At 71.4% G+C, this 115,343-nt stretch carries 48 protein-coding genes, 1 pseudogene and 1 riboswitch (2 of these 50 only partly in view); of the genes and pseudogenes, 27 read left to right on the top strand and 22 right to left on the bottom strand.

Annotation, left to right across the window (positions count from 1 at the left end; all coding sequences use genetic code 11):
* Positions 1 to 4,974: the 5' portion of a type I polyketide synthase gene (locus OHS57_RS34375; protein ID WP_443043118.1), read on the bottom strand. It extends 4,668 nt beyond the left edge of the window; the window shows 4,974 of its 9,642 coding nt (coding positions 1–4,974); the start codon lies at positions 4,972 to 4,974; the stop codon falls past the left edge of the window.
* Complete coding sequence (locus OHS57_RS34370) at positions 4,971 to 9,131, bottom strand: type I polyketide synthase (protein WP_328585229.1); 4,161 nt, start codon at positions 9,129 to 9,131, stop codon at positions 4,971 to 4,973. Before OHS57_RS34370 ends, OHS57_RS34375 begins: the two co-directional genes overlap by 4 nt.
* Positions 9,132 to 9,500: 369 nt before the next feature.
* Here OHS57_RS34370 and OHS57_RS34365 point away from each other — a divergent pair, with 369 nt between their 5' ends.
* The 4 genes from OHS57_RS34365 to OHS57_RS34350 are packed head-to-tail and all read left to right on the top strand — an operon-like array spanning position 9,501 to position 13,438.
* A complete protein-coding gene (locus OHS57_RS34365; protein ID WP_328584467.1) occupies positions 9,501 to 10,883 on the top strand; it encodes a glycosyltransferase in 1,383 nt (460 codons plus the stop codon).
* A 30-nt stretch (positions 10,884 to 10,913) separates the two neighbouring features.
* Positions 10,914 to 11,972 (top strand): DegT/DnrJ/EryC1/StrS family aminotransferase, encoded by a 1,059-nt coding sequence (locus OHS57_RS34360; RefSeq protein WP_328584466.1) that lies wholly within the window; start codon positions 10,914 to 10,916, stop codon positions 11,970 to 11,972.
* A gap of 32 nt (positions 11,973 to 12,004) precedes the next feature.
* A complete protein-coding gene (locus OHS57_RS34355; RefSeq protein WP_443043015.1) occupies positions 12,005 to 13,237 on the top strand; it encodes a cytochrome P450 in 1,233 nt (410 codons plus the stop codon).
* Positions 13,238 to 13,240: 3 nt separating this feature from the next.
* Positions 13,241 to 13,438 (top strand): ferredoxin, encoded by a 198-nt coding sequence (locus tag OHS57_RS34350; protein ID WP_328584465.1) that lies wholly within the window; start codon positions 13,241 to 13,243, stop codon positions 13,436 to 13,438.
* An 82-nt stretch (positions 13,439 to 13,520) separates the two neighbouring features.
* On the opposite strand, the gene OHS57_RS34345 is transcribed toward OHS57_RS34350, so the two are convergent.
* The 5 genes from OHS57_RS34345 to OHS57_RS34325 all read right to left on the bottom strand — a co-directional run bounded on the left by OHS57_RS34345 (position 13,521) and on the right by OHS57_RS34325 (position 67,186).
* Positions 13,521 to 14,705: a cytochrome P450 gene (locus OHS57_RS34345; RefSeq protein WP_328584464.1), complete on the bottom strand. Its 1,185-nt coding sequence runs from the start codon at positions 14,703 to 14,705 to the stop codon at positions 13,521 to 13,523.
* Positions 14,706 to 14,725: 20 nt separating this feature from the next.
* Entirely contained in the window at positions 14,726 to 20,914 is a 6,189-nt protein-coding gene (locus OHS57_RS34340; RefSeq protein WP_328584463.1) for a type I polyketide synthase, read from the bottom strand.
* A gap of 54 nt (positions 20,915 to 20,968) precedes the next feature.
* Complete coding sequence (locus tag OHS57_RS34335) at positions 20,969 to 37,342, bottom strand: type I polyketide synthase (protein WP_443043014.1); 16,374 nt, start codon at positions 37,340 to 37,342, stop codon at positions 20,969 to 20,971.
* Positions 37,343 to 37,364: 22 nt separating this feature from the next.
* A complete protein-coding gene (locus OHS57_RS34330) occupies positions 37,365 to 65,966 on the bottom strand; it encodes a type I polyketide synthase (protein WP_328584461.1) in 28,602 nt (9,533 codons plus the stop codon).
* A 185-nt stretch (positions 65,967 to 66,151) separates the two neighbouring features.
* Positions 66,152 to 67,186 (bottom strand): GDP-mannose 4,6-dehydratase, encoded by a 1,035-nt coding sequence (locus tag OHS57_RS34325; RefSeq protein WP_041994261.1) that lies wholly within the window; start codon positions 67,184 to 67,186, stop codon positions 66,152 to 66,154.
* 273 nt (positions 67,187 to 67,459) lie between these two features.
* Here OHS57_RS34325 and OHS57_RS34320 point away from each other — a divergent pair, with 273 nt between their 5' ends.
* Positions 67,460 to 69,217 (top strand): ABC transporter ATP-binding protein, encoded by a 1,758-nt coding sequence (locus OHS57_RS34320; RefSeq protein ID WP_328584460.1) that lies wholly within the window; start codon positions 67,460 to 67,462, stop codon positions 69,215 to 69,217.
* Positions 69,195 to 71,111, top strand: a complete 1,917-nt coding sequence (locus tag OHS57_RS34315; protein ID WP_328584459.1) for an ABC transporter ATP-binding protein — start codon at positions 69,195 to 69,197, stop codon at positions 71,109 to 71,111. The genes OHS57_RS34320 and OHS57_RS34315 overlap by 23 nt, the downstream gene beginning before the upstream one ends.
* Here OHS57_RS34315 and OHS57_RS34310 read toward each other — a convergent pair.
* The gene (locus OHS57_RS34310) at positions 71,075 to 73,153 is read right to left on the bottom strand and encodes an alkaline phosphatase family protein (RefSeq protein WP_041994255.1); all 2,079 of its coding nucleotides are present in this window, start codon (positions 73,151 to 73,153) and stop codon (positions 71,075 to 71,077) included. The two genes, OHS57_RS34315 and OHS57_RS34310, sit on opposite strands and share 37 nt — an antisense overlap.
* Before the next feature lie 268 nt (positions 73,154 to 73,421).
* Here OHS57_RS34310 and OHS57_RS34305 point away from each other — a divergent pair, with 268 nt between their 5' ends.
* The 3 genes from OHS57_RS34305 to OHS57_RS34295 all read left to right on the top strand — a co-directional run bounded on the left by OHS57_RS34305 (position 73,422) and on the right by OHS57_RS34295 (position 77,157).
* The gene (locus OHS57_RS34305) at positions 73,422 to 74,858 is read left to right on the top strand and encodes a lamin tail domain-containing protein (RefSeq protein ID WP_328584458.1); all 1,437 of its coding nucleotides are present in this window, start codon (positions 73,422 to 73,424) and stop codon (positions 74,856 to 74,858) included.
* Between the two features lie 60 nt (positions 74,859 to 74,918).
* Positions 74,919 to 75,881: a polyphosphate kinase 2 gene (gene ppk2, locus OHS57_RS34300; protein WP_041994253.1), complete on the top strand. Its 963-nt coding sequence runs from the start codon at positions 74,919 to 74,921 to the stop codon at positions 75,879 to 75,881.
* Positions 75,882 to 76,041: 160 nt separating this feature from the next.
* On the top strand, positions 76,042 to 77,157 hold the full coding sequence (locus OHS57_RS34295) for an FUSC family protein (RefSeq protein ID WP_328584457.1): 1,116 nt from the start codon (positions 76,042 to 76,044) through the stop codon (positions 77,155 to 77,157).
* 92 nt (positions 77,158 to 77,249) lie between these two features.
* Here the strand turns inward: OHS57_RS34295 and OHS57_RS34290 are convergent, their stop codons facing one another.
* The 3 genes from OHS57_RS34290 to OHS57_RS34280 form a co-directional block, all read right to left on the bottom strand.
* Positions 77,250 to 77,405 (bottom strand): DUF6131 family protein, encoded by a 156-nt coding sequence (locus OHS57_RS34290; protein ID WP_107070236.1) that lies wholly within the window; start codon positions 77,403 to 77,405, stop codon positions 77,250 to 77,252.
* Positions 77,406 to 77,627: 222 nt separating this feature from the next.
* The gene (locus tag OHS57_RS34285; RefSeq protein WP_078863838.1) at positions 77,628 to 77,804 is read right to left on the bottom strand and encodes a CsbD family protein; all 177 of its coding nucleotides are present in this window, start codon (positions 77,802 to 77,804) and stop codon (positions 77,628 to 77,630) included.
* A gap of 175 nt (positions 77,805 to 77,979) precedes the next feature.
* Positions 77,980 to 78,642, bottom strand: a complete 663-nt coding sequence (locus tag OHS57_RS34280; protein ID WP_328584456.1) for a TetR/AcrR family transcriptional regulator — start codon at positions 78,640 to 78,642, stop codon at positions 77,980 to 77,982.
* A gap of 195 nt (positions 78,643 to 78,837) precedes the next feature.
* Here OHS57_RS34280 and OHS57_RS34275 point away from each other — a divergent pair, with 195 nt between their 5' ends.
* Positions 78,838 to 79,905, top strand: coding sequence for a PP2C family protein-serine/threonine phosphatase (locus tag OHS57_RS34275; protein WP_443043013.1), 1,068 nt, complete (start codon positions 78,838 to 78,840; stop codon positions 79,903 to 79,905).
* A 45-nt stretch (positions 79,906 to 79,950) separates the two neighbouring features.
* Here OHS57_RS34275 and OHS57_RS34270 read toward each other — a convergent pair whose 3' ends face one another.
* On the bottom strand, positions 79,951 to 80,676 hold the full coding sequence (locus OHS57_RS34270) for an SDR family NAD(P)-dependent oxidoreductase (RefSeq protein WP_328584455.1): 726 nt from the start codon (positions 80,674 to 80,676) through the stop codon (positions 79,951 to 79,953).
* 143 nt (positions 80,677 to 80,819) lie between these two features.
* Here OHS57_RS34270 and OHS57_RS34265 point away from each other — a divergent pair, with 143 nt between their 5' ends.
* The gene (locus OHS57_RS34265) at positions 80,820 to 81,428 is read left to right on the top strand and encodes a TetR/AcrR family transcriptional regulator (RefSeq protein ID WP_328584454.1); all 609 of its coding nucleotides are present in this window, start codon (positions 80,820 to 80,822) and stop codon (positions 81,426 to 81,428) included.
* A 22-nt stretch (positions 81,429 to 81,450) separates the two neighbouring features.
* Here the strand turns inward: OHS57_RS34265 and OHS57_RS34260 are convergent, their stop codons facing one another.
* On the bottom strand, positions 81,451 to 82,014 hold the full coding sequence (locus OHS57_RS34260; protein WP_328584453.1) for an ArsR/SmtB family transcription factor: 564 nt from the start codon (positions 82,012 to 82,014) through the stop codon (positions 81,451 to 81,453).
* A 60-nt stretch (positions 82,015 to 82,074) separates the two neighbouring features.
* On the opposite strand from OHS57_RS34260, the gene OHS57_RS34255 reads away from it, so the two are divergent.
* Positions 82,075 to 82,656 (top strand): dienelactone hydrolase family protein, encoded by a 582-nt coding sequence (locus tag OHS57_RS34255; RefSeq protein WP_041994237.1) that lies wholly within the window; start codon positions 82,075 to 82,077, stop codon positions 82,654 to 82,656.
* 206 nt (positions 82,657 to 82,862) lie between these two features.
* Positions 82,863 to 83,186, top strand: coding sequence for an STAS domain-containing protein (locus OHS57_RS34250; RefSeq protein WP_328584452.1), 324 nt, complete (start codon positions 82,863 to 82,865; stop codon positions 83,184 to 83,186).
* Positions 83,187 to 83,300: 114 nt separating this feature from the next.
* On the opposite strand, the gene OHS57_RS34245 is transcribed toward OHS57_RS34250, so the two are convergent.
* The 4 genes from OHS57_RS34245 to OHS57_RS34230 form a co-directional block, all read right to left on the bottom strand.
* Positions 83,301 to 85,316, bottom strand: coding sequence for a LamG-like jellyroll fold domain-containing protein (locus OHS57_RS34245; RefSeq protein WP_328584451.1), 2,016 nt, complete (start codon positions 85,314 to 85,316; stop codon positions 83,301 to 83,303).
* A 202-nt stretch (positions 85,317 to 85,518) separates the two neighbouring features.
* Positions 85,519 to 87,843 (bottom strand): 5-methyltetrahydropteroyltriglutamate--homocysteine S-methyltransferase, encoded by a 2,325-nt coding sequence (gene metE, locus OHS57_RS34240; RefSeq protein WP_328584450.1) that lies wholly within the window; start codon positions 87,841 to 87,843, stop codon positions 85,519 to 85,521.
* 162 nt (positions 87,844 to 88,005) lie between these two features.
* A riboswitch (cobalamin riboswitch) is annotated at positions 88,006 to 88,225 on the bottom strand.
* A 96-nt stretch (positions 88,226 to 88,321) separates the two neighbouring features.
* The gene (qcrB, locus tag OHS57_RS34235) at positions 88,322 to 89,881 is read right to left on the bottom strand and encodes a cytochrome bc1 complex cytochrome b subunit (RefSeq protein ID WP_328584449.1); all 1,560 of its coding nucleotides are present in this window, start codon (positions 89,879 to 89,881) and stop codon (positions 88,322 to 88,324) included.
* Between the two features lie 155 nt (positions 89,882 to 90,036).
* The gene (locus OHS57_RS34230) at positions 90,037 to 90,792 is read right to left on the bottom strand and encodes a DeoR/GlpR family DNA-binding transcription regulator (protein WP_041994227.1); all 756 of its coding nucleotides are present in this window, start codon (positions 90,790 to 90,792) and stop codon (positions 90,037 to 90,039) included.
* Positions 90,793 to 90,866: 74 nt separating this feature from the next.
* Here OHS57_RS34230 and OHS57_RS34225 point away from each other — a divergent pair, with 74 nt between their 5' ends.
* The 5 genes and pseudogenes from OHS57_RS34225 to OHS57_RS34205 all read left to right on the top strand — a co-directional run bounded on the left by OHS57_RS34225 (position 90,867) and on the right by OHS57_RS34205 (position 96,668).
* Entirely contained in the window at positions 90,867 to 92,084 is a 1,218-nt protein-coding gene (locus tag OHS57_RS34225) for an MFS transporter (protein WP_328584448.1), read from the top strand.
* Between the two features lie 33 nt (positions 92,085 to 92,117).
* Complete coding sequence (locus OHS57_RS34220; RefSeq protein WP_328584447.1) at positions 92,118 to 92,879, top strand: alpha/beta fold hydrolase; 762 nt, start codon at positions 92,118 to 92,120, stop codon at positions 92,877 to 92,879.
* A 248-nt stretch (positions 92,880 to 93,127) separates the two neighbouring features.
* Positions 93,128 to 94,546, top strand: a complete 1,419-nt coding sequence (locus OHS57_RS34215; protein WP_328584446.1) for a family 2B encapsulin nanocompartment shell protein — start codon at positions 93,128 to 93,130, stop codon at positions 94,544 to 94,546.
* 94 nt (positions 94,547 to 94,640) lie between these two features.
* Positions 94,641 to 95,774 (top strand): annotated as a pseudogene (locus tag OHS57_RS34210) (family 2 encapsulin nanocompartment cargo protein terpene cyclase); the annotation flags it as partial.
* Positions 95,775 to 95,789: 15 nt separating this feature from the next.
* Positions 95,790 to 96,668 carry a geranyl diphosphate 2-C-methyltransferase gene (locus OHS57_RS34205; protein ID WP_328584445.1) on the top strand — a complete coding sequence of 293 codons (879 nt, stop codon included), beginning with the start codon at positions 95,790 to 95,792 and terminating at the stop codon, positions 96,666 to 96,668.
* Positions 96,669 to 96,766: 98 nt separating this feature from the next.
* On the opposite strand, the gene cobF is transcribed toward OHS57_RS34205, so the two are convergent.
* From cobF to OHS57_RS34190, 3 genes are all read right to left on the bottom strand, one after another.
* Entirely contained in the window at positions 96,767 to 97,567 is an 801-nt protein-coding gene (gene cobF / locus OHS57_RS34200) for a precorrin-6A synthase (deacetylating) (protein WP_328584444.1), read from the bottom strand.
* Positions 97,568 to 97,653: 86 nt separating this feature from the next.
* Positions 97,654 to 98,514, bottom strand: coding sequence for an alpha/beta fold hydrolase (locus tag OHS57_RS34195; RefSeq protein WP_328585227.1), 861 nt, complete (start codon positions 98,512 to 98,514; stop codon positions 97,654 to 97,656).
* A gap of 74 nt (positions 98,515 to 98,588) precedes the next feature.
* A complete protein-coding gene (locus OHS57_RS34190) occupies positions 98,589 to 99,146 on the bottom strand; it encodes a TetR/AcrR family transcriptional regulator (RefSeq protein WP_041994217.1) in 558 nt (185 codons plus the stop codon).
* A gap of 104 nt (positions 99,147 to 99,250) precedes the next feature.
* Here OHS57_RS34190 and OHS57_RS34185 point away from each other — a divergent pair, with 104 nt between their 5' ends.
* Positions 99,251 to 100,153, top strand: a complete 903-nt coding sequence (locus OHS57_RS34185) for an NmrA/HSCARG family protein (protein WP_328584443.1) — start codon at positions 99,251 to 99,253, stop codon at positions 100,151 to 100,153.
* Between the two features lie 333 nt (positions 100,154 to 100,486).
* Here OHS57_RS34185 and OHS57_RS34180 read toward each other — a convergent pair whose 3' ends face one another.
* A complete protein-coding gene (locus tag OHS57_RS34180) occupies positions 100,487 to 101,398 on the bottom strand; it encodes a DUF3626 domain-containing protein (protein WP_328584442.1) in 912 nt (303 codons plus the stop codon).
* A gap of 83 nt (positions 101,399 to 101,481) precedes the next feature.
* On the opposite strand from OHS57_RS34180, the gene OHS57_RS34175 reads away from it, so the two are divergent.
* From OHS57_RS34175 to OHS57_RS34145, 7 genes are all read left to right on the top strand, one after another.
* Positions 101,482 to 102,117, top strand: a complete 636-nt coding sequence (locus tag OHS57_RS34175; RefSeq protein ID WP_328584441.1) for a DUF1345 domain-containing protein — start codon at positions 101,482 to 101,484, stop codon at positions 102,115 to 102,117.
* Between the two features lie 164 nt (positions 102,118 to 102,281).
* Positions 102,282 to 103,286, top strand: coding sequence for a LacI family DNA-binding transcriptional regulator (locus OHS57_RS34170; protein ID WP_328584440.1), 1,005 nt, complete (start codon positions 102,282 to 102,284; stop codon positions 103,284 to 103,286).
* Between the two features lie 222 nt (positions 103,287 to 103,508).
* The gene (locus tag OHS57_RS34165; protein ID WP_328584439.1) at positions 103,509 to 104,843 is read left to right on the top strand and encodes an ABC transporter substrate-binding protein; all 1,335 of its coding nucleotides are present in this window, start codon (positions 103,509 to 103,511) and stop codon (positions 104,841 to 104,843) included.
* 7 nt (positions 104,844 to 104,850) lie between these two features.
* Positions 104,851 to 105,798, top strand: coding sequence for a carbohydrate ABC transporter permease (locus OHS57_RS34160; protein WP_041994202.1), 948 nt, complete (start codon positions 104,851 to 104,853; stop codon positions 105,796 to 105,798).
* Between the two features lie 47 nt (positions 105,799 to 105,845).
* A complete protein-coding gene (locus OHS57_RS34155) occupies positions 105,846 to 106,652 on the top strand; it encodes a carbohydrate ABC transporter permease (RefSeq protein ID WP_443043117.1) in 807 nt (268 codons plus the stop codon).
* Between the two features lie 13 nt (positions 106,653 to 106,665).
* Positions 106,666 to 109,383, top strand: a complete 2,718-nt coding sequence (locus OHS57_RS34150; RefSeq protein ID WP_328584437.1) for a glycosyl hydrolase-related protein — start codon at positions 106,666 to 106,668, stop codon at positions 109,381 to 109,383.
* 74 nt (positions 109,384 to 109,457) lie between these two features.
* Positions 109,458 to 112,433: a glycoside hydrolase family 2 TIM barrel-domain containing protein gene (locus OHS57_RS34145; RefSeq protein WP_328584436.1), complete on the top strand. Its 2,976-nt coding sequence runs from the start codon at positions 109,458 to 109,460 to the stop codon at positions 112,431 to 112,433.
* Positions 112,434 to 112,523: 90 nt separating this feature from the next.
* On the opposite strand, the gene OHS57_RS34140 is transcribed toward OHS57_RS34145, so the two are convergent.
* On the bottom strand, positions 112,524 to 114,452 hold the full coding sequence (locus OHS57_RS34140) for a Xaa-Pro dipeptidyl-peptidase (protein ID WP_328584435.1): 1,929 nt from the start codon (positions 114,450 to 114,452) through the stop codon (positions 112,524 to 112,526).
* 275 nt (positions 114,453 to 114,727) lie between these two features.
* On the opposite strand from OHS57_RS34140, the gene OHS57_RS34135 reads away from it, so the two are divergent.
* Positions 114,728 to 115,343, top strand: the beginning of a protein-coding gene (locus OHS57_RS34135) for an MFS transporter (RefSeq protein WP_443043116.1). Its footprint extends 692 nt past the window's final position; the window shows 616 of its 1,308 coding nt (coding positions 1–616); its start codon is at positions 114,728 to 114,730; its stop codon lies beyond the right edge, outside the window.

The raw sequence follows: 115,343 nt of genomic DNA, 5'->3' as shown, positions 1-115,343 counted from the left end.
CTCGGCGGCCTCGTGCAGGAATCCGCCCCTGACCGAGTAGGTCGTTCCCTGCCGGTCGGGGTCGGGGTCGTACAGTCCTTCGGCGTCCCAGCCCCGGTCGGCGGGGAACTCCGAGATGACGTCGGCGCCGTCGACGGCCAGCCGCATCAGCTCCTCGGGAGAGCGGGCGCCGCCGGGATAGCGGCAGCTCATGGCGATGATGGCGATCGGCTCGTCGTCCGCTTCGGTGCCGGCGGCGGACACGGTCGCGTCCTGTGCCGGCGGTGCGTCACCCACGGCGCGGGACCGCAGGAAGCCGGCCAGCACGGCGGGGCTGGGGTAGTCGAAGACCATGGTCGAAGGCAGCGGGAGACCGGTGGCGGCCACGAGCCGGTTGCGCAGGTCGACGGCGGTGACCGAGTCGAAGCCGATGTCCCGGAAGGCGCGCCGCTCGGGGAACGCGTCCGCGGAGGCGTGGCCGAGGACGGCTGCCGCCTCCGTACGGACGAGATTGAGTAGCAGCCGCTCCTGCTCGGGGGCGGTCAGCTCACGCAGCCGCACCGCGAGATCACTCATCTCCGGTCCTGCGGCCGCCTGTTCGGTGCCCGCGGTCAGCTGGCGCCGCACCTCGGGCACCTCGTCGAAGAGGCGGGTGGGGCGGCCGGAGGTGAAGACGGGGTAGTACGTGTCCCAGTCGACGTCGGTGAGACCGATGACGGTCTCGTCGTCGTCCAGGACCCGCTTGAGGCCGCTCAATGCCAGCTCGGGGTCCAGGTACTGGAGGCCACTGCGACGGATCTGGTGCGGGTCGGCCAGCTCGCGCTCGATGTCGTCGGGCCACTTCCCCCAGTGCACCGACGTGGTGCGCAGACCACGGGCGCGGCGCTGGGTGGCGAGCGCGGAGAGGAAGGCGTTGCCCGCCACGTACGCGGCGTGATGACCGCTCCCCCACATGCCGGCCGTGGACGAGTAGAGGATGAAGTCGTCCAGCGCCTCGTCGTCCAACAGCTCGTCCAGGTGCCGGGCACCGGCGACCTTCGCGTGCACGACGTCGGAGAAGGACTCCATGCTGGTCTCGGCCAGCGAGTACAGCTCGATCACGGCTGCGGTGTGGACGACCGTACGGACCGTGTGTCCGTCGGCCTTGAGCTGCGCCAGCAGCGCGGCCACGGCGTCCCGGTCGGTGACGTCACAGGCGGCGACGGTCGCCTCCGTGCCCAACTCGGCCAGTTCGGCGACGAGTTCAGGGGCGCCGGGAGCTTCGATGCCCCGGCGGCTCACCAGTACCAGATGCTCCGCACCCTGTCCGGCCAGCCAGCGGGCGAGCCCGGGGGCGAGGGTGCCGGAGCCGCCGGTGACCAGGGTGGTGCCGCGCGGCTTCCAGTCGCGGGACGACGCCTTGCGTCCGGCGCCCGCGCGGACGATACGGCGGGTCAGCACGCCCGAGGCGCGGATGGCGAGTTGGTCCTCCTCGCCCAGTGCGCCCGCGAGGGCGGAGACGAGCCGCGAGGCGGCCCGCTGGTCGAGGACCGGCGGCAGGTCGATCACACCGCCCCAGCGCTGCGGATGCTCCAGCGCCGTGGTCCAGCCCACACCGGCCACCTGCGCCTGTGCGGGAGCGGTGATCTCGTCGGAACGGCCGGTGGAGAGGGCGCCTTGCGTGAGGAACCACAACGGCGCCCCGCTCTCCGTGTCGCCGAGGGCCTGGACCAGCGAGACGGTGAGGGCCAGACCGAGCGACAGACCCGGGTATCGCTGCCCCGGCTCCTCGGCGCGAGCGAGTACGGAGACGATCCCGGCGATCTCGCCGGTCTCCGCCAGCCGCTCACGGAGGGCCCCACGGTCGACATACGACTCGTCCAGCACCAACCGGCGTACGTCATCGGCACCCGACCCGCTCAGCAGGTCAACGACCTCCGCGTCGTCGGTCCCTTCGGCCGACACCACGAGCCACGTCCCGGACAGCCGTGCCTGGGGGACGTTGCCGACGGGTGACCAGGAGACGCGGTAGCGCCAGGAGTCGACGGTCGAGCGGTCGTGACGCGACCTGCGCCAGGACGACAGCGCCGGCAGCACAGCGGCCACCGAACCCTCGTCCGTACGCAGCGTCGAGGACAGCGCGGACAGATCCTCCTGCTCCACCGCCGCCCAGAACTCCGCGTCCAGGGGATCGATTTCGGCGACCTGGTCGAGCACGTCGGGGATGTTCCAGAAGCGCTCGTGCTGGAAGGCGTAGGTCGGCAGGTCCACACGCCGGGCGCCGGTGCCCGCGAACACACCCGCCCAGTCGACATCGACACCCCGCACGAACACCTCGGCGGCCGACAACAAGAACCTCGACACACCACCCGTGTCACGACGCAACGTCCCCGTCGCCACAGCAGGTTCACCGGAATCGTCAATCATGTCCTGCACCGACATCGTCAGCACCGGATGCGAACTCACCTCGACGAAGGCACGATGTCCACCGTCCAGCAGGTCCAGGACCGCATCGGCGAACCTGACCCGCTGCCGCAAGTTGCGGAACCAGTACCCGGCATCCATCTCCTCCGTATCCAGCCACTCGCCGGTCACCGTGGAGAAGAACGGCACCTCCGAGACACGCGGCCGCACCGGGCCCAGCACGTCCAGGAGTTCGTCACGCAGATCCTCCACCTGCACGGAATGCGAGGCGTAATCCACCGCCACCCGACGCACCCGGACCTCTTCGCCCGTCAGCTCGGCCGACAGCTCGTCCAGCGCCTCGGGCTCACCCGAAACCACCACCGAACGCGGCCCGTTCACCGCGGCCACCGACACCCGACCCGACCACGACTCCAGCCGACCCTCCACCTCCGCCACCGGCAACGCGACGGACATCATCCCGCCACGCCCAGCCAGCCGCCGACCGATCGCCTGACTCCGCAACGCCACCACCCGCGCACCGTCCTCCAACGACAGCGCGCCACATGCCACCGCAGCGGCGATCTCACCCTGGGAATGACCCACCACGGCGTCCGGCTCCACGCCGTGCGAGCGCCACAGCGCGGCCAGCGACACCATCACCGAGAAGGAAGCAGGCTGCACCACATCCACCCGCTCCAGCGACGGAGCGCCCTCCACATCCCGCAACACATCCACCAACGACCAATCGGTGAACTCGGCCAACGCGGCCGCACATTCACCGATCCGCTCCGCGAACACCGGCGACTCGTCCAGCAACCGAGCCCCCATCCCCACCCACTGCGACCCCTGCCCCGGGAAGACGAACACCGTCTTCCCCTCCACATCGGCCACACCTTCGACCAGACCTGCCCAGGACTCCCCTGCACCCAACGCCCTTGCCCCGGTCAGCAGTTCGTCGCTGCCCTCGCCGACCAGCACGGCACGGTGGTCGAAGACCGACCGGGACGAGACGAGCGAGAAGCCCACGTCGAGCGGGCTCGCCGCGGCCTCCGCCCGGGAGACGAGCGCCGTCGCCTGGTCCCGTACGGCGGAGCGGCCACGGCCCGACACCACCCACGGCACCACGCCCCCCGCCACGGCGGCGGGCTCGACAGGCGGCTCGGCGGACGGCTCCGCCTCCTCGGCGGCCGGGGCCTCTTCGAGCAGCGCGTGCGCGTTGGTGCCGCTGATGCCGAACGACGACACCGCCGCACGGCGCGGCCGACCCGTCTCGGGCCACTCCACCGCCTCCGACAACAGACGCACCGCACCCGACGACCAATCCACATGCGACGACGGCGACTCCGCGTGCAACGTCCGGGGCAGCACCCCGTTCCGCAGCGCCATCACCATCTTGATGACCCCGGCGACACCGGCGGCAGCCTGGGTGTGCCCGATGTTCGACTTGAGCGAGCCCAGCCACAACGGGCTGTCCTGGTCGCGTTCCTGGCCGTATGTCGCGAGCAGGGCCTGCGCCTCGATCGGGTCACCGAGCCTGGTGCCGGTGCCGTGCGCCTCCACCGCGTCCACGTCCGCAGCCGACAGACCGGCGTTGGCCAGCGCCTGGCGGACCACCCGCTCCTGCGAGGGACCGTTGGGCGCGGTCAGGCCGTTGGACGCACCGTCCTGGTTGACGGCGGAGCCGCGCAGGACGGCCAGCACCTGGTGGCCGTTGCGCCGGGCGTCGGAGAGCCGTTCGGCGACGAGTACGCCGACGCCCTCGCCCCAGCCCGTACCGTTCGCCTCGTCGGAGAACGCCTTGCAGCGGCCGTCGGGCGCCAGTCCGCCCTGCTTGCTGAACTCCACGAAGACGGAGGGCTCCGAGAGGACCGTGACACCGCCGATGACGGCGAGCGAGGACTCCCCGCCCCGCAGGGACTGCGCGGCGACGTGCAGCGCGACCAGTGAGGAGGAGCAGGCCGTGTCCACCGTGATGGCGGGGCCTTCGAGTCCGAGGGTGTAGGCGAGCCGGCCCGAGAGCACACTGGCCGCCGTGCCGGTCAGCGCGTGGCCCTGGAGTTCCCCCGCCGTACCGGCCGTCGGCTGTCCCCAGTGGTAGGCGCCGACGAACACGCCGGCCTGGCTGCCGCGCAGCGAGTCGGGGGCGATCCCGGACCGTTCGAGGGCTTCCCACGACACTTCGAGCAGCAGCCGCTGCTGCGGGTCCATGGCGATGGCCTCGCGCGGCGATATACCGAAGAATCCGGCGTCGAATTCGGCTGCCTCGTAGAGGAATCCGCCTTCGTGGGTGGCGCTGCTGCCTTCTCCGTCGCCGGTGAGCCGCTCAAGATTCCAGCCGCGGTCGGCGGGGAAGCCGGAAATGGCGTCACCACCGGAATCGACGAGATCCCACAGGGCCTCCGGGGAGCGCACACCGCCGGGGAGCCGGCAGCTCATTCCCACGATGGCGATGGGCTCGTTGTTCTTGAGTTCGAGTTCGCCGATGCGCTGACGCGCGCGGCGGAGATCCGAGGTGACCCGCCTCAAGTAGTCGACGACTTTGTCCTGCTGGTCTTCTGGCACCGGTCCGTCCTCATCATCGGGTCGCGAACGAAAGCAACAAGTGGTTATGTGGTTTCGAACTCTTCATCGATGATGTCGAGCAGTCTGTCGACCGACACCGTCTCGATGTCCTCGCCGGCGGAGTGCATGGCGAGTGGCGTGGATTGTCGTAGCGTGGAAACGATTTTCTCCAGGCGGTCCGCGATCACCTGGCGTTCGGAACCGTCAGCCGGCACCGATTTCATGACGGCCTCGAACCGGGTGAGTTCGTCGTCCGGCGAACCTGTCGCCGCCGGGGCGGTGAGTTCGGCCGACAGATATTCGGCGACCAGAATCGGTGTCGGGAAGTTGAATACGAGCGTGCTGGGGAGCTGTCGGCCGGTGAGGGTGCCCAGCCGGTCGCGGAGTTCCACCCCGGCGAGTGAGTCGAAACCCATTTCCTTGAAGACTTGTTGGGCGCCGATGGCGTCCGGGCTGCCGTGGCCGAGCACGGCCGCCGCCTCCGTCCGCACCAGGTCCAGCAGATGGCGCACCCGCTTGCTCTCCGGCATGCCTTCCAGCAGCTTCACCGGTGTGGGCGCGGCGCCGCCCGCAGAGCCCGGCTTCGCGGCCGGCGGCCGGGGGGCCCTTCGTCCTTCGGCCCGTGTCGCTGTGCCGGTACGGGTGTGGGCCTCGCGCAGGGCGGTGGCCTGCTCCTCCTGCGACAGCGGGCGTCCTCGCAGGGCCTCGACGGAGAGCACGGGGTTGCCGCGGACGTCGGCGGCAGCCAACGACAGCGCGCCGTCGTCGCGCGGGCTGAGCCGGATGCGCAGCGCCGTGGCGCCGAAGGCGTGCAGGGACACGCCTTCCCAGCAGAGCGGCAGGCTCCCTGCGCCGTCCGTCATGGCCGCGTGCCGTGCCGCTTCGAGCAGGGCGGGGTGCAGACCGTACGACTCGGCGTCCGGCACCCCGGAGGGCAGGGCGGCCTCGGCGTAGATCTCGTCGCCGCTCCGCCACAGCGCCCGCAGCCCGCGGAAGACCGGACCGTAGTCGAACCCGTTGTCGGCCAGCCGCTCGTAGTGGTCTTCCAGGTCCACCGGGACCGCGCCGTGCGGCGGCCAGTCGGCGGCGTCAGGGGCGTGGTCCGGCTCGTGGTCCCGCGCGGTGTCGTCGGCGCCGGGGGTCAGCACACCGGTGGCGTGCTCCGTCCACGGCTCGTCGACCGCGCCTTCCGTCCTGCCGTGGACGGTGACGACGCGCCAGCCGATGCCGTCCGGCGCACTGACGCGTATCTGGATCCGTACCGTGCCGTGTTCCGGCAGGACGAGGGGTTCGGCGAGGACCAGCCGCTCGATCCGGTCGCAGCCGACCTCGTCGGCCGCGCGGACGATCATGTCCAGGAGGGCCGTGCCCGGCAGCAGGATCCGTCCGGCGATCGTGTGGTCGGCCAGCCAGGCGCAGGACCGCGCCGAGAGAATGCCGGTGAACACCAGCCCCTCGCCGTCGGCGAGTTCCAGGGTGGCGCCCAGCAGCGGGTGTCCGGTGCCGCCGGTCCCTGAGGCACCGCCGGGGGTGCCTTGGCCGGGCGGGGCGGGCCAGAAGCGCTCGCGCTGGAAGGCGTACGTCGGCAGCTCGACCCGCCGGGCGCCGGTACCGGCGAAGAAGGCGCGCCAGTCGACGGGGACTCCGGCGGTGTGCAGTCGGCCCACCGCGGTGACCAGGGCGGTTTCCTCAGGGGTGTCCTTGCGCAGGGCGGGGACGACGGTCACCGGCCTTGCGGCGTCGCCGAGGCTGTCCCGCGCCATCGCGGACAGGACGGCGCCGGGCCCCAGTTCCAGCAGGACGTCCACGTTCTCGGCGGGCAGCGCCATGATGCCGTCGGCGAAGCGGACCGCGTGCCGTACGTGCCGGACCCAGTACTCGGGGGTGCTCAGTTCGTCGGTGGCCGGTCGGCCGGTGAGGTTCGAGAGCACGGGCACGGCCGGCTCGTGGAGGGCCAGCTCCGTCACGGCCTGCCGGAAGTCCGCCAGCATCGGGTCCATCAGCGGGGAGTGGAAGGCGTGCGACACCGACAGCCGGTTCGTCTTGCGGCCGAGCCCGGTGAAGTGTGCGGCGATCTCCAGGACCGTGTCCTCGTCGCCGGAGACGACCACCGAGGTGGGACCGTTGACGGCGGCGACCGACACCCGCTCGGAGAGCAGCGGCACGACTTCGTCCTCGGTGGCCTGCACCGCGACCATCGCACCGCCGGCCGGCAGCGCCTGCATCAGCCTGCCGCGCGCGGCGACCAGCGCACACGCGTCCGGCAGCGAGAACACCCCGGCGACGTGCGCCGCCGCGATCTCACCGATCGAGTGGCCGCCCACGACGGCGGGCCGTACCCCCAGCGACTCCACGAGGCGGAACAGCGCCACCTCGACGGCGAACAGCGCGGGCTGGGTCCAGCCGGTCTCGTCCAGCAGGTGCGGGTCGTCGCCCCACATGACGTCGCGCAGGGGGCGGTCGAGGTGGGTGTCGAGTTCGGACGCGACCGCGTCCAGCGCTTCGGCGAACGCCGGGAAGCGCTCGTACAGTTCACGTCCCATCCCGAGCCGCTGGCTGCCCTGGCCGGGGAAGAGCACCGCGGTGACGCCGTCGCCCGCCACGCCACGGGCCGCTTCACTCATGTGCGGCTCCTCGCCGCGAGTACGGCGCGGCGCGGGGGTGGTGAGCAGGACGGCCCGGTGGCGCAGCGCCGACCGGCTCGTGGCCAGCGAGAACCCGACGTCCACCGGGCTGAGTTCGGGCCGGTCGTCCACGAAGGAGGTGAGGCGGGCCAGTTGGGCGTCGAGGGCCGCCTCGGTCTTGGCCGAGACGAGCCAGGGCACGACGGTGGGCGCGGTCCCGGGTTCGCGGGCGGGTGGGGCCGCCTGCGAACCCGGGAGGTCCGGGGCCGGTTCATCGGTCGCCGGGGCCTGTTCGACGATCAGGTGGGCGTTGGTGCCGCTGATGCCGAAGGACGACACACCGGCCCTGCGTGGCCGCCCGTCCTCGGTCCACAGGACGGGCTCGGTCAGCAGTTCCACCGCGCCGTCGGACCAATCCACCTCGGTGGTGCGCTTGTTCACGTGCAGGGTGCGGGGCATCAGCCCGTGCCGGACGGCCATCACCATCTTGATGACGCCCCCGACGCCGGCGGCGGCCTGGGCGTGCCCGATGTTCGACTTGAGGGAGCCGAGCCACAACGGCCGTTCAGGGCTGCGGCCTTGGCCGTACGTGTCCAGCAGCGCCTGTGCCTCGATCGGGTCACCGAGCTTGGTGCCGGTGCCGTGTGCCTCCACCACGTCGACGTCGGCCGTGGACAGGCCCGCGTCGGCGAGGGCGTCGCGGATCACCCGCTCCTGGGCCCGGCCGCTCGGGGACGTCAGTCCGTTCGACGCGCCGTCCTGGTTGGTCGCCGAGCCGCGGACGACGGCGAGGACCGGGTGTCCGTTGGCCCGGGCGTCGGACAGGCGTTCCAGTACGACGATGCCCACGCCCTCGGCCCAGGCGGTGCCGTCCGCGTCGTCGGAGAACACCTTGCACCGGCCGTCGGGGGCGAGGCCGCCCTGCCGCGAGTAGCCGACGAAGCCCACCGGCGTCGACATCACGGTGACACCGCCGGCCAGGGCCATCGAGCACTCCCCCGAACGCAGCGAGCGCGCGGCCCAGTGCAGGGCCACCAGCGAGGAGGACGAAGCGGTGTCCAGCGTGATCGCCGGTCCTTCGAGCCCGAGGGTGTAGGCGAGCCGCCCGGAGGCGACGCTCGGTGAGAGGCCGGTCATGGCATGGCCCGCGAGGTCCTGCGGCGAGCGCTGGGTGACGGTGGCGTAGTCCTGGCCGTTGGTGCCGACGAAGACACCGGTACGGGTCCCGCGCAGCGACAGCGGGTCGATACCGGCCCGTTCCACGGCCTCCCAGGACGTCTCCAGCACCAGCCGCTGCTGCGGGTCGGTCGACACCGCCTCGCGGGGCGACATGCCGAAGAACCCGGCGTCGAACTCGGCGGCCTCGTGCAGGAATCCGCCTTCGTGCGTCACGCTGCGGCCGGGTCCTTCACCGGCGAGCGCGTCCAGGTCCCAGCCGCGGTCCGCCGGGAAGCCGGAGATCGCGTCGCGGTCCGCCAGGACCAGATCCCACAGCTCCTCGGGGGAGCGCACGCCGCCCGGATAGCGGCACGCCATCCCGACGACCACTACCGGGTCTTCGTCGGCTCCGATCGTCATCACGTTGCACACCCCTGCGAAAAGTCGGGCCACGGACATCTCTCCGTGCCGGATCGTATGGGCGGCGACGCTGTACTTTTCCCTAAGGAATTCTCCGACCCCCCTGCCGGTCATTGCGGGGCGGCTCCGGCGGCCCGTACCGGACACGAAAAATCGCGCGACGGGCGAAGACTAGGGATTCTCCGGAGCGTGGTGTGAGACCAAGTTACTGTCCCGCTTCATCGCGCGGCGCGCCCGTCGCTGACGGCGGCGCCGGTCTCCCCCGGACGGCGTGGACCGGGGGCGGTGGCGATGAAGGCGGCCACCCGGCGACCGGCCGTGTGTACGTGTGGCACCGAGCCATCGGACTGCCACTTGTGAAGGGTGTTGTCCATGGACTCGATTCGGCGGCCGATCCTGTTCGTCAGTTATGCCGAAAGCGGTCTCATCAATCCGTTGCTCGTACTCGCCGAGGAATTGTCACGCCGCGGAGTGGAGGACCTGTGGTTCGCCGCGGATGAGAAAGGGCGTTCCGACGTCGAGGCGATCGGGGTGAAAACCCCGGTCGAGTTCGCTTCCCTCGGTGATGTCGTGTCGGAGATGTCGGCCGTCACCTGGGACGACGAGACGTACCGTGAAGTGACCCAGCGTTCGCGTTTCAAGGCGCACCGCGCGGTCATCAAGCATTCTTTCGCGCCGCAGTCGCGGGTCGAGAAGTACCGGCGGCTCGAAGCGGTCGTGGACGAGGTCAAGCCGGCGCTCATGGTGATCGAGAGCATGTGCCAGTTCGGTTACGAGCTGGCCATCACCAAGGGCATTCCCTTCGTGCTGGGTGTGCCGTTCGTGCCGAGCAACGTCCTCACGTCGCACGTGCCTTTCGCCAAGTCGTACACGCCGGGCGGCTTCCCCGTGCCGCACTCGGGCCTTCCGCTGAACATGACGTTCCGGCAGCGGGTGGCCAACCAGCTCTTCCGGCTGCGGACGCTGGGGATGTTCCTGACGTCCTCGGTGCGCAAGGTCGTCGAGGAGGACAACCGGATCCGTACGGAGCTGGGGATCGCGCCCGAGGCGCGGCAGATGATGGCCAGGATCGACCACGCCGAGATGGTGCTCTGCTACTCGGTGCCGGAGCTGGACTACCCCTTCGCCGTACCGGACAAGATGCGGCTCGTCGGCACGATGGTGCCGCCGCTGCCGCAGGCTCCGGACGACGGCGGTCTCTCCGACTGGCTGAACGCGCATGACTCCGTCGTCTACATGGGGTTCGGCACGATCACCCGGCTGACGCGTGAGCAGGTGGGCGCGCTGGTCGACGTGGCGCGGCGGCTGTCGGACAAGCACGCGGTCCTGTGGAAACTCCCCGAGGAACAGCGCCACTTGCTGCCGGCCGAGCTGCCGGACAATCTGCGGATCGAGAACTGGGTCCCCTCGCAGCTCGACGTGCTGGCCCATCCGCACGTCAAGGTCTTCTTCACCCACGCGGGCGGCAACGGCTACCACGAGGGGCTGTACTTCGGTAAGCCGCTGGTGGTCCGGCCGCTCTGGGTGGACTGCGACGACCAGGCGGTACGCGGCCAGGACTTCGGCGTCAGTCTGACGCTGGACCGGCCGGAGACCGTCGATCCCGACGATGTGTACGACAAGCTCGCCCGGGTCCTCGGCGACGGCGCCTTCCGTGCGCGCGCCGAGTACTTCGGGCGGCTGCTGCGCGCGGCGGGCGGCCGGGATTCGGCCGCGGAGCTGCTGCTCGGCCTCCCGGCGCTCGCCACCCGTTGACCACCCGCCACTCACCGATCGGGGCATCCCATGTCTTTCACCCATCCGGTTTCCAAACCCTGGCTCGGCGGGCGTGAGCTCGAATATGTGACGGAGGCCGTCAGCGACGGCTGGATCTCGTCGCAGGGGCCTTATGTGCGCAGGTTCGAGGAGGAGTTCGCCCGCTACAACGACTCGGCGTACGGGGTCGCCTGCTCCTCGGGCACGACGGCCCTGACCCTGGCCCTGCGGGCGCTCGGCATCGGTCCCGGCGACGAGGTCATCGTCCCCGAGTTCACGATGATCGCGAGCGCCTGGGCGGTCAGTTACGTGGGCGCCACGCCCGTCTTCGTGGACTGCGGCGACGATCTCAACATCGACGTCTCGCTCATCGAGGAGAAGATCACCCCGAACACCAAGGTGATCATGCCCGTGCACATCTACGGGCGGCGGTGCGACATGGACAAGATCATGGACATCGCCTACGAGTACAACCTGCGGGTCGTGGAGGACTCCGCTGAGGCGCACGGCGTACGGCCGGTCGCCGACATCGCCTGCTTCTCGCTCTTCGCCAACAAGATCATCACGGCCGGCGAGGGCGGTATCTGCCTCACCAACGACGAACGGCTCGCGGAGCAGATGGCCCATCTGCGCGGAATGGCGTTCACCAAGGACCACAGCTTCCTGCACAAGAAGCTCGCCTACAACTTCCGTATGACGAGCATGCAGGCGGCCGTGGCCCTGGCGCAGACCGAGCAGCTGGACTCGATCCTGCAGACCCGCAAGGAGATCGAGCGGCGCTACGACGAGGGGCTGCGGGACATCGACGGCATCACCCTGATGCCGCCGCGCGACGTGCTGTGGATGTACGACCTGCGGGCCGAACGGCGCGAGGAACTCCAGGCGTTCCTCGCCGCCGAGGGCGTGGAGACCCGGCTGTTCTTCAAGCCGATGAGCCGGCAGCCCGGCTACTACGACGCCAACTGGCCCTCGCTGAACGCCAGTCGCTTCAGCGAGGACGGCTTCTACCTGCCGACGCACACCGGTCTCGCCAAGGACGACCAGGAGTTCATCACGGAGAAGGTCCGTGAGTTCTACGGCGCCTCGTGAGCACGGGACGTTCCGATCCGCAGAGGAACCAGATGATGACAACCCCCGACAAGTGCCCGGTGATGACCGCCGCCGACCGGTGCCCCGTCGCCTTCCCGCTGCGGCGGCCCGGCCAGACGTTCCCGCCGCCGCAGTACGCGGACTTCCGCGCGCAGGACGGCCTCGTACGCTCCACACTGCCCTCCGGCGTGCCGGTGTGGCTGGTGACCCGGCACGAGGACGTGCGGACCGTGCTCACCGATCCGCGCATCAGCTCCAACCCCTCGCACCCCGGGTTTCCCCGCGCGGCGAAGACCGGCGGGGTGCCGTCCCAGGACGAGGTGCCGGGCTGGTTCGTGGCGCTGGACCCGCCAGAGCACGGCAGGTTCCGCAAGACACTGATCCCCGAGTTCACGGTGCGCAAGGTCAGGGAGATGCGGCCGGCGATCCAGCAGATCGTCGACGAACGCCTCGACGCCATGCTCGCGGCGGGCGACACCGCCGACCTGATCGCCGACTTCGCGCTGTCCGTGCCGTCGCTGGTGATCTCCAATCTGCTCGGCGTGCCCAAGGCCGACCGCGACTTCTTCGAGACGAAGACCCGCGTGCTGGTCACGCTCACCTCCACGGACGAGCAGCGGCAGGCGGCGTCCGTCGCGCTGCTGCGCTATCTCAACCGGCTGATCACCATCAAGCAGAAGCGGCCCGGCGACGACCTCATCAGCCAACTGCTGGCCGAGGGGACGCTGAACAAGCGGGAGCTGTCCGGCGTTTCGATGCTGCTGCTGATCGCCGGGCACGAGACGACGGCGAACAACATCGGCCTCGGCGTGGTCACCCTGCTGACCAATCCGGAGTGGATCGGTGACGAGCGCGCGGTGGAGGAGCTGCTGCGCTACTACTCGGTCGCCGACCTGGTGGCGTTCCGGGTGGCCGTCGAGGACGTGGAGATCGGCGGTCAGCTCATCAAGGCGGGCGAGGGCATCGTGCCGCTGGTGGCCGCCGCCAACCACGACGGGACCGTCTTCGACCGGCCCGACGAGTTCGACCCCGGCAGGTCGGCCCGCTCGCACGTGGCCTTCGGCTACGGCGTGCACCAGTGCCTGGGCCAGAACCTGGTCCGGGTCGAGATGGACATCGCCTACCGGACGCTCTTCGAGCGGATCCCGTCGCTGGAGTTGGCGGTGCCGGTCGAGGAACTGCCGCTCAAGTACGACGGGGTGCTGTACGGGCTGCACGCGCTGCCCGTCCGCTGGCAGGGCCGTAAGCAACTGACGGAGGTATGAGTGATGGCGCGGATCGATGTGGACACCGACCGCTGTGTCGGGGCGGGGCAGTGCGTACTGTCGGCACCCGACCTCTTCGACCAGGACGACGACGGGATCGTCATGGTCCTGGAGGAGCCGTCGGACGACCCGGAGCTGGACGCGGCGCGGCAGGCGGGCCTGATCTGCCCGTCGCAGGCGATCACCGTACGGGAGGAGTGACCGCTTCTCCCGTACGTCCCGACGGGCGCGGCCCCCACCGTCGGTGGGGGCCGCGCCCGTTGGCTGACTCCGTCATGAACGGCTACCAGGCGACCGGCAGTTCGGTGAGGCCGGCGGAGAGCTGGCCGCCCAGCACCTGAAGCTCCTCGACCGGCAGCGCCAGGCTCAGCCCGGGCAGCCGGGTGAAGAGGAGGGTGTACGCGGTCCGCAGCTCCATCCTGGCCAGCGGGGCACCGATGCAGTGCCACATGCCGTGACCGAACGTCAGATGCGGGTTGGGGGAACGGGTGATGTCGAACAGCTCGGGTTCGTCGAAGACCCGCGTGTCGAAGTTGGAGAGGGTGAAGTCCAGCAGGACCAGGTCACCGGTACGGATGGTGACACCGCCGATCTCCACGTCGTCCGTCGCGTACCTGGGCAGCACCGAGCCGCCGGCCTTGGCGGAGCGCAGGATCTCCTCCACGGCGCCCGCCATCAGCTTCGGGTCGCTCATCGCGGCGTCCCGCTGGTCGGGGTGGAGGGTGAACAGGACGACGCCGAGGTCGACATGGCTGGCGACGGCTTCGAGCCCGGCGAACAGCACCCCGGCGGCAACCGGGCCGATGCGTTCGTCGGACGGCTCGTTGGCGCAGAGCCGGGAGATCACGTCGTCGCCGGGCTCCGCCCTCTTGCGGCCCGCCAGCTCCACCAGGTAGCCGAACAGGTCCTGCTGGCCGCCCTGGACGGTGTCCGGGTCGTCGAGGCCGCCCATCCGGGAGAGATGGCCGACGAGCAGCCCGTGGTCCTCGGTGGGCACGCCGATCAGCTCGCACAGGACGGCGAGGGAGAACGGCAGCGAGAACTGGCTGTGCAGATCGGCCGGCGGTCCCTGGGCGACGAAGTTCGCCAGTATCCCCTCGGCGATCGCCTCGACCTTCGGCATCATGTTGAGCACACGCCTGGCCGAGAAGTTGGGGGTGAGCAGCGCCCGGGTCTCGGTGTGCAGCTTCCTGGCCAGGTCGGCGTCGTCGGTGACGAGCATGTCGAGGAACGGGTTCTGGACGTAGCGCGGGGCGGTGGCCGGTGTGGCGTGCGCCCGCGCCAGCCGCTCGTCGCGCAGCAGTTCCTTCAGCTCGGCGTGGCGGGTCACCAGCCAGCCCTCGTCGCCCGCCGGGGTGCGCACCTTACAGATCGGATTCTCGGCCTGGAGCCCGTGCAGCAGCGGGCTGAGCCGCAGCACGGACTGCTGCTGCCCCTTCAGCGAGGGCAGCACGTGGGATGTGGTCATGGGGGTTCTCCTCCGTACGGTCATGCCTGGGGGGCCGGCAGGCGGCCGAGCCAGTCCTCGATGGTCCGCGCGGTCAGGGCGGAGTGTTCCTTGGCGAGTGAGAGGTGGTTGGCCTCGATCTCCCGGATGTCGTCGGCGGGGACCCCCGCGGTGTCGAACAGGAAGCCGTCCAGCGACTCCATGCACCGGACGAGCAGCGTGGGCGCGGTGGTCGGCACGGACTCGATGTCGACCATCGCCATGAACCAGTGCGCCATCGCCGACAGCCGGGCGCTGTTGAGCGTCACCGACGGCGAGTCGATGTCGGCGAGGTAGTACTGGGTGGTGCGGTCCAGGTCCTTGCCCTCGCCCGGCTGGTAGCGGATCGACGCGGTGTCCAGCAGGATCACCGCCTCGGGCGTGATCCCCCAGGTCTCCTCCAGCACCCCCGCCGCCAGATAGGCGAGCGAGCCGCCCGTCGAGTGCCCGACCAGGACGAAGGGTTCGCCGTCGCTGGCGTGCAGGGCGCTCTCCGCGACGATCCGGGCCGCCGCCTCGCTGGTGGCGGGCAGCGACTCACCCGGGGCGAACCCCATGAGCGGCAACGCTGACACATGCCGCTTGCCGCGGAAGTGCGCCGCGATACGGGCGTACTGGTGGACGCCGCCGGTGGCGCCGGGGGCGCTGACGAAGACCAGCCTGGGGTCGCTCGGGCCGTCGGCGAGGACGACGGGCGACGACAGTTCCTCCAGATCGGCGGGGGTCTCGAAGGTGGGACGCGTGTTGGCGACCGCCTTGAGCATGCGCATGCCCTCGACCATCTTGCCGCCCTTGACGGCGGCGTAGAAGAGGCCTTCCAGCGTCTCGTCCATGCTCACGGCCGACCGTGCGGCGGCAGCGGGGCTGCCGTTCGCCGCCGCCGGGGAGAGCTGCCCCGCGAGTTCGCTGTGCAGCCGGCGGGCCAGCTTGCCGGGTGTCGCGTTGTCGAACACCACCGAGCTGGGGAGCCGCAGGCCGAGCGCCTCGGAGAGCTGGTTGCGCAGTCCGACCGAGACCAGCGAGTCGAAACCCAGCTCCAGGAAGCCGCGTTCGGGGTCGACGCCGCTCGGGTCACGGTGGCCGAGCAGGGCGGCGGAGTAGCCCACGACGAGTTCGGTGAGCAGGCCCTCCTGGCCTGCCGCGTCGAGGTGGCGCAGCCGCTCCAGCAGGGTGACGGGTGAGCGGTCGGCGCCCGCCGCTGAGCGCCGGGTACGGGGGACCAGCTCGCGCCAGAGCGCGGGCAGCGCCTGCTGCTCCTGGAGTCCCGCCACGTTGAGCCGGGTCGGGACCACGGTGGTCCGCCCGCTCGCCGTGGCCGTGTCGAAGAGCGCGAGGCCGTGCTCGACGGCCAGCGGCGGCATACCGCCGCGTGCCATCCGCTCCAGATCGGCGGCGCTGACATGGCTGGTCATGCCGCTGCCCCGGCCCCACGGTCCCCACGCGAGGGACACCGCGGGCAGCCCCAGGCCCGCGCGGTGCTGGGCGAGTGCGTCGAGGAACGCGTTGGCCGCCGCGTAGTTGGCCTGGCCGGGGCTGCCGAGCACACCGGAGACCGAGGAGTAGAGCACGAAGGCCGACAGGTCGAGGTCGCGGGTCGCCTCGTGCAGATACCAGGCGGCGTCCACCTTCGGCCGCAGCACGTGCTCCAGCAGTTCCGGCGTCAGCGAGCCTGCCATGGCGTCGCCCAGCACACCTGCGGTGTGCACCACGGCGGTCAGCGGATGTCCGGCGGGCACACCGGCGAGCAGCGCGGTCAGCGCGTCCTTGTCGCCCAGGTCGCAGGCGACGGCGGCGGCTTCGGCGCCCTGCTCGGCGAGGTCAGCCACCAGTTCGGCGGCGCCGGGCGCGTCGGGGCCGCGCCTGCTGGCCAGCAGCAGGTGCCGTACGCCGTGCTCGGCGACCAGATGGCGCGCGAGGCGCCCGCCGAGACCGCCGGTGCCGCCGGTGATCAGTACGGTGCCCTCGCTGTCCCAGGTCGGGCCCGTGTCCCCGGCCTGCGACGCCTCGGCGTTCCCGGTCTCGTTCCCGGTCTCGGGGAGCCGGGTCAGCCGGCCTCCCCTGACGGTGTGGGACCGCACCACCAGCTGCTGCTCGTCGAGGGCGAGCAGGCCAGGCAGCACCCCGGCCGACAGGAACGTGTCGTCCATGTCGACCAGCAGGAAGCTGCCCGGGTTCTCGGTCTGCGCCGAACGCACCAGGCCCCAGACGGCGGCGGCCGCGAGATCCTGTACGTCCTCGCCGTCGACGGCGATCGCGCCCCGGGTGACGAAGACCAGCCGTGAGCCCGCCAGCCGGGGTTCGTTCAGCCATTCCTGGATCAGTTCGAGCACCCACGAGGTCAGGGCGCGCACCGACTGCGGCCGGTCCTGGTCCGCGTCGCCGACGACGGGCACCAGGAAGACGTCGGGGGCGACACCGCTGTCGCCGACCGCGCCGGTCAGCGAATCCGCGTACCCGGCGACGGTCTCGTCCGCGCGGTGCATCGCGTAGCCCAGGTCGAGTTCGTCGGCGCCGACGACCGCCCACCGGGTGCCGGTGACGGACGCGGAATCCACCGCTACGGGCACCCAGTCGAGGGCGAACAGCGAACCGCGCTCGGCGCCGCCGGCGGCGGGCGCGGGCCGTGCCTGCCCGGAGGGCGGGCCGAGGACCAGCGAGTCCACCGAGAGCACCGGGGCGCCCGCCGCGTCGACCGCGCTCAGCGCCACCGCGCCGGGGCCGGCCGCGCCGATCCGTACGCGCAGGGCGGAGGCACCGCCGGCGTGCAGGGTCAGCCCGCTCCACGACACGGGGACGGTGTCGACGCCGCCCGCGTCGTCCAGCGCGGCCGCCGCCCGCAGCGCGGCGTCCAGCAGCGCCGGGTGGATACCGAAGGCGGCGGCGTCCTCGGCCACTTGGGGAAGGGCGACCTCGGCGAACACCTCGCCGTCGCGCCGCCAGATGGCGGACAGGCCCTGGAACACCGGACCGTGGGTCAGTCCCGCGTCGGCGAGCCGCGCGCCGAGCGCTTCCGGGTCGACGGGCGCAGCGTCCTGCGGCGGCCAGTCGGCGGTGTCGAAGCCGCCGCTGTCCGGGCCGAGTTCATCCTCCGGGCCGCCGGTGGTCAGCACCCCGCGGGCATGCTCCGTCCACGGCTGGTCCTGGGGGTCCTGTCCTTCGGGCCGCGAGTGGATCGTCAGTTCTCGGCGCCCCGAATCGTCGGCGGGGCCGACCCGTACCTGGAGCGAGACCGCGTCCCGCTCGGCCAGCACGAGCGGGGCGAGCAGGTGCAGTTCCGCCACCCGGTCGTGGCCGGACTGGTCACCGGCCCGTACGGCGAGTTCGGCGAAGGCCGTGCCCGGCAGGACGATCCGGCCCGCGATCCGGTGGTCGGCCAGCCAGGGATGCGACTGCGCGGAGAGCCGTCCGGTCAGTACGGTCTCGTCGGCGCCGGCCATCGTGACGGCGGCGCCCAGCAGCGGGTGTCCCGCGGCGATCAGCCCGAGCCCCGACGCGTCACCCGCAGGCATGCGGACCGTGGGCCAGAACCGCTCGCGCTGGAAGGCGTACGTCGGGACGTCCACCCTGCGCGCACCCGTGCCGGCGAACACCCCGTCCCAGTCGACGCTCACGCCGTGGGTGTACAGGGCGGCGAGCGCGGTGACGGCAGCGGTCTCCTCCGGGCGGTTCTTGGCCAGGACCGGCACAGCGACGACGGCCGGGTCCTCGACGCACTCCCCCACCAGCGCGGCGAGCACCCCGTCGGGGCCCAGTTCGAGGAAGGTCCGCACGCCGCGCCCGGCGAGGGTCCGTACGCCGTCCCCGAACCGGACGGCCTGCCGGACGTGCCGGACCCAGTAGTCCGCCGAGCCCAGCTCGTCCGCCGACGCCAGGTCGCCGGTCAGGTTCGACACGACGGGCAGGGCGGGCCGCTGGAACGTCAGCGTCTCCACGACGGCGCGGAACTCGTCGAGCATCGGCTCCATCAGCGGCGAGTGGAACGCGTGGCTGACGGACAGCCGGGTGGTCTTGCGCCCCTCGGCCGCCAGCCGCTCCGCGATCTCCGCGACCGCGTGCTCCTGGCCGGAGATCACCACCGCCTCGGGGCCGTTGACGGCGGCGACCGACACCCGGTCGTCCAGCAGCGCGGTCACCTCGTCCTCGGTGGCGCGTACGGCGACCATCGCCCCGCCGGCGGGCAGGGCCCGCATCAGCCGGGCCCTGGCGGCGACCAGACGGCAGGCGTCGGCCAGCGAGAACACCCCGGCCACATGGGCGGCCGTGATCTCACCGATCGAGTGCCCGGCGAGGAAGTCCGCCTTGACGCCCCAGGAGGTGACCAGCCGGTACAGCGCCACCTCGATCGCGAACAGCGCGGGCTGGGTGTGCCCGGTGTCGTCGAGCAGATCCTCGTCGCTCCCCCAGATCACGTCCCGCAGCGGGCGGTTCAGCTCGCCGGCGAACTGGCTGAGTACGGCGTCCAGCGCTTCGGCGAAGACCGGGAACCTGCCGTACAGCTCACGGCCCATCCCGATCCGCTGGGATCCCTGGCCCGAGAACAGCACGGCCAGCGGGGCCTTGGCCGCCACACCGCGTGCCACCTCGACGAGGTCTCCGCCGGACGCCAGCAGCACCGCACGGTGGTCGAAGGCGGACCGGGTGGTGGCGAGGGAGTAGCCGATGTCGAGCGGGTCACGGCCGGTGTCCTTGACGGACCGGATCCGCGCCAGCTGTGCGTCGAGCGCCGCCTGCGACCTGGCCGACACCGGCCACGGTACGTCCAGGGGCGGCGCGGCCGGTGCCACGACGGGCTCGGTCTCCGCCTCGGTCTCCACCGGGGGTGCCTGCTCGATGAGGACGTGCGCGTTGGTGCCGCTGATCCCGAAGGACGAGACCCCGCCGCGCCGTACCCGCTCGCCCTCGGGCCACTCCACCGGCTTGGTCAGCAGCCGGACGCCGCCGGACGACCAGTCCACGTGCGACGACGGCGCGTCGACGTGCAGGGTCTGCGGCAGGACGCCGTTGCGCAGCGCCAGCACCATCTTCATCACGCCCGCGACACCCGCGGCCGCCTGGGTGTGACCGATGTTCGACTTGACGGTGCCCAGCCAGAGCGGGCGCCGCGGATCGCGGTCCTGCCCGTAGGTGGCCAGCAGCGCGCCTGCTTCGATCGGGTCGCCCAGGGTGGTGCCCGTGCCGTGTGCCTCGACGGCGTCCACGTCGGCGGGGGAAAGCCCGGCGCCGGCCAGGGCCTGGCGGATCACCCGCTGCTGGGACGGGCCGTTGGGGGCGCTGAGCCCGTTCGACGCGCCGTCCTGGTTGACCGCGCTGCCGCGCAGCACGGCGAGGATCCGGTGTCCGTTGCGCTGGGCGTCCGACAGCTTCTCGACCATCAGCATGCCGATGCCCTCGGACCAGCCGGTGCCGTTCGCCGTGTCGGAGAACGCCTTGCAGCGGCCGTCGGGGGCGAGGCCGCCCTGGATGCTGAACCCGGCGAAGCTCGCCGGGGTCGTCATCACGGTCACCCCGCCGGCCAGCGCCAGCGAGCATTCGCCGTTCCGTACGGCCTGCGCCGCGAGGTGCAGTGTCACCAGCGACGAGGAGCAGGCGGTGTCGAGGGTGACGGCGGGCCCTTCGAGGCCGAGCGCGAAGGACAGCCGGCCGGACATGACGCTGGCCGCGAGGCCGTTGCCCGCGTAGCCGCCCATGTCGTCCTGCGAGGCGAGGACCAGGTGGGTGTAGTCCTGCGAGTTGGTGCCGACGAAGACCCCGGTCCTGCTGCCGCGCAGCGCGGCGGGGTCGATCCCGGTGCGCTCGATCGCCTCCCAGGCCACTTCGAGGAGCAGCCGCTGCTGGGGGTCCATCGCCAGGGCCTCGCGCGGCGAGATCCCGAAGAAGTCGGGGTCGAACTCCGGTGCCTCGTACAGGAAGCCGCCCTCCTGGGTGGCGCTGCTGCCCGCCTCGTCGCCGGCGAGCGCGTCCAGGTCCCAGCCGCGGTCGGCGGGGAAGCCGGCGATGGCGTCCCGGCCGGAGGCGAGCAGTTCCCAGAGGTCCTCCGGGGACTGGATCCCACCGGGGAACCTGCAGGCCATTCCGACGATCGCCACCGGCTCGTGGCGGCCCGACTCGGCCTCCTGGAGGCGTTGCCGGGTCTGGTGCAGGTCCGTCGTGACCCACTTCAGGTAGTCGACGAGCTTCTTTTCGTCCGGCATCGTCCGTGCACCTTCCTCAGATTTTTTCGAGCGCGTAGGGAGTCGGGCCGTCGGTCAGGAGTCCGCCGACCGGCCCAGCTCGTTGTCGATGAAGGCGAGGACCTCATCGGCGCTCGCCGCCTCGATCCGTTCCGTGGTCGCGTTTTCGTCGGTCTCGGGGTCGGCGCCTTCCCACCGCGCGAGGAGCTGCCGCAGCCGCCCCGTGACCCCGGTGCGGGTGACGTCGTCGAGTACGCCCCCGGCGAGCGCCGCCTCCAGCCGGTCGAGTTCGGCCAGCGGGGACGGGCTCGTGTCCTGTGCGGTGCTGCCGCCGAGCAGTGTGGCGCCGAGATGCCGGGCGACGGCGACCGGCGTGGGATGGTCGAACACGAGGGTGGCGGCCAGCCGCACACCCGCTGCCGCGTTGAGCCGCGTGCGCAGTTCGACCGCCATCAGGGAGTCGAAACCGAGCCGGCTGAAGTCCCGGTCGGCCGGGATCGTGTCCGGGCTGGTGTGCCCCAGTACGGCGGCGGTCTCGGCCCGTACCAGGTCGACCAGAAGCGTCTCGCGCTCCTCGTCCCCCAGCCCGGTGAGGCGCCGGGCGAGAGCGCCGGCCGCGCCGCCGTGTGCGGTGGCGGCCGTACGGCGCCGGGTCCGCAGCAGCCCCCGCAGGACCGCCGGGACGTCGGCCGGGTCGCGCGGCGTGCCGGCGGCGATCCGTACCGGCACGGCCAGCGCCTCGTCGCGTTCCGTCGCGGCGTCGAACTGGGCGAGGCCCTGCTCGACCGACAGCGGCAGCATCCCGGAGCGGGCCATCCGCCCCAGGTCGGTGTCGCTGAGTCCGCTGGTCATACCGCCGTCGGACGACCACGGGCCCCAGGCCAGCGACAGGGCCGGCAGGCCGAGGCCCGCGCGGTGCTGGGCCAGCGCGTCCAGGAACGCGTTGGCCGCCGCGTAGTTGCCCTGTCCCGGACCTCCGGTGAGACCGGAGACCGAGGAGTAGAGGACGAAACCCGCCAGGTCCAGGCCCCGGGTCGCCTCGTGCAGCTGCCAGGCGGCGTCCGCCTTCGGACGCAGGGCCTGGTCGAGCAGTTCGGGGGTGAGGGAGCCGATCGTGGCATCGGCCAGCACCCCGGCGCAGTGCACGACGGCGGTCAGCGGATGCTCGGCCGGTACGGCCGCCAGCAGCCCGTCCAGCGCCGTACGGTCGGCGACGTCGCAGGCGGCGACGGTCACCTCGGCGCCCAGGGCGGTCAGTTCGGCCCGCAGCTCCGCCGCGCCCGGCGCTTCGGGGCCCCGCCTGCCGACCAGCAGCAGGTGCTTGACGCCGTGTCCGGTGACCAGGTGCCGCGCCAGTTCACCGCCCAGCCCTCCGGTACCGCCGGTGATCAGGACCGTACCGTCACGGTCCCAGGCGCGGACCGCGTGGCGCGCCTGCGTGGCGCGTTCCGGCAGCAGCGCCAGCCTGGCCACCTGTAGCTCGCCGCCGCGCAGCGCCGCCTGTGTCTCCCCGGCTGCCAGCAGTCCTGGCAGGGCGGGGAGGGCGTCGGGCAGGGCGGCCGTGTCGTCCAGGTCGAGCAGCAGGAAGCTGCCGGGGTTCTCCGACTGCGCGGAGCGCACCAGGCCCCACACCGGGGCGGCGGCCAGATCCGGTACGTCCTTGTCACCGGCGGGCACCGCGCCCCGCGTCACGAAGACCAGCCGTGATCCGGCGGTCCGCCGGTCGGCGGTCCACTGCCGCAGCAGGTCCAGCACGGCGGTCGTCACGGTCCGCACGGCTGCCGGCAACGGGCCGGGCGTACCGGTCAGGTCATGGCCGACAGGGGCCAGCACGACATCGGGCAACGGGCCTTCGGTGTCGAGGAGTTCGGTCAGAGAGTCGACGCGTACGGCGGACGGGCCGGGCAGGTCCGGCGCACCGGTCGCCCATGCCGTGTCCGTCGTGACGACCGCGTACCGGGTGTCCGCGGAGGAGCCCGCGGTCACCGGGGCAGGCACCCACTCGACGCCGAGCAGCGAGGCGCCCGCGCCTGCTGCCGTGGCGGTCGCCGCTTCGGTGAGCGGGCGCAGGGTCAGGGAGCGTACGGAGAGGACCGGCGCGCCCTCCTCGTCGGTGGCCGCCAGCGAGACGGTGTCCGCACCGGTCCGGGAGAGCCGCACACGCAGGGTGGTGGCGGAGGCGGCGTGCAGGGTCAGCCCGTGCCATTCGGCGGGCTCCGGGAGGCGGTCGGTGGCCGCGCCGTCGGTGTCCAGCAGCCCGGCCGCGCCGACCGCGGCGGTCAGCAGCGCCGGATGGATCGCGAACGCCCCGTGGGCGCCGGCCTCTTCGGTGAGTTCCACCTCGGCGAACACCTCGCCGTCCCGCCGCCAGGCGGCCCGGAGACCCAACTGCTCGGCGATACCGGCCCATTCCAGGTTCGAACCCTCCGGTTCGGGATCCAGGCGCACGGCTTCGGCGTCGGCCGGGGGCCACACGGCGGTGTCGAACCGGGCTTCCGGCGTACGGTCGCCGGCGGCCAGTACGCCGCTGGCGTGCAGGGTCCACGGCAGCTCCGCTCCGGCCTCGGGACGCGCGTGCACGTGCAGCGCGCGGCGGCCCGCTTCGTCGGCCGCGCCCACCCGTACCTGCACGCGCACCGCGCCCTGTTCGGGCACGACGAGACCTGCGGCGAGGGTGAGGTGCTCGACCTGGTCGCAGCCGACCTCGTCACCGGCGCGTACGGCCAGCTCGGCGAAGACAGCCGCCGGGAGCACGGTCCTGCCGAGCATCTGATGGGCCGTCAGCCAGGGCTGGGACTGGACGGAGAGCCGTCCGGTGAACAACACGCCCTCGCCTTCGGCCAGTTCGACCGCCGCGCCGAGCAGCGGATGGCCGGCGGCCACCATGCCGAGCCCCGACGCGTCCCCTGCGGCGGCCACCACCGAAGGCCAGAAGCGCGCGTGCCGGAACGCGTAGGTCGGCAGCTCCACCCGGCGCGCACCCGTGCCGGTGAAGATCCCCGTCCAGTCGGCGGCGACCCCGTTCGTGTGGAGCCGGGCCAGCGCGGTGACGGCGGTCAGCTCCTCGGAGCGGTCCTTGCGGAGCAGCGGTACGGTCACGGCGTCGTCCGGCAGCGATTCCCTGGCCAGGGCGGTGAGCACCCCGTCCGGGCCCAGCTCCAGGAACGTACCGACACCCTGGTCGGCCAACGTCCGTACACCGTCGGCGAACCGGACGGTCTCGCGTACGTGCCGCACCCAGTAGTCGGCGGAGCACACGTCGTCGGCGGTCGCGAGTCGTCCGGTCAGGTTCGACACCAGCGGGATCCGGGGCGCCTCGAAGGCCAGCCCGCGCGCGACGGCGCGGAACTCGTCCAGCATCGGGTCCATCAGCGGCGAGTGGAACGCGTGCGACACGGACAGCCTGCTGGTCTTGCGGCCGAGGGCGGTGAAGTGCGCGGCGATCTCCAGGACCGCGTCCTCGTCGCCCGACAGCACCACCGAAGCGGGGCCGTTGACGGCGGCGACGGAGACCCGGTCGGTCAGCAGCGGAAGAACGTCGTCCTCCGTCGCCTGTACGGCGACCATCGCACCGCCGGACGGCAGCGCCTCCATCAGCCTGGCGCGGGCGACGACCAGGGTGCAGGCGTCCTCCAGCGAGAACACCCCCGCCACATGCGCTGCGGCGATCTCTCCGATCGAGTGCCCGGCGACGAAGCCGGGCGTCACGCCCCACGACCGCACCAGCCGGAACAGCGCCACCTCGACAGCGAACAGGGCGGGCTGGGTGAACGCGGTCCGGTTCAGCGGCTCCGCGTCGTCACCCCAGATGACGTCGCGGAGCGGCCGGTCCAACTCCCCGTCCAGCCGGGCGAGTACGGCGTCCAGCGCGTCCGCGAAGGCGGGGAAGCGCCCGTACAGCTCGCGTCCCATGCCGAGCCGTTGCGACCCCTGGCCGGAGAACAGCACAGCGGCCGGCCGCTCGGCGGCCACTCCCCTGGCGACCTCGGCGACCGAGTCGCCGGACCGCAGCAGCACGGCGCGGTGCTCGAACACCGAGCGGCTGGTGGCGAGCGAGAACCCGATGTCGGCCGGCGACAGCTCGGGGCGCTCGGCCACGAAGGACCGCAGCCGCTCCACCTGCCCCTCCAGCGCGGCTTCGTCGGCACCGGACACCAGCCACGGCACGGCGGCCGGCGTCACGGCGGCCGGCGGGCGCGCGGAGGCCGCCTCCCGCGCGGGGGGACCTTGTTCCAGGATCACATGCGCGTTGGTGCCGCTGATCCCGAAGGACGACACGCCGGCCCGCCGGGGCCGGTCGGTGTCCGGCCACTCCACCTGCTCGGTGAGCAGTTCCACCGCTCCCGCCGACCAGTCGATCCGGGTCGACGGCTCACTCACGTTGAGCGTCTGCGGCAGCGCGCCGTTGCGCAGCGCCAGGATCATTTTGAGCACGCCCGCGACACCGGCAGCGGCCTGGGTGTGGCCGAGGTTCGACTTGACCGAGCCGAGCAGCAGCGGCCGCTCCGGGTCGCGGTCACGCCCGTACGTGGCGAGCAGCGCCTGCGCCTCGATCGGGTCGCCCAGCGTCGTACCCGTGCCGTGCGCCTCCACGGCGTCGACATCCGCCGGGGTGAGCCCGCCGCTGGCGAGGGCCTGGCGGATCACCCGCTGCTGCGACGGACCGTTGGGGGCGGTCAGGCCGTTCGAAGCGCCGTCCTGGTTGATCGCGGAGCCGCGCAGCACGGCCAGGATCTCGTGGCCGCCGCGCCGGGCGTCCGACAGCCGCTCGACGACGACCACCCCGACGCCTTCCGACCAGCCGGTGCCGTCGGCGGAGTCGGAGAACGCCTTGCAGCGGCCGTCGGGGGCGAGGCCGCCCTGCCGGGTGAACCCGGCGAAGCTGGTCGCGGTCGACATGACGGTGACCCCGCCGACCAGCGCCATGGAGCACTCGCCCGAGCGCAGCGCCTGGGCGGCCCAGTGCAGGGCCACCAGGGACGAGGAGCAGGCCGTGTCGACGGTGACCGCGGGGCCCTCGAAGCCGAAGGCGTACGAGAGCCTGCCGGAGATGACGCTCGCGGCGAGTCCGGTGCCGGCGTGGGCCTCCACGTCCTCGCCGGCCCGGAGGATCAGGTTGGCGTAGTCCTGGCCGTTGGTGCCGATGAACACACCGGTCCTGCTGCCGCGCAGCGTCGCGGGGTCGGTGCCGGTGCGCTCGACGGCCTCCCAGGACGTCTCCAGCAGCAGGCGCTGCTGCGGGTCCATGGCAAGGGCCTCACGCGGCGAGATCCCGAAGAAGCCGGGGTCGAAGTCGGCGGCGTCGTAGAGGAATCCGCCGTCCCGTGTCGCGCTGCGGCCCTGCCCGTCACCGGCCAGGACGTCGAGGTTCCAGCCGCGGTCCGTGGGGAACGCGGAGATGCCGTCCCTGCCGTCGGTCAGCAGCTGCCACAGGTCCTCGGGCGAACGCACCCCGCCGGGGAAGCGGCAGGCCATGCCGACGATCACGATCGGGTCGTCGGTGTCGACGCTCCCGGAGCTGACGCCCCGGGTGCCGGCAGCGAGGTCGGAACCGGTGCCGAAGTCGGGCTGCTCGCCGAGCAGTTCGGCGACCAGATGACCGGCGAGCGCCTGCGCCGTGGGGTAGTCGAACACCAGGCTGGCGGGGAGCGTGAGACCGGTGAGCCGGGCGAGCCGGTTGCTCAGTTCGACTGCGGTCAGCGAGTCGAAACCGAGGTCGCGGAAGGCCTTGTCACCCTTGATGGCTTCGGCGCCCGCGTGCCCGAGCACCGCGGCGGCCTCGGTGCGTACGGCGGCCAGCAGTACGGCCGTGCGCTCGCTCTCCGACGCGCCGAGCAGCCGCTCCCGCAGCCCGGTCGCCGCCGACTCGCTCGCCTGCCGTGCCGCGCGCGCCGTCTCCAGCGCACGCCTGGCCTCGGGCAGCTCGCTCAGCAGCGGCCCCGGCCGCAGGCTCAGCAGGGCTTCGAGCAGCTGCGGCCGGCGCAGATCGGCGACGACCACGGTCGGCTCCGGCTCCCGCACCAGGCGGAGCAGTGCGGAGACCGCCAGCTCGGGGTCGAGCAGACCGGACGGCTGCGCGGTGCCTGACGCCGTGCCGGCCGCCGTGCCTGACGCCGTGTCGGCCGCGGTGCCGGACTCAGTGTCGGGCGCCGTGGACGGTGTGTCTGCGGCCATACCGCCGCCGCCCCACGCGCCCCAGGCGACGGAGGTCGCGGGGAGGCCCAGCGAGCGCCGTCGTTCGGCCAGCGCGTCGAGGACGGCGTTGGCCGCGGCGTAGTTGGCCTGGCCCGGGTTGCCGACCGAGCCTGCGACCGACGAGAACAGCGCGAACACCGAGAGGTCCAGCTCGCGGGTCAGCTCGTCGAGCAGCAGGGCCGAGGCGACCTTCGACCGGAACACCGTCCCGAACCGCTCGGGTGTCAGACCGGTCAGCGCACCGTCGTCCAGCACGCCGGCCGTGTGCACCACAGCGGTCAACGGGCAGTCGGCCGGGATCTCTTCGAGCACTTGGCGCAGCTGCTCACGGTCGGCCGCGTCGCAGGCGGCGAGGGTGACGTCCACGCCGAGGTCCGTCAGCTCCGCCTGCAACTCCCGCGCGCCCGGGGCGTCCGGGCCACGGCGGCTGAGCAGGACGAGACGGCGGGCGCCCTCGCTCGCGAGCCGACGGGCCACCCGCGCGCCGAGCGCGCCGGTACCGCCGGTGATGAGCACGGTGCCCGACGGCTCCCAGCGCTCCTCGCGTTCCCCCACGGTCTCCGCCGTGGGGGCGGGCACCACCCGCCGGCCGAACGCTCCTGAGGCGCGGACGGCGACCTGGTCCTCGTCGCCCCGGCCCGCCAGCACGGCCACGAACCGCCGTACGGCCCGGTCGTCCAGCTCCGCCGGGAGATCGGCCAGACCGCCCCAGAGCTGCGGGTGTTCGAGCGCGGCGACCCGGCCGAGGCCCCATACGGCGGCCTGCGCCGGGCTGACCGGCGCATCGGACCGGCCGACCGACACCGCGCCCCTGGTGACCGCCCACAGCGGGGCCGCGAGGTCGGCGTCGGCGAGTGCCTGGACAAGAGCGGCGGTGGAGAGCAGGCCGCCGGGCACCCCGGTACGATCTGACTTTTCGTCAAGTGCCAGCAGTGACACGACCCCGGCGATGTCACCGCCGCTCGACGCCACCGCGTCGGACAGCCGTTCCGCGCAGTCGCTGGCGGTGTCACCGGCGTCCACGCGCACCGCGGTCTGTCCGAGACCCGCGATCAGTGGGGTCACCCATGCGTCGTCGCATGCGGTCGGGACCATTACCACCCAGGTCCCCGGCAGGGTGGCCACGGAGCTGTCCAGGGTCAGGGGCTGCCAACTCGCGCGGTAGCGCCAGGTGTCGACGGTCGAGCGGGCCTTGCGCCGGCTGCGCCACGACGACAGTGCGGGCAGTACGGCCCCGAGGGAGTCACCGTCCACGTCCAGGCCCGCCGACAGGGACGCCAGGTCCGCGCTCTCCACCGCCGCCCAGAACTCCGCGTCGGCCGGGTCGGCACTGTCCGCGGACACGGCGGGGGCCACCTCGGGCCAGAACCGCTCGCGCTGGAAGGCGTAGGTGGGCAGATCGACCCGCCGGGCGCCGGTACCGGCGAAGATCCCGGTCCAGTCGACGGGGGTGCCGGTCACGTACAGCCGTCCCAGCGCGCTGATCAGCGCCGTCTCCTCGTAGCGGTCCTTGCGCAGTGCGGGGACCACTTCGGCGTCGCCGGGCAGGGACTCGCGCGCCATCGCCGACAGCACCCCGTCGGGGCCCAGCTCCAGGAACGAACCGACGCCCTGCTCGGCCAACGTCCTCATTGCGTCGGCGAATCGGACGGACTCACGAACGTGCCGTACCCAGTAGTCGGGCGTGCACAGCTCCTCGGCGCTCGCGAGATCACCGGTCAGGTTCGACACGACGGGGATCCGCGGCGCCTCGAAGGCCAGGGTCTGCGCCACCGCGCGGAACTCGTCCAGCATCGGGTCCATCAGCGGCGAGTGGAACGCGTGCGAGACCCGCAGCCGGTTGGTCTTACGGCCCTGCTCCACGAGCTGTGCGGCGACCGCGGACACCGCGTCGTCATCACCTGAAATGACTGCTGAGGAGGGTCCGTTGACCGCCGCGATCGACACACCGTCGACCAGCAGCGGCAGCACCTCGTCCTCCGTCGCCTGGACCGCGACCATCGCACCACCGGCAGGCAGCGCCTGCATCAGCTTCGCGCGCGCCGCGACCAGACGTGAGGCGTCCGCCAGCGAGAGCACCCCGGCGACATGAGCCGCCGCGATCTCACCGATCGAGTGGCCCGCCACGAAGTCCGGGGTGACACCCCACGACTCGACCAGCCGGAACAACGCCACCTCGACCGCGAACAACCCCGGCTGCGTATAGCCGGTCTTGTTCAACAGCTCCGCATCGTCACCCCAGATGACATCCCTCAGCGAACGTCCCAACTCACCGTCCAGCTCGGCAAGTACGGCATCCAGCGCGTCCGCGAAGACGGGGAACCTGGCGTACAGTTCGCGCCCCATCCCCAGCCGCTGGCTGCCCTGACCCGAGAACAGCACCGCCGATGTCCGACCGGTGGCCGTCCCTCGGGCGACGTCCACGACACCGTCTCCGGTGGCCAGCAGCACGGCGCGGTGTTCGAACGCCGACCGGCTGGTCGCCAGCGAGAAACCGACATCCACCGGGGAGTGCCCGGTGTGGTGCTTCGCGAAGGCGCGGATCCGGCCGATCTGACCGTCCAGGGCCGCTTCGTTCTTGGCCGACACCAGCCAGGGCACCGCACGGGGCGCCACGTCCGGCGTGACCGGCGACCGGTCAGCGCCGTTCTGCGCCGGGTCAGGCTGCTCCAGGACCACATGCGCGTTGGTGCCGCTGATGCCGAAGGACGACACACCGGCCCTGCGCGCGTGTCCGGTCTCCGGCCACGCGGTGTTCTCCGCCAGCAGTTCCACGGCGCCGGCCGTCCAGTCGACGTGCGACGAAGGCTCGGTGAGGTGCAGGGTGCGCGGCAGTGTGCCGTGCCGCAGCGCCATCACCATCTTGACCAGCCCGGCGGCGCCCGCCGCCGCCTGCGTGTGACCGATGTTGGACTTGACCGAGCCGAGCAGCAGCGGCCGGTCGGCCGCGCGGTCCTGGCCGTACGTGGCGAGCAGCGCCTGCGCCTCGATCGGGTCGCCGAGCGGCGTACCCGTACCGTGCGCCTCCACCGCGTCCACCTCGGCCGGGTCCAGGCCCGCGTTGGCCAGGGCCTGCCGGATGACGCGCTGCTGGGCCGGGCCGTTCGGCGCTGTCAGGCCGTTCGAAGCGCCGTCCTGGTTGACCGCGCTGCCCCGGACGACCGCCAGCACCTGGTGTCCGTTGCGGCGCGCGTCCGACAGCCGCTCCACGACGAGTACGGCAGCGCCCTCGGACCAGCCGGTGCCGTCCGCCGAGTCGGAGAACGCCTTGCACCGGCCGTCGCCGGCCAGTCCGCCCATCCGGGAGAAGCCGGCGAAGTTGGCCGACGTGGTCATCACGGTCACACCGCCGGCGAGGGCGAGCGAGCACTCACCGCTGCGCAGTGCCTGGGCGGCGAGGTGGAGGGACACCAGGGACGAGGAGCAGGCGGTGTCGACCGACATCGCCGGGCCTTCGAGCCCGAGCGCGTACGCCAGCCGTCCGGAGACGACGCTGACGGCGAGGCCCGTGGTCGCGTGGCCCGCCATGTCGTCCTTGGAGCGCATGACGAGCCCGACGTAGTCCTGGCCGCTCACCCCGACGAAGACACCGGTCCGGCTGCCGCGCAGGGTCGCCGGGTCGATGCCGGCCCGCTCGGCGGCCTCCCAGGAGACTTCGAGCAGCACGCGCTGCTGCGGGTCCATGGCAAGGGCCTCGCGCGGCGAGATCCCGAAGAACTCGGCGTCGAAGTCGGCCACGTCCCGCAGGAATCCGCCCTGTCCCTCGGTGGCGCCGATGGTGGAATCGGCCTGCCAGCCACGGTCGGTGGGGAATCCGGTGATGGCGTCCTCGCCGGAGAGCACGAGGTCCCAGAGCCCTTCGGGGGATTCGACCCCGCCGGGGAAGCGGCAGCTCATCCCGACGATCGCGATGGGCTCGTCGGTGTCGTCGGCGGCGCGTGCCGACTCGCGTGCGGTGACGGCCGCGATGTCGGCGGCGCCGACCAGTTCGTCCAGCAGGTAGCCGGCAAGGCGGGTGGGCGTGGGGTAGTCGAAGATCAGGGTGGCGGGCAGCGTCAGGCCCGTGGCGGCGGAGAGCCGGTTGCGCAGTTCGACGGCGGTCAGCGAGTCGAAGCCCAGCTGGCGGAACTCCCGTTCGGCGACGATGGCTTCGGGTGAGGAGTGCGCGAGCACCACGGCCGCTTCGGTGCGGACCAGATCGACCAGCAGCCGGGGGCGCTCGTGCTCACTGAGCGCGGCCAGCCGCTCGACGAGACCTGCCCGGGACACGCCGGCCGCGCCGGACTTGGCCGCGCGGCGGCCGGTGCGTACGAGCCCGCGCAGGAGGGCGGGGACGCCGGCTGCCGCGGGGATCGCGCCGCCGCCGATGCCGAGCGGGACAACCAGTGCCTCGTCGCTGCCTGTCGCGGCGTCGAAGAGGGCGAGGCCCTGCTCCACGGACAGCAGGGGCATTCCGGAGCCGCTGACCCTGCGGACGTCCTTGTCCTCCAGGGTGCTGGTCATGCCGACGCCCTGCTCCCAGGCGCCCCAGGCGAGGGAGAGTCCTGGCAGTCCCTGCGCGCGCCGGTGGGCGGCGAGCGCGTCGAGGAACGTGTTGCCCGCCGCGTAGTTGGCCTGTCCCGGGCCGCCCAGGACGCCTGCCGTGGACGAATACAGCACGAAGGCGGCGAGATCGAGGTCGCGGGTCAGTTCGTGCAGGTGCCAGGCCGCGTCGACCTTCGGCCGCAGGACCGTGTCCAGCCGCTCAGGCGTCAGCGAACCGACCACGCCGTCGTCCAGCACACCCGCCGTGTGCACCACGGCCGTCAGCGGATGGCCGGAAGGCACCGAAGCCAACAGCGCGGCCAGCGCCTCCCGGTCCGCCACATCACATGCCTCGACAGCGACCTCTGCACCCAGCGTCCGCAGCTCGGCGGCCAACTCGGCCGCGCCCGGCGCCTCGATACCGCGCCGGCTCGTCAAGAGCAGCTGCCTCACGCCGCGTTCAGCGACGAGATGCCGGGCCAGTACCCCACCGAGACCGCCGGTCCCGCCGGTGATCAGGACGGTTCCTTCGGCGTCCCATACGGGCGGCATGCTCAGCACGATCTTGCCCACGTGCTTGGCCATGCTCATGAACCGGAACGCGTCCCGCGCCCGGCGTACGTCCCAGGTGCGGACCGGCAGCGGCTCCAGCACTCCCTGCTCGAACAGCTCCATGAGAGCGGTCAGCATCCGCTGGATACCGGCCGGGTCCACCCAACCGAGGTCGAACGAACGGTAGTTCACTCCGTCGGGCAGCTCCGCCTCGTCGCGGATGTCGGTCTTGCCCATCTCCAGGAACCGGCCGCCGGGCGCGGTCAGCCGCAGCGAAGCGTCCACGAACTCGCCCGCGAGCGAGTTCAGTACAACATCGACACCCCGGCCGCCGGTGACCGCGTCGAACGCCGTCGCGAAGTCCGTCGTACGCGAGGAAGCGATGTGATCGTCAGCGACACCCAGCGACCGCAGGACGTCCCACTTGCCCTCACTCGCCGTAGCGAACACCTCGGCGCCCAGATGGTTCGCCACCTGGATCGCCGCCATCCCCACACCACCGGCGCCCGCGTGGATCAGCACCTTCTCACCGCGCTCAAGCCCGCCCAGCTCCACCAGCGCGTGATAGGCCGTCAGGAACACCAGCGGCATGGAAGCCGCCGTCTCCCACGACCACCCCTCGGGTACGGGGGTCATCCGGCGTTCGTCGCCGACGACATGGGTGCCGAAGCCGCCGAACAGCATGCCGGTGACCCGGTCGCCGACCCGCAGATCGGTCGCGTCAGGGCCGGTCCCGACCACCACACCGGCCGCCTCGGAGCCGAACAGCCCCGCGTCGCCGGGGTACATGCCCAGGGCGTTGAGGACATCGCGGAAGTTCACGCCCGCCGCGCGGACCTCGACCCGTACGTCACGTCCGGTCAGCGGCTCGAGGACCTCGGGGAACGGCGCCAGCGTGAGCCCGTCCAGGCTGCCCTTCGCCCGGCTGCCCAGCCGCCACGGCACCCCGGCCGGGGGTACGAGCCCCGTGCCCGACTCCAGCCGCGCGAGCCGGCCGACCCGTAGCGCGCCCGCGCGGACCACGGCCTGCGGTTCGTCGGCGTCGACCAGGCCCGGCAACGCGGGGATTACGGCAGCTGATTCGTCCGACGCGTCCACGTCCACCAGCAGGAACCGGCCCGGGTTCTCCGCCTGCGCGGACCGTACAAGACCCCATACGGAGGCGGCGGCCACGTCGGAGACGTCTTCCGCGCCGTCCTCGACCGCGCCGCGCGTGACGAACACCAGCAGCGAGGCGGCGAACCGGTCGTCGGCCAGCCACTCCCGCACCAACGTCAGCGCGTGACCGGCGAGTTCGTGCGCGGACTCGGCGGCGCGCGCGCTGTCGCCCTGGAGCGGCACGGCCACGACCTCCGGCACCGTCCCGCCGTCGGCCAGCTCGTCGAGCGTGGCGACCGGAGGGCTGAGCCGTATCCCGGCCGTCGCGCCGAGAGCGGTCGTCAGGCTCAGGTCGTCCCGGCCGAGCACCACCCAACCGGTGTTCTCGGAGACCTTCTCCGGCTTGCCCTGCACCCAGTCGACCCGGAACAGCGAGTTCAGTTCGTCGCGGCGGGCCGTGGCCGCCGGCTGGGGTCCCGCAGCGCGCAGGACCAGCGACTCCACCGAGATCACCGGCTCGCCCTGCGGGTCGACGGCCGCCAGCCGTACCGAGTCCTGGCCGTTGCTGGTCACCCGTACGCGCAGGCCGGCCGCCCCTGAGGCGTGCAGCGACACACCGTTCCACGCGAACGGCAGCAGGCTGCGGTCGTCGCCGTCCGCGCTCGCGAACACCGTGCTGTGCAGGACGGAGTCGAACAGCGCCGGGTGCATCCCGTAGGAGTCCGCGTCGCTGACGTCACGGTCGAGTGCCACCTCGGCGAAGATCTCGTCGCCACGGCGCCAGACGGCGCGCAGCCCGCGGAAGGCGGGGCCGTACTCAAGACCGTTGCCCGCGTAGCGGTCGTACAGACCCGCCACGTCCACCACGGTCGCGCCCTTGGGCGGCCATACGGAGGCGTCGAAGTCGAGCCGCCGCTCCCCTTCACCGATCCGCCCGGAGGCGTGCAGTGTCCACTCGTCGTCGGGGGCGTCGGCGGGGCGTGTGTAGAACCGCAGTTCACGGCGGCCTTCGTCGTCGGCGCCGCCGACGGCGATCTGGACCTGGACCGCGCCGGTGCGGGGCAGGATGAGCGGGGCCGCCAGCATCAGTTCCTCGACCCGGTCACAGCCGGCCTGGTCGGCGGCGCGGATCGCCAGCTCCAGGAATCCGGTGCCGGGGAAGAAGACCATGCCGCTGACGACATGGTCCGCCAGCCAGGGGTGGGTGGCCAGCGACAGCGTGCCGGTGAGCAGCAGTTCGTCGGAGCCGGCCACGGACATGGCGGCGCCGAGCAGCGGGTGGTTGGCGGAGGTCAGCCCAAGCCCGGCCGCGTCCGCGGGACGGAAGGTCGTCTTCGGCCAGAACCGCTCGTGCTGGAAGGCGTACGTCGGCAGCTCGACCTGACGCGCGCCGGTTCCGGCGAAGAACGCCGGCCAGTCGACGCGTACACCGCGCACATGCAGCTGGGCCAGCGCGGTGACGGCCGCGGTCTCCTCGGGCCGGTCCTTGCGGAGTGACGGTACGGTCGCCGCGCCGCCCGGGACCGATTCCTGCGCCATGGCGGAGAGCACACCGTCGGGCCCCAGCTCCAGGAACGTGGCCACCCCCTGCTCGCCCAACGTCCGTACGCCATCGGCGAATCGGACCGCCTCGCGGACATGCCGGACCCAGTACCCGGCGGAGCACAACTCGTCGGCGCTCGCGAGCCGGCCGGTCAGATTCGATACCACCGGCACCGAAGGCTCGGCGTACGTCAGGGTCTCCGCGACGGCACGGAAGTCGTCCAGCATCGGGTCCATCAGCGGCGAGTGGAAGGCGTGCGAGACGCGCAGCCGGCTCGTCCTGCGACCCTGCTCCTGGAGCAGGGAGGCGACCGCGAGGACAGCGTCCTCGGCACCCGAAACCACCACGGAAGAGGGCCCGTTGACGGCTGCGACCGACACGCCGTCGACCAGCAGCGGCAGCACCTCGTCCTCCGTCGCCCGCACCGCCACCATCGCACCACCGGCCGGCAGCGCCTGCATCAACGAAGCACGCGCCACCACCAAACGGCACGCGTCCGTCAACGAGAACACTCCGGCGACGTGTGCGGCGGCGATCTCACCGATCGAATGCCCTGCCACGAAGTCCGGTGCCAGACCCCAGGACTCCCACAGCCGGAACAGCGCGACCTCGACCGCGAACAGCGCGGGCTGCGTGCAGCCGGTCTCGTTCAGCAGGTCCGCGTCGTCGCCCCAGATGACATCTCGCAGCGGACGGTCCAACTCGTCGTCCAGCTCGGCCAGTACGGCGTCCAGCGCCTCGGTGAAGACCGGGAACCGCTCGTACAGCTCCCGGCCCATGCCGAGCCGCTGCGAACCCTGACCCGAGAACAGCACCGCGTACTTCGTACGCCCGGTCACCGTGCCCTCGACCGCGCCCGGGGCCGCGCCGTCGGCGAGCCAGGCCTCCAGCGCCCGGCGGCCCGCTGCGGCGGTCCCGTCGGCGACGACGGCGAGGCGGTGCTCCATGCTCGCCCTGGTCGTCGCCAGGGACAGCGCCGTGTCCACAGGACGCAGATCCGGTTCGCGCTCAAGTCGGCCGAGCAGCAGGGTCGCCTGGTCCCGCAGTGCCTCGGCGGTCCGTCCCGAGACGACCCACGGCACAGCGGTGGCAGCGCGGGTGGGGGTGGTCTCCGCCGGTTCGGCGGGGGCGGCCCCGACGGCCGGGGCCTGCTCGATGATCACGTGCGCGTTGGTGCCGCTGACCCCGAACGAGGAGACTCCCGTACGGCGCGGGCGGCCCGCGTCCGGCCACTCGCGGGCCTCGGTGAGCAGGTCGACCTTGCCCGCCGACCAGTCGACGTGCGACGAGGGCTCGTCCGCGTGCAGGGTCTTCGGGACGACGCCGTGCCGCATCGCCATGACCATCTTGATGACGCCCGCGACGCCGGAAGCGGCCTGGGTGTGGCCGATGTTGGACTTCACCGAGCCGAGCAGCAAGGGCTGTTCGCGGTCCTGTCCGTAGCCGGAGATGAGGCTCTGTGCCTCGATGGGGTCGCCCAGCGGTGTGCCGGTGCCGTGCGCCTCCACCACATCGACGTCGGCGGGGGCGAGCCCCGCGTTGGCGAGCGCCTGCCGGATGACCCGCTGCTGCGAGGGGCCGTTGGGCGCGGTGAAGCCGTTGGAGGCGCCGTCCTGGTTGACCGCGGAGCCGCGGACCAGGGCGAGGACGGGGTGTCCGTTGCGCTGGGCGTCCGACAGGCGCTCCAGCATCAGCACACCGGCGCCCTCGGACCAGCCGGTGCCGTCGGCGGACTCGGCGAACGCCTTGCACCGGCCGTCGCGCGCCAGACCGCCCTGGCGGCTGAACTCGATCAGCGACCCGGGCGTCGACATCACATTGACGCCGCCCGCGAGCGCGAGACCGCACTCGCCGTTGCGCAGTGACTGCACGGCCAGGTGGAGGGCGACCAGCGACGACGAGCACGCGGTGTCGACCGTGATCGCGGGGCCTTCGAGCCCGAGGGTGTACGAGAGCCGGCCGGACACGGCACTGGCGGCGATGCCGGTGCCCACGTCGCCGGTCGCGTCGTCGAGCGACCTGACCAGCAGGTAGGCGTAGTCCTGGCCGTTGGTGCCGATGAACGCGCCGGTCCTGGAGCCCCGCAGCGTGGTGGCGTCGATGCCGGACCGCTCGACGGCCTCCCAGGTGGTCTCCAGCAGCAGCCGCTGCTGGGGGTCCATGGTGGCCGCCTCGCGGGGCGAGATGCCGAAGAAACCGGGGTCGAAGTCGGCCACGCAGTCCAGGAATCCGCCCTGTTGGCTGACGGAGGTGTCGCGCGCGTCGGTGGAGCTGTCGCGCAGCGCTTCCAGGTCCCAGCCCCGGTCGGTGGGGAATCCGGAGATGGCGTCGGTGCCGGAGGCGACGAGGTCCCAGAGTCCTTCGGGGGAGACGACGTCGCCGGGGAACCGGCAGCTCATTCCGACGACGGCGATGGGTTCCTTGGCCGCCGCGACGAACATGCGGTTCTGCCGCCTGAGCCGCTCGGCCTCCTTCATCGAGGCGCGGAGTGCTTCTACGACACCCGCGGTGGGGGCATTTTCGGTGGGGGCATTCATCGTCTGCTCCGTCACTCTCGCGCTACAGGTCGGACTGGCCGTTGAGCGCGGCCCGCACCAGGTCAGCCACGTCCATCGAGTCGATGGACTCCTTGGGTTCGCCGTCCTCCGCCGGGGCTGCCCCGCCCCGTTCCGCAAGCTGGAGCAGCGGCTCGAGTACGCCGATGTCCCGCAGTCGCGCGAGCGGTACGGAGGCCAGCAGGGCCCGGATCTCGGTCTCTTGTGCGTCGGTGTGTGCTTCGGGGCCCTGGTCGGGGACGAGTTGGCCGAGCACATGCTCGGCGAGGGCCGTGGGGGTCGGATGGTCGAAGGCGAGTGTCGCCGTGAGGCTCAGGCCGGTCGCCGCGTTGAGCTGGTTGCGCAGCTCGACGGCTCCGAGCGAGTCGATGCCGAGGTCGCGGAAGGAGCGTTCGGCGCCGACGGCTTCGGTGTCCGGGTAACCCAGTACCTGGGCGGCCCGGGTACGGACCAGGTCCACGACGACGTCCAGGCGCCGGCCCGCCGGCAGGCCCATGAGCCGGTCCCGCAGGCCGTGTTCGTCCTTGCCGCTCCCGGGCGCCGCGGCCCGCGCCGCCAGCATGTCCCGGTATCCGGGGAACTCCTTGAGCAGGGCGCTCGGCCGGGCGGCGCCGAAGGCACCCACGAAACGCTCGACGGCGACCTCGGCGACCACTGCGGTCGGCTCGGGCTCCATGACCAGCCTGAGCAGTGCCTCGCAGGCCAGCTCCGGGTCCATGGCGCCGACCCCGGCGCGCTTGGCCGCTTCGTCGGCGCCGGCTCCCTCGGCCATCCCGCCGCCGCCCCAGGCTCCCCAGGCGATCGAGGTCGCCGGGAGATCCAGTGCCCTGCGCCGCTCGGCCACGGCGTCGAGCACCGCGTTGGCCGCCGCGTAGTTGGCCTGGCCGAGGTTGCCGACGGCGGCCGACGCGGAGGAGAAGAGCACGAAGGCCGTGAGGTCGAGCTCGCGGGTCAGCTCGTCGAGCAGCAGGGCCGAGGTCACCTTCGCGCGGAACACCGCCTCGAACCGCTCGGGGGTGAGCCGGTCGAGCACCCCGTCGTCCAGGACCCCGGCCGCGTGCACCACGCCGGTCAGCGGGTGCTCGGCCTGGATGTCCGCGAGTACGGCGGCCAGTTGGGCGCGGTCGGCGACGTCGCACGCGGCGACGGTGACATCGGCGCCCAGCTTGTCGAGTTCGTCCCGCAGGGCCTCGGCGCCCGGTGCGTCCGGGCCGCGGCGGCTGAGCAGCACCAGATGCTGAACGCCGTCCCTGGCCAGCCGGCGGGCCACATGGGCGCCGAGGGCGCCGGTGCCACCGGTGATCAGTACCGTGCCCTTCGGGTCCCATGCGCGGGCGGGCTGCTTGCCGGGGGCCCGCACCAGTCGTCGGGCGAGGACGGCGGAGGCCCGTACGGCGATCTGGTCCTCGCCTTCCGTCCCGGCGAGCGCTCCGGCGAAGCCTGCGGCCGTACGCTCGTCCAGCCGCTCGGGCAGGTCGATCAGACCGCCCCAGCGCTCGGGGTATTCGAGCGCCGCGACCCGGCCCAGGCCCCACACGGCGGCCTGGAGCGGGTTGCGTGGTGTGTCCGTGCGGTGCACGGACACGGCTCCCCGGGTGACGGACCAGAGCGGCGCGTCGATCCCGGCGTCACCCAGCGCCTGGAGCAGCACAGCGGTGAGGGCGACGCCCTCGGGCACGCTGCCCGGCACGGTGTCGCGCAGCGCGAGGAGCGAGACGACCCCGGCGAACGGCGCGCCGTCCTCGGCGGCCGTCTGCTCGGCGAGGGCGCGCAGCTCGCCGGCCAGCGCGGCCCGGTCCTGCGGTCCTGGTGCCACCGGTACCCGTACGACGTTGGTGCCCAGCGCGTCGAGCGCGGCGGCGACCCAGGCGTCCTCGGTGTGTTCCTCGGGCACCACGGCGAGCCATGTACCGCTCAGGGGCTTGCGGTTGGCGGTACTGGCGCCGGCCAGTGACTTCCATACGATGCGGTGCCGCCAGCTCTCGACGACCGACTCGTCCTGGCGGTTCCTACGCCAGTCGAGGAGCGCGGGCAGCACCTTCGACAGTGTGTCGCCCTCGATGTCCAGGACGGATTCCAGGGAGCTGAAGTCCTCCTGCTCCACCGCTTCCCAGAACGCGCGGTCCGTCGCGTCGGACTCCTGCGGGGCGGCGGCCGGTACGGTCGCGCCGGGCAGGGAGTCCGGCCAGAACCGGTCACGCTGGAAGGCGTACGTCGGCAGGTCGACCCACTGGGCGCCGGTGCCGGCGAAGAACGCGGACCACCTCGGGCCCGCCCCGAGGACGTGCAGCCGGGCGACTGCGGCGACCAGGGTCGCTTCCTCGTCGCGGCCCTCGCGCAGGACCGGCACGGCCGTCGCGCCCTGGGGCGCCGACTCCTGGGCCATGGCGGCGAGTACCGCGTCCGGGCCCAGTTCCAGGAAGGTGGTGACGCCTCGGTCCGCCAACGTCCTTACCCCGTCGGCGAATCGGACGGCTTCGCGGACGTGCCGTACCCAGTGGTCGGGCGAGCACAGCTCGTCGGCGGTCGCCAGGGCGCCGGTCAGGTTCGACACCAGCTGGATCCGGGGCGCCTCGAAGGTCAGGCTCCGGGCCACCGCGCGGAACTCGTCCAGCATCGGGTCCATCAGCGGCGAGTGGAACGCGTGCGAGACCCGCAGCCGGCTGGTCTTACGGCCCTGCTCCGCGAAGTGCGCGGCGACCTTCAGAGCCGCGTCCTCGTCACCCGAAATCACCACCGAGGAAGGCCCGTTGACGGCCGCGACCGAGACGCCGTCGACCAGCAGCGGCAGTACCTCGTCCTCCGTGGCCTGGATCGCGACCATCGCACCACCGGCAGGCAGCGCCTGCATCAACGAAGCACGCGCCACCACCAGACGCGACGCGTCCGCCAGTGAGAACACCCCGGCCACATGAGCAGCGGCGATCTCACCGATCGAGTGCCCCGCCACGAAGTCCGGGATCACACCCCACGACTCGACCAGCCGGAACAACGCCACTTCGATCGCGAACAACGCCGGCTGGGCAGAGCCCGTCCCGTTCAGCAGGTCGGCGTCGTCACCCCAGATGACATGCCGCAGCGAGCGGCCCAACTGGGCTTCCAGCTCGGCCAGTACGGCGTCCAGCGCGTCGGCGAAGGCGGGGAACCGGCCGTACAGCTCCCGGCCCATCCCCAGCCGCTGCGAGCCCTGTCCCGAGAACAGGAACGCGCGCTTGCCGACCCGTTCCACGTGGTGCTCGACCAGTTGGGGGACGGCGCTGCCTCCGGCGAGGGCGGCGAGCCCGTCGAGCAGACCCTCGCCCCCGGTCACGGAGACGGCGGCCCGGTGCTCGAAGGTGGAGCGGGTGGTCGCGAGGGAGAAGGCCAGATCGGTCAGGGCGGTGTCCGGGTGCGCCGTCACGTGGGCGAGCAGCCGTCGGGCCTGGTCGCGCAGCGCGCTCTCGGTCCTGCCGGACAGCAGCACCGGCAGCGTGCCCGGCTCGCGTGCGGCCTCTTCGGCCCCTTCGGGAGCGGTGGGAGCCGGGGCGGCGGCGTCGGTCTCCGGTGCCTGTTCCAGGATGACGTGTGCGTTCGTACCGCTGGCGCCGAACGAGGAGACCCCGGCGCGGCGCGGGCGGCCCGCTTCCGGCCAGGCGACCGGTTCGGTGAGCAGCCGGGCGGCACCCGCCGTCCAGTCCACGTGCGACGACGGTGTCTGGGCGTGGAGCGACTTGGGCAGGGTGCCGTGCCGCATCGCCATCACCATCTTGATCACCCCGGCGACGCCCGAAGCGGCCTGGGTGTGACCGATGTTGGACTTGAGCGAGCCGAGCAGCACGGGGCGCTGCGGGTCGCGGTCCTGGCCGTAGGTGGCGAGCAGGGACTGTGCCTCGATCGGGTCACCGAGTTTGGTGCCCGTGCCATGCGCCTCGACGGCGTCCACATCGGCGGGCGCCAGGCCGGAGTTGGCGAGTGCCTGCCTGATCACCCGCTGCTGCGCCGGTCCGTTGGGCGCTGTCAGTCCGTTGGAGGCACCGTCCTGGTTGATGGCGGAGCCGCGCAGGACCGCGAGGACGTGGTGGCCGTTGCGCCGGGCGTCGGAGAGCCGCTCGACGACGAGCATGCCCACGCCCTCGGCCCAGCCGGTGCCGTCCGCCTCTTCGGAGAACGCCTTGCACCTGCCGTCGGTGGACAGGGCGCCCTGGGCGGTGAATTCCACGAAGCCCACCGGGGTGGCCATGACGGTGACTCCGCCGGCCAGCGCGATCGAGCACTCGCCCGAGCGCAGTGCCTGCGCGGCCAGGTGGAGTGCCACCAGGGACGAGGAGCAGGCCGTGTCCACCGAGACCGTGGGCCCCTGGAGGCCGAAGGAGTAGGCGAGCCGGCCGGAGAGGAGACTCGCCGACTGGGCGGTCTCCCACTGTCCGTACTCCGTCGGGGGCCGGTAGTCGCCGCTGCCGCCGCCGACGTAGACGCCGGTGGTCGCGCTGCCGCGCAGGGTCGCCGCGTCGATGCCGGCCCGCTCCAGCGCCTCCCAGGCGGCTTCGAGCACGATGCGCTGCTGCGGGTCCATCACCATCGCCTCGCGGGGCGAGATGCCGAAAAGACCGGGGTCGAAGTCGGCCGCGTCGTGGAGGAAGCCGCCGTTGCCGGTGGCGCTGCGGCCCCGGCCGCCCTCTCCGCCGCCGCCGAGCAGGGTGTCGAGGTCCCAGCCGCGGTCGGTGGGGAACTCACCGACAGCGTCGGTCCCTTCGGTGACGAGCTTCCACAGGTCCTCGGGCGAGCCGACGCCTCCGGGGTAGCGGCAGGCCATGCCGACGATCGCGACGGGGTCGTCGCCGATGTGCCCGGACGCCGCCACGGGCGCCGCGGCGTCGGGCAGTTCGCCGAGCAGCAACGTCCGTAGCCGGGTTGCCAGTTCGGCCGGGGTCGGGTGGTCGAAGACGAGGGTGGCCGGCAGGCTGAGGCCGGTCGCCGTCATGAGCTGGTTGCGCAGGTCGACCGCGGTCAGCGAGTCGAAGCCGAGGTCGCGGAACGGCAGGTCGGACTCGACCGCGTCGGCGCTCGTGTGGCCGAGCACCGTGGCGACCTTCTCCGTGACCAGCGAGAGCAGCGCGTCGGCCCGTTCGGTGTCGGGCAGTGCCAGCAGTTCCTGCCGGTAGCTCCCGGCGGCGGACTCCTCGTCCCTGCGGTCGTGTTCGGCCGCCGTGAGCGCGGCGCGGGCCTCCGGGATGTCCGCCAGCAGGGTGCTGCGGCGGCTCGCGGTGAAGGCGGGGGCGAAGGTCGCCCAGTCCACGTCGGCGACGGTCACGGCGCTCTCGCCGTCGGCGACGGTACGGCCGAGGGCGGCCAGCGCGGCGTCGGCGGCCATGACGGGCAGTCCGTTCAGCCGCAGGTGCGCGGCGGTCGCCCGGTCCACGGTGTCCGTCCAGGCGCCCCAGGCGACGGACAGGGCGGTGGCGCCCCGGTCGCGGCGCTGCCGGGCGACGGCGTCCGCGTAAGCGCCGAGCGCGGCCGGTGTCTCCTGGCTGCGGACGCCCCAGACTCCGGCGACGGAGCCGAACAGGACGAACGCGTCCAGGGGCCGGTCGCCGAGCACGGCGTCGAGTTGGACGACTCCGGCCAGCGCCGCGGAGAGTGCAGCTGGTCCGGAGCCGGGCTCTGTGGTGTCGTCGGCGGCCTCTTCGGCGTGGACGACGGCGGTCAGCGGCCTGTCGTCGGGTATCGCCGCCAGCAGCGCGGTGAGCGCTTCGCGGTCGGACACCTCGCAGACGGCCGCGGTGACGGTGGCGCCGAACGCGGTCAGTTCGGCTTCGAGCGCGGCGGCGTCCGCCGGCTCCGGCTCGTCGCGGGTGGTCAGTACGAGGTGCTGGGCGCCCTCGCGGGCCAGCCAGCGGGCGACCAGGCCGCCCGTCGTGCCCGTACCTCCGGTGACCAGGACCGTGCCGGTGGGCTGCCACGAGCCGCCCGCCGGGTCCGGTGCCGTACGGCTCAGCCGGCGCCCGAGGGCGCCGGTGGCGCGGACCGCGATCTGGTCCTCGCCGTCCTGGCCGGTCAGGGCGGCGGCGAAGGCCGCGGCCGCCCCGTCGTCGACGGTTTCCGGCAGGTCGACCAGGCCGCCCCAGCGGTCGGGGTGCTCCAGTGCCGTGACCCGGCCCTGGCCCCATACGGTGGCCTGTCCCGCGTTCAGCAGGGGGTCGGAAGCGGCGGTGGAGACGGCGCCGCGGGTGACGCACCACAGCGGTGCGTCGATGCCCGCCCCGTCGAGCGCCCGCAGCAGTGCGGTCGGCCAGGCGAGGTCCGGCGGCAGGTGCGCCCCGGCGCCCGCCGTGTCCGGGGCGGCGGTGGCGAGCAGCGACACGACACCGGCGTAACCGGTCCCTTCGCCGCGCGCCGTCGTCAGCAGCTGGGCCAGCCCCGCGTGGTCGTACGGGTCGGCCTCCACCCGTACCGCTCCCGCGCCGAGTGCGGTGACGGCGGCGGAGGTCCAGGTGTCGTCGGCGTCGAAGGCCGGCACGATGACGAGCCAGTCGCCGGACGGCGCTGCCGTGGCGGGCGCGTTCGCGGGGAGTGCGGTGAGCGGTGTCCAGGTCTCGCGGTAGCGCCAGTTCTCCCCCGCCGACTGCTCGCCGCGGCGGCGGCGCCACGCGGACAGCGCGGGCACCATGGCGGTGACGGTGTCGCCGTCCAGATCGAGCGAGGCGGCCAGCGACTCCAGGTCCGCGCGCTCCACGGCCGACCAGAACTCGGCGTCGACCGGGTCAGGCCCGCCGAGGGCGGCCACGACCGCGGGCTCGGGCCAGTACCTCTCGCGCTGGAAGGCGTACGTGGGCAGTTCGACGCGGGACGCTCCGGTACCGGCGAAGTACGCGGACCAGCGCGGTCCTGCGCCGTGCGTGTGCAGGGTGGCCAGCGCGGCGGTCACGGCCGCTTCCTCGCCCTGGTCCTTGCGGAGCAGCGGCACCACGGCCGGGGCGGGTTCGACGCCCTCCAGGCTCTGCTGGGCCATGGCCGACAGCACACCGTCGGGGCCGAGTTCCACGAAGGTGGAGACCCCGGCGTCCCGCAGGGTGCGGACACCGTCGGCGAACCGGACGGCCTCCCGCACGTGCCGTACCCAGTAGGCGGGCGAGGCCAGTTCCCGCGCCGTGGCGAGCCGGCCGGTCAGGTTCGACACGACGGGGATACGGGGCTCGTCGAACGCCAGGCTCTCGGTGACGCGGGCGAAGTCGGCGAGCATCGGGTCCATCAGCGGCGAGTGGAAGGCGTGCGAGACGCGCAGCCGCCGGGTGCGGCGGCCGTCGGCTGCGATCAGGTCGGCGATCACCTGGACGGCCTCCTCCGTGCCGGCCACGACGAGCGCCTGCGGCCCGTTGACCGCGGCGATCGAGACGTCGTCGCCGAGCAGCGGGGTGATCTCGTCCTCGGTGGCCTGCACAGCGACCATCGCGCCGCCCTGGGGAAGCGCCTGCATCAGCGAGGCGCGCGCGGCGACCAGCCGGCAGGCGTCGGCCAGGGTGAAGACGCCCGCAGCGTGCGCTGCGGCGATCTCACCGATCGAGTGTCCTGCCACGAAGTCCGGGGTCATGCCCCACGACTCCAGCAGCCGGAACAGCGCGACCTCGACGGCGAAGAGGGCCGGCTGGGTCCAGCCTGTCTCGTCCAGCAACTCCGCCTCGAAGGTACCCGGTTCGGCGAACAGCACCTCACGCAGCGGGGACTTCAGCTCCGTGTCGAGATGGGCGAGCACCGCGTCGAGGGCCTCGGCGAAGACGGGGAACCGCTCGTACAACTCCCGTCCCATGGCGGCCCGTTGGCTGCCCTGGCCGGAGAAGAGGAACGCGGTCCTGCCGGGGGCGCGGCTCGCGGCGCCGCGTGCGGCCTCCCGTACGCCGTCCGGTCCCGCGAGCAGTACGGCACGGTGCGGGAAGAGCGTACGGTCCGAGGCGAGCGAGTGGCCGACATCCAGGGCGGAGAGCCCGCTGTGCGGGGCCGCGTAGGCGGTGAGCCGGTCGATCTGGGCCTGGAGCGCGTCGCGGGTCCTGCCGGAGACGATCCACGGCACGAGTGTCGGCGCGACGGCGGGGGCCGCCGTCTCCGGCTCCGCGGCGGGCTGTTCGACGGCTGGTGCCTGCTCCACGATGACGTGCGCGTTCGTACCGCTGACGCCGAAGGCCGAGACACCGGCCCTGCGCGGCCGGCCGGTCTCCGGCCAGTCCGCGGGCTCACGCAGCAGCGAGACGGCCCCCGCCGACCAGTCGACGTGCCCCGAGGGGGTGTCGGCGTGCAGTGTCTTCGGCAGGGTGCCGTGCCGCATGGCCATCAGCATCTTGATCACCCCGGCGACACCGGCCGCGGCCTGGGTGTGGCCGATGTTGGACTTGACCGTGCCGAGCAGCAGCGGGTGTTCACGGCCCTGTCCGTACGTGGCCAGCAGCGCCTGTGCCTCGATCGGGTCGCCGAGGGTGGTACCGGTGCCGTGCGCCTCGACGGCGTCGATGTCGGTGGTGGCGAGTCCGGCGTCGGCGAGCGCCTGCCGGATGACGCGCTGCTGCGAGGGGCCGTTGGGGGCGGTGAGTCCGTTGGACGCGCCGTCCTGGTTGACGGCGGTGCCACGGATGACGCCGCGCACCTCGTGCCCGTTGCGTACGGCGTCGGAAAGCCTCTCCAGGACGAGAATGCCGACGCCCTCGGACCAGGCGGTGCCGTCGGCGCTGTCGGAGAACGCCTTGCACCGGCCGTCGGGGGCGAGGCCGCCCTGGCGGCTGAACTCGACGAAGGAGTCGGGGCTCGACATCACCGAGACGCCGCCCGCGATCACCAGCGAGCACTCCCCCGAGCTGAGTGCCTTGCCCGCCCAGTGCATGGCGACCAGCGAGGACGAGCAGGCGGTGTCGACGGTGACGGCAGGGCCTTCGAGGCCGAGCGCGTAGGAGAGCCGGCCCGACATGACGCTGGCGGTGTTGCCGGTGGCCACGTAGCCCTGCACGTCCGACGCCGACCTGCGCAGCAGGGTCGGGTAGTCCTGTCCGTTGGTGCCGACGAAGACGCCGGTGGTGGAGCCGCGCAGCGCCGAGGGGTCGATACCGGCCCGCTCCAGCGCCTCCCAGGTGGCTTCGAGCAGCAGCCGCTGCTGCGGGTCCATCGCCAGGGCCTCGCGGGGCGAGATGCCGAAGAAGCGGGCGTCGAAGTCGGCCACGCCGGTGAGGAATCCGCCTTCGAGGGTGTCGGAAGCGCCGGCGCCGAGGGCGTCGATGTCCCAGCCCCGGTCGGCGGGGAACGGGGAGATGCCGTCGCCGCCGTCCTGGAGGAGCCGCCACAGCTCCTCGGGCGAGGAGACCCCGCCGGGGAAGCGGCAGCTGATGCCGACGACCGCGATCGGGTCGTCGTCCACGGCAGGCCGGGTGGCCGCCGGGAGCGCCGGGGTCTCGGGCAGCGAGCCGAGCAGTTCGGCGAGCAGGAACTCCGCCATCTCGTTCGGCGTGGGCAGGTCGTAGACGAGCGAGGCGGGCAGGGTGAGCCCGGTGACGGCGGAGAGGCTGTTGCGCAGTTCGAGGGTGGTCAGCGAGTCGAAGCCGAGGTCGCGGAAGGCGCGGTCGTCCTCGATGTTCCTCGCGTCGGAGTGCCCCAGGACGGCGGCGACCTGGGCGCGCAGCAGATCGAGCATGTGACGGCCGCGTTCGGCCTCGGGGAGTTCCGCGAGCCGCCGGCGCAGCTCGGGTTCGCCGGACGCGGTCCCCGCGGCGGCGACGGCTGCCTGCCGGATCTCGGGCAGGTCGGCGACGAACGGCAGCGGGCGGGTGGCGGCGAAGGCGGTACGGAAGCGGCTCCAGTCGATGTCGGCTATCGCGACGGCCGTGTCGTCGTGTTCGACGGCCTGGAACAGGGCGCGCACGGCGGGCTCCGGTGCCAGCGGCTCGAATCCGCCGCGCCGCACCCGGCTCTCGATCTCGGCGGCGTCGGCGACCATGCCGGAGCCGGCCCAGGGGCCCCAGGCGACGGACAGCGCCGTCAGACCGTGGGCGCGCCGGTATTCGGCGAGCGTGTCGAGATAGGCGTTGGCGGCGGCGTAGTTGCCCTGCCCGGCGGCGCCGAAGACGCCCGCTGTGGAGGAGAAGAGGACGAACGCCGACAGGTCGAGGTCGGCGGTGAGCTGGTGCAGGTTGAGTGCGGAGACGACCTTGGAGCGCAGTACCGGGGTGAGGTTGTCCGCTGTCAGTGCGTCCACGACGCTGTCGGCGACGACTCCGGCCGTGTGGAACACCGCGGTGAGCGGCGCGTCGTCGGGAACGGTGGCGAGCAGATCCGCCAGGGCGTCGTGGTCGGCGGCGTCGCAGCCCGCGATGGTGACCCGGGCACCCAGCTCCTCCAGTTCGGCGCGCAGTTCGGCGGCGCCGGGCGCCTCCGCGCCGCGCCGGCTGGTGAGCAGCAGATGGCAGGCGCCGGCCCTGGCGAGCCCGCGGGCGAGGTGCCCGCCGAGGCCGCCGGTGCCGCCGGTGATCAGTACGGTGCCGGACGTGTCGAGCCGGCGGCCGTCGGCTGCGGGTCCCGCCGGGCTGTGGGCGAGGCGGCGTACGAACACGCCGGAGGCGCGTACGGCGGCCTCGCTCTCGTCCGTCGTGCCGGCCAGGACGCCGCGCAGCCGGCGTGCGGCGTGCGAGTCGAGCTGTTCGGGCAGGTCGACGCAGCCGCCCCAGCGGTCGGGGTGTTCGAGTGCGACGACACGGCCGAGGCCCCAGACGGCGGCCTGGTCGAGGCTGACGGCGTGTTCGGAGCGGCCGACGGAGACGGCGCCCCGGGTGACGTTCCACAGCGGCGCTTCGATCCCCGCGTCGCCGAGCGCCTGCACGGCGGCGGTCGTCAGGGTCAGGGCCACGGGTACGCCGGTGTGCGCGGCGCGTTCGCAGTCGGCGAGGGCGAGCAGGGACAGGACGCCCGCGAAGTCGCCCTCCTCCTCGCCGGTCCGGGTCAGTCGCGCGGCGAGCGCGGCGCGGTCGGTCTCGGCGACCTCGACCGTGACGGTGTCCGTCCCGAGCGCGCGGACGACATCGGCGGACCAGTCGGCGTCCTCTAGCCGGGCGGGGGTCAGGACGAGCCAGCGCCCGGAGAGGGCGGCCGGCGCGGCTGCGGCGCTCTGCGGCTTCCAGGTGACGCGGTAGCGCCAGGCGTCGGCGGCCGACTCCTCGCCGCGCCGGCGCCGCCAGGCGGTGAGGGCCGGCACCATCGCGGTGACCGTGTCGTCGTCCAGGCCGAGCGAGGCGGCGAGCGACGTCACGTCGTCCCGCTCCACCGCCGACCAGAACTCGGCGTCCAGTGTGTTCTGCGCCGTCGGCGGTCCTGCCGTTTCGACAGCGGCCTCGGGCCAGTACCGCTCGCGCTGGAAGGCGTAGGTCGGCAGCTCGACCCGGCGTGCCCCGGTGTCCGCGAAGAAGGCGGACCAGTCGACGTCGACACCGTGCGCGTGCGCACCGGTCAACGCGGTTACCACGGACCGTACTTCGGGCCGGTCGCCGCGCAGCAGCGGAAGGAGCGCGGTGCGCGCCGCGTCGGGCAGGCTCTCGCGGGCCATGCCGCAGAGCACCGCGTCGGGGCCGAGTTCCAGGAACGTACGCACACCGGCGCGCTCGGAGAGCCAGCTCACGCCGTCGGCGAAGCGGACCGCGCTGCGGACGTGCCTGACCCAGTACTCCGCCGAGCACACCTGCTCGTCGGTGGCGAGTTCGCCGGTCACGTCGGAGACGAAGGGAATGGCCGGAGCGTGGTACGTGACGCCGCTCGCGATCCGGCCGAAGTCGTCGAGCATGGCGTCCATGAGCGGCGAGTGGAAGGCATGGCTCACCCGCAGCCGCTTGGTCTTGCGCCCCTCGGCGGCGATACGCGCGGCGAGTTCGACGACGGCGTCCTCGGCTCCCGCGACGACCACCGACGCCGGGCCGTTGACGGCGGCGATCGACACCTGGTCCTCGACACCGGCCAGCAGCGGAAGGACCTCGTCCTCGGCGGCCTGGAGCGAGATCATCGCGCCGCCCTCGGGCAGTGCCTGCATCAGCCGGCCGCGCGCGGCGACCAGGGCGCACGCGTCCGCCAGGGAGAGCACCCCCGCGACATGCGCCGCCGCCAGTTCACCGACGGAGTGCCCGGCCAGATAGTCGGGGGTCACACCCCACGACTCGGCCAGCCGGAACAGCGCGACCTCGACGGCGAACAGCGCGGGCTGCGCGTACTCGGTCCTGTCGAGGAGCGCGGCCTCGGGCGACTGCGGCTCGCTGAACATGATGTCGCGCAGCGGCCGGTCCAACTCACCGTCGATCCGGGCCAGTACGGCGTCGAAAGCGTCCGCGAACGCGGGGAACCGCTCGTACAACTCCCGTCCCATGCCGGGGCGCTGGCTGCCCTGGCCGCTGAACAGGAACGCGGTACGGCCGCGTCCCGTGCCGCCCTGGACCACGCCGGGGCCCGGCAGTCCGTCGCGCAGGGCCAGCAGCCCGCGCAGCAGTTCGTCGCGCTCCTCCGCCACGACGGCGGCCCTGCGGTCCAGGCTCGACCGCGAGGTGGCCAGCGAGAAGGCGAGGTCGGTGAGGTGTGCTTCGGGCCGCTCCTCCACCAGGGAGAGCAGCCGGCCCGCCTGGGCGCGCAGCGCCGCCTCGCTCCGGGCGGAGACCAGCAGCGGCACGACGCCGGGCCGGGGTTCGCGGTCGGGCGCGGCCTGCTCGGCCGGCTCCTCCGGGGGCGCCTGCTCCAGGATGGTGTGCACGTTGGTGCCGCTCAGCCCGAAGGACGAGACGGCGCCGCGCCGGGGCCGGCCGGTCTCGGGCCAGTCGGTCTGCTCGGTCAGCAGGTCGATGGCGCCGGACGACCAGTCCACGTGCGAGGACGGCGCGTCGATGTGCAGGGTCTTCGGCACGATGCCGTGCTGGAGCGCCTGGACCATCTTGATCACGCTGGCGACACCGGAGGCCATCTGCGTGTGGCCGATGTTGGTCTTCACCGAGCCGAGCAGCAACGGCCGCTCCGGGTCACGGTCCTGGCCGTACGTGGTCAGCAGGGCCTGCGCCTCGATCGGGTCGCCCAGCGCCGTACCGGTGCCGTGGCCCTCGATGACGTCGACCTCCCCGGCCTCCACCCCCGCGTTGGCGAGGGCCTGCCGGATCACCCGCTGCTGCGAGGGGCCGTTGGGCGCGGTCAGCCCGTTGGAGGCGCCGTCCTGGTTGACGGCGGAGCCGCGCACCACCGCCAGCACCTGGTGGCCGTTGCGCCGGGCGTCGGACAGGCGCTCCAGCAGGACGAGGCCGACGCCCTCGGCGAGCGTCATGCCGTCGGCGGCCTCGGCGTACGCCTTGCAGCGGCCGTCGACCGCGAGCGCCCGCTGCCGGCTGAAGCCGACGAAGGCGCTGGGGGTGGACATGATGCTGACGCCGCCGGCGAGCGCGAGGGTGCTCTCGCCGTTGCGCAGCGACTGGCAGGCCAGATGGAGTGCGACGAGCGAGGACGAGCAGGCGGTGTCGAGGGTGACGGCGGGGCCCTCGAAGCCGAAGAGGTAGGAGACCCGCCCGGAGAGGATGCTGGAGAGCGTGCCGGTGATCATGTGGCCTTCGGAGCCCTCGGCCGCGTTGGCCACCCCGGAGGTGTAGTCCTGGTAGCTGGCACCGATGAAGGTCCCGGTGAGACTGGAGCGCTGGGAGACCGGGTCGATCCCGGCGTGCTCGAAGGCTTCCCAGGACGTCTCCAGCAGCAGCCGCTGCTGCGGGTCCATGGCCACCGCTTCACGCGGCGAGATACCGAAGAATCCCGGGTCGAAGTCGGCGACGTCCTGCAGGAAGCCGCCCTGCACCGAGTACGTCCTGCCCGACCGGTCGGGGTCGGGGTCGTACAGTCCTTCGGCGTCCCAGCCCCGGTCGGCGGGGAAGCCGGAGATGGCGTCCGCGCCGTTCAGGACGAGCTTCCACAGCTCCTCCGACGAGGTGACCCCGCCGGGGTAGCGGCAGCTCATACCGATGATGGCGATCGGGTCGTCGTCGACAGGGGCCGACGGGGCGACGACCGCGGTGGCACCGGCCGCGCTCTGCGCCCCGGCCAGCTCCGACCGCAGGAAACCGGCCAGCGCCGCGGGGCTCGGATAGTCGAAGACCATCGTCGTCGGCAGCGTGAGACCGGTGACGGACGCGAGACGGTTCCGCAGCCCGACGGCGGTCAGCGAGTCGAAGCCGACGTCACGGAAGGCGCGCCCGTCGGGCAGCGCGTCGGCGGAGGTGAGGCCCAGCACGGACATGGCCTCGGCGCGGACCACTTCGAGCAGCAGCCGCTCCTGCTCGGCGACGGACAGCGCGCGCAGCCGCGCCACGAACTCGCCCTCCACGACGGTACCGGTGGCCTCGTCGGCGGCCTCGGTGAGCTTGCGCACCTCGGGCACGTCGGAGAACAGGGTCGTGGGGCGGCTCGAAGTGAAGACCGGGTAGTACGTGTCCCAGTCGACGTCGGCGACCGCGATCACGGTCTCGTCGTCGTCCAGGGCCCGCTTCAGACCGCTCAGCGCCAGCTGCGGGTCCATGAACTCCAGGCCGCTGCGGCGGATCTGTCCCGGGTCGACCCGGCCGATCTTGAGGTCGTCGGACCAGATGCCCCAGGAGAGCGACATCGCACGCAGCCCGCGGGCGCGGCGGTGGGCGGCGAGAGCGGCCAGGTAGGCGTTGCCCGCCACGTACGCGGCGTGCGCGCCGCTGGCCCACATGCCGGCCGTGGACGAGTAGAGGACGAAGTCGTCCAGGTCGTCGTCGAGCAGTTCGTCCAGGACCTGCGCGCCGACGACCTTCGCGTGCATGACGTCGGAGAAGGACTCCATGCTGGTCTCGGCGAGCGAGTGCAGCTCGATGAGCGCGGCGGTGTGCACGACGGTACGTACGGTGCGTCCGTCGGCCTTCAGCTCCGCCAACAGCGCGGCGACCGCGTCCCGGTCGGTCACGTCGCAGCCGACGACGGCCGCTTCCGTACCCAACTCGGCCAGTTCGGCGACGAGTTCGGCGGAGCCCGGCGCCTCGGCGCCGCGACGGCTGGTCAGCACCAGATGCTCGGCGCCCTGTCCGGCCAGCCAGCGGGCGAGATGCGGGGCGAGGGTGCCCGAGCCGCCGGTGATCAGGGTGGTGCCGCGCGGCTTCCAGTCACGCGAGGGTCCCTGCCGGCCGGCCGCGGCGCGGACGATACGGCGCGTGAAGACACCGGAGGCGCGGATGGCGAGTTGGTCCTCCTCGCCCAGTGCGCCCGCGAGGGCGGAGACGAGCCGCGAGGCGGCCCGCTGGTCGAGGACCGGCGGCAGATCGATCACACCGCCCCAGCGCTGCGGATGCTCCAGCGCCGTCGTCCACCCCACACCGGCCACCTGCGCCTGTACGGGAGACGTCACCTCGTCCGAACGGCCCGTGGAGACGGCGCCTTCGGTCAGGAACCACAACGGCGCCCCGGTCTCCGTGTCGCCCAGGGCCTGGACCAGCGAGACGGTGAGGGCCAGACCGAGCGACAGACCCGGGTAACGCTCCTCCGGCTGCTCGGCGGCGGCGAGTACGGACACGATCCCGGCGATCTCGTCGGTCTCCGCCCCGGTCTCCGCGCCGGTCTCAGCCAGCCGCTCCGCCAGCACCGCACGGTCGACACAGGACTCGTCCAGCACCAACCGCCGTACGTCTGCGCCCGATCCGGCCAACGCGCCGACGACACCTTCGTCGTCGATGCCCTCGGCGGACACCAGAAGCCAAACGCCCGAGAGGGATTTCGACGGGACGGTACTCACCGGGGACCACGAGGCCCGGTAGCGCCAGGAGTCGACGGTCGAGCGGTCGTGACGCGACCTGCGCCAGGACGACAGCGCCGGCAGCACGGCGGCCACCGAATCCTCGTCCGTACGCAGCGTCGAGGACAGCGCGGACAGATCCTCCTGCTCCACCGCCGCCCAGAACTCCGCGTCGGCCGGGTCGGTGGCGCCGACGTTCTCCGGCACCGGCGGTACGGCCCACAGGTGTTCGTGCTGGAAGGCGTAGGTCGGCAGGTCCACGCGCCGGGCGCCGGTACCGGCGAACACACCCGCCCAGTCGACATCGACACCCCGCACGAACACCTCGGCAGCCGACAACAGGAACCTCGACACACCACCCGTGTCACGACGCAACGTCCCCGTCGCCACAGCAGGCTCACCGGAATCATCAATCATGTCCTGCACCGACATCGTCAGCACCGGATGCGAACTCACCTCGACAAAGGCACGATGTCCCCCGTCCAGCAGGTCACGCACGGAGTCGGCGAACCTGACCCGCTGCCGCAAGTTGCGGAACCAGTACCCGGCGTCCATCTCCTCCGTATCCAGCCACTCGCCGGTCACCGTGGAGAAGAACGGCACCTCCGAAACACGCGGCCGCACCGGACCCAGCACGTCCAGGAGTTCGTCACGCAGATCCTCCACCTGCGCCGAATGCGACGCGTAATCCACCGCCACCCGACGCACCCGGACCTCTTCGCCCGTCAACTCGACCGACAGCCCGTCCAAAGCCTCGGGCTCACCCGAAACCACCACCGAACGCGGCCCGTTCACCGCAGCCACCGACACCCGACCCGACCACGACTCCAGCCGACCCTCCACCTCCGCCACCGGCAACGCGACGGACATCATCCCGCCACGCCCAGCCAGCCGCCGACCGATCGCCTGGCTGCGCAGTGCCACCACCCGCGCACCGTCCTGGAGGGACAGCGCCCCGGAGACGACGGCAGCCGCGATCTCGCCCTGCGAGTGGCCGACGACGGCCGCGGGCTCTACTCCGTGCGAGCGCCACAGCGCGGCCAGCGACACCATCACCGAGAAGGAGGCAGGCTGCACCACATCCACCCGCTCCAACGACGGCGCACCCACCCCACCACGCAACACATCCACCAACGACCAATCGGTGAACTCCGCCAACGCGGCCGCACATTCAGCAATCCGCTCCGCGAACACCGGCGACTCGTCCAGCAGGCGAGCCCCCATCCCCACCCACTGCGACCCCTGCCCCGGGAAGACGAACACCGTCTTCCCCTCCACATCGGCCACACCTCGGGCCACCACGGACGACGGTCCGTCGTTCTCGACGGCGCGCAGGGCGTCCAGCGGGTCCGCGTCCTCGGCGGGGACCACCACGGCCCGGTGCTCGAAGACGGAGCGGGATGCGACGAGCGAGTAGCCCACGTCGAGCGGGCTGGCGGCGGCTCCGGGGCTCTCCACGTACGACAGCAGCCGTCCGGCCTGCTCGCGTACGGCGGAGGCGGTACGCCCCGTCAGCAGCCACGGCACCACACCGCCGGCGACCGGCACGGGCTCGTCCGTGGGCTCGGGCGGCTCGGTCACGTCCTCGGCCGGGGCCTGCTCCAGCAGTGTGTGGGCGTTGGTGCCGCTGATGCCGAACGACGACACCGCCGCACGGCGCGGCCGACCCGTCTCGGGCCACTCCACCGCCTCCGACAACAAACGCACCGCACCCGACGACCAATCCACATGCGACGAAGGCAACTCCGCGTGCAACGTCCGGGGCAACACCCCGTTCCGCAACGCCATCACCATCTTGATGACACCGGCGACGCCCGCTGCGGACTGGGTGTGCCCGATGTTGGACTTGACCGAGCCGAGCAGCAGCGCGCGCTCCGGGTCGCGGTCCTTGCCGTACGTGGCGAACAGCGCCTGCGCCTCGATCGGGTCGCCGAGCGGCGTCCCCGTACCGTGCGCCTCCAGGGCGTCGATGTCCCCGGGATTCAGCCGGGCGTTGGCCAGGGCCTGCCGCATCACCCGTTGCTGCGAGGGGCCGTTGGGCGCGGTGAGTCCGTTGGACGCGCCGTCCTGGTTGATCGCCGAGCCGCGGACGACCGCGAGGACGGGGTGGCCGTTGCGCCGGGCGTCGGAGAGCCGTTCGACCAGCAGGATGCCGACGCCCTCGGCGAGCGTCATGCCGTCGGCGTCGTCGGAGAAGGCCTTGCAGCGGCCGTCCTGGGCGAGGGCCCGCTGCCGGCTGAACGCGACGAAGGGGGCGGGTGTGGTCATGACCGTGGCGCCGCCTGCGACGGCGAGTGTCGACTCGCCGTTGCGCAGGGACTGGCAGGCCAGGTGCAGGGCGACCAGCGAGGAGGAGCAGGCGGTGTCGACGGTGACGGCGGGGCCTTCGAGCCCGAACACGTACGAGATCCGCCCGGAGAGCACGCTCGGGCTGCTGCCGGTGACCATGTGGCCCTCGGCGCCGTCGCCCGCGCCCATGCCGTAGTCCTGGTAGCTGGATCCGATGAAGGTGCCGGTGAGACTGCCGCGCACGGCGGCGGGGTTGATGCCCGCGCGCTCGAAGGACTCCCAGGTGGTCTCCAGCAGCAGCCGCTGCTGAGGGTCCATCACCAGCGCCTCGCGCGGCGAGATCCCGAAGAACGTCGGGTCGAACTCGTCGGCCTCGTGCAGGAATCCGCCCTGCGTCGAGTAGGTCTTGCCCGGCCGGTCCGGGTCGGGGTCGAAGAGTCCCTGGGTGTCCCAGCCCCGGTTGACGGGGAATTCGCTCACGGCGTCGGCGCCGTTGGTGACGAGGTCCCACAGCTGCTCGGGCGAGCCGGCTCCGCCGGGGAAGCGGCAGCTCATGCCGATGATGGCGATGGGCTCGTCGTCGGCCGCCAGGGTGGCGACGGGCCCGGCCACCTCCAGCACGGCGCCCAGGATCTCGGAGCGCAGATACCGGGCCAGCTCCAGCGGGGTCGGGTAGTCGAAGACCATCGTGCTCGGCAGCGTCAGGCCGGTGACGGTGGACAGCCGCTTGCGCAGCTCGACGGCGGTCAGGGAGTCGAAGCCGATGTCGCGGAAGGCACGGCTTTCCGGTACGGCGTCGGCGGAGGTGTGTCCCAGCACGGCCGCAGCCTCGTCGCGGACGAGGCCGGCCAGCAGCCGGTCCTGCTCCGGTTCGGCCAGGGCGCGCACGCGCGTGACGAACTCGGAGGCGTCGGGGCCCGTTTCGCGTCCGGCGGCGCTCGTCAGCGCCCGGACCTCGGGCAGTCCCGCGAGCAGTGCGCTGGGCCGCCCCGAGGTGAAGACCGGCGCGTAGCGGTCCCAGTCGACGTCGGCGAGTGTGACGGTCACGTCCCGCTGGACGACGGCGCGGCGCAGTTCGGTCATCGCGGGACCCGGGTCGAGGAGGCCGAGACCCTGTCGCCGCAGGCTGTCGGACACCGTCTCGTCGGTGGCCATGCCCGCTTCGGCCCAGGGGCCCCAGGCCACGGAGGTGGCGGTGAGTCCGCGGGCGCGCCGGTCCTCGGCGAGGGCGTCCAGATAGGCGTTGGCCGCGCCGTACGCGCTCTGGTGCCCGCTGCCCCAGACACCGGCGATCGAGCCGAAGAGGACGAACAGGTCGAGTTCGCGGTCGCCGAGGAGGGCGTCGAGATGGGCGGCGCCGGCCAGTTTGGCCGAGGTGAGTTCGGCGAAGTCGGGAAGGCCGAGCTGGTCCAGCGGCCCGAAGTGGCCGACTCCCGCGGTGTGCACCACGCCGGTCAGCGGCAGGTCGGACGGGACGCCGTCCAGTACGGCGGCGAGCGCGTCGCGGTCGGCGACGTCGCAGGCGACGACGGAGACGGCGGCGCCCAATTCCTCCAGCTCCGCGCGGAGTTCGGCGGCGCCGGGGGCGTCGGGGCCGCGCCGGCTGGTGAGGATCAGGTGCTCGGCGCCGGAACGGGCCAGCCAGCGGCCCACCTCGGCGCCGAGGCCGCCGGTGCCACCGGTCACGAGCACGGTGCCGTGCGCGGTGAACTCAGCTGCCGTCGGCAGTTCTTCGACGGTGTGCCGGGCGAGCCGTCGGCCGAGGACGCCGGATGCGCGCAGCGCCACCTGGTCCTCGCCGTCGGGGGTGTCCTTGGTGGCGAGGATGCCCGCCAGCCGCTGTCCCGCCTGCTGGTCGAGTGTGCCCGGCAGGTCGATGAGACCGCCCCAGCTCTGCGGGTGTTCCAGGGCTGCGACCCGGCCGAGCCCCCAGGCGGCTGCCTGGACGGGCCGGGTGACGGGGTCGGCCGGCCCGGTCGAGACGGCGCCCCGGGTGGCCGTCCACAGCCGTCCGGCCGACCCGGTGTCGCCCAGGGCCTGTACGAGCGCGACGGTCAGCGCGAGCCCGTTGGTGAGCGGCGGGTACGCGGCGCTGGGGCGTTCGTCCACGGGGAGGACGGAGAGTAGGTTCGCCGTGCTGTCGAAGTCCTCGGTGGCCTGGAGCCGCGCGGCCAGTACGGCACGGTCGGCGCAGGAGGCGTCGAGCACCACCCGGCGTACCCGCGCGCCGTGGGCGCTGAGCGCGCCCGCCAGGTCGTCGCAGAGGGTGTCGTCGGTGCCCTCGGACTCCTCGGCGCTGACGACCAGCCAGGTGCCGTCCAGCACCGGGGCACCGGGCTTGCGCGGAGCGGTCCACTCGACCCGGTAGCGCTGGGAGTCGAGCAGGGTCTTCTCCTGCTTGCCGCGGCGCCAGGAGGTCAGCGCGGGCAGCAGGGAGCCGAGGGTGGTGTGCTCCTGGTCGCCGAGTCCGAGGATGGTGGCCAGTTCGTCGGCGTCGCCGCGCTCCACCGCGGCCCACAGGCGCTGGTCGCCGGGGTCGGCCAGCTCGGTGGTGGCCGGGGCGCCGAGTGCGGGCGTCTGCGGCCAGTAGAACTCGTGCTGGAAGGCGTAGGTGGGCAGGTCGACGCGGCGGGCGCCGCTGCCGGCGAACCACGCGGGCCAGTCCACGCCGACGCCGTGCACCTGGAGCCGGGCGAGCGCGGTGGTGACGGCGGTCTCCTCGGCGCGGTCGGCGCGCAGCAGCGGGACCAGTTCGGCGTCGTACTCGTCGCCGAGCGTGTCCTGCGCCATCGCGGTGAGCGGTGCGTCGGGGCCGACCTCGACGAAGGTGGTGACGCCGGCGTCGCGCAGGGTCCGTACGCAGTCGGCGAAGCGGACGGCTTCGCGCACCTGGGCGACCCAGTAGTCGGGCGAGCACACCTGCTCGTCCGTGACCTGCCGTCCGGTCAGGTTGGAGATCAGCGGGATGTCCGGCGCGGTGAAGGTCAGCCCTGCGGCGACCTCGCGGAACGCGTCGAGCATCGCGGCCATCCGGGGCGAGTGGAAGGCATGGCTCACCCGCAGGCGCTTGGTCTTGCGCCCCTGGGAGGCGAACGAGTCGGCGATCTCCAGAATCGCGTCCTCGTCGCCGGAGATCACCACAGAGGTGGGGCCGTTGACGGCGGCGACCGACACGCCGTCGGTGAGCAGGGGAACGATCTCGTCCTCGGTGGCCCGCACCGCGACCATCGCACCGCCGGCCGGCAGCGCCTGCATCAGCTTGCCGCGCGCGGCGACCAGGGCGCACGCGTCCGGCAGGGACAGCACCCCGGCGACGTGGGCCGCCGCGATCTCACCGATCGAATGCCCTGCGACGAAGTCGGGCTTGACGCCCCAGGACCGGACGAGCCGGAACAGCGCCACCTCGACGGCGAACAGCGCGGGCTGGGTCCAGCCCGTCTCGTCCAGCAGCGCGGCCTCAGCGGTGCCCTCGGCGGCGAACAGCACGTCGCGCAGCGGGCGGTCGAGCAGCGGGTCGAGTTCGGCGAGTACGGTGTCGAGCGCTTCGGCGAACGCCGGGAAGCACTCGTACAGTTCGCGTCCCATGGCGGGCCGCTGGCTGCCCTGCCCGGTGAAGAGCAGGGCTGTCTTGCCGCGCCGTGCGGCCTCGCCCTCGACCACCCCGGCGTCGGTCCTGCCGGTGGCGAGCGCGGTGAGCGCGCGCAGCAGCGAGTCGCGGTCCCCCGCCACCACCGCAGCGCGCCTGTCGAACTGCGAGCGGGTGGTGGCCAGCGAGAACGCGCCGTCCAGCAGGGTGAGTTCGGGCCGTGCGCGTACGTACGACAGCAGCCGCGCCGCCTGACCGCGCAGGGCGTCTCGGGTGCGGCCCGAGATCAGCCACGGTACGACTGCGGGCGCCGCGGTCCCGGCAGGTGTCCCGGCAGCGGGTGCTGCCGCCGGCGCCGGCGCGGGCTGCTCGATGATGGTGTGGACGTTGGTACCGCTGATGCCGAACGAGGAGACGGCGGCGCGGCGCGGGCGGTCGCCCTGCGGCCAGGCGGTCTGCTCGGTCAGCAGCTCGACGGCGCCCTCGGTCCAGTCCACGTGGGAGGAGGGGGCGTCGACGTGGAGTGTCCTGGGCAAGCTGCCGTGCCGCATCGCCATGATCATCTTGATGATTCCGGCGACGCCCGCGGCGGCCTGGGTGTGGCCGATGTTGGACTTCACGGACCCGAGCAGCAACGGCCGCTCCGGGTCCCGGTCCCTGCCGTACGTGGCGAGCAGCGCCTGCGCCTCGATCGGGTCGCCCAGCGTCGTGCCCGTACCGTGCGCCTCGACGGCGTCGACCTCGTCGGGGACGAGTCCGCCACTGGCGAGCGCCTGGCGGATCACCCGCTGCTGCGACGGGCCGTTGGGGGCCGTCAAACCGTTGGACGCGCCGTCCTGGTTCACAGCGCTGCCGCGCACGACGGCGAGGACCTGGTGGCCGTTGCGCAGCGCGTCGGACTGGCGCTCCAGGACGAGCATGCCGACGCCCTCGGACCAGCCGACCCCGTCGGCGGAGTCGGAGAACGCCTTGCAGCGACCGTCGGGCGACAGACCGCCCTGCCGGGAGAACTCCACGAACACGGACGGTGTCGACATCACGGTGACGCCGCCGGCCAGGGCGAGCGAGCACTCACCCGAGCGCAGGGCCTGGATGGCCCAGTGCATGGCGACCAGCGACGACGAGCACGCGGTGTCGACGGTGACGGCCGGCCCTTCGAGTCCCAGTGTGTACGAGACCCGGCCCGACGCCAGGCTCGCCGAACTGCCGCCGCCCCGGAAGCCCTCGAACTCGGGGCCGGCCAGTACGGCGCTGTAGTCGCTGTACATCACACCGGCGAACACACCGGTCGCGCTGCCGCGCAGCGACCGCGGGTCGACACCCGCCCGCTCGACGGCCTCCCACGACGCCTCCAGCAGCAGCCGCTGCTGCGAGTCGGTGGCCAGCGCCTCACGGGGGCTCATCCCGAAGAACTCCGGGTCGAACTCGCCCGCGTCGTACAGGAATCCGCCCGAGCGGGTGTACGCGGTGCCCGCGTGGTCCGGGTCCGGGTGGTACAGCGACTCGACGTCCCAGCCACGGTTGACCGGGAAGCCGGAGACCGCGTCGCCGCCCTCGGTCACCAGCTGCCACAGGTCTTCCGGCGAGGTCACCCCGCCGGGGTAGCGGCAGCTCATGCCCACGATCACGATCGGATCGTCGCCCACCGCCGCCGTCCGGGTGGTGGCGGGCGCGGCGGCGTCCGCGCCGAGCAGTTCGTCGAGGATGTAGGTGGCCAGACTGCGCACGGTCGGGTAGTCGAAGACGAGCGTGGCGGGCAGCCGCAGCCCGGTCGCCGTGTTGAGCCGGTTCCGCAGCTCCACGGCCGTCAGTGAGTCGAAGCCCAGGTCGCGGAAGGCGCGTTCGGCGTCGATGTCCTCGCCGCTCGCATGGCCGAGTACGAGGGCGACCTGGCCGCGGACCAGGTCCAGCAGCATGTCGTGCCGGTCGGTCTCCTCCAGCCGGTTCAGCCGCTGGACGAGATCGTTCGCCGTCGCGGAGCCGGCGACGGCGGCCCTGCGGGAGCGGGTACGGATCAACGACCGCAGCAGCTGCGGGACTTCACCCTGCGACCGCAGGACGGCCAGGTCCAGCCGCACCGGTGCCACGGCCGCCTCGCCGGTGGCCAAGGCCGCGTCGAACAGCGCGACACCCTGCTCGACCGACAGCGGGGGCATGCCGGAGCGGGCCATACGCCGCAGGTCGTCCTCGGTCACACCGCCGGTCATGCCGCCGGTGCTGTCCCACGGGCCCCAGGCCAGCGACACTCCGGGCAGGCACTCGGCGCGCCGGCTCTCCACCAGGGCGTCCAGGAAGGCGTTGCCCGCCGCGTAGTTGGCCTGTCCCGCGCTGCCGAACAGACCGGCCACGGACGAGAACACCACGAACGCGGACAGGTCGAGATCACGGGTCAGCTCGTGCAGGTTCCAGGCCGCGTCCGCCTTAGGACGCAGCACCGTGTCCAGCCGCTCAGGAGTCAGCGAACCGACCACACCGTCGTCCAGCACCCCGGCCGTATGCACCACGGCGGAGACGGAATGCGCGGAGAGCAGCGCGGCCAGCGCCTCACGGTCGGCCACATCACACGCCTCGACGGCGACCTCGGCACCATGCACCCCGAGTTCGGCCACCAACTCCGCCGCGCCCTCGGCCTCCTGGCCCCGGCGGCTGACGAGCAGCAGCTGCCGTACGCCGTGTTCCACCACCAGGTGCCGTGCCAGTACGGCGCCCAGACCACCCGTGCCGCCGGTGATCAGCACACTGCCGCCGGCGCTCCACTCCGGGCCGACGCCCGTGCCGCCGGCGGTCCGCCGGCGCACCAGCCGGCCGGCCCGCACCTCGCCGCCGCGTACGACCAGTTGGGGCTCGTCGACGCCCAGCGCCCGGCGCGGCAGTGCGGCCGGCGTCTCGGGATCCAGGTCGACCAGACCGAACCGGCCGGGGTGCTCCGTCTGCGCGGAGCGGATCAGGCCCCACACCGACGCGGCGGCCACATCACGGCCACCGACGGCGCCCCGCGTCACGAACACCAGTCGCGCTCCGGCGAACCGCTCGTCGGCCAGCCAGGCCTGCGCCGTCGCGAGCGCGTCCGCCGCCAGCGTGTGGGCGGAGTCCGCCGCGTTGTCGGTCATGCCGCCGGTGACAGCGGTCAGTACGACGTCCGGGACCGGCGAGTCCGCCGCCGCCAGGGAGGGCAGATCGGGGTGGGTCACGGCGGTGCCCGCCGCTGCCAGGTCGTCGGCGAGCCCGAACACGTCGGTGCCGACCAGGGCCACCCGTCCGGGGTCCGTCGTGCCGGTCCGTACCGGGATCCAGTCGAGACCGAACAGCGCGTCCCTGCCCACCAGGGCGACGGCGCCGAACTGCTGCGCCGCGACGGGCCGCAGCACCAGTGCCTCGACGGAGACGACCGGCCGGCCCGACGTGTCGGCCACGGCGAGCGACACCGCGTCCTCGGCGGCGGGGGTCAGCCGTACGCGCAGCGCGGAGGCGCCGGTCGCGTGCAGCGACACGCCCTCCCAGGAGAAGGGCAGCCCGCCCTGGCTCTCCGTGCCGAGCTGTGCGAAGGCGGCGGCGTGCAGGGCCGCGTCGAGCAGCGCCGGGTGCAGTCCGAACGCGTCGGCCTCGGCCTCGCCGCCCTCGGGCAGCACGACCTCGGCGTACACCTCGTCGTCCCGGCGCCAGACGGCCCGCAGGCCCCGGAAGACCGGGCCGTACTCGAAGCCCTCGTCGGCCAGTTGGGGGTAGAGCCCTTCGATCGCCACCGGTTCGGCGCCGGCCGGGGGCCAGACGTCGGTGTCGAGGACGGAGCGCTCGTCGCCGATCTCACCGACGGCGAGCACACCGGTGGCGTGCCGGGTCCAGGCGCCCTCGTCGCTTCCCTCGGGGCGGGAGTAGACGTTCACGGTGCGGCGGCCGGAGTCGTCGGGGTTGCCGATCCACAACTGGACCTGGACCGCGCCCTGTTCGGGAAGGATCAGCGGCGCCCCCAGGGTCAGCTCCTCGACCCGGTCGCAGCCGACCTCGTCGCCCGCCCGGACGGCCAGCTCCAGGAACGCGGTGCCGGGGAGCAGTGTGGTGCCGCGTACGGCGTGGTCGGCGAGCCACGGGTGGGACTGGAGCGAGAGCCTGCCGGTGAGCAGGACCCCGTCGGAGTCGGCCAGGGAGACGGCGGCGGAGAGCAGCGGGTGGTGGGCCGCGCCCAGTCCGGCGGCCCGCAGGTCGGCGGTGTGTCCCTGGCTGCCCTTGGGCCAGTACCTGCGGCGCTGGAAGGCGTAGGTGGGCAGGTCGGCCCGGCGGGCGCCGGTGCCTTCGAAGTAGTCGTCCCAGCGGACGGCGACACCGCGCACGTGCAGACCCGCGAGGGCCGTGGTGACGGTGTGGGTCTCCGGGCGGCCGGCCCGCAGTACGGGCAGTGCGGTGGCGCCGTCGGCCGCGGCGGCCTCGATGCCGTCCTCGGTCATGGCGGACAGGACGCCGTCGGGGCCGAGTTCGAGGAAGGTGGTGACGCCGTGGCCGAGCAGCCAGTCGACTCCGTCCGCGTACCGTACGGCGCGCCGGACATGGTCCACCCAGTAGTCGGCGGAGGTCACCTGTGCGACGGTCGCGGGCTCACCGGTGACGTTGGAGACGAACGGCGTCAGCGGGGCCTGGAGACTCAGTCCTTCGACCACGGCGCGGAACTCCGCCAGCATCGGTTCCATGAGCGGCGAGTGGAAGGCGTGCGAGACCCGGAGCCGCTTGGTCTTGCGCCCTTCGGCCTCCAGCCGTGCGGCGATCTCGCCGACCGTCTGCTCGTCACCGGAGAGTACGAGGGCGGCGGGGCCGTTGACGGCCGCGAGGGAGACCTGGTCCTCGTGTCCCGCCAGCAGTGGCGCGACCTCGTCCTCGGTGGCCTGTACGGCGACCATCGCGCCGCCTGCGGGCAGGGCCTGCATCAGCCGGCCGCGGGCCGCGACGAGGGTGGCGGCGTCGCCGAGGGAGAGCACCCCTGCCACATGGGCGGCGGTGATCTCGCCGATCGAGTGACCGGTCAGGTAGTCGGGCTTGATGCCCCAGGACTCCACGAGCCTGGCCAGGGCGACCTCGACGGCGAACAGGGCGGGCTGCGCGTACTCCGTACGGTCCAGCGCTTCGGCGTCCTCGCCCCACAGCACGTCGCGCAACGGCCGGTCCAGCCGGTCGTCCAGCTCGCCGAGCGCAGCGTCGAGGGCTTCGGCGAAGACCGGGAAGCGGCCGTACAGTTCCCGGCCCATGCCCAGCCGCTGGGAGCCCTGTCCGGTGAAGAGGAACGCCAGTTTGCCGTCGCCCTGGGTCGCGCCCCGCACCAGGTCGGCCGCCGGCGTGTCCTCGGTGAGTGCGGTCAGTCCGGCGAGCGCGGCGGCGCGGTCGGCGGCCAGGATCACGGCGCGGTGCTCGAAACCGGCCCGGGTGGTGGCCAGCGAGAAGGCCGTGTCGACCAGCGGCGCGGGAGCGGGCTCCGCCTCCAGCGCGGCGAGCAGTGCGGCGGCCTGGGCGCGCAGCGCCTCGGGGGTCCGCCCGGACAGCGGTACGGGTACGACACCGGGCTCGACGGTGGGTTCGGTGTGCGTACTGCCCGTGGCGTCGGTGTCAGCCGCTCCGGTGTCCGCGGCCTCGGGTTCGGGTGCCTGTTCGACGATGGTGTGCGCGTTGGTGCCGCTGATGCCGAACGAGGAGACGGCGGCGCGCCGGGGCGCGCCGGTCTCGGGCCAGGCGGTGTTCCGGTCGAGGACCTTGACGGCGCCCTGCGTCCAGTCCACGTGCGAGGAGGGCTCGTCGGCCAGGAGTGTGCGCGGCAGTACGCCGTGCCGCATCGCCATGACCATCTTGATGACACCGGCGACACCGGCCGCCGCCTGGGTGTGGCTGATGTTGGACTTGACCGAGCCGAGCAGCAGCGGACGGCTCGCGTCGCGGTCGCGCCCGTACGTCGCCAGCAGGGCCTGTGCCTCGACGGGGTCGCCGAGCGTGGTGCCGGTGCCGTGCGCCTCGACGACGTCGATCTCGTCGGCCGAGAGCCGGGAGTTGATGAGGGCCTGCTGGATGACTTCCTGCTGGGAGGGGCCGTTCGGCGCGGTGAGGCCGTTCGACGCGCCGTCCTGGTTGACGGCGCTGCCCCGCACGACGGCCAGGATCTCGTGGCCGTTGCGCCGGGCGTCGGAGAGCCGTTCCAGTACGACGATGCCGACGCCCTCGGCCCAGCCCGTGCCGTCGGCGGAGTCGCCGAAGGAGCGGCAGCGGCCGTCGGCCGAGAGGCCGCCCTGCCGGCTGAACTCGACGAAGGTACCGGGGCTCGACATGACGGTGACGCCGCCGGCCAGCGCGAGGGTGCACTCCCCCGCGCGCAGCGCCTGTGCGGCGAGATGGATGGCCACCAGGGACGACGAGCAGGCGGTGTCCACCGTGACGGCGGGGCCGACCGTGCCGAACGAGTAGGAGATCCGGCCGGACAGGACACTGCCCGTGTTGCCGGTGAGCTGGAACCCTTCGGCGCCGTCGGCGGGCCCGACCCGGTAGTCCTGGGCCATCGCGCCCATGAACACACCGGTCTGGCTGCCCTTGACCGAGGTGGGGTCGATGCCCGCGCGCTCGAAGGCCTCCCAGGCGGATTCGAGCACGACGCGCTGCTGCGGGTCCATCGCGACGGCCTCGCGCGGCGAGATGCCGAAGAAGTCGGCGTCGAAGTCGGGCGCGTCGTGCAGGAAGCCGCCGGAGGTCGTGCTGGACGAGGCGAGCGCCTCGGCGTCCCAGCCACGGTCGGCGGGGAACTCGGTGATGCCGTTCTCGCCGGCCTCGACCATCCGCCACAGGTCTTCCGGCGACGACACACCGCCGGGGTAGCGGCAGGTCATACCGACGATGGCGATCGGCTCCCGGGCCGACGTCTCCAGTTCGCTCACCCGCTGGCGCGTCCGTCGGAGATCGGCGGTCGCAAGCTTGAGGTAGTCCCGGAGCTTCTGTTCGTTGTCCATCTCAACTCAACCCATCTCGACAGCCAGCGACCGAACATGAATCACGCCGGACATCACACGCTCGTCGTCCAAAGCAATAAATGAAAAAGCCACATGGCTTCACAGCGGATTACGGAGAAGCCATGTGGCGAGTGTCGTCGCGACCGCGACAGGAATTCCCTAGTCCTGCCCGGTTTCCCGGACCACTACCAGCTGGAGGCCAGCAGAAGGTCCCCGTACTGGTCCTCCCGGTGGACCTGCGCGAGGTCGGCGTCGACCATCATGTGCATCAGTTCCGGGAAGTCGACGCTGGGTTTCCAGCCGAGCCTGGTCTGCGCGTGCTTGCTGTCGGCGCAGAGGATCTCCACCTCGGCGGGGCGCACCAGACCGGGGTCGATGACCACGTAGTCCTCCCAGTCGAGGTCCACGTGCTCGAAGGCGATCCGGACGGCGTCGGAGACCGAGTGCATGCTGCCGCTGCCCACCACGTAGTCGTCGGGGTCGTCCTGCTGGAGCATGAGGTGCATGGCGCGTACGTAGTCGCCGGCGAAGCCCCAGTCGCGTACCGCGTCGAGGTTGCCCAGGTGCAGTTTGTCCTGGAGCCCCAGCTTGATCCTGGCGACCGCGAGGGAGATCTTCCTGGTCACGAACTCCGAGCCGCGGCGCGGGGATTCGTGGTTGAAGAGCATCCCGGAGACCGCGTACATGCCGAAGGACTCACGGTAGTTGCGGGTGATGAAGTGCCCGTACGCCTTGGCGGCGCCGTAGGGGCTGCGTGGGTGGAAGAGCGTCGTCTCCCGCTGCGGCGTCTCGGCCGCCTTGCCGAACATCTCCGACGACGACGCCTGGTAGAAGCGGATCTGGCCGGCGTTCGCCGCGGTGCGGGAGCTGTTGAGGCCGCTCACCATGCGGATCGCCTCCAGGACCCGCAGGACGCCCATTCCGTTGACCTCGGTGACCAGTTCGGCCTGCTGCCACGACATCGGCACGAACGAGATGGCACCGAGGTTGTAGACCTCGTCGGGCTGGACCGTGTCGACGGCGGACACCAGGCTGCCCTGGTCCATGAGATCACCCTCGACGAAGGACAGATCCGAGACGAGCTTGCTCACCCGCGACTTGCGCGGGTTGGCCTGGCCCCGGATCAATCCCCATACCTGGTAGCCCTGCGAGAGCAGGTGCTCGGCCAGATACGATCCGTCCTGCCCGGTAATTCCGGTGATCAGCGCGCGCTTGGACATTCCAACCCCTTCTCGACCACGAGAGACCGCCCAAACGCAGAGCTAGGTCGACGACCTTGCATCGAATACGCTTCTGTCCGGACGATAGACATCGGAACGCTCGCAAGCCGCCGACCTCGGTGTCAAGAAATCCCCGGCATACTAGGGAATTCCTGAGTGCGACCGCCGGCAAGAAAGCAAGAACCCGAGAACACTAGTGATTTTCGGGCCTCCGGTGCGGTGCACTGGATGCGTCGGCGTCCGGGCCGGCTCTGTCAACCGGAGTGTCATTCCGTGCTGTTCGGACTCCTGCGCATCCATATACGTCCCTACCGGGGAGCGGCGGCTCTGCTGGTCCTTTTGCAACTGGCCCAGATCCTCGCCACGTTGGTGCTGCCGACGCTCGGCGCGGCCCTCATCGACAACGGTGTGGTCCGGGCGGACAGCGGCTACATCACCCGGGTCGGGGCGGTCATGGTCGCCGTGGCCCTCGTCCAGATCGTCTCGGCCGTCGGCGCCGTGTCGCTGGGCTCGCGCACCGCGATGGCGATGGGGCGTGACATCCGCTCCGTCGTCTTCCGCCGGGTGCTGGACTTCTCGGCGCGCGAGGTGGGCAGGTTCGGTACGCCCTCGCTGATGAACCGCACGGTCAACGACGTCCAGCAGATACAGACCCTGGCCGTCTCGGGCTTCGGCATCGTGGTGTCGGCGCCGCTCATGTGCCTGGGCAGCATCGCGCTGGCCCTCCAGCAGGACGTGCCGCTCGCCCTGATCCTGGTGCTGCTCGTGCTGGTCGTCGGCGTCGCCTTCGGTCTGCTGCTGGCCCGGATGGGCGTGCTCTACGAGCGGATGCAGACCTACCTCGACCGGCTCGGCAGACTGCTGCGTGAGCAGATCACCGGCGTACGGGTGGTGCGTTCCTTCGTCAGGGACGACTACGAGCGCGCGCGGTTCACCCGTACCAACACCGAACTCTTCGACGTCTCGCGGCGCGTCAGCCGTCTCATCGCGACCATGCTGCCCGTGGTGCTGCTGCTCATGAACGTGTTCATGGTGGCCGTCCTGTGGGTCGGCGCCCACCGGATCGACGCGGGGTCGATGCGGATCGGCGCGATCAGCGCGTTTCTCAGCTATCTCTCGCTCATCCTGATGTCGGTCGTGATGGTCGCGTTCGTCTTCCTCTCGGTGCCCCGCGCGAAGGTGTCCGCCGGCCGCGTCCAAGGGATCCTCAGTACCCCGACGAGCGTCACGCCGCCACCGGACCCGGTCGGCGCCTCCCCCTCGGCCGCCGGTCAACTCGTCGTGCGCGGGGCGGAGTTCCGCTACCCGGGTGCGGAGAAGCCGGTGCTCCAGGGGATCGACCTGACCGCGGGGCCCGGCGAGAGCGTGGCGATCCTCGGCAGCACCGGCAGCGGCAAGACGACCCTGCTCAATCTGGTGCTGCGGCTGTTCGACGCGACCGACGGGTCGGTGCGCGTCAACGGCGCCGACGTACGGGAGCTGGCCCCGGAGGCGCTCAGCCGGGCCGTCGGCTTCGTACCGCAGAAGCCGTACCTGTTCTCGGGCACCGTCGCGAGCAATCTGCGCTTCGGCCGCCCCGACGCCACCGACGAGGAGCTGTGGGAGGCCCTGCGGGTCGCCCAGGCCGCCGAGTTCGTCCGGCGGCTGCCCGGCGCGCTGGACGCCGAGATCTCCCAGGGCGGCACCAATGTGTCCGGTGGGCAGCGGCAGCGGCTGGCCATCGCGCGCACCCTGCTGCGCCGGCCCGACATCTACCTCTTCGACGACTGCTTCTCGGCGCTCGACTACGCCACGGACGCGGCGCTGCGGACCGCCCTCGCGCCGGAGACGGCGCGGGCGACCGTGATCACCGTCGCCCAGCGGGTCGACACCGTACGGACCGCCGACCGCATCGTGGTCCTGGACGAGGGGCGCGTCGTCGGCACCGGAACCCACGCCGAACTGCTGCGTGACAGCTCGACCTACCGCGAGATCGCGCTCTCCCAGCTCACCGAAGAGGAGGCCGTCGATGGTCTCGCCCGGCAGCCGTAACGCGTCCGATGCGCACGCATCCGAGACACGCGAACCCGAGAGGCGGCAGCCCGAGGCCACCGGGGCGGGGCGGCGGCTCGTCGGGCTGCTCCGGCCGCACCGCTCCCGTATCTCGCTGGCGCTCGCCCTGGGCATCGGCGGCATCACCCTCAACGCGTTCGGCCCGCTGCTCCTCGGCAAGGCCACGGACCTGATCGTGGACGGCACCGTCGGCGGCGCCCCGGGCGGCGCGGCCGGATCCGGAACACCCGGGGTCGACTTCGGCGAGGTCGGCCGGGTGCTGCTGCTCCTGCTCGTCCTCTACGTCGCGGCCTCGCTGTTCATGCTCGCGCAGGGGCGGCTGATCGCCGCCGTCGTGCAGCGGGTCGTCTTCGACCTGCGGGAGAAGGCGGAGGACAAGCTCGGGCGGCTGCCGCTGCGCCACTTCGACCGCCATCCGGCGGGCGAGGTGCTGAGCCGCGCCACCAACGACGTCGACAACCTCCAGCAGACCCTCCAGCAGACCCTCGCCGAGCTGATCACCTCGGTCTTCTCCATCGTCACGATGCTGATCCTGATGCTGGTCATCTCGCCGTCACTGGCGCTGGTCATGCTGGCGAGCGTGCCCGTCTCGGCGGTGCTCGCCGCCTGGATCAGCAAGCGCGCCCAGCCCCGGTTCGCCGACCAGTGGGCGGCCACCGGCTCGATGAACGGGCACGTCGAGGAGATCTACACCGGCCATTCCCTGGTCAAGGGCTTCGGCAGGCGCGCACAGGCCGAGGAGCGGTTCGACGCGCACAACGAGGCGCTGTACCGGGCGGGCAGGAAGGCCCAGTTCGCCTCGGGCACCATCGAGCCGTCCATGATGTTCATCGCCAACCTGGGTTATGTGGCCGTCGCCGTGGTCGGTGCGTGGCAGGTGGTGCACGGCTCGCTGAGCCTCGGGGACGTCCAGGCGTTCATCCTGTACTCCCGCCAGTTCAGCCAGCCGATCGTGGAGGTCGCGAGCGTGGCGGGCCGCCTCCAGTCGGGAATCGCCTCGGCGGCACGGGTCTTCACCCTGCTGGACGCGGACGAGCAGCACCCCGACCCCGCGCACCCGCGCACGCCCGAACGGGCCGCGGGCCGCGTCCGGTTCGACCGTGTCTCTTTCCGCTACTCCCCCGGCACGCCACTGATCGAGGATCTGTCGCTGACGGTGGAACCAGGCAGCACGGTGGCGATCGTGGGCCCGACGGGTGCGGGCAAGACCACGCTGGGCAATCTGCTCGTCCGGTTCTACGAGCTCGGCGGCGGGCGCATCCTGCTCGACGGTACGGACATCGCGTCCATGACCCGCGACGACCTGCGCTCCCGGTTCGGCCTGGTCCTCCAGGACACCTGGCTGTTCCGGGGCACCATAGCCGAGAACATCGCGTACGGCCGGGCCGCCGCGACGCGCGACGAGATCGTGGCGGCGGCCCGCGCCACCTGCGCGGACCGGTTCATCCGTACGCTGCCCGACGGCTACGACACCGTGCTGGACGACGAGTCGGCAGGCGTGAGCGCCGGCGAGAAGCAACTGATCACGGTGGCACGGGCGTTCCTCGCCAAGCCGGCGGTGCTGCTGCTCGACGAGGCGACCAGCTCGGTCGACACCCGTACCGAAGTGCTCATCCAGCGCGCGATGAACACCCTGCGCGAGGGCAGGACCAGCTTCGTCATCGCGCATCGGCTGTCCACCATCCGTGACGCGGACGTCATCGTGGTGATGGAGTCGGGCCGCATCGTCGAGCAGGGCACCCATGACGATCTGATCAGGCGTCAGGGAGCCTACGCCCGCCTGCACGCCGCGCGCGCCCACGACGCTTCCGGTGTGCGGACGGACGCTCCGGCGGATCAGTCCCGGTCGGCCGTGGCGACGCGGCCGGCGTAGCGCCGGCTCCAGGTGGTGTCCTCGTCCACGGTGACGACCACGTCGTAATAGCCCTCCTGGGTGGGCCAGGTGACGGTCCTCGTGCGGCCGTGGGCCACCGTGATCCGCTGGGTACGGCCGAGGTAGTCGTTGGCGGTGAGCACGTAACGCACCGGCGCCGCGCCGTCGTTGTGCAGCGTGAGCTTCACCTCGGCGTCGTGCTTGCCCTTGGCCCGCACCAGGTCGGCCTCCACGCGCGGCAGGCCGCCGTCGTGCTTGTGTGCGGGCGCGACCCGGCCGGCGAAGGAGCGTACGAAACCGTCGTTGGAGTAGATCGAGAACGCGTACGCGCCGTCGGTGGCCCCGGCGTCCCAGGTGTACTCGCGCGGCTCGCGGGCGGTGACGGTGAACGGCGTGCTGGAGAAGGGCCGGTACTTGTCGGGGAAGACCTGGAAGCTCAGGGCCTTGCCCTTCGGGCCGCCGGTCAGCGTCATCCTGGCGGTGACCGTGCCCGCGGCGCGGTCCTCCGAGATCGTCGCGTGCGGGTGGAAGCCCAGCGGGCGCGGCGTCATGTGGCCCGCCGCGATCGACACCGGCTGCTCGGCGAGCGGGTCGGGGAAGGCGGCGGGGCCGGGCTGCGGGTGGGCGAAGTCGAGGGCGCTGGTCAGGTCGCCCGCGACCGAGCGCCGCCAGTCGCTGATGTTGGGGCAGCGGAACGGCTTGCCGAGGTGGGCCGCCCAGGTCTCCAGGAACGTGATGGTCGAGGTGTGGTCGAAGACCTCGGACGCCACGTGCCCGCCACGGGTCCACGGCGAGACGAGCAGCATCGGCACCCGGGGTCCGAAGCCGAGCGGGTAGTCGCCGACGTACTCGCCCGCCGTGCCCGGCTCGGGCCACGGCGGCAGGACGTGGTCGAACTTCCCGTCGTTCTCGTCGTAGTTGAGGATGAAGAGGGTGTGGTTCCAGATGTCGGGGTTGCTCTGCAGGCTGTCGAGCACCTTCTTGACGTAGCGCTCGCCGTGCAGGGTGTCCGCGCTCGGGTGCTCGGACCAGCCGTACGGCGCCACCAGCCAGGAGACGGCGGGCAGCGGATGTTCGGCGCCCGGCCGGCAGGCGTCGTGGAAGTTCTTGAGCACCGCGTCGAGGTTGGCGTCCGAGTCGTCGTTCGGGGCGGTCATGCCGGCGTAGTACGTGGCGTTGCCGCGCCAGATCAGCCCGGTGCCCGGCCGCAGCTTCGGGTCGTCGGCGCTCAGCCCGGCCGGCTCGAACCCCTTGAAGTACTTCAGCTCGTTGTCGCCGTAGTCGCCGACCCAGCCGCTGAGGTAACCCTGCCGCCCGTCACCGCTGTTGTCGGAGTAGAGCCGCCAGTCGATGCCGGCCTGCTGGAGCTGCTCGGCCACCGTGATCCAGGGGCGGGAGTAGTTGGACTCGTCCGTGTTGCCCGTCTCGCTGTTGGCGGTGCCGCTCCACAGATACTTCCGGTTGGGGTCGGTGGGCCCGAACTCGGAGCAGAAGTTCTGGTCGGCGACGGTGTACTGGGCGGCGACCGAGTGGTAGAAGCCCATGTAGCCGTCGCTGTGGTAGTTCATGGCGCTGGCGCCGTTGTGCTGCACCCACTTGTCCCAGGTGCGGTGACCGACGTCGCCCCAGGCTCCGTGGTCGTTGCCCCAGGCGCCGTCGTCGACCTGGGGCGAGACGGTGTTGCCCTTGCCGTCCTTCTGCTGGAAGACGGTGGTGCCGTCCTGGAACCGCAGCGCCTGCTTGTCGTTGAAGCCCCGTACGCCGGGGAACGTGCCGAAGTAGTGGTCCTGGGAGCGGTTCTCCTGCATGAGGATGACGACATGCCGCAGGTCGGACAGATTGCCCTTGAAGCCCTTCGGCAGGACGTACCGCTGCTTCGTGCCGGCGTACGCGCCGCCCGCCCCGGCGGTCCCGCCGAGTACGAGCGTTCCGGCGGCGACCCCCGTGCCCTGGAGGAACCGGCGGCGGGTGGTGCCGCTCGGCGCGTCGAATGTGCCTGCGGTGTCGGACTCGGGCGTCGTGGGTGTCGGACCGGGGGCCATGGAGGCTCCTCCCATGCGTGGGGGCAGTCGGGTTCGGGGACAGTCGGGACAGGTGCTGCGACCCGTTCATCGAAGCAAGTGGACACCAACACCGTGTGAACGCGGGCTGAGCGGTGATCACTCCGGGCGGCGGTCCGGGGTAACTCCTGCGGGTTACACGCATTGTTCGTAGCGTGTTCAGCCCCTGGTCGCCGGGGTGCCCGATGCTTCGCCGGGAGCGTGAGCGCGCTCCTCGCCTGCTCGATCCCCGACATGAGGAGCGGCCATCGTGCGTACGCACTGGCGTAGTCAAGCCCCCGTCACCGCCGTTGTTCTGACCTTCCTGGCCCTCGGCCTGTCCGGTGCGCCTGCCTCGGCACAGACCCAGGCCCAGGCCGCCCAGGCCGCCCAGGCCACGGTTCGGATCAACGAGGTCGAGTCGAACAACGGCAGTCCGGGTGACTGGGTCGAGATCGTCAACACCGGTTCCGCGGCGGTCGACGTGTCCGGATGGCTCGTCAAGGACAACGACGACGACCACTCGTACAAGATCGCCAAGAAGACGACGCTGGCCGCCGGCGCTTTCCTGGCGCTGGACGTCGACCCGTCGTTCGGCCTGGGCAGCGAGGACTCGGCGCGGCTGTACAACGGCTCGACGCTGGTGGACTCCTACAGCTGGGACGACCACGCCGACACCACGTACGGCCGCTGCCCGGACGGCACCGGCGCGTTCACCACCACGACGACCCCGACCAAGGGCAAGGCGAACGCCTGCGGCACGACCGGCGGGGGCGGCGGCCAGCCGGTCCACGGGGCCTGGCCGGGCGGTTCGGCCGTGACCAACGCCGACGGCTCGAACGTGTTCGGGGAGAACCTCAGCGGTCTGTCCTTCGAGAGCAGCGGCGTCCTCTGGGCGGTGAACAACGGCCCGAGCAAGCTCTACCGGCTGGTGCCCAACGGCTCGACCTGGCGCCCCGACACGACCGGTGGCTGGTCCAAGGGCAAGGCCCTGCACTACCCGGGCGGCAGCGGCGATCCCGACGCGGAAGCCGTGGTCAGCACCCCCGAGGGGCTGTTCGTCGCCACCGAGCGCGACAACGACAAGGACTCCACCAGCAAGCCCGAGATCCTGCGCTTCGACGGCTCCGCCACATCGTCCTCGCTGAACGCGACCGCGGAGTGGAACCTCACCTCCGACCTGCCCTCGCTCCCCGAGAACGGCGGGTTCGAGGGGATCTCGTGGATCCCCGACTCGTTCCTGACCGCGCACGACTTCCGTGACGAGCACACGGGAGCGGCCTACGACCCGGCGTCCTACCCGGGCCACGGCAGCGGTCTGTTCTTCGGCGGTGTCGAGGACAACAGCACGATCTACGCGTACGCCCTCAACCAGTCCGGCGGCGGCTTCACCCGGATCGCCACCGTCGCCAGCGGCCTGTCGGCCGTGATGGAGCTGGAGTTCGAGCCGGCCACCGGGCATCTGTGGGCGGTCTGCGACGACTCCTGCCAGGGCCAGAGTGCGGTCCTCGACATCAACGCCCAGGGCCAGTTCGCCGCGACCGCGGTGTACGACCGCCCCTCGGGGATGTCGAACTACAACAACGAGGGCTTCGCCATCGCCCCCCAGTCGGCCTGCGTCTCCGGCCACAAGCCGGTCGTCTGGTCCGACGACGCCAACGACGGCGGCCACGCGCTGCGCGCCGGCACGCTGAACTGCACCGCCTGACACGTCGACACGGGGTGGGGCGGCCGGTTTCCGCCCCGCTCCACCGGGCACCGGCACCACATGGACCGTAAAGAGGCGGAAAAGGCCCTGCTCGACGGCCTCAAAGTGGATGACAGCAGACCCGAGCAGCCGGTCCTCCTGGACGAGCACGGCCGGACGATCGGCACCTGGCGGGAGAACCACCCCTACGACGAGAAGGTCTCCCGCAAGGACTACGAGCGAAGCAAGCGCATCCTGCAGATCGAGATGCTCAAACTCCAGCGCTGGGCCAGGGACAGCGGCGCGCGCGTCATGGTGGTGTGCGAGGGACGGGACGCGGCGGGCAAAGGCGGCACGATCCAGCGCTTCACGGAGCGGCTGAACCCGCGCGGGGCCCGGGTGGTGGCTCTCGACAAGCCGACCGACCGCGAATCCGGCCAGTGGTACTTCCAACGTTACGTGGCCCATCTGCCCGCGCGCGGAGAAATCGTCTTCTTCGACCGGTCCTGGTACAACCGGGCGGGCGTGGAGCGCGTCATGGGGTACTGCAGCCAGGAGCAGTACGAGCTGTTCCTCACGCAATGCCCCGGCTTCGAACGGATGCTCGTCGACGAGGGCATCGTGCTGGTGAAGTTCTGGTTCTCCGTCTCCCGCAGCGAGCAGCGCACCCGCTTCGCCATCCGTCAGGTCGACCCGGTACGCCAGTGGAAGCTCTCCCCCACCGACGTGGCGTCCCTGGACCTCTGGGACGCGTACACGACGGCGAAGGTCGACATGTTCCGCGCCACCGACACCGACCGCGCCCCGTGGACGGTCGTCAAGAGCAACGACAAACGCCGGGCGCGGCTCGAAGCGATGCGCAGTCTGCTGTTCCGCATCGACTACGCCAACAAGGACGCCGAGGCGGTCGGCGAACCCGACCCCCGGATCATCGGCCCGGCCAACACCCTCCTGGAACCGGGCGAGGAGGACACCAGCCTCTCCCCCACGGTCCTGACGGAACGCACGGAAGGCCCGGGCGACCACCCCACCGACCTCACCTGACGCCTGGCCCGGTGACCGTTGGAACTTCCCGTTGCGAAGAGGGACATTGATGGCAAAGAGATCCGCCGGCCCGACCGGCCAAGGGAGTTCACCACGCGGGCGCGGCGTAGCGGGGGCGCTTCGGTGGTATGCGGGGGCGCCTCGGCGTACTGGTGCGCGGGTGGTTCGTCATTGCGTCCGGGGGATCGCCTCGTCCGGTCCCGAGCGGGACGACCTGTTGCTTCAGGCGAAGGGCGTCGTGGCGGCGGTGGCCGCGTGGATGCTGGCCAAGTGGCTGCTGCCGCCGACGGTGACCACGTTCGCGCCGTTCACCGCCCTGCTGATATTGCAGGTCACGCTCTACAAGTCGTTCCGCGACTGCGTCCAGTACCTGACCGCGATGGTCCTCGGCACCGCGCTCGCCGCCGGCCTCGGGGAGACGGTCGGGGTTCACGCGTGGAGTCTCGCCGTACTCATCCTCTGCGCCCTCGCGATCGGCAAGACCCAGCGGCTGGGGTACCAGGGGACGCAGGTGTCGGTGATCGGCATCTTCGCCTTCTCGGCGGGGCACGGCAGCATCGCGTACATCGGTCATCTGGTGGCGTCCGTGACGCTCGGCGCGGCCTGCGCCATCGTCATGCACCTGGCCCTCGCCCCCGCCCGGCGCACCGGCCGGTCCGAGCAGGTCGTCGAGACGCTCTCCGCGCGGGCCCAGCACGTCCTCGTCACCATCGCCACGGCGACCGCCTCGGCGGAAGCCCTCGACGAGAAGGACCTTCAGGACTGGAACGACCAGTGCACGCTGATCTCCGCCGACGCCGCAGCGGCCCTGCGCGTCATCGACGAGGAGACCGAGAACTCCCGGCTGAATCCGCGCCGTTCACTGCCCGACGCCCGTCGGCTGCTGGTCCGCGCCCCGTCCGCCATCACCGTCGTCGACAGGGCTCTGTGGCACATCCAGTCCATCGTCCGGAGCCTGTCCTACGCCGCCCGCACCGGGGACTACGACCTGCTGCCGCGCGAATTCCTCGACGACTACGGCGACTTGCTGCGCCGCTCGGCGGACATCCTGGACGAATTCATGCGGCGGCAGCACGATCCCGCCGACCTCGACGCCGCCCTGCGCGAGGCCGACGACCGGCGCCAGGCCCTGGAGAGCAGCAGCCACCACGGGCGCTTCGACTCGCCCGCACAGACCGCCTTGCGCGGCTCGCTCGTCACCGACATCGGCCGGCTGCTGCACGAACTGCGGCAGACCGCTGAGCGGGGTACGCCGACGGGGCCCGGCGGAAGGTGATTCCGCCGGACCCCGGGTTTACTGAAGGGTGCCGTCACTCGGCAGGACAGGACCCTTTTCCCATCGCTCAACAACCGCGCAGGGTGCGGTTCTTAGAAGTAGTGTTTACGCCCACCGACCTTGCGTCCCGTCGAGCCAAGGATCCACAGGACCGCGCCGACCACTACAAGGATGCCGCCGACGGTCGTCAGCAGCGAGACACCGACCAGCAGGCCGATTATGAGCAGAATGACGCCAAGGACAATCATTTCAATTCCGATCTTCACGTCTCTTCGGTGCGTACAGATCCTCATTCCGACGGATCCGCAGCACCCTCTTCCCGCGTTGTCTCCGTGTGCCCCGCTCTCGGGCACCCATGCACGCCGTCCCCATCTGATTTTCGACGGCTCCCACGGCTGCCACCAGGGCCGGAACAGCACTGATCCCGGGAGCCGACGAAAGGAGCGGCTACCCGGGACCGGTGTGTGATGTTACTTGGGCTTGATCGCGTCCTTGGCCTTTTCCTTGGCCGAGCGCAGGTCGCCCTTCGACTCTTCGGCACGGCCCTCGGCACGCATGGACTCGTTGCCCACAGCGCCTCCGACGACCTTCTTGACCTTGCCCTTGGCCTGCTCGCCCTTGCCCTGAGCCTTTTCGTCCGCAGCCACAACCACTCACACCCTGTCCCACTCGAAGATGTTGCACCACCACGCCTCACCCCGAATTCCGCACCTAAACCAGGAAAATTCGGAAGCGGAAATCGCAGACGGAAGTCAGGGCGCTCCGGAACGGTAATTCCCGGGATGTACGGCTCGGCCGGCCGTCCCGGTCAGGCGGGCCCGGTCAGGTCGGCCCGGTCAGGTGAGCCAGCGCGGCGATGATCCGCTCGGCGATGTCCGGCGGCCAGGGGAACGCGGGGGCCACCGCGCGCTGGTGCGCGAGACCGTGCAGACCCAGCCACAGCGCGACCGCGTCGCTCGACGGATCGGTGCTGGCGGACTCCCCCGCGGCGGCGCACTCGGCGAGCGCGTCGATGAGGATCTGCATCGTTTCGTCGCCGAGGGCGGCCAGATCCGCCTCGGTCAGGGAGCTGTCGTCCAGATCCGGCATCCAGAGGCCGCCGAACATCGTGCGGTAGCGCTCCGGGCGGAGCTGGGCGAAGTCCAGATAGGTGGTGCACACGGCGTGCAACCGCTGCCGGGGGTCGCTGCCGGCCTTCGCCACCGCAGCGCGCAGACCGTCACGCAGCTCGGCGAACTCGCGCTGTACGACGGCGAGCATGATGGCCGGCTGGTCCGGAAAGTGCGGATAGATCGAGGGGGCGGCGATGCCGACCTTGCGGGCGACCGATCGCAGCGTGATGGCGCGTTCGTCCCCTGCTTCGTCGAGGAGTTCCACAGCGGCGGCGATGATGTCGTCCCGCAGCCGCCCGCCCTCGCCGCGGCGGTTGCGCGTACGGGCGGCCCGCTTCGGTGCGGCCTGGGCTGCTGTTCCGCTGTTTTCCATGGTGTCAGCTTACGCCGTGAAGCTTATCGCCGACCTCCCCCGTGGGGACTCCCCCGCCGGGCGGGCCGCCGCCGTGACGCCACGGATGTTCGTGCGGTTCCGGGGAAGGCGTGGTTGCACACGGTCACAAGGAACGATGCCCCGTGGCGGGAGGTGCAGCACCGGACGGCACGGGCGGAAGGTGAGGTGTGCCAGATGTTGGAGGCCATGGACAACCATGAGGAGACAGAGAACCTCGGCGTGACGGACGGTAGTGGCGGGACGAACCACCGTCGCGGCCGGACGGGGAGTGTCGACGGGACGGGGAGTCTCGACGGCAGCACCGACAGCCCCGGTGCGAGGTGCGGCACGACGACCGGCATCCCCAGTAGTACGTCCGACACGCCTCCCTCCCCGCAGACGAGTGATCTCCTCGCGGCCCTGACCCGCTCGCGGTCGAGCGTGGCCGAGCTGAAACGGCGCGTGGCCGAGCTGGAACAGGCCCACGGGCAGGTGACGGCCCTCAGCGAGGATCTGGCCGCCGAGTTGGAGGAGACCAACCGCGGTGTCGTCGCGCTGTACAGCGAGGAGCACCAGTTCGCCGTAACGCTCCAGCGCACCTTCCTCCCCGACTCGCTGCCCGACCTGCCCGGCGTGGAGCTGGCCGTGCGCTATCTTCCGGCGGCCTCCCAGTCCGAGATCGGCGGCGACTTCTACGAGGCCGTCGAGACCCCGGACGGACTGCTGCTGGCCGTCGGGGACGTGGCAGGACACAGCCTCCAGGCCGCGATCGTGATGGGCGAGCTACGTCACGCGCTGCGCGCGTACGCCAGCGAGGGCCATCCGCCGAATGTCCTGCTGTCGCTCCTGGACGGGCTCTTGGTGCAGCACCGCCCCGGCTGGACGGCGACTCTCTGTATCGTCCTCGTCGAGCCCGGTACGGGCCGGATCCACATTGCCAACGCGGGACATCTGCCGCCGCTGCTCATGCCCTCCGACGGCGCGGCCCGCTATCTCCACGACCATGGCCCGCTGCTGGGGCTCGGGCTGTCCCACCCGACGCCCACGACCCACCACGTCTCCCCCGGCGCCCGGCTGCTGATGGTCACCGACGGACTCATCGAGATCCCCGGCGCCCACATCGACCGCTCGCTCCAGGAGCTGAGTGACGCGGTCGTCCAGGGCCCGCAGGACTCACAGACGCTGTGCGACACCCTGCTGGAGACCTTCGCCGGCCGGCAGATCGACGACATCGTCATCTTCACGGCCGTCGTCAAGGCCTGAGCCCGGTCCCGGTCCCGGTCCGGCCCCGCCGGGCCGCCCGGCGCGTCACGCGCGGGCGTGTACGCCGATGCCCCCGGAAATCACGAGGTCGTCGCCGGTGATGTACCCGGCGGCGTCCGAGGCGAGGAAGGCCACAGCCTCGGCGACGTCGGCGGGAGCGCCGGCGCGGCCGAGCGGGACGTCCCGCCCCCAGGTCTCGATCATTTCCTGCGAGACACCCATCTTGCTGTAGGCGGGGGTGTTGATCAGCCCCGGGCTGACGGCGTTGACGCGGATCCGGCGGGGCGCGAGTTCGAGCGCGAGGGACCGCATGAGCGGCAGCAGAGCGCCCTTGGCCGCCGTCATGGCGGCCCCGACCCCTTCGCCGGCGCCCACGGTGAACACGATCGAAGCTCCCTCGTTGAGGAGCGGGAGCGCCTTCTGCAGGGTGAAGAAGGTGCCCTTGACGTTGATGTCGAACAGCGCGTCGAAGGCGGCTTCGTCGGTCGACTCGATCGGGCCGGGGCGGGAGATGCCCGCGTTGAGGTGGAGCAGGTCGAGGGAGCCGAACTGACTGCGTACCTGCTCCATCGCGCGGTCGAGGTCCGGCAGGGACCGCGCGTCCGCCTTGACGACCGTGATGTCTTCGGGAAGTCCGGTGTCGGCGAGGCTGCTGACGCCGGTGACCATGACGCGGTAGCCGCGGGAGTGGAGCAGTTCTGCGGTCGCCTTGCCGATGCCGCTGGTTCCGCCGGTGACGAGAGCTGCGGGGGGAGCTGCGGGTGCGGACATGATGCGTTCCTTCGCGTTCTTGAGGGAGAGGGGAGGCGGCGGGCCGTCGTGACGGCCGCCTTATAGCAGCGTACGACCACGTGGCAGCGACTGCCAACTTGCATGCGAGTGCCACCCTGGCAGCGCTGCGCTAATCTGGGCGCATGACGCGGGAAGCCGAATCGGCGAAGGGCAGACCGGCCACGCTGTGGGACCGGACACGGCTGCTCGCCTCCCGGGAGATCCTCGACACGGCCCTGCGCCTGTTCACCGAGCAGGGCTACGACGAGACGACCATCGCCCAGATCGCCCGCGAGGCCGGCGTCTCCCAGCGCACCCTCTTCCGCTACTTCGGCACGAAGGAAGACCTGCTGGGCGGCGGCCAGGAACGGTTCGGGCAGGTGCTGACCGGCACGATCAGCGGGCTGCCGGCCGACGTCGGCGTGTGGGAGGCCCTGCGCGCGGGAGTCGCCGCCGTACTGGCGTTGCACAACAGCCGCGAAGAGGCCTTGGAGCGGTTCCGTCTCCTGCACAACACCGCTTCGCTGCGGGCCGGTTGGCTCGAAAAGCGGCTGCGGTTCCAGGAGGAGCTGCTGCCGCTCGTCGAGGCGCGCATGGACGCCGCCACCGACGGCGCGGGCGGGAAGGCGCGCGCGGTGATCGGGACGGCGTTCGCCTGCCTGGACGCGGCGTCGGTGACATGGGTCGACCACGACGGCACGGGCGACATCATGGAGCTGTACGACGAGTGCCTTGCCGCGGTGCGCGGCTGACCGGCCGACCGCCGCCGTCGCGCTAGGCGAGGTCCGGCAGGACCGGGTGGTCCGTCGGGTACAGGCCCGCCACGAAGCTGTACGTCACGTCACCTTCGGCGGGAAGTTGCGAGAACTCGTTGGCCAGCGCGTCCACGCGCCGCCAGAACTCCGACGCCCTGTCAGCGGGGATGCGGGTGTAGCGCTGCGTCGTGTACAGCCGGTCGGCCTCGTGCGCGTCGACCGACTCGGCGGCCGCCGTGGTCAGCGAGTTGACGCACCGAGGGGTGTCGACGTCGCCCGGGGCGCGGAACACGCGGTTGTGGATCGTACGACCGGTGCGCCCGTAGAACCGCTCGTCGATCGCCCGCACCTTCCGGGTCCGCACTATGCGCAACAGACCGGCGTCCACCAGCACCTTCACATGGTGCGCGACGGTGCTCTTGGGCCGTCGCACCGCCTCGGCGAGCTCCGCGACCGTCGCGGCGCGTTCCAGCACCAGGTCGAGCAGCGTCATGCGCAACGGATCAGCGAAGGCCCGCAGTTGCGCCTTCGTCAGGATCTCGACCGATTCGGCGATCTCGTAGTCCGGCGTATTGATCTGCATTCTTGGATCAATCTATAGTCATGGATCAATCGACAGTTACGGTTCGAAGGAAGTGTACGCATGGCCGAGGTAGTCGTCTTCCATCACTCCCACGGACTCACGCCGGGCATCAGCGCGTTCGCCGACCGGCTGCGCGGCGCCGGGCACACCGTGCACACGCCCGACCTCTTCGAGGGGCGCACCTTCGCCACGGTCCAGGAGGGCGTTGCCCACGCGCAGGAGATCGGCTTCGGCGAGATCGCCCAGCGCGGCGTACGAGCCGTGGAGGGCCTCCCGGCCGAGCTGGTGTACGCGGGCTTCTCCCTGGGCGTGGTACCCGCCCAGCAGTTGGCCCAGACCCGCCCCGGCGCCCGTGGCGCACTACTCCTGCACGCGGCGCTCCCCGTCTCGGAGTTCGGCGACGCCTGGCCCCAGGAAGTCCCCGTCCAGGTACACGCGATGGACGCGGACCCGTTCTTCGTGGACGACGGCGACCTCGACGCCGCCCGAGCCCTGGTGGCCGGCGCGAAGGACGCGGAACTCTTCCTCTACCCGGGCACCGAACACCTCTTCACGGACGAGTCACTGGACTCGTACACCCCGCAAGCCGCCGCCCTGCTGGAGGACCGAATCCACACCTTCCTCGCAAAACTCCCCCGGTAGCCCCGGGCCGACTACTCGAACGGACGCGGGCGGCGTAGCCCGGAACCTCCTCGCCCAGGGCGCCGGACCACGTCGCTGAGCAGGGATGTTTGTGGCTTCGCCGGGCAACTCGTGGTCGCGGCCGGTGCCCCGGGCGTCCGATCGGGCCTAGGCTACCGTCGTAGTAGCACCACCTGAGCCCGGCCCCCGCATGGATCGAGAAGCCCTTGACAGACAAGCCCGCGGTTATCGCGGCCCACGGCGACGTTGACATCGACAGCCTCGGCCCCCTGCAGGACGAGCTGGGAAGCGCCGCCGCGTCGCATCGGACGGTCATCCTGGATGCCAGTGACATCACGTTCTGCGACTCCAGCTTCCTGAACCTGCTGCTGCACATCCACCAGGCGACCACCCTGCGGATCGCCGCTCCCTCCGAGCCGGTGCGGCGGCTGCTGGAGGTGACCGGTGTGGACCGCGTGATGAATCTCCACCCCACGACGGACGCCGCCCGCGCGGCGACCGCGGGTACCGGTCTTCCCCTGACGCGGTGACACCGGCGCCGGCGGGCGGACGACGGCCGGGAGGACTCGGCGCCGTCACACGCCTGACCGTCCCGGCCGCCACGGCCCCTGTGCCCCCGGCCGTCACCGCACCGCCGCCGCGGATCAGGCGTTCATGAACTGGCCCGGCTTCAGGGCCCGGTCGGCGATCCGTACGTCACCGATGGTGCCGTGGAAGACCTGGCTGACGGCGCCGGCCCACTCGTAACCGCCCAGCATGAACGGCAAGTTGAGGGTGGCGAGACCGACGGCGGGGCTGGTCGGGTTACGGCCTTCCTCGCAGCCGTTGACGTACAGCTTGCTGATACGGCCGTCGTTGACGACGGCGACATGCCACCACTCGTCCTGCTGCAACAGATGGCTCCAACCCGTCGTGGCACCGGTCTGGTTGAGCGGATAGGCGTTCCACTGCAGTTCGACGGAGCTCGACAGGCTGATGGTGAGCACGGGCTCCTCGGCGGTCGCCGACGGACCGTTCTTCCCCGCCTCGGCCGCCGTGCCCCAGCGGCTGAGCATCGACGACCAGCCGTTGCGGTTCGGGTCCCAGTCGGCGGGCACCTTGAAGAACAGCTCGAAGGTGAAACCGTGCCGGAAGGTCTCCCGGTTGATCGGGGCGCGGTCGAGGGTCTGGAGATACGCGCCGCTGACCGGGTTGCCCTGTCCCGCGAAGACCAGCGCGCCGTGTCCCGGCTGGTCGGGGTGGTGGTCGTCGGTCCAGGTCAGACTGTGTGCGGGGGAACCGGGGACGGTGCGCAGCACCAGGTCGTTGCCATGGCCCGTCAGGTCCTTGATCTTCGTGTCGCCCGCGACGTCGCTGCCGGCGGCCGCGCCCTCGTCGAACCGCCAGTAGGCGAGTGTGCCGGGCACCAGCATCCGCCGGGCCGGGCGCGGCGCACGCGGCGGTACCGGCGCGAAGCCGGCGAAGCGCTCGTCGAAGTCGATCACCATGGAGAAGTGGTCGACCTTGGAGGTCAGTTCGATCTCCTGCGCGGCGAGGGCGTTCAGCTCGTCCTTCGCCGCCAGCTCGCGTATCCACGGCGAGAGGGTGGCGATGTCGATCACACCGCGGTTGAGGTCGAAGCGGTAGGAACGGATCATCCCTGCACCGCCGTAGTACCGGTCCTGGTAGTTGGTGATGTGCAGGTGCACGTCGTGGCCGGCGCTGTTCTTCAGCACGGTGTTCCCGGGCGGCCAGAAGTGCCCGTTGAGGGTGAGGAAGACCTGGTCGTTGTCCTTGATGAGCTTGTCCCACATCTGCCGGCCGTACTCGGACAGCGAGGCGTTGCCTTCCCCGTCCGAGTCCACGATCTCGTGTGTGGTCACGATGACCGGCAGCGTCGGGTTGTCGGCGATGACCTTGTTCGCCCAGGCGAAGCCCTTCTCCGACAGCCGCCAGTCGAGGGAGAGCAGCATCCAGGACCGGCCGCCGGCCCGGAAGATGTGGCAGGTGTTGTAGCCGTCGGGGCTGGAGGAGTGGTAGCCGGGCGTCTTCCTCGCCCGCGCGGGGCCGAAGCTGTCCAGGTACGGGGTGGCGCCACGCTGGTCGTCAGCCGAGACGTCGTGGTTGCCCGCCAGCACCCCGTACGAGGCGCCGGCCCGGTCGAGCATGTCGAAGACCTTGGTCGCCGCTGAGTACTCCTCGGCGAGGCCGTTGTTGGTCACATCGCCGAGGTGGGCGAGGAAGACGATGTTCTCGTCGTCGCCACCGGCCCGGCGCTCGGGGTCGAGGACGTACCGGAAGGACGCCTCGACGGGGACCGGGTGGATGCGGTCCTGGTCGAACATGTACTGCGTGTCGGGCATCACGACGACCGTGAAGCGCGGATTCTCCGGGTCCGGCCGCCACGTGCCGCGCGGTGCGGGGGTCATCGTCGTCCGGCCGTACGGGTCCTCGTCCGGCCGGCCGGCACCGGCGGCGGCCAACGCCGGTGTGGCGCCCAGCAGTCCGGCCGCAGCCGCGCCTGCCCCCACCGCGCCCGCGCCCCGCAGGAAGGTGCGCCGGCTCGCCGCGGCGATGCTGTCGCCGTCGAGATCGGCCGTGCGGGGGCAACCGCAGTCGTCCGCGTGGTTGTCGACCGGTCCGGGTTTGCCGCCGCTGCCGACCGCAGGAGAGCCGTCCATGATTTCCGCTCCGCACGTTGAGAAAGGGGGATTCGAACGGCGTCACGGTACGGATCATGTCGGAACGGCAAGATTGCTCATCGGCTGCGGACTGCCGAACACTCCCCCAACACCGCGGCGGTCAGCGACTCCGACACGCGGGCAGCACCAGGCAGGTCCGGGGCAGACACCCGTGGTGTCCGCCCCGGACCGCTTCCGTCGGTCAGGAGCCCTCGGTGGCCAGTTCGGCGCGGATCTCGCGGGCGGCCGCGACCAGGTTCTCCAGCGAGGCCCGGGTCTCGGGCCAGCCGCGGGTCTTCAGGCCGCAGTCGGGGTTGACCCACAGCCGCTCGGCCGGGATGGCCTCAAGTCCCTTACGCAGCAGGGCCGCCGCCTCTTCGGCGCTCGGCACGCGCGGCGAGTGGATGTCGTACACGCCGGGGCCCGCCTCACGCGGGTAGCCGTGTGCGGCGAGTTCGCCGGCGACCTGCATGTGCGAGCGGGCGGCCTCCAGGCTGATGACGTCGGCGTCGAGGTCGTCGATGGCCTGCACGATGTCGCCGAACTCGGCGTAGCACATGTGCGTGTGGATCTGGGTGGCCGGGCCGACACCGCTGGTGGTGAGCCGGAACGACTCGGTGGCCCAGTCCAGGTAGGCGGCGTGGTCGGCGGCACGCAGCGGCAGCGTTTCGCGCAGGGCAGGCTCGTCGACCTGGATGACCGAAGTACCGGCCGCCTCAAGGTCGTTCACTTCGTCGCGCAGCGCGAGGGCGACCTGGCGCGCGGTGTCGCCGAGCGGCTGGTCGTCGCGGACGAAGGACCAGGCCAGCATGGTGACGGGTCCGGTGAGCATGCCCTTGACCGGGCGGTCGGTCAGGGACTGCGCGTACGTCGTCCAGCGCACCGTCATCGGCTCGGGCCGTGAGATGTCGCCGGCCAGCACCGGCGGCCGGACGTACCGGGTGCCGTAGGACTGCACCCAGCCGTGCTGCGTCGCCAGATAGCCGGTCAGCTGCTCGGCGAAGTACTGCACCATGTCGTTGCGTTCGGGCTCGCCGTGCACCAGGACGTCGATCCCGGCCTTCTCCTGGAAGGACAGGACGTCCCTGATCTCGTTCTTGATGCGCTCCTCGTACCCGGCGGTGTCGATCCGGCCGGTCCGCACGTCGGCCCGGGCGGTGCGCAGTTCGTCGGTCTGCGGGAACGAGCCGATGGTCGTGGTCGGCAGCAGCGGGAGCCCGAGGTGCGCGCGCTGGGTGAGGGTCCGCTCGGGGTACGGCTGCGAGCGCCGCCCGTCGGCGTCGGTGATGGCCGCGGTACGGGCCCGTACCGCGGGGTCGCTGGTCAGTTCCGACCCGGCGCGGGAGGCCAGATCGGCGCGGTTGGAGGCGAGTTCGGCAGCGATGGCATCGGTGCCCCGTGCCAGACCGCGCGCCAGGACGGCGATCTCCTGCGTCTTCTGCCGGGCGAACGCGAGCCAGCGGGCGATCTGCGGATCGATGTCGCGCTCGGCGTCTGCGTCCAGCGGTACGTGCAGGAGCGAGCAGGACGACGAGACGTCGACCCGGTCCGCGAGACCGAGGAGGGTGCCCAGCGTGGCCAGTGAATTCTCGTAGTCGTTGATCCAGATGTTGCGGCCGTTGACGACGCCGGCGACCAGCCGCTTGCCGGGCAGTCCGCCGGCCGCTGCGAGGTCTTCGAGGTTGGCGGCGCCCGACTCGGTGAAGTCGAGGGCGAGGCCTTCGACCGGCGCCTTGGCCAGGACGGCCAGCGCCTCGCCGAGCCGCCCGAAGTACGAGGCGACGAGCAGCTTCGGCCGGTCGGCCGCGCCGCCCAGGTCGCGGTAGGCGCGGGCGGCGGCGTTCAGTTCGGCGGGGGTGCGGTCCTGCACCAGCGCGGGCTCGTCGAGCTGCACCCACTGGGCGCCGGCCGCCCGCAGATCGGCCAGCACCTCGGCGTACACCGGCAGCAGCCGGTCCAGCAGGGTCAGCGGCTCGAAGTCGGCCGCGACGCCGGGCGCGGGCTTGGCGAGCAGCAGGTACGTGACCGGGCCGACGAGGACCGGCCGCGCGGTGTGCCCGAGCGCGACAGCCTCCTTCAGCTCGGTGACCTGCTTGCCGGAGTCGGCGGTGAAGACGGTGTCCGGGCCCAGCTCCGGCACGAGGTAGTGGTAGTTCGTGTCGAACCACTTGGTCATTTCGAGCGGGGCGATGTCCTGATTGCCCCGGGCCATCGCGAAATACCCGTCGAGCGCGTCGGCGCCGACCGCCGCGCGGTGCCGCTCGGGGACAGCGCCGACCATGACGCTGGTGTCCAGAACATGGTCGTAGTACGAGAAGTCACCGGACGGCACCTCCTCGATGCCGGCCTCGGCCAGCTGCTGCCAGTTCGAACGGCGCAGGCCTGCCGCGGTCTCCCGGAGGGCGTCGGCGGTGACTCGGCCCTTCCAGTACCCCTCGACGGCCTTTTTCAGTTCACGGTTCTGACCCTGGCGGGGGTAGCCGTGGACGGTGGCTCGTGCTGCCGCGGCTGCGGGCTTCGCTGTCACGGAACTCTCCTTCGCGAGATGTGTCCTGGTATCCCGGGGACGGGACCGCGGACGCGAAGGGACGGACCAACCGGGCCGCCCGCGAGGCTGTGCCGCCGCGTATGCCGCTCGATGTGTACGCCGACCCGCCCACGAGGTCACCGGGATGTCCGCGCGCGATCGGTCGCGCACGGGCAACGGGCAGGTCTTCGGACTCGTGGGCTCGTCTCGTGAAGGTCACGGGACACCTAATGGCCGTCGCTTCCCAGACCCGGCCGGGTCCAGTGCGTATGACGGCGGTCGTTCCCACTCACCGCTGCGGGGCAGTCCCGGATTCTCACCGGGTTCCCTCTTACGAAGCCCTCTCTGGCGGACAGGGCTCACCAGTCGCACGGACCAGCCTAGAGGGAAGAACGGCCCGCGCGCACCCTCGCCCGCAATCCGGGACCACGTCGGACACCTGGGTGCGCGCCGCTCGGCGCACGCCGGCCACCGCCCGTCACACCCGCGACTTCTCGTCGTAGAAGGCCCGTGACAGCCGTACGCGCACCCGCTGGGCCAGGCCGGTTCTGCGGGTCACGCCGTTGCTGTCCGTCGCGGGGCCGAGCTGGAGCGGCTGCGGCTGTTCGCCCTGCGTCAGGGTGAACAGTTCGGCCGGCGAGAGCCGCTCGTGCACCTCGACGAACTCGCCGTGCGGCAGCCGCTTGACGATGCCGGTCTCCCTGCCGTGCAGCACCTTCTCCCGGTCGCGCCGCCGCAGTCCCAGACAGACGCGTCGGGTCACGACGAAGACGATCACCGGCATCACGAAGAACGCGACCCGCACGGTCCAGGTGATGGCGTTGATGGACAGATGGAAGTGGGTCGCCCACAGGTCGTTCCCGCCTCCGACCAGCAGGACCAGGTACTCACTGATCCACGCGGCGCCGATGGCCGTACGGACCGGCCGGTCGCGCGGCCGGTCCAGCAGATGGTGTTCGCGGCGGTCGCCGGTTATCCATGCCTCGACGAACGGATAGGCCCCGATGAAGACCAGCATCAGCGGGAAGACCATCAGCGGCACGAACACACCGAGGACGAGTGTGTGACCCCAGGCGTTGATCTCCCAGCCCGGCATGATGCGGATCAGTCCCTCGGAGAAGCCGAGGTACCAGTCGGGCTGGGCACCGGTCGACACCTGGTCGGGGCGGTAAGGGCCGTACGACCAGACGGGGTTGATCGCCGCGACCGCCGCGATCACCGCGATCGTCCCGAAGACCAGGAAGAAGAAGCCGCCGGCCTTCGCCATGTACACCGGCATCAGCGGCGCCCCCACGACGTTCTTCTCCGTCCGTCCGGGGCCCGGGAATTGGGTGTGCTTGTGGTAGACGACGAGGATCAGATGGACGACGACGAGCGCGGCGATGATCCCCGGGAACAGCAGCACATGCACGGAGTAGAAGCGCGACACGATGTCGTGTCCCGGGAACTCCCCGCCGAACAGGAACATCGACAGGTACGTGCCGACGACGGGCGTGGAGAGGACGGCGCCGTCCACGAAGCGCATCCCCGTACCGGACAGCAGGTCGTCCGGCAGCGAGTAGCCGGTCAGCCCCTCGAAGAGCCCGATGATCAGCATCAGCCAGCCGAACAGCCAGTTGATCTCGCGGGGCTTGCGGAACGAGCCGGTGAAGAAGTGCCGCATCATGTGCACGAGCAGCGCGGCGAGGAAGACGAGTGCGGCCCAGTGGTGGATCTGCCGGATCAGCAGTCCGCCGCGCACGTCGAAGCTGATGTCCAGCGTGGAGGCGTACGCCTCCGACATCCTGATGCCGTTCAGCGGGGCGTAACTCCCGTGGTACACCACCTCGTTCATCGACGGGTGGAAGAAGAGAGTCAGGTAGACGCCCGTGAGGACGAGGATGATGAAGCTGTAGAGGCAGATCTCGCCCAGCATGAAGGACCAGTGGTCCGGGAAGACCTTGCGCAAATAGGTCCTGCCCAGGCCGTAGATGCCGAGCCGGCCGTCCGCCCAGTCGGCCATGCGCTCACCCGCGGGTGCCTGTCGTGTCGTGCTCATCCGTGTCCCCCAGAAACGGCCAGGATGGACAGTTCCGTCCGGACACATGACGGCGCGGGGGGCGCGGTTGTGACACCGACAGGGCCTGATGTGGCGCAGGACACACGGTCGTTGGCCGCGACGTAGGGTGCGATCGCAGCGGGGTCAGCCAGGAGTCACACCTTCCGTACGGTGACCCCGGCCGCGGTCAGCCCGTCGATCTCGTCCTGCGGGGCGGACCGCTCGGTCACCACGGCGTGCAGCGCGGCGGCCGGGGCGACGAACGCCAGGGCCGTACGGGAGAGTTTGGCGGCCTCGGCCACGGCGATGACCCGGCGGGCCGAGGTGATCGCGGCGCGCTTGATCGTCGCGTCGGCGAGATCGTACGCGGTCAGGCCGTCGGCCACGGTCAGGCCGCAGCAGCCGATGACGGCGGTGTCGAAGCGCAGGGCGGCGAGCGACGCCTCGGCCAGCGGTCCGGTCAGGGCCAGTTCGCCGGGGCGCGGCTGACCGCCGGGCAGCAGCAGCGTCAACTGTGTGCCGCTGGTGAGTTCGTTGGCCGCGTGCAGGGACAACGGCATGACGGTCAGCCGTCGGTGCTGAAGCGCGCGGGCCACTTCCAGACAGGTGGTGCCGCTGTCGATGACGACCGACTCACCCTCCGCGATCATGGTGGCGACCTCGGCGGCGATGAGCTGTTTCGCCTCAAGGCCTTCCTGGGTCCTGAGCGCGAAGGGCGGCTCCTCGCCGCGCAGCAGCAGGCTTCGCGCGCCGCCGCGGTAGCGCTCCAGGACCCCCTGGTCGGCCAGCACCTCCAGATCACGGCGGACGGTCATCTCTGAGGCGCCGGTGAGCTCGGCCAGCTCGGCGACGCTGCGTCGGCCGGTCTCGCGCACCGCGTCGCTGATCTGCCTCAGTCGGTCTGTGCTCATATCCCACATTGAACATCGGATGCGTTTGAAACGCAATCTTGTGAACACTTTCCATGTTCGTTATGTTCGTAACCATGGACAGATCACTTCGCGCCGGCCGACTGGCCACGTTCGCCTACTTCGTTCTCAACGGGTTCATCATGGGGATCTGGATCGTCCACATCCCCACCGTCGAGCAGCGGACCGGCGTCAGCCACGCGTTGCTCGGCTGGCTCCTGCTGCTGCTCGGCGGCAGCGCCTTCGCGGGTATGCAGCTGGTGGGGCCACTGACCGACCGGTTCGGCGCCCGGAAGGTCGTCCCCGTGAGCGCGGCCGTGTGCAGTGCGGCGCTGGTGCTGCCCGGTCTGGCCACCAACGCCTGGACGCTGGGCGGCGCCCTGGTGGTGCTGGGCTTCGGCAACGGCTGTCTGGACGTGAGCATGAACGCGCACGCGGTACGCGTCGAGCGCGGCTACGCGCGGCCCATCATGTCCGCCTTCCACGCGCTGTTCTCCATCGGCGGCGTGCTCGCCGCGCTCGTCGGCGCGCTCACCCTGCGGGCGGGCTGGAGCGCCGCGACGACGCTCGGCATCATGGCGCTGCTGGGCATCGTCACGGCCGGTCTCGTCGCCCCCGCACTGCTGCGGCCCGAGCCCGTTCTCCATGAGGACGGCGCCCGCCCGGCAGCCTCGGCGGGCAAGCGCAGGACACCCCGGCGCATCTGGATCCTGGCCGTGCTCGCCTTCATGCTGATGCTCTGCGAGGGCGTGGCCAACGACTGGAGCACGCTCCAGCTGCATGACGTGCTCGACGCACCCGCTGCCACCGCCGCCTTCGCCTACGGGGCCTTCGCCACCGCCATGACCGTCGGCCGCCTGGTCACCGACCGGGTGGCCGCGCGGGTCGGACCGGTCGCCGTGCTGCGCTGGGGCTCGGCCCTGGCCGCCGTCGGCCTGACCCTGGCCGCGCTGTCCCCTGCCGTCCCCCCGGCGCTGGTCGGCTGGGCCCTCTTCGGTGCCGGTCTGTCGGGCTGCATCCCGCAGCTCTTCAGCGCCGCAGGCCACACCGACCCGGAGGCGGCCGGAACCAACGTGTCGCGTGTGGCGGGTCTCGGCTACCTGGGCATGCTCGCGGGACCTGCCGTGATCGGGCCGCTGACCGCGTTCGTACCGCTCAACGTCACGTTCTTCCTGCCCGTGGCCTTCTGCGTACTGGCCGGCTTCACGGCCAGGATCCTGCACGCGAAGCCGTCGGCGCCGGCCGAGGGGGAGAAGACCCCGGTCGCCAACACGAAGGCGTCCCAGGAGGTCTGATCCACACGAAAAACCCTGGATATGCTCGGCCCCATGCCGAGCCCCGCCGTGTCCTTCTTCCCCGCCCGTGACGGTGTCCGCCTCGGCTACCGGGAACTGGGCGAGGGCAGGCCGCTGGTCCTGCTGCACGGCATCTCCACGGACGCGACGCTGTGGCTGCGGCACGGTCAGGCCGAGACGATCGCGGCGCACGGCTACCGCGTGATCCTGCCGGACTTCCGCGGCCACGGCGCGAGCGCGAAGCCCCAGGAGGCCGAGGCGTATCCCGCCGACGTACTGACCGACGACGCCTTCGCGCTCCTCGACCACCTGGGGCTGGACGACTACGACCTCGGCGGCTACTCGCTGGGGGCGCGCATCGTGGTGCGGATGCTGGTGCGCGGCGCCACACCCGGGCGGGCGGTGGCCGCGGGGCAGGGGCTGCGGCAGGTGCTCGGCTTCGGCGGCGGTGCGGGCTCGTTCATGCGGCAGGTCTACGCAGGATCGGCGTCCTTCACGCCGGGTTCGCGGGAGGAGCGGGCGGCGCAACGGCTCCTGGCGGGCGGCGGGGACCCGGTCGCGCTCGTACATGTGCTGGATTCGATCGTCGCCACGCCGGTGGAACTGCTCGGCAGCGTTCAGGTACCGACCCTTGTGATGGTGGGCAGCGAGGACGAGCGGGCCGACTCGGCGGACGCACTGGCAGAGGCGCTGCCCTACGGCACGCGCGCCGTGGTGCCGGGAAACCACGGGACGGCCGTCGCGGCACCGGAGTTCACCGCTTCGATCGTGGATTTCCTCACCGACCACCGGTGAGGGCCGGGCTCACCCAGTCCGTATACCGCCGGTCACGGCGATAAACCTGATGCGTGGCGAGATCGCCGCATCGAAGTAACTCAACCGGGATCCCGGGCGAGTTGGGCACACGCCCCGTTACGGTTCCTTGGTGTCTGGACGGATTGCCAACGATTCACCCTCTGCCTCCCGATAACTCCTCCTATCTCCTCTTTTCTCGCCTGGCGCGCGCACGCCCATCACCGCCGCCGTAAAGGAGCAGTCGCCCGATGACCGTAGAGACCAGTCCGGAAGCCCCGGCGGAGTCGCCTCCGCAGTCCAGCCTGGGCACCGCCGCCGCGCGCAATCTCGCCACGACGACCAAGTCCGCCCCGCAGATGCAGGAGATCACCTCCCGCTGGCTGCTGCGGATGCTCCCCTGGGTGGAGACCAAGGGCGGCGCCTACCGGGTGAACCGCCGGCTGAACTACACCGTCGGCGACGGTCGGATCGAGTTCGTCCAGGACGGCGGGAATGTCCGCGTGATCCCCCGTGAGCTGTGCGAACTGGCTCCGCTGCGCGGCTTCGAGGACGACGAGGTACTGGCGGCGCTGGCCGGCCGGTGCGTCCAGCGTGAGTTCCGCGCGGGTGAGGTGCTGGCCGAACGCGGCTCCCCCGCCGAGCAGATCCAGCTGATCGCCCACGGCAGGATCAAGCAGACCTCCGTCGGTAAGTACGGCGACGAGGTGACCGTCGCCACGCTCGCCGACGGTGGCAGCTTCGGTGAGAACGCCCTGCTGGACACCGACGCCACGTGGGACTGCACCGCCACCGCCCGGACCGCCGGCACCCTGCTCACCCTGTCCCGCGCCGACTTCGACGCCGTGGTGTCCTCGGCGCCGGGCCTGCGGTCCCATCTGCAGGAGTTCGGCTCGCGCGCCGACCGGCGGCAGAACCGGCACGGCGAGGCCGAGATCGCCATGTCGGCGGGGCACACCGGCGAGGCCCAACTGCCGGGCGCCTTCGTCGACTACGAACTCCACCCGCGCGAGTACGAACTCTCCGCCGCGCAGACGGTGCTGCGCGTCCACACCCGGGTCGCCGACCTCTACAACGACCCGATGAACCAGACCGAGGAGCAACTGAGGCTCACGATCGAGGCGTTGCGGGAGCGTCAGGAGTACGAGCTGATCAACAACCGCGAGTTCGGTCTGCTCCACAACGCCGCCTTCAAACAGCGGATCGAGACCCACTCCGGGCCGCCCACCCCTGACGACCTCGACGATCTGCTCTGCCGCCGCCGCGGCACCAAACTCTTCCTGGCCCACCCCCGGACGATCGCGGCGATCGGGCGCGGGTTGAACGCCTACGGCCTCCATCCCGACCACATCGACCTCGGCGGCCAGCGGGTGCCCGCCTGGCGCGGGGTCCCCATCCTGCCGTGCAACAAGATTCCCATCAGCAAGGAGAACACCAGCTCGATCCTCGCCATGCGCACCGGCGAGGACAACCAGGGCGTCATCGGCCTGCGGCAGACCGGGCTGCCGGAGGAGTACGAGCCGGGCCTGTCCGTGCGCTTCACGGGCATCAACGAGCAGGCGATCATCTCGTACCTGGTCACCACCTACTACTCGGCGGCGATCCTCCTGCCCGACGCGCTCGGCGTGCTGGAGAACGTACAGATCGCCCACCGGCCGGACAGGGCCTAGGCCGCCCCATCGGTCCCGTGGCGAAACCCACCACCTCACCTAGGAGTTACGGATGCCCGATCCTGGGCCCTCCCCTCTGCAGCTGAGCCCCGTCCTGGAACGGCTCCTGTCCGGCCCGAGCGGTCTCGGCACGACCGGTCTGCACTTAGGCCGGCGTGCGGAGCCACCGGCTCCTCCCGATCCCGGCCCACCGGCGGAGGGGGCGCCGGAGGAGGCCGCGCCGGAGACCACACCGGACAGCGCACCGGAGGGCACACCGATCCCGGGGCTCTACCACCATCCGGTGGCGGAGCCCGACGCGGCGCGGGTGGCCGAGGTCAGCCGCAGGATCAAGGAATGGGCGGTGGACGAGGTCCAGGCGTTCCCGCCCGAGTGGGAGGACCAGTTCGACGGCTTCTCCGTCGGCCGTTACATGGTCGCCTGCCATCCGGACGCGCCCACCGTCGACCACCTGATGATCGCCACCCGGCTGATGGTCGCGGAGAACGCCGTCGACGACTGCTACTGCGAGGACCACGGCGGCTCACCCGTGGGCCTGGGCAGCCGCCTCCTGCTGGCGCACACGGCGCTCGACACCCTGCACACCACGAAGGAGTACGAACCGGCCTGGGCCGCGTCGCTGCAGTCGGACGGCCCACGGCGCGCCTACAGCTCCGCCATGGCCTACTTCACCGAGCAGTCCACCGCCTCACAGGCCGACCGGTACCGGCACGACATGGCGCGGCTGCATCTCGGCTACCTGGCGGAGGCCGCGTGGTCCGAGACGGACCACGTGCCCGAGGTGTGGGAGTACCTGGCGATGCGCCAGTTCAACAACTTCCGCCCCTGCCCCACCATCACCGACACCGTCGGCGGCTACGAACTCCCCGCCGACCTGCACGCCCAGCCGGCCATGCAGCGGGTCATCGCACTCGCGGGCAACGCCACCACCATCGTCAACGACCTCTACTCGTACACCAAGGAACTCAACAGCCCGGGCCGGCATCTCAACCTGCCCGTGGTGATCGCCGAACGGGAAGGCCTGTCCGACCAGGACGCCTATCTGAAGGCGGTCGAGGTCCACAACGAACTCATGCACGAGTTCGAAGCCGAGGCCGCGGCACTGGCGGCCGCCTGCCCCGTCCCGAACGTGCTGCGTTTCCTCCGGGGCGTGGCCGTGTGGGTCGACGGCAACCACTACTGGCACCGGACAAACACCTACCGGTACAGCCTGCCGGACTTCTGGTAAGGAGCGCATCTCACTGTGACCAGCACCGAACTCACCAACGGTACCTCCGTGTTCATCCCCACCCCCGCCTCTCCCTACCAGGGTGACATCGCCCGGTACTGGGACGGCGAGGCGCGGCCGGTGAATCTGCGCCTCGGCGACGTGGACGGGCTCTACCACCACCACTACGGCATCGGCGACGTCGATCACGCCGCCCTCGGGAAGGCGCACGAGAGCGGCTACGAGAAGAGGCTGATCGCCGAGCTGCACCGGCTGGAGTCGGCGCAGGCCGAAGTCCTGCTGGACCAGCTCGGTTCGATCGGGCGCGCGGACACACTGGTGGACGCCGGCTGCGGCCGGGGCGGTTCGATGGTGATGGCCCATCAGCGGTTCGGCTGCAACGTCGAAGGAGTCACCCTGTCGGCCAAGCAGGCCGACTTCGCCAACCGCCGCGCCCATGAACTCGGCATCGACGACCACGTCCGCGCCCGGGTGTGCAACATGCTCGACACGCCCTTCGAGACCGGGCAGGCCGCCGGCTCCTGGAACAACGAGTCGAGCATGTACGTCGATCTGGACGACCTGTTCGCCGAACACTCGCGCGTGCTCGCCGTCGGCGGCCGGTACGTCACCATCACCGGCTGCTGGAACCCGCGTTACGGCCAGCCGTCGAAGTGGGTATCCCAGATCAACGCGCACTTCGAGTGCAACATCCACTCCCGCAGGGAGTATCTGAAGGCCATGGCCGACCACCGTCTCGTACCGCAGGCGGTCATCGACCTGACGCCCGAGACGCTGCCGTACTGGGAGCTACGGGCCACGTCCGAACTGGTCACCGGCATCGAGGAGGCGTTCATCAACTCGTACAGGGACGGCTCGTTCCAGTACGTCCTGATCGCGGCGGACCGCGTCTGACCGTCGCGGAGCGCCGACCGCCGGCGAAAGGCCCGGGGCCCAGCACCCCGGGCCCCGGGCCTTCCGCCGGTCGACGGGTGTTCGTTCGAGGGGCTTCCTCAGCCGTTCGTGCCAACGGGACCGGGGCGCAACAGGTAGGTGTCCATGATCCAGCCGTGCCGGGCCCGCGCTTCGGCGCGTACCTGCTGGATGTGGTCGGAGACCTCGTCCAGCGGCCCGGCCACCAGGATCTCGTCCGGCGTGCCGATGTAGGCACCCCAATAGATCCACAGGCCCCTGCCCGTCAGATGCCGGAACGTCTGGTGCCCGTCGAGCATGACGACGATGTCGGCGTCGTCGTCGTCGTCGGGGAAGCCTTCGGCGAGTCGGCGGCCGGGGGTGATGTGGACGGGGCGGCCGACCTGGTTGAGGTTGACGCGGTGGCGCGCGGCCAGGGCGGAGACGCTGCTGATGCCCGGGATCACCTCGTGGTCGAAGGCCACTTCGCCGCGGGCCTTGATGTCTTCCAGGATGCCGAGCGTGCTGTCGTACAGCGAGGGATCGCCCCACACCAGGAACGCCCCGCACCGGCCAGGGGCGAGTTCGTCGCGGATGAGCCGTTCGCAGATGTCGGCGCGCCGCTGCCGCCAGTCGTGGACCGCCGTCGTGTAGCCGGACCGTTCGTCCTGGGTGCGGTCACGCCAGGGGTCGTCGGCCTCGACGACGCGGTACGGGCCGGACGCGTGCTCGTCGAGCATGTCCCGGCGCAGTTGTGTCAGGGCGTTCTTCTCCGGACCCTTGCCGAGTACGAAGAACACCTGCGCCCTGCCGATGGCCTTCACGGCGGCGAGTGTCAGATGGTCGGGGTCCCCTGCCCCGATGCCGATGACCAGGAGGTGCCGCGCCTCAGTGTTGCTCATGGGGCGATTGTCCTCCTCGACCGGCCTGCCCCGGCCCGACGGGCTCGACGGGCTCGACCGGCTCGACGGGCGATTCGCTGTCCTTCTCAGCCGCTGAAGAAGTCACCCAACGAGGCGGCAAGGGCGTCCGGCGCCTCTTCGGCCATGTGGTGCCCGGAGTCGATCCCATGGCCGTGTACGTCGTCGGCCCAGCGCGCCCAGGGTGCCACCGGGTCGCCGTACAGATCCTCCAGATCGTCGCGTAGGGACCACAGGATCAGCGCGGGGCAGCGGAGGCGCGCCCCGGCGGCCCGGTCTGCCTCTTCCGCCTGCCGGTCGACCGTGAGTCCGGCCCGGTAGTCCTCCAGCATGGCCCGGACCACGGCGGGATTGCGCGTGGCCTGCCGCCACTCGTCGTAGTTCTCCTGCCCCATGCTCAGCGGATCGCCGTGGTACCAGCTGTCCGGGTCGGCGTTGATGACGCGCTCCGGGATGTCCGGCTGGGCGAAGAAGAACCAGTGCCACCACTGCGTCGCGAACTGCACGCTGATGCGCGCGAGATGCTCGGTGAGCGGCACGCCGTCCAGGAACGCCACGCGCGACACCGCGTCGGGGTGGTCGAGGGCGAGCCGGAACGCCACGTAGCTGCCGCGATCGTGACCGGCCAGTGCGAACCGTTCGTGTCCCAGCGAACGCATCACCGCCACGAGGTCGTTCGCGACGGCGCGCTTGGAGTGGGCGGAGTGGTCCGCCGTCGGCGCCGGGCCCCGCGAGCGACCGTATCCGCGCAGGTCGGGGCAGACCACGGTGAAGCCGCGCCGGACCAGCTGCGGTGCGACGCGGTGCCATGTCGCTGACGTCCGGGGATGACCGTGCAGCAACAGAACCGGCGGCCCCTCCCCCGCGTGGCGGACGAAGATCGACGCGTCGTCGACCTGCCGGTGCTCCGCCACGAAGTTGTCGAACATCGCCCCTGCCTCTCGCGTGAACACCACGGCCCTACCGCCCCGGTACCCGCGACGGCCGTGCGCAGTCACCCAGGTCAGCGGGGGCTGAGGCCGTGCACCGTCAGGCCGAGGAGGCGGTGTGCCTCAGCGACGGGGTCCTGGTGGTGTTCGGTGGCCAGGGCGATGCCCGTGACCAGCGTGACCAGGTCGGCGACCGTCACATCGGGCGCCACGGCGCCGGCCCTCGCGGCGTTCCGCAGCAGCGGGTCGACGGCCCCGCCGAGCTTCGCCGAGCAGACGTTCACATGGTCCGCGTCGTCCGCCCCGTCCTGGACCAGTGCGTCGGCCATTCCCCGTGCGGAGGCCGAGTACGTGGTGAGATCGCCCAGCCACTCCAGCAGCGCGGCCCGCGCATCGGCGGCGTCGGCCAACTCCGCCGCGCGGGCGCACAGGACTTCGACCCGCTCGCTGAACACCGCCTGCAACATCGCGCGCCTGCCCGGGAAGTGCCGGCGCACGGTGGCGGAGCCGACGCCCGCGACGCGGGCGATCTGTTCGAGGGAGGCGTCGCCGCCGTGTGCGGCGACCTCCGCCTCGGCGACGGCGAGGATCCGCGCGTAGTTACGCCGGGCGTCAGCGCGCTGGACGGTCATGACGTCATCTCCGGGGTTGCTAAGCGGCGGGGCCCTCCGTATCGTACCGGAACGTAAGTGGCGGGCCTCGCCACTTAGCTGCGCTTCACCACCCGAGGAACACCATGCCTACTGAATCCGCACCCGCCCTGGTCATCGGCGCCACCGGCCGGCAGGGCGGCGCCACCGCCCGCGCCCTGCTCGCTTCGGGCATCCCGGTCCGCGCCCTGGTCCGTGACCCGGCGACCGACCGGGCGAAGACCGTCGAAGCGCTCGGCGCCGAACTGGTCACCGGCGACCTGGACGACCTGGGGTCGGTGACCCGGGCGGCAGAGGGGGCGCGCGCCGTCTTCTCGGTCCAGATGCCCGACGTGACCGGACGCGCCTTCGAGGGCGAGCTCGCCCAGGCCGTCAATCTGATCGAGGGCGCACGGGCGGCGGGCGTACCGCAGTTCGTGCACACGTCCGTCTCGGGCGCCGGGCAGCACACGAGCTGGGTCAAGGACGACTGGGCCTGGATGGAGCCGTACTACGCGGCGAAGTCCGGCATCCAGGACCGGGTGCGTGAGGCGGACTTCACGCACTGGACGCTGATCAAGCCGGGCTTCTTCATGGAGAACTTCCTGCCCTCCCTGGAGATCATGTTCCCGCGGGGAGTCGACGCCGGGCTGGTGAGCCTGCTGAAGCCCGCGACCCGGCTGTCCCTGGTCGCGGTGGACGACATCGGTACGACGGCCGCCGCCGCGATCGCGGAGCCGGAACGTTTCCACAAGGTCGAGCTGGAGCTGGCGAGCGACAGCCTGACGATGGCGGAGATCGCGGAAATCCTCTCGCGCGCCCTCGGCAGGGAGCTGGCGGCGCCCGACATGACGAAGGAGGAAGCGCTCGCGGCCGGAATGCCCGACATGGGATTCGGGCAGTCACACCTCAACGAGACCCCGCAGCCGGCGCACCCGGAGCTCGCGCGGGCCCTGGGCCTGCCGCTGACGCCCTTCGAGACATGGGCACGCACGCGCTGGCTGGCCTGAGCACGGCGATCCACCGACGGCGAGGAGCCCGCCCGTGAGGACCCCCACACTCCCGTCCCTGCTGGGCGTGTTCGCCCACCCGGACGACGAATCCCTCCTGACGGGCGGCGCCTTGGCCCACCACGCGTCCACCCGGCCGACGCCTTAAGCATCCTGGGCGCCGGCAAACCAGCCGGCCGGCCCTGGGTGCGGCGCCGCGCCCCTGGACGAGGTGATCGCCCAACTGGTCGAGCCAGTGCGGGCGTTCCGCCCGGACCACCGGCACACCCACTGGGTATACGGGCACACTGGCACCCGAGAGACCCCGCACCACCCGCCCGTGCCACCCGTCCCTCAGCGGAGGCCATCGAATGCTCCCGTCTCCGTCTCCGTCTTCGTCCGCGTCCCGCGCACCGGCGTCGGCGCGCCGAAGCGGGCCACGTAGTGCCAGACCCGCTTGAGGGACTGTTCGTCGTGGTCGCCGGTGTGCGCGGCTGTTCCTATCGAGCGTGGGGTCAGGCGGCCCGCCTGCGCTATCGATTCGCCCAAGGCCACGAACTCCGCACCCCGGTAGTCCGGATGGCGTCGTAGTTCCTCCGTGGTGAGGGTGAAGCCCGGGTGCCATTCGAGCGGGCACGGCAGGCGGCGGGCCGAATCTTCCACCTCCGTACCCCGGTAGCAGGGGTCCAGGACCAGTGCCTCCACATCGTCCTTCAGCACCAATGGGCCGTGGACCTGCGCCTCGATGTAGTCGTCCAGTGCGTCCCGCCTGTCCGCCTCGGCCAGTTCGACCAGGGGCATGCGGGACGCCACTGCGAAGTCCGACGGTTCCAGGAAGCTGTCCGGGTAGCAGAACGTCGTCCTCGGCAGCGTCTCGCACCTCAGCCGGAAGTGGGCCGAGCCGAAGCGTGGTGCCGCGCCCACCGGCTTGTGCCGGAAGTTCAGCGCTCCGTAGACCGGGCGCTCTTCCGCCGGCGCGGCGTCGTACGCCCCGCCGAAGATCCGGCTCTCCCAGCGCCACCGGTCGCCGCCGGGGTGGGCGGTCAGGCCGCCGTTGCTCGTGCCCGTCACGAACTGCGAGCGGTACACGCCGTCCTCGGCCAGGGCGTCGAGGATCGGTTTGCCTCGCACCGCTCGGTCCGGATGGAAGTTGAGCGTCACGCGCAGCGCCGGATCCAGCGGGCCGCCCGAGGAGCGCTCCGTGACGTGCCGGAGGGCCCGCTCGTACGGCGTCGAGGTCGAGGTCGAGGAGGGTCGGGAACTCATCGGCGCAGTTTCGCGCACGCCCTGACGTCGGCGCACGCCCATTACCGGCTCCACGCGGCAGCGATCTTGTACCGTTACGCGGCATGACGTCCTGGTTGCCCCTGCACGCACTCCCCCGGCTGATCGGCGCCATCCTGTTCGGCGTCGTGGTCGGCGTGCTCGTCGGCATTCCGGCCGAGAATCCGGTCGGTGTCCTCACCGGCATCGCCGTGACCGAGACCGTCTTCGTCGTGACCGGCTGGTTCGTGCTGTGGCCGATGGACGCCGGCAGTACCCATCGCAACGCCCAGCGCGAGGACTTCCAGCCCGCGATCGAGGAACTCGTCGTCGTCGCCACGGCACTGTGCGGTCTGGTCGGCATCGTCGTCCTGCTCCTCGCGGGGAAGTCAGGGCAGGGCAACGTCGCCGCGGCGCTCGCGCTCGCCGGTGTGTTCACGGCGTGGGCGGCGCTGCACCTGATGTACGCCACCCGTTACGCGTATCTGTACTACTGCCCGTCGGACGGCGGCATCGACTTCAACTCCGACGAGCCGCCCGCGTACCGGGACTTCCTCTATTTCAGCTACAACCTGGGCATGACGTACCAGGTGTCCGACACCGGTGTGTCCGACTCGACGATCCGGGCCGTCGCGCTGCGGCACTGTCTGCTCTCGTACGTCTTCGGTACGAGCATCCTCGCCACCACCATCAACCTCGTCACCGGAATCGTCACCGGCTGAGTCCCCCGCCGCGCCGCGCCGCACCGCCCGTCCCGCCGCCCGTCCCGCCGCCCGTCCCGCCGGACGCCTCTTCCTGCCCGTGCCCCTCAGCACGCTCCCCGCCCGCACAGGCATACTCAGGCTCTGCGTACGCATCGGCGTCCGCGATAAGCAGGAGGTGGGCGATGGTGTCGGCGTCGGGGACCGAACCCCGCAAAGTCACGATCAACGATGTCGCCAGATCCGCCGGGGTGTCCCGGCAGACCGTGTCGCGGGCGCTGAACGACAAGGGTGAGATCGACGGCTCGACCAAGCAGCGGGTGCTGGACGCGGCCCGTGCCCTCGGGTACCGGCCCAGCCGGTTCGCCCGCGGGCTCGTCCGGCAGGACACCACCACCATCGGGCTGGTCATTCCCGATCTCCTCAACCCGTTCTTCACCGAGGTCGCCGCCGCCGCGCTGGAGGCGGCCAGGGCCCGCGGCTGGCATGTCGTCGTGTACGACACCGCCGACCGGGCCGAGGAGGAGCTGGGGACGTTGCAGGTCATCAGCTCGCAGGTGGACGCGGTCGTCGGGTACTTCAGCTGTCCCGAGGACGAACTGGAGATATTCACCCGCGGCATGCCGGTGGTGCTCATCGGCCGTGAGCACCACACCGCACGGTTCAGCTCGATCTGGATCGACGGCGCGGAGGGCGTCCACGCCGCTGTGGCGCATCTGGTCGCCGAGGGCCACACCCGGATCGGCATGCTCGACCACCACGGCCGCGCCGAGCCGAGCATCCGCCGTGAGTGGTTCACCACGGCGGTGAAGGCGTACGAGATCGACGCGGACATGGTGGTGGGCGCCGACCAGTCGGCGGACGGCGGCGGTGCGGCGCTGGGGACCCTGCTCGCCACGTATCCGGACGTCACCGCGGTGTTCACCTTCAACGACATCATCGCGATCGGCGCACTGCGCGAGGCGCGCAGGCTCGGCAGGAGCGTGCCGCGGGAGCTGGCCGTGATCGGTTTCGACGGTCTACAGCTCGGCGCGCTCGTGGAGCCGCCGCTCTCCAGCGTCGCCCTCGACACACGCAAGCTCGGCGGGCTCGCCATCGAGCAGGTGGCACGGCTGCTGACCGGGGTGGATCCGCTCGGGAACGCCGGTCTCGTGGTCCGGGCCGAGCTGAGACTCGCCGGGTCCGCTTAACCTGCCGGACTCGTGGGTGACTCGAAAGTCTTGACACTCGACCGTACGGGAGCGCAAAATTTCGAACACTTTCCACCACGTGAGCGTTCACGTGAACGTTCACGGGAACGCTCACGGGCCAGGAGTACCTGCCTGAAGTACCTGCCCAGAAGGCATCCCGCCTTGAGGAGTCAACGTCGACCCGTCTAGCGCCTCCGCTAGTCGTTCTCTGGAACGGAAAATATGAGCAGCACAGTCACGCGCATCCGCCTCGTCGCCGTCGCGGCGGCAGCCGGTATCGCTCTCCTCGCCGGGTGCTCTTCGCCGGCTCCGTCGGACAAGGCGTCCGCGGCCTCCTGTGCGCCCGCCAAGGGCAAAGTCACACTCCAGTACTGGAACACCGTTCCCGGTATGGACCAGGTCGTCGCCCTGTGGAACAAGAAGAACCCGGACATCCAGGTCCAGTCGAAGAACATCTCCAACGACCAGTACGGCACCATCGGCAACGCCCTCAAGGCGGGCAAGGCCCCGGACCTCGCCCAGGTCGGCTACGACGAACTGCCGGCGCTGCGCACCCAGAGCGCGTTCGTCGACGCCTCCGCCTGCTCGGCGGCCAAGGACGCGAAGTCGAAGTTCGTGCCGTGGACCTGGTCGCAGGCCAGCTTCGACAACACCGGTGTGTTCGCCTTCCCGCAGGACACCGGGCCGATGGCCCTCTACGTGCGCAGTGACATCTTCAAGCAGCACAACATCGCGATCCCCAAGACGTGGGACGAGTACGCGGCCGCCGCCGAGAAGCTGCACAAGGCGGACCCCGCCCTCAGCATGACGTTCTTCGACCCGAACAACGCCGAGTGGTTCAACGGGCTGCTGTGGCAGAACAACGCCCACATGTACAACTACTCCGGTGACAAGTGGCACGTCACCGTCGAGTCCGCCCAGAGCAAGCAGGTCAGCGAGTACTGGCAGAAGCTGATCGACGACAAGGTCGTCCGCACCGACCTGGCCAACGGCTCGACGCAGATGTACGCCGCGTACCAGAAGGACCAGATCGCCAGCTACGTCGGCGCCGCCTGGGGCTACAGCATGTTCCGCGACAACCTGCCCAAGCAGGCGGGCAAGTGGTCGATCGTCCCGATGCCGACCTGGGGCTCGAACCCCGCGTCCGGCGACTGGGGCGGCTCGACCGTCGGGTTCATGAAGGGCAGCAAGCACCTGTACGAGTCGGTCAAGTTCAACTCCTGGCTGAACACCGACCCGGAGGCGCTGGCGCTGGAGAACAAGGTGGGCGGCCTCTACCCGGCGGCCACGGCGGGTACGAAGCTTCCCGCGCTCTCGCAGGGCGTCCCGTACTACAACAACGAGAAGATCTTCGACGTCTTCGCCGACTCGTCGAAGAACATCGACACCAGCTTCGCCTGGAGCCCCACGCAGAAGACGGTCAACCTGGCCCTCCAGGACGCGATGGCGAAGGCGGCGGCCGGCGACGGCACGCTCAGTGACGCCCTCGCGGCCGCCCAGGCCGCCGCGCTGAAGTCGATGAAGGATCAGGCGATCCCGGTTACCGCGGGCAAGTGACTGCCGCATGACTGAGACCGCAACCCCGGCGACCGGCGTGCCGGCCGCACCCCGGGGCCGCCGCCGCCTTAACGGCGGCGGCCCGCGGGCGGGCACCATCGCCGCGTTCGTGACCCCGTTCTTCCTCCCGTTCGTGCTGTTCTACCTGGTGCCGGTCGGCTACGCGATCTGGCAGAGCCTGCGTGTGGTGCGCCGCACCGGCGGCCAGTACGGCACGTCGTACACGACCTTCGGCGGCTTCGAGCAGTACGGGAAGGTCTTCGAGAACACCGAGTTCTGGTCCAGCATCGGACGCATCGGACTGTTCGGCATCGTGCAGGTGCCGGTCATGCTGTTCGTCGCGCTGGTCATGGCGCTGCTGCTCGACACTCCCCTGCTGAAGCTCAAGGCGTTCTTCCGCATCACGGCGTTCATGCCGTACGCCGTGCCCGGTGTGATCGCCGCGATCATGTGGTCGTATCTCTACTCGCCGCAACTCAGCCCGCTCGTCGACCTGTTGAAGCACATCGGGCTGCAACCCGACTTCCTGGGCCCCGGCGCGGTGCTGTGGTCGGCGGCGAACGTGTCCACCTGGCTGTGGACCGGCTACAACATGCTGATCATGTTCTCGGCGCTCCAGGCGATCCCGCAGGAGCTGTACGAGGCGGCGAAGCTCGACGGTGCGAGCAACTGGACGATCGCGTGGCAGATCAAGGTCCCGATCATCGCCCCGTCCATCGTCCTCACCACGGTGTTCTCCATCATCGGCACCTTGCAGCTCTACGCGGAGCCGGCCGTGCTGCGGCAGATCTCCTCGAACATCTCCAGCACATTCACACCGAACATGCTCGCCTACGCCGTGGCCTCCGGAAACAACTACCAGCAGGCGGCGGCGATCTCCGTGGTCATCGCCGTCATCACCTTCGTCCTGAGTTTCGGCTTCATGCGACTGACCTCGAAGAAGGCCGGACTGTGAACAACCAGACCCTGAACCGCGAAAGCCGCGTCAGCCGCACCGCTGTCATGGCTCTGATGTTCCTGCTGGCGATCTACTTCCTGCTGCCGGTCTACTTCCTGATCGTCGCCGCGACGAAACCGCAGGGCGACCTCGCCTCCACCAACGGTCTCGCGTTCTCGCACTTCAACCTGTTCGACAATCTGAGCACCCTGTTCACCCGCAGCGACGGCATCTTCGGCCGGTGGGCGCTCAACACCGTGATCTACGCGGGACTCGGCGCGGCCGTCGGCACCCTGATCTCCGCGCTCTGCGGCTACGCGCTCGCCAAGTTCCACTTCCGCGGGCGGGAGTTCCTGTTCTCGGTGATCCTCGGCGGCGTGCTCGTCCCCACCACGGCGCTCGCGCTGCCGCTGTTCCTGCTGTTCTCGGCGACCGGCGTCGTCAACACCTACTTCGCGGTGTTCCTGCCCAGCATCGTCAGCCCGTTCGGGGTGTATCTGGCGCGCATCTTCGCCGCTGCCGCCGTCCCGCAGGAGATCCTGGAGTCGGCGCGGCTGGACGGTGCGGGCGAGTTCCGTACGTTCTTCTCGGTGGCGTTCAAGCTGATGACGCCGTCGCTGGTGACCATCTTCCTGTTCCAGTTCGTCGCCATCTGGAACAACTTCTTCCTGCCGATGGTGATGCTGCAGAAGGAGTCGCTGTTCCCGATCACACTCGGCCTGTACGAGTGGAACGGCCAGACCGCCCGCGCGCCGCTGCTCCAGGAGTCCGTGATCACCGGCTCCCTGGTCTCGATCGTGCCGGTGATCATTGTGTTCATCCTCCTCCAGCGCTTCTGGCGTACCGGACTCGCTTCCGGCTCCCTCAAGTAAGGTCCCCTTCCTCATGCAGAACTCCGCCGTTTTCGTGCCCCATTTCCATTGGGACCGGGAGTGGTACGAGCCGTTCCAGGTGTTCCGGCACCGGCTCGTCGCCGCCCTCGACACCGTGCTGGAGACGGCCGAGGCCAACCCGGACTTCCGGTTCACGGTCGACGGACAGATGGCCGCTGTCGAGGACTATCTGGAGATGCGGCCGGAGAACCGCGACCGGGTCAAGGCCCTGGTCACCGGCGGCCAACTCGCCGTCGGACCCTGGCTGATCCTGCTCGACGAGTTCCTCTGCTCGGGCGAGACCATCGTGCGCAACCTGCAGATGGGCTGGGCGGCCGCGGCGAAGCTCGGCGGGTCGATGCCCATCGGCTACCTGCCGGACATGTTCGGCCATGTCGCGCAGATGCCGCAGATCCTGGCACGCGCCGGGATCGAGCACGCCGCGCTGTGGCGCGGTGTGCCGGGCTCCGTCGAGGGCCATGCCTTCCGCTGGCGCGCGCCCGACGGTTCCGAGGTGCGCACGGAGTTCCTTTTCGACGGGTACGACAACGGCCTCGACGTGCTGCTCGTGCCCGACCAGATCGGCCGGGCGCTGGACGAGTACGCGCAGATGACGGCCGAGCGGTGGGGCGACGACCCGCTGCTCGCGATGGCCGGCACCGACCACAACGCACCCGACCCGCGCCTCGCGTCCTGGCTGCGCGACGCGGCCGGCGAGCAGCGTCCCATCACCATCGCGACCCTCGCCGAATACATCCGCGAGCATGTGCGTGACGATGTCTCCGCCGTCGTCACCGGAGAGCTGCGCAGCCATGTGCGCGGCAACATCCTTCCCGGTGTGCTCTCCGTACGGCTCGCACTCAAGCAGCGGATGGCCGTCGCCGAACGCACCGTCGACCACGCCGAGCGGATCAACGCGCTGTGGTCCCGGCGCGACGACTCGCCGTTCCTCGCGCTCGCCTGGCACAAGATCATCGAGTCGACGGCGCATGACTCGGTCGTCGGCTCCGGCGCCGACGAGACCTCCGACCAGGTCGAGGCGCGACTCGCGGAAGCCACCCACACCGCGCGGGCGGTCCGGGACGCGGCCCTGGCCGAGCCGGCGGCCCGCGTGCCGAGCGACGGTTATCTGGTCGCCAACCCGCTGCCGTTCCCGCGAACTTCGCTGGCCGAGGTCGATGTCGTGGCTCCGCCCGAGGGGACCGAACTCATCGCGACGGGCGCCGACGGCTCGGCGCGTCCGGTGCAGTTGATCTCGACGGCACCGACCGTGCTCAGCGACGAGCGCATGGACGCGTCGCAGCTCGAACGTGTGCTGCGCCGCATCCACCGCCGCGAGCTCTTCGGCCGGCTGATCGACCGCTACGAACTCACCCCGGGATCGCTGGTCTTCCACCTCGCCGAGGTGCCGGCCGACGGGCCCTTCGACCTGCTGATCCTGCGCCGGGACGTGGCCGCCGCCGCTGCCGCCCACCCCGGCGAGTGGCGGGTGCTGACGCTGGAGGAAGCGCGCGCGACCGCGCTGGTGCCGGTGCGCGTACCCGCCTCGGGACTCGCGGGTTTCCGGGTCGAACCGATCGAAGTGACCGCCGAGTTGGCGACGGATCTCACCCCGGCGACCGGCACGGACCGGACACTGTCGAACGGACAGGTCGAGGTGACGGTCGCCGCCGACGGGACGCTCGACATGACCGGGGCCGACGGGACCGTACTGCGCGGAGTGGGCCGTCTCGTGGACGGCGGCGACCGCGGCGACAGCTACAACTACGCCCCGCCGGGCCAGGACGTGCTCGTCTCTGAGCCGGTGGACGTCACCGTCGAACTCCTGGAGAACGGCCCGCTGCGGTCGAGGCTGCGGATCACCCGGAGCTACGAGTGGCCGGCCGCGCTCTCCGCCGAGCGTGACGTGCGCGGCGACCGGACGGTCCGCACGCCGGTGGAGACCCTGGTGGAGGTGCGGGCGGGTGAGCCGTTCGTGCGGGTCTCCACGTCGTTCCTGAACCAGTCGGCCGACCACCGGCTGCGCTTCCACGTACCGCTGCCCGAACCGGCGGCGGTGTCGGCCGCCGCCGGGCAGTTCGCCGTCACCGAGCGCGGACTGACCGCCGAGGGCGGCTGGGGCGAGTACCCGCTCCCGACCTTCCCCGCGAGTTCGTTCGTCTCGGCCGGCGCGGCGACCGTCCTGCTGGACCACTCCACCGAGTACGAACTCGTGGGCGAGGGCAGCGAACTGGCCGTCACACTGCTGCGGGCGATCGGCTCCATCAGTGTCAACATCCATCCGCTGCGTGACGAACCTGCGGCCGGCGAGATCCCCGCGCCGGGCGCGCAGGATCTCGGTGTGCGCATCGAGAACCGCCTCGCCGTCCTGCCTTCGGCGTCCGGCTGGCAGGGCGCGCACGCGGTGGCCCTCGCCGAGGAGTTCCGCAACGACGTGCTGGTCACCCGTGGGACCGGGGCCGCGGGTGGGCAACTGCCGCCCGCCGAGACGGGTGTACGCGTCGAAGGGGCGGACGTTCTCGTGTCGAGCGTCCGCCGCCTCCCGGAAACCGGCATCGAGGTGCGGCTGGTCGCGATGAGTGACACCGGCTCGACCGCCCGGGTGACCGGCGCTTTCACCGAGGCCACCACCGTCGATCTGCTCGGCCGGCCGCTCGGCACGACACCGGTCAGCGACGCGCTCGAACTCGCCCTCGGACCGTGGGAGATCAGAACAGTCGTGGTCCGGTGAGCACCGGCACCCCGCGCACGGAACATTCCTGACCTTCCGCCACCTCCCTTTTCTTGAGAAAGAGTTGTGACCTCTTGGCCTCCGACGTTTCCGCCTATGTCTCGGACCTCGCCCCCGGACGAGGCGCGCTGCGCCCGGCGCGCTCGTGGCTGCACTCCGACGCCCCCTCCCGCTCACTGAACGGGCAGTGGAGTTTCCGGCTGTCGAAGTCGGCGCCGGGTGACGGGGATTTCGCGGCGACGGGCTTCGACGACAGCGGCTGGGACGCCATCCCGGTGCCCGCGCACTGGGTGCTCCAGGGTGACGGGGCCTACGGCCGGCCGATCTACACGAACGTACAGTTCCCGTTCCCGATCGACCCGCCGTACGTGCCGGACGAGAACCCGACCGGCGACTACCGCCGCCACTTCGACCTGCCCGAGGACTGGTCGGGGGCCGAACGCGTCGTGCTGCGGTTCGACGGTGTCGAGTCGCTGTTCAAGGTGTGGGTGAACGGGGACGAGATCGGCAGCGCGAGCGGCAGCCGGCTCGCCCACGAATTCGACGTCACACCCTCGGTCCGTCCGGGCGACAACGTCGTCGCCGTACGGGTGCATCAGTGGTCGGCGGCCAGCTATCTCGAAGACCAGGACCAGTGGTGGCTGCCGGGCATCTTCCGCGACGTCACGCTGATCGCCCGGCCGGCCGCGGGCATCGAGGACCTCTGGCTGCGCGCCGGGTTCGACGCGGGACACGGCCGGATCGAGCCGGAGATCACCGCCGACCCCGCGGCGTTCCCCGTCACGCTGCGCGCCCCTGAACTCGGCGTCGAGCAGGTCTGGTCGACGGCGGCCGATGTGGCGCCGGTCGACATCGCCGGTGTGGAACCCTGGTCGGCCGAACGGCCGCGCCTGTACGACGTCACGGTGTCGTCGGCGGCGGAGACCGTCACCGCACGTGTGGGTTTCCGTACGGTCGAGATCCGCGGCGACCAGTTCCTGGTCAACGGCAGCCGTGTGGTGTTCAACGGGATGAACCGCCACGAGACCCACCCGGAGCGTGGCCGTGTCTTCGACGAGGAGCACGCCCGCGAAGACCTGGCCCGGATGAAGCGGTTCAACGTCAACGCGATCCGCACCAGCCACTATCCGCCGCATCCACGGCTGCTCGACCTCGCCGACGAACTCGGGTTCTGGGTCGTCCTCGAATGCGATCTGGAGACACACGGCTTCGACACGGTCGGCTGGTCCGGCAATCCGAGCGACGACGTGGCCTGGCGTGCGGCGTATCTGGACCGTGTCGAGCGCACCGTCGAACGCGACAAGAACCACCCCAGCATCGTGATGTGGTCGCTCGGCAACGAGGCGGGCACCGGCAGCAATCTCGCCGCGATGTCGGCGTGGGTCCACGCACGCGACACCGGACGGCCCGTGCACTACGAGGGCGACTACGCCGGCGAGTACGCCGACGTCTACTCCCGGATGTACTCCTCCGTGCCGGAGACCGAACAGATCGGCACCGACGGCTCGCGCACACCGCTGCTGGGCTGCACTCCGGCGCAGGGCGCCCGGCAGCGCACCAAGCCGTTCCTGCTCTGCGAGTACGCGCACGCGATGGGCAACGGACCGGGGGCGCTGGACGACTACCAGGCGCTCGTGCACACGTACCCACGGCTGCACGGCGGTTTCGTCTGGGAGTGGCGCGACCACGGCATCCTGGCGAAGGCCCCGGACGGTACGCCGTACTACGCGTACGGCGGTGACTTCGACGAGGTCGTGCACGACGGCAACTTCGTCATGGACGGCATGGTGCTGAGCGACGACGTCCCGACGCCCGGCCTGCACGAGTACAAGGCGGTCGTCCAGCCGATCCGCTTCGCCTTCGACGGCGACGACATCGTCCTGACCAATCTGCGGCATTCGGCCGACACGGCCGATCTGCGGTTCCGGTGGCGGGTGGAGCACGACGGCGCGCTCGTCGACTCCGGGGAACTGCCGGTCCCCGCCGTCGCCGCGGGCGGGTCGGCGCGGGTGCCGCTGCCCCCGATATCCGTGGCGGACGAGGCGGAGACCTGGCTGACGGTCGACGCGGTACTGGCGGTCGGCGCCGCCTGGGCTGACGAGGGCCATGTGCTGGCGACCGCTCAGCTCGACCTGTCAACGCGGCTTCCCGTCAACGGTGTTCGTCCCGAAACCGAGTGGCGGCGCAGCGACGGCACGCTGACGCTCGGCATCGCGGAGTTCGTGAACGGCTCGCTCGTACGTCTCGCCGGACGCCCGGTGGCGGGGCCGCGTCTTGAGCTGTTCCGGGCCCCCACCGACAACGACGAAGGCACGTCGGGCGAGGTCGAGGAGAGCGACGCCGGTGTGGCCGGGGTCTCCAACGCCGAGCTGTGGCGCGCCGAAGGGCTGGACAGGCTGACAACCCGCCTGGTGTCCGTGGAGCGCACCGCGCGGGCCCTGCGGACCGTCGCGAAGGTCTCGGCGGCGAACTCCGCCTCGTCCGTCGTCGTGGAGTCGCTCTGGTCGCTCGACGGCGAAGGACTCGAACTCCGCGTGGACATAGAGCCGTCGGGCGGCTGGTCGACGGTGTGGCCGCGCATCGGGATCCGGTTCGAGCTGCCGGACGGCGCGGCCCCCGTGGACGGCGCCGAGTGGTTCGGGCTCGGCCCGTACGAGTCGTACCCCGACAGCATCCGCGCGGCCCGCACCGGCCGCTTCTCCGCCTCGGTCCGCGAGCTCTCGGTGGACTACGCGCGCCCCCAGGAGACGGGCCACCGCTCGCAGGTGCGCCGGCTCGCACTGACCAGCAAGGGACGTACGGTGCTACGCGTCGCGACGCTCCCGGACAGCCGGGGACGCCGCCCGGGCTTCACCCTCAGCCGCCACACGCCGCAGCAGATCGCCCAGGCCGACCACCCGTTCGAGCTGCCCGTCTCGACGGCGAGCCAGCTGACCCTCGACGCGGCCCAGCACGGACTCGGTTCACGCGCGTGCGGCCCGGACGTACGACCGGAGTTCGCGCTGCGCCCCGAGTCCCGCACGATCAGGCTCCGTATCTCCGAGGGCTGAGCCGCGGGGGGCACGGAACCAAAAGCGTCCCGGGCCGGACGGCCCTGAGGCAGACCGGTCCGGGACAGTGTGACGGTGCTCAGCCCTTCGTCATCGGAAGGAGCGGTGCGGTTTCGGCAGGGTCACGCGGGACGGGCCGTGCCAGGTCCGCTCTGTGGAGAAGAGCGGGTCGGCCGCGCGCCCGGTGACCACCGGCAGGGTGATTCCGCTGCCCGCCAGGTCGACGCTGATCCGGGCACCGGTGGCCCGGTCGCTCTGGATGTCGGTGTCGGTGCCGACGAGCACCAGCGCGAGCCGGTGTCCGGCCTTGAAGACGTAGTCCTGCGGGAGGGTGTCCCAGCGGACCGGCGTGGCGACGCCCGGTTCCACCGGGGTCGGGTGGCTGAGCGAACGACGGTTCTGGGCGTCGATGTAGCCGCGCGCCACCACGTTGACGTCGGACGTCACCGTGTCGGTGACCACCTGCTTGTAGCAGGCGTCGTCCAGCGCCGTGCTCTCACCGTTGCAGTCCTCGGTGGTGAGGGTCTTCACCCCTTCCCTGCCGTCCAGGTAGTTGACCCGGGTGTCGGTGCCGTAGTCGACGAGGAGCGCGCCGAGGTTCGCCGTCGGCTTGTCCAGCTTGACCTTGAGGCTCACCTTCGGCGTACCGGACACCCTGGTGTCGCGCGTCAGCGGCGGTGTCGTGTAGGCGAGGCGGTACGGTGCGGCGGCCGTCGGGTCGCTCACCACCGTGGCCTCGTCCTGCCCGGTGTCGGTGTAGGTGGCGGTGCCCCTGGCCGCTGCGAGACCGAGCCCGCCGTCCGCCTGCGGACGCAGGGTGACCGGCTCGGCCTGCGGCGCCGGCCAGTCGGACTGGGTGGCCCAGGTGTCGGGACCGACCTCCAGGTCCACCCGCGGCTTCTTCATGATGTCGTTGGGTATGCGCCACAGCCAGTGGTCGAACCACTGGTGCAGGGTGTCCACCCAGGCGTCGCGCCGGTAGTCGAACGGGTCGACATGGCCGTACTGGGACAGCCACACCTTGCGCGGGACGCCCTGCTCGGCCAGCCCCGACCACCACGTGGAGAACTGGTTGGGCTTGACGTTGAGGTCGTTGAGACCCTGCGTGGCGAACACGGACGCGTGCACCTTGCTCACGTCGCCGATGGTTCCGCTGCGGTAATCCCGTTCTTTCCAGAAGGCGTTGTAGTCGCCGGTCGTGTCGTCCTGGCCTGTCAGCAGCTCCTGCTGCACCGCGGCGCACTTGGCGGGCGGATCGGTGTCGACGGTGTCGGCGAGGCCGTCCTCCTGGTGCCGGGAGAACAGGGTGCCGCTCATGCGGCTGTAGTCGTACCAGGAGCTGATCGCCGAGATCGGCACGATCGTCTCCAGGCCCTTCACCCCGGTCGCGGCGACGCCGTTGGCCAGCGTGCCGTCGTAGGACTTGCCGATCATGCCGGTACGGCCGGTCGTCCAGCTCGCCTTGACCCGCTTGCCCTGCGCGTCGTACGCCGTGGCGCGGCCGTTCAGCCAGTCCACGACGGCCTTGCCGCCGAGCACGTCGGAGGCGCCGCCCGAGGTCGGGCAGCCGTCGGACTTCGTCGTCCCGTCCATGTCGACGTTCAGCACGGCGTAGCCGCGCGGCACGAAGTAATTGTCGTAGTACAGCGGTGACTTGGTCTGGACCCCGGCGGCATCGTAGGTCTTGCGCTCCGACTCGTTGCCGCGGCCGAGATTGTCGTAGTACGGGCTCTCGTCCATGATGACGGGGACCTTGAGCCCCCGGTCGCTCTCCCTGGGGCGGACGATGTCCACCCTGATCAGGTCCTTCTTGCCGTCGCCGTCGGAGTCGACGGTCGACTGCACCCGGACGTACTCCCTGATGGCGTCCTGGTACGAGAAGACGGGCTGTGTCCCGTCGGCGGTGACCTTGATGGAAGGTTTCTGCGCCGCATGGGCGGCGGCAGGCATCCCGGCCGCCGCGAGGGCGGCCGTGACGGCGAGCGAGACGAGAGCTCTTCGGTGTGATGGGATCCGCATGCACTACCTCCTGGGGGGTTACGCGCGCAATCTCCCGCAGACGATCACTCATCCACAAGCGACATTCACGCCACTCATGGGGATTGACCTCCGCGAACCGCGAGGTAGGCTTACCTAAGTTTTCTACCGGTGAACTCGTAAGCGTTAACGTCAATCAACGCGTGAACCTTCAGCCTGCGACAACGGCTCGGGGTAAGCGTGGACGACGCTGAGTTGACCGTGGCTGCCCCGGCCGGGAATGGATCCGCCCGGTGGTACGGCACATACCCGAAGAGATACCCGAAGAGCAGCTGCCCCGGCGCCGATCGCCCTTCTCCCGCCGGGTGCGGGGTCTCGCGATGGACACCGCCCCCTTGCAGATCGCGTCGTTCCGGCGGCTGTGGACGTCCACGGTCGTCACCTCGGTCGGCAGCCAACTCACCGCCGTCGCCGTCCCCTTGCAGATCTACGACGACACGCACTCGTCGGTCTGGGTGGGGGTGTCCGGCGTGGTGGCCCTGGTGCCGCTGGTGGTGTTCGCGCTGTGGGGCGGCGCCATCGCCGACATGATGGACCGGCGCAAACTGCTGCTCATCAGCAACTGCGGCATCGCCGCCACCTCGCTGCTGTTCTGGGCGCAGGCAGCGGCGGGACTCCACTCGGTGTGGGTCCTGATGGTCCTGCTCGGCCTCCAGCAAGGCCTGTTCGGGATCAACTCGCCCACCCGGACGGCCTCGGTCGCCCGGCTCGTACCGCCCGAGCAGCTGCCGTCGGCGACGGCGCTGATCTCCACCGTGACCCAACTCGGCCAGATCGTGGGACCGATGCTGGCCGGTGTGCTGGTGCCGGTGGTCGGCCTGTCGAGTCTGTATCTGTGCGACACGATCGCGCTGTGCGCGACGCTCTGGGCGG

The organism is Streptomyces sp. NBC_00370, from assembly GCF_036084755.1.
Lineage (GTDB): Bacteria > Actinomycetota > Actinomycetes > Streptomycetales > Streptomycetaceae > Streptomyces.
This window is presented reverse-complemented; position numbering and strand designations above follow the sequence as displayed.

Excerpts from the sequence above, each read along its gene's own strand:
- OHS57_RS34365 (WP_328584467.1), top strand. The coding sequence starts at position 9,501 with ATGGACTCGATTCGGCGGCCGATCCTGTTCGTCAGTTATGCCGAAAGC.
- OHS57_RS34360 (WP_328584466.1), top strand. The coding sequence starts at position 10,914 with ATGTCTTTCACCCATCCGGTTTCCAAACCCTGGCTCGGCGGGCGTGAG.
- OHS57_RS34355 (WP_443043015.1), top strand. The coding sequence starts at position 12,005 with ATGATGACAACCCCCGACAAGTGCCCGGTGATGACCGCCGCCGACCGG.
- OHS57_RS34350 (WP_328584465.1), top strand. The coding sequence starts at position 13,241 with ATGGCGCGGATCGATGTGGACACCGACCGCTGTGTCGGGGCGGGGCAG.
- OHS57_RS34345 (WP_328584464.1), bottom strand. The coding sequence starts at position 14,705 with ATGACCACATCCCACGTGCTGCCCTCGCTGAAGGGGCAGCAGCAGTCC.
- OHS57_RS34340 (WP_328584463.1), bottom strand. The coding sequence starts at position 20,914 with ATGCCGGACGAAAAGAAGCTCGTCGACTACCTGAAGTGGGTCACGACG.
- OHS57_RS34335 (WP_443043014.1), bottom strand. The coding sequence starts at position 37,342 with ATGAATGCCCCCACCGAAAATGCCCCCACCGCGGGTGTCGTAGAAGCA.
- OHS57_RS34330 (WP_328584461.1), bottom strand. The coding sequence starts at position 65,966 with ATGGACAACGAACAGAAGCTCCGGGACTACCTCAAGCTTGCGACCGCC.
- OHS57_RS34325 (WP_041994261.1), bottom strand. The coding sequence starts at position 67,186 with ATGTCCAAGCGCGCGCTGATCACCGGAATTACCGGGCAGGACGGATCG.
- OHS57_RS34315 (WP_328584459.1), top strand. The coding sequence starts at position 69,195 with ATGGTCTCGCCCGGCAGCCGTAACGCGTCCGATGCGCACGCATCCGAG.
- OHS57_RS34310 (WP_041994255.1), bottom strand. The coding sequence starts at position 73,153 with ATGGCCCCCGGTCCGACACCCACGACGCCCGAGTCCGACACCGCAGGC.
- ppk2 (WP_041994253.1), top strand. The coding sequence starts at position 74,919 with ATGGACCGTAAAGAGGCGGAAAAGGCCCTGCTCGACGGCCTCAAAGTG.
- OHS57_RS34290 (WP_107070236.1), bottom strand. The coding sequence starts at position 77,405 with ATGATTGTCCTTGGCGTCATTCTGCTCATAATCGGCCTGCTGGTCGGT.
- OHS57_RS34280 (WP_328584456.1), bottom strand. The coding sequence starts at position 78,642 with ATGGAAAACAGCGGAACAGCAGCCCAGGCCGCACCGAAGCGGGCCGCC.
- OHS57_RS34275 (WP_443043013.1), top strand. The coding sequence starts at position 78,838 with ATGTTGGAGGCCATGGACAACCATGAGGAGACAGAGAACCTCGGCGTG.
- OHS57_RS34270 (WP_328584455.1), bottom strand. The coding sequence starts at position 80,676 with ATGTCCGCACCCGCAGCTCCCCCCGCAGCTCTCGTCACCGGCGGAACC.
- OHS57_RS34265 (WP_328584454.1), top strand. The coding sequence starts at position 80,820 with ATGACGCGGGAAGCCGAATCGGCGAAGGGCAGACCGGCCACGCTGTGG.
- OHS57_RS34260 (WP_328584453.1), bottom strand. The coding sequence starts at position 82,014 with ATGCAGATCAATACGCCGGACTACGAGATCGCCGAATCGGTCGAGATC.
- OHS57_RS34255 (WP_041994237.1), top strand. The coding sequence starts at position 82,075 with ATGGCCGAGGTAGTCGTCTTCCATCACTCCCACGGACTCACGCCGGGC.
- OHS57_RS34245 (WP_328584451.1), bottom strand. The coding sequence starts at position 85,316 with ATGGACGGCTCTCCTGCGGTCGGCAGCGGCGGCAAACCCGGACCGGTC.
- qcrB (WP_328584449.1), bottom strand. The coding sequence starts at position 89,881 with ATGAGCACGACACGACAGGCACCCGCGGGTGAGCGCATGGCCGACTGG.
- OHS57_RS34230 (WP_041994227.1), bottom strand. The coding sequence starts at position 90,792 with ATGAGCACAGACCGACTGAGGCAGATCAGCGACGCGGTGCGCGAGACC.
- OHS57_RS34225 (WP_328584448.1), top strand. The coding sequence starts at position 90,867 with ATGGACAGATCACTTCGCGCCGGCCGACTGGCCACGTTCGCCTACTTC.
- OHS57_RS34220 (WP_328584447.1), top strand. The coding sequence starts at position 92,118 with ATGCCGAGCCCCGCCGTGTCCTTCTTCCCCGCCCGTGACGGTGTCCGC.
- OHS57_RS34215 (WP_328584446.1), top strand. The coding sequence starts at position 93,128 with ATGACCGTAGAGACCAGTCCGGAAGCCCCGGCGGAGTCGCCTCCGCAG.
- cobF (WP_328584444.1), bottom strand. The coding sequence starts at position 97,567 with ATGAGCAACACTGAGGCGCGGCACCTCCTGGTCATCGGCATCGGGGCA.
- OHS57_RS34195 (WP_328585227.1), bottom strand. The coding sequence starts at position 98,514 with ATGTTCGACAACTTCGTGGCGGAGCACCGGCAGGTCGACGACGCGTCG.
- OHS57_RS34190 (WP_041994217.1), bottom strand. The coding sequence starts at position 99,146 with ATGACCGTCCAGCGCGCTGACGCCCGGCGTAACTACGCGCGGATCCTC.
- OHS57_RS34185 (WP_328584443.1), top strand. The coding sequence starts at position 99,251 with ATGCCTACTGAATCCGCACCCGCCCTGGTCATCGGCGCCACCGGCCGG.
- OHS57_RS34180 (WP_328584442.1), bottom strand. The coding sequence starts at position 101,398 with ATGAGTTCCCGACCCTCCTCGACCTCGACCTCGACGCCGTACGAGCGG.
- OHS57_RS34175 (WP_328584441.1), top strand. The coding sequence starts at position 101,482 with ATGACGTCCTGGTTGCCCCTGCACGCACTCCCCCGGCTGATCGGCGCC.
- OHS57_RS34170 (WP_328584440.1), top strand. The coding sequence starts at position 102,282 with ATGGTGTCGGCGTCGGGGACCGAACCCCGCAAAGTCACGATCAACGAT.
- OHS57_RS34165 (WP_328584439.1), top strand. The coding sequence starts at position 103,509 with ATGAGCAGCACAGTCACGCGCATCCGCCTCGTCGCCGTCGCGGCGGCA.
- OHS57_RS34160 (WP_041994202.1), top strand. The coding sequence starts at position 104,851 with ATGACTGAGACCGCAACCCCGGCGACCGGCGTGCCGGCCGCACCCCGG.
- OHS57_RS34155 (WP_443043117.1), top strand. The coding sequence starts at position 105,846 with ATGGCTCTGATGTTCCTGCTGGCGATCTACTTCCTGCTGCCGGTCTAC.
- OHS57_RS34150 (WP_328584437.1), top strand. The coding sequence starts at position 106,666 with ATGCAGAACTCCGCCGTTTTCGTGCCCCATTTCCATTGGGACCGGGAG.
- OHS57_RS34140 (WP_328584435.1), bottom strand. The coding sequence starts at position 114,452 with ATGCGGATCCCATCACACCGAAGAGCTCTCGTCTCGCTCGCCGTCACG.